Source organism: Gemella cuniculi DSM 15828 (assembly GCF_000425665.1).
GTDB classification, from domain to species: Bacteria; Bacillota; Bacilli; order Staphylococcales; family Gemellaceae; genus Gemella; species Gemella cuniculi.
The window spans coordinates 1-115,343 of record NZ_AUDW01000006.1; the positions used below are offsets into that span (position 1 = coordinate 1).

A 115,343-nucleotide genomic window follows, 5' to 3' on the forward strand; every position below is an offset into this window, starting at 1 on the left:
TAATATTAATTTGACTGAACTAATTGAAAATTTAGTCCAATTGAATAATAGACCAAGAAAATGTCTAAATTTTTCAACACCATTCGAAGCATTGTTACACGAGATTAATTTATTGAGTTAGGTGTTGCACTTTTATTTGCAATTCATCAATTAAAAAAATAAATTTCATGTACATTCTTTTATACATAAAATTTATTTTATAATTTTTATATTCAAAATTTATATATCTCTCAAACTAATATAATACCAAAAAATTTACATACCTCTCAAACATAGAGCTAGCTGGACAAAAATCATTATTTGTTTTGTAGAAATCAAAATTTACATACCTCTCAAACGAAACATTCTTTGCAACACTATATTAAAAGTTTTGTAGAAATCAAAATTTACATATCTCTCAAACTTAAAAGAAGAAACCTTATTGTTGGCTGATGGTTTTGTAGAAATCAAAATTTACATATCTCTCAAACTAGGCTCTGTAGTGTCAGCATAAACTGCATGTTTTGTAGAAATCAAAATTTACATATCTCTCAAACAGCAATTGTTGCTTAATGGTTGGGGGAATGGTTTTGTAGAAATCAAAATTTACATATCTCTCAAACCTCAAATATAAACTGAGATTCAAAAGATAAAAATTTTGAATTTTTATATATAAAAAATAGATCGACAATAATTCCAAGCCCGAAGACAACGAATTAATCACGATCCAAGCCCGAAGGCAATATAGATAAATCTTTATTTGAACTTTGATATGTAAATTTTGAATACACTTATATTATACAATTACTTTTAAAAAAAATCAAGATTATATCTCACAATTTTCTTTATCAAAAATATAAACTATTTCTTTATACCTATCATTTGTTTTATTATCAAACTGTTGATGTTCTACATTTATAATATTAATTTTATTCAAACATACCTCTTTATATAAAACTTCTATTTCACTATCTTCGAAAAATGAATGCAACTCCGTTATAAAAATAACTTTTATACCACACAGTTCCACCAAAATTTTTAAAAATTTAATAAGCATTTCCAAATAATTATTTTCTTCAATTCGAAGTTTAAAATCACCTAACTTTAACAATGACAAAGTATCTATTTCATCATTTTGTTCAATATCAAAAGTACTATCAAAAATTATTTTTTCAAAATAAGCCGCAATAAATGAATTTATTCTATTTAGTTCCATAATATCCTCTGTTGCTTGTTTTAATAATTGATTGTATATCCAATTTTATAAAAAATGTTATCTAGAAATTTAAAAAGAAGTACCGAGTTTTTTCTCAACACTTCTTTCTTTAACTAACTTTTTGGTTCTGTCCTATTTAGTCATAGAACACATTTTATGAATTTTTTCTCATCCTCTTTATTTAACAAAGAGCTTATTTTTACAACATATCTAAAGTTCCACCTTTTACGGCAGTTCTTTCCATATTTTTCAACAACACTATTCCTAATATTAGAAATACAAAAGCTAGTAGAAACTCTCCTCTAATTAGATATATATTATTCACTACACTCTCCCCACCTATTAATTTTTGTGCTAAAAGTATAGAACGTGTCAGTGGTAAAATGTAACAAAACTGCTCTACTAGGTATGGGAAATTACTTACTGGAAAATTTGCCCCTGTAAATATTAAAAGCACTTTGTCTATCGTGTTCGTTACTAGGTGAATTTCGGTCGTTAATAATATTAAACATGAGATGAAAAATCCAAAACAAGTCGCCACAAATATCGCTAATATTAAAATAAAAATAAACTCCAATATTTTTTGTCCTGTCCAAGCTAATCCCAATAATAAACTAAGTACGCTCACTCCAAAAACTACCGACACAAAACCTAGTACCATAGTTGAGATTGCGCTTGAAATTAATATTTCTGAAATACTAGTTTTTGTTGCTAACATAAGCGACAATGTACCACTCATTCTCTCACGAACAAGCTGTAATCCTACTCTATAAATTGCCGAAAAGGCACTCGTTACTATAGCGTTACTTATCACCCATTTTTCAATATTTTCCGCTCCATAAACATAATATCCTACTAGCGAATAACACATCATCTGCATTAATGGAATTAAAAGATCAATAGTAAAAAAAGTACGCCAATCATCTAATACTGAGGACATTTTATAAGAAAATTGAACTCTTCTAAAAAATCTCGAAACATTCTCCATATTAAAATACCTCCAAAGTTCCATTTATAACACATAATTTCTTTATTTTTCTAAACGATACAATGCTTACTATAAAATAAACAACTGTTACAAAGACAAGTATTAGCGCTACTTTTTGTAATTGCTCTGCTGATCCACCTTGAATAGCCAACTTATAACCTTGCATAGCCCAAGTCGGGCTTAATAAATACGATATATATTGAATAAATTTTGGAAAAATACTTATCGGAAAAACCATTCCAGTAAGAATTATTATCGGGTAATCTATTACATTCATAAGTAAACTTATTTTTCTTGATAAAGTAAATAAACCCGCCATCATAAAACCAACAGCTATCATAGAAATTATCATTAAAATTGTTATTAGTAAAAAATAATTAAAACTCGCAAACTGGATAGATTTATTAAATAAAATTTTTACCGTCAGCATATTAAGTCCAAAACTAAAAATTCCCCAAAGTGTGTTTCCTAAAATTTTTCCAAAAATAATATTTTCGAAACCTATCGGTGAGGTAAAAATCATCGGCATAGTTCCTAACCATTTTTCTCTATCCATATCACTCGCTGATGAAAAACAAATACTTCCCCAAAACGTTGATATTCCAGCACCAATAAAAGCATAAAGCATAAAATCTTCAATACTACGATTTTGATAAATCATTCCCAACAAAATTCCACTAAGTATCGGACTAATAAACACACAAAATCTAAACATCGGGCGTGCTATTGATTGTTCCATCTGAATCCTCGCACTCATTAAAATAGCTCTCATATTACTTCTCCTCTAATAATTCTATATAAATATCTTCCAATGTTATTTCTAAATTTTGTTTATTCCTCTCTTCTTGTTCTCTCACTTTTTTCGCTTTTATTTCTTCTTTTCGACCAATTGAAACTAAATTTTGAAGACCCACTACATTATCAAGTGCAATTATTTCACCTTTTCTAATTATCGCAATTCTATCGCAAAGTTCTTCTGCTTCTGGCATATAATGTGTTGTTAATAATATAGTTACACCATCTTTTGCTAACTCCTTAATAAGTTTCCGAAGTTCTTTTGCCCCTACTGGATCGAGCCCTATACTCGGTTCATCTAAAAATATTATTTTAGGATTATTAAGAAGCGAACGTGCAACCTGTAATCTTTGTTTCATACCTTTTGAAAAAGTCTCTACCTTTTTATCTATAAATTCACTAAGACCTACATGCTTTATTAAATTTTCAATTAGTTCATTTTGATTTTTTCGTGGAATTTTATAAAGATCAGCAAAATATGCTAAATTATCTCTCGCACTAAGTCTCCAATACAGACTACGCTCTCCACCAAAAACAAAGTTTATATGCTCCCTAACTTCCTTTGCTTCATTAAAAGTATCAAAACCCAAAACTTTTACACTTCCCGAACTTGGAGCAAGCATTGTAGTTAAAATTTTTATCGTAGTAGTTTTCCCTGCTCCATTTGGTCCAAGAAGTCCAAATATTTCTCCTTCTTTCACTGAAAAATTTATTCCCTTAAGTGCAGTAAATTGATCTTTTTTTGAAATTCTAAAACTTCTTTTTAAATTTTTCACCTCTATAATATTATTTTTCACAATACTATCCTCCTAAATCAAATCAGATAAAGTAAATTCATCCATTTTTTTCTTCATAAAATTTAAACTCCTTTTTATGATTTTTTCTTTATCTTCATCATCACTAACATCTGAACAAAATAACTCATTGTATTTTAACTCAAACTCTTTATCTTTAAGTGTATTAGCTGTATTTATCGCTTTTAAAAATATCCACTTATCTCTATCGATTAATTCTGAGTGCTCTGCTAAATAATGTTTAGAAAATTCTATAAACATTATTCTACAGCAATGCAATGCTACATTATACTGCTTTTCTTTTAAATTACCCAATGTATCATCTAATTTATTATCCCAAGAATTATATAAACTTTCTTTATATATTTTTAAAAAATTATTAAAATCAATAGTTTTCAATAAATCATCATATTTATTTTTATTTTTTATATTTATCGAATACTTTAATCTACATAAAAATGTATTAATCTCTTGTAAAGTTAAATCTATATTTAATACATTATCCATTCTTATATTTAAATCTAATTTTACACTATTCAATTCATCTATCAATTTTCTTATATACTCATAATTGAATATTTCAACATCTATACTCATTCCATTGACTCTAATAAATGTTGTCTTTTTAAATTTATTCTTATACGTTGATTCTGTTTCACTAAATTTTTCTTCATCTCTAATTACGAACATATCTAAATCAGAATATATATTTCCCATCCCAATTGAATTTTTATTCAATTTTCCTTCTATTAAAGAACCTCCAAAATAAACAATATCATTTTCTAATAATTCTATATGTTTTTCCACATCTGATAAAGTTATTATTTTATCTAATTTTTCTATATACATACACCTTCTCCTTAAACATCTAGTTCATCAAAAATATTCTTAGAATCTATATACTCCCCTTTTTTAACATAATAATAGCTATACGATTTAATATAAAAAATTATCATATGTATATTCATAAATAAGTGTCCTACTATACAAAATAAAATAGAATTAGATATATAGTAAATACCACCTGATACTAAACCAAATAAAACTTGATTTAATAAATCTTTTTTATTAAAATTATCCCCCCATGGTAAAAGATAGTGTATCAACATAAAATACACTGCTGATATTAGTATAGACAAACTACCTATGTTTTTTAAATTTTCTATCATAAAATATCTAAAATATAATTCCTCACCTATAATACAACCTATCGATACATAGATAGAATAAATATATTCTATTTTATTTTCTTTAGGAATACTACTGACATATTCATTACTAAAAAATAAACTAAAAGTCTTTTTGTTTTTTAATATACTAATAATTATAAATGTAAATAATATAAATATTACTTTTTTTTCATTTTCAAAAATAAATACTTGTTTTTTCTCTAGTATAACATATGTCAAAAAAATTATTATAAAATGAATAAAATACCCAGTTAATCTAATTAAATATAATATTCCTTTTTTAGGAATTTTTCTAACATCAAATAATATTAATATGCTTAGTATCCATGCTACTGATAAATATATATTTCCTAAAAGAATTAAAATTAATGTAGATAATAATAATATATTAAATTTTATAAGTGTATATTGTTTCATAACTTATCTTCTTTCAATTAATCCTTCTTTTAGCAACAAATTAATAAAATTATTAATCTCTATGTCTATTTGTTCTGCGGTTCCACCTTCATATATACCCATTATTTTGTTTCTTAATTCCTCTACTTTAATATTTGTTCCAATATATTTAAAAATTATCACACCAATTTCATTTATTTTATAATTTCTCTTTCCACTCAATAAATAATATTCTTCATTAAATTTTCTAACACTTACTCTATCAACTCTTATAAAATCTTTTAACATAAATATCCTCTTTCTTATTTTTTATACAATAGTATTAAAGATACCAATTGAACATAATTCATCTGGTATCTTTAAAATTATAATTATAGTCTTTCTTCCACTTGTAACGCCGCTGGAATTTCAACTACTTCTAATTTTGGTGTTTCGTATGTTTTCATTATTATCACCTCCTTTCATGTATTTATAAAATTTTCCAATTATTATACTTTACTTTATCTAAAAAATTCTTCTCTTTATTTATTTCTTGTTTCAATTTTAATATTACAGGAGAAGAATTATTTTCAGTTAAACAATTTAATTTCATCCAACATACACCCTTAGAATCATTTATTTCACTATCATTTAAATACTCCAAAATATTTTTTTGCGAAGATTTTATTTCTATGTCATAAAATATCATAATATGATGTGTTGTGTGTCCAGTTTCTTCTGTTACAAAGACATCGTATGCCTTTGGATTATGATACTCTGATATTTCATAACCAGTTTCTTCTTCATACTCTCTCAACAACGTTTCTGTTAACCCCTCATAATCTTTTTGACTTCCTCCAGGCAAATCATATCTATTTTTATACGGACCTGTATTTTTTTTTATACATAACAACTCTCCATTATTTATATATATTCCATAAATTCCTATATGTGTGCTAAGTGTATTCATTTTTTATCACCTTCGTATTTTTTTAAAATTATACTTATACTTTTTTTAAATATTTCTATAACCTCTTCGTCAGAATCTATAATACTAACAATATTATATTTTGATAATATTTTTTGGAAATTAATCCTAATATTTTCTTGAAATTTTATAAATGCTTCTTTTTTTGATTTCTCATCTTTATACACGTCTAGCCCTGATTCCCAATAGTTAACATTTCCCTTTAGCCTTGAATATGCTGTGCGTGGAGAAATATCTAAATATATAATTAAATCAGGTAATGGAATATCATTTATCATGTATGATATTAATTTTTTATTTACATTCCTTGATAATCCTCTTGCTACAACAGAATAAATGTATCTATCCCATAGTATTATATATCCTTTCTTTTGAAACTTATCTACATACTGATAAATTTGATCCTTGATGCTTAAATAATGCAACGTTGTGTTTACCTCAGAAGAAAATTTTCTTCTTTTTCCTTCTTTAATTGCTGGTAACGTCGTATACGACATATTATATCTCACTACTAAAACTTTATATCCTTTGGAAATTAGATATTTTTTTATATTCTTTATTAGTGTACTTTTCCCAGCACCATCGTTACCTTCTATTACAATATTATACATTCTCTCTCCTATCATTATTAAAACTTTTTATAGCTTCTTTATATACCTCCATTGTTTCTTTAAAAATTTTATCAGGAGCCACTTTTTTTAAAGTTACTTTTGCATTTTTACTAATTTCTTTATATTTTTTTTCTTCTAATAAAATTACTTTTTCTATTTTTTTTAATATATCCCCTTTTTTATAAGGATTGCATAAAAATCCATTTATTCCATCTTCTATTATTTCAGACATTCCGCCATTTTTACTGCCTATACATACACAACCAAAATTCATAGCCTCTATCAAAACATAAGGAAAATTTTCATATAAAGAAGGAAATATTGCTACTTTTACATCACTATAATATTTTGAAATTTTCTCAAAACTTAAATGCCCTAAAAAAAATACTCTATCTCTGTATTTTGGTTCTATATAATTTATTATTAGTTCTTTTGTAGACCTATTAAACTTATTTCTATGTGTATCTTTTCCTATAAATACGACTTTATGAAAAGTATCTTTTTCAAAGAAATCATTTAATTCATTAGCTAAAACTAACACACCTTTTCTTTGTTCTAAACTCCCCACATAAAGTATAATATCTTTCTTTACTTTTTCTTTTCTATTCATTTCAAATTGAATAATTGGATTATTAACGACACGTATTTCCTTGTTTTCTAGCTCTATTATCTCTTTTTTTAATAAATTTTTTAAAGACTCCGAACATGAATATATTGCATCACTATTCAGTATATCCTCTATCTCATATTTTGAAACCTTTTGAGCTTCTTCAGTTTCTTTAACTTCATTAAATTTATTCCATATAATATAAGGTGTATGTAATTTAATTACAACTGGTTTCTTCCTATCGCTAATATAATAATGTGCTTCAGCCTTCCAATCAGCTACCTCAAATATATCAATCTCATTTTCGAGTTCTTTCATTTTTCCACAAACTCGTTTTCTATAATTTTCTTCATTTTTTTCTGAAATCATATGAAGGTTTATCCCTTCATAAACTATATATTTATCTTCAGCAGAAGCTGTTTTGCATATAATATGTACATCACATTTATTTTTTAACATTATCTTTGCCATTAAATATTGATATGTTGCTATTCCTCCTTTTTGTGTTTCTAAAGGAAACTCTTCTGATACTAGACATATTCTCAATATTAACACACCTCCTTATTTAAACCATATATTATACTCTAAATTATAAGCTTCTATACTATCACTTGCATGAACAATATTTCTACAACTTCTTTTTTCAAGTTCTGCTATTTCATACGAATCCATCCCGAAATCTCCTCTTATAGTTCCTTTGGAAGCTAATGATGGATCCGAAGCTCCTATTATTTTTCTTACTCTAGTTATAATATCTTGACCTTCCAGTACCAAAACTACTACATATTTATTTACAAAATAATCTAAAACTCTATTTTTTATATCTTCGTCTACTTTTTTTAAGTTTTTTTCATAGTGTTTTAATATTGTATTAGAAGATACCCTACAACACTTTAATTCAACTATTCTCCCCAATTGTAATAAAATTTCTACACAATCAGTCGTTATATCACGCTCTAAACAATCTGGTTTCAATATAACTAATGTTTTTTCATACATATTTTATTCCTCCAAATAGGTATTTATTCTAATATTTTCTAAAATAGAAAAATCTTCGCTCCAATGAATCCATGAATCTTTTTCCCATGTGTTTAAAGAAGTTTTATTCGCTACCTCTAAATATTTTTTTTGAAATATTACTTTTATAATATAAAGTTCGAGAATTTCTATAATTCTTTTTTCTTCATTTTTTGAAAAAAAATCTAAAATTCGCCTAATTTTCTCGTAAGATAGGTTTCCGATATCACTATTCACATATCTATATAAAAATACTGCCAAGTCATAATTTTTAGGTGCATATGAAATTTCATCATAATCTATAAAAAATATATTTTTTTCTCTTAAAAGAATATTCTTATTATGTAAATCACCATGCGACAAAAATGATTTTACTGATTTATATTTATGCAATAACCGTTCTATATTGTACCTATATCTATTTAAAAATTTTTTCCATTTTACATTTTCATATTTTGTTTCTTCAACCATAAGTATTTCAAAATAATAAGAAATTTCATTAATCAAATTCTCTTCATCGTCATGTTTACTCTCTGCTTTATTTTTTTCTTGAAATTGTAAATGCCTTAAAATATAATCAAACTCTTCTTTACACTGTATATCAAATCTTTTTCCATCTATATATTTATAACTATAGGTTCCATTGATTACATTAATATCTTCTAATTTTATTCTTTGCCCCATTTCATTTAAGAATAATACATATTCATTCAATAATTTTAATTTTTCAGGATAAAAAATCTTCTTTTTTACTATATAGTCTTCATGAAAAAAATAACTCTCTACCTTTCTCATAATTTTGTCATACATAATATTATAGTTACACATATCTTCTATGTAAAATATATCTATATACTTTTTATTTTCATACTTTTTTATAATATTTCCTTCTTTTATAGCCTCATTATATCTATATATTTTTTCTTTTTCACTATATTTTTTTGAATTCAATCTCTTTTTTATATCTTTTGTTAAAATTATAACTATTCTATCTTTATCTCTTATTTTTATTGTGTCTAAATTTTTTATCGAACAATTTATCACTACAATTTTATTATTATCGTCTCTACAATTCTTAAAATCAAAGGTAGTCACCCCATAAATTATATTTTTACTATCTTTTATAGAAATAAACATATCATTTTTAAAAAAATAATCATCTTCTACAAATCTATAAAAATCATCATCGTCTTCTCTTTTTTTCTATTGGTTACATGTTTAGGTACAAAAAATCTTGGATCTTTTCTGAATTCTAGCAATAATGTAGACTTTCCAACATTAGGATTTCCCATCAAATATAGTATATTTTTTTTCACGATTTCACCTTCTTTTCTAAAGTACGCCTTATTACTCTTTTTAGAACTGTTATATAACATTTTAACAAAATATAGTTCGGTTGTCAACCGTATTTAAAAAAAAAGTAATATTCGTCCTAAATTTCCAGAGTAAATTCCGCTAAAATAAAAATAACGGAATTTAAGTTGAAAATACCAAAAGAGCTGGAATTTAACTTGGTAATAAAACTTTTATAAAAAAATATTGTAATAATTTTATTAGCTTATTATGAATTTAAAATTCCACACGATATACTTTGTAAAATTAGTTTTATACTGAGTAATAGGTGTGATAGCCTTGGTGGGGAATGTGGCAGATGCCACTATTCCCACATTAGAAATCACACCTATAGAGGCTCAGTGTCAAACTAATTTTTAACATAATTTTAGTGTATATTAATGGTATGAGACTTTTCGTTGAAAGGAATCATAACTATGGAAAACAATAAAAATAAACATTTAACACTTGATGATAGAATTACTATTCAAACTGGTATTACTAATGGAAAAACTTTTAGAAGTCTCGGAATTGATTTAGGGAAAGGTCCTACTACAATCTCTAAAGAGGTTAAACGAAATTTTGTTTATACAAACACTAACATAACTACTAAAAATTTTTCAGGTGATATTTTGAGTACTGACTGTACTCTCCTTAAAAAGCTACCTTATGTATGTAATAGCTGTGCACATAAAAGGCTTGATTGTAGATATAAAAAACGTTTCTATTATGCTGAGACCGCTCATAAAAAATATTTAGGTATTTCTTCTGATGATAATTTTTTATTAACTGTCATTTTCTCTTTTCTCCTGTTTTCATAATACTTTCACTTTTATTTTATAACACTTGCCTATTTTTAAACACCCTACATTTTGCCTAATGGCAGATAAATAAAAAAGACTTAGCTCCTTTTTGCTAAGTTCCCACTCTGAATCCAAATATTTTAATTAGTAGCTCTCTATTTTTAGAAGACCGCTTCTCGATTTGATTCTAAACCATACGAATGCTGATTTTATCAAGGTTTTAGAAGACTATCTTTTTTTATTTCTTCCATATATAATTCCTAGATAAAAAATAAAAAAACTACTCATAGTATCAAAAAGTAAAACTACTTCTCATTATACTCTAACTCTTTCAAATATGTTCCAAGTAATATATGCTCTTCTTTGTTTAAATTTTTTAAAAATTGCATTTGATTGTATATTTTTTCATAAACTATCCGTGTCCAAATTCTTGCCTTACTATCTTCTGACCAAGACAATTGATTTTTATATTTTAAACTAGTATCATGACTTCCATAATACGGAATCAATTCTGAATTTGGATTTCTTTTTTCATCACAAAATATAATTTTTATTTTATTTTTTATTAGTTCATTAAGAAGAACGGCGGTAAGACTTACCGCCGTATTTTCTACAATGACCATATATATTTCACTTAGACTAACCTTCTTTGTTTCCGCTTCTTTTCTTACAGTCATAAAGTTAAGGCAATAATCTAGCTTTGCTCGTTCCCTAATTACTATTGTTCTCCATGTCATTATTTTTTTCCCCTATTATTGTTATTTCTTTTTCATAAAATCCTGTTATAGATTTTTCAATTATTGAAAACTGATTTAAATTAGTAAGGTCAAATCTATTTTTAGCTCTTGTTGCAGTTAAATTAATCAATTTCAAATTGAATGTAGTTTTCTTTTCAGTTAATACATATAATAATTCTAATAATACTGTAATTTGCTCTTCCTTATTTAAATTTTTAAACTTAAAGAAGACTTTCCCAGATTTTAATTCATTATAATTATTAAGTTTTTTATTTTTTAAAGTATTACTATTCATTTTTTTTACTAATGTATTATACAATTTTATATTTTTTTCACTTGTTATAATTTTCCATAACTCTCCATCCTTATTATCCTTTTTCCAATTCAAATACTTAACTATTTCTTTAATATATTTTTCACTATTATTATCTAATATAACTTGAATAGCACTGTCGAAATTAAAATATTCACTTGTTTTACCACCCACATAATAACTAAAATTATTAAGTTTACATAAGCCTCCTATACATAGTTTTCTATACTTTAATTTCAAATCTTTAATTTCTTCGGCATATTTTGCTTTTATTTGACTTTTAGCATAATCAGTCAATGCACTATCATTTTTTATATTTTGAGAAATATAAATTGGTATTGGTATAATCCTAGTTATTTTTTCTTCACCTTTTTTATTTTTTGTTATACATTCAAAAATCGAATAATATGCAATTTTTATCTTGGGAAAGCCTCCATATTTAGCAACATCAATTAACCTTTTATCACTTGTTTTTTGTGGATAATAACTATCATCCTTGGATTTTTTCGCTTTAGAAATGTTTTCATTATATAATCCACCTTTTTGTTCAGAAGTTCTTCTAGTAACTAGTATAGAATTATTATTCATTACACTTTCAACAGTATTTATTGTCTTATCTACTTCCCAAGCTATAGTCTTAGAATTTTTTACATTTCTATAAAATATTTTATTTAATGAATATTGTCTTCCATTTTTTTCTTTTGTAATAAAATTATATGCATTTCTTGTAAATTTCACATCATAAACATTACCAACAACAATATTTAAATAAGCATCCTTGGCATGATGTAAATCGTTAATCTCTCTAACTTTGATAAGTTTTTCCTTACTTTGTGATTCGAGATTATTGGATTTTATTTTCCCAAAATTTTCCCTGAATTCTGATACATTTTCTGCTTTTGAATAACAAATTACAGATTTTTGATTTAACTCTTGTAAAATATTAGCCACTGCTTTTACTGATTGTGAAGTTTCTACTAATTGCCTTGCGATAAATCCTGTTAATTCGTCATCGCTAAAATCTTTAGTTCTAACTAATCTATTATATTTCTCATCTGAAATTAAATCCTTATTTTTTAAAAATAGCCAAAAGTTCTTATTTTCATCTTGAATAGATTTTTCTAAAGGATAATTGTTACCCTTTTCCTCATTAATTTCACGTTTTACAAGAACAGTATTTGTAAAACTATCATCTTTAACTTTACTTTGTGGATAAATATGATCAATATCATATTTATTGTTATCAAAAAGCTCGCTAAGTAATATTCTTTCTCCACTATACATACATCTTCCTAACTGCATATAGTAAAGATATAACTTTTTAGCTTTTAATTCTGATGGTTCTACTGACATAAGCTTACTTTTGTTTTTGTCAAAGTCTAAAGATGTCCCTAAACTTTTTTCCAACTCAAGAATTTCTTTGTCTTTTATATTTTTATAAAGAGAAGCTAGGTAATCTTTTCGTGAATTGGTTCGCTTTTTCTCTGCTTGATTAGTTCTAGTAGTTTCTATAAAAATTTTTTCTGGAGTCGAACCAATAATTTTTTTCAATTCTTCTACTATCCTTATTGTTTGCCAAATTGAACGTTTAACAGCAGGGCTAACATATAAGTCGTCCAATAAATCTGGTGTTATTTCAAAAATTTCTTTTTGTAGTCGTTTATTATAATCTTTTATTTGCTCCATATAGCCATATTGATTTGCTAAAATTTCCATAAGAAGCATAGTATTCTGTCTTAGTGCATTTATAATATTTAGACATTCTCCCGTTTCTTCGTTGAAAAATTTTTCACTCACTATTTCGGTCAACAGCTTTCTGCTAAATCTTCCCCAACCCTTATATGTTAAACGAGAAATTTTCTTTATTTCTTCAGTAGTATAATAATCTCCATATACCTTATTTATTTTGTTAATTATTAATTTTTTTGATTCCCCGTACAACGTTATCCAATTTATAATATTTTCAACACGTTCTGTATCAAATTTTTCTCCTAAGATATTTTTAAAATCTCTATACGATTTCAAATCGCTTTTTATGGTTACATCAATCCCACTAATTTTTCCACGACCATCAGTGAATCCATTAACTTTTAAAAAGTCTTCAATTACTTTTGCCGAAACTTTCTTACCTTGTTTTTTAAATAAATTTTCAACCATTGCATCTCTTGCTTCAACTGTAAGTCTATTACCATCATATCTTAATTTATTTAAATCGTTTAACAATTCGTACTCTGAATATAATAATGAATGTTTTGGAAGTACATCTTCATTTTTTAAATATGTACATTTATTAGTTAAGTTTCTTATAAATTTCTCGGCACTCGCATCAGCATCAATAACTCTTTCGAAATTCCAAGGTGTTACCGCTGTGTTTTCTTCATTATCATAGCGCACTGACCAAGCAAAGCCATTTTCTTTTGCTTGATGATATGAGTTTAGTGGTCCTACATAATACGGTATTCTAAATTCTAGTAATTGAATGATTTTTTCTTTAACGGTAAATCCATTTTCATCTTTTTTATTGAAAAAATCATAGTATTTTGTTGCATTATCTAATATTTTTACTAATTCTTCTTTATGTACTTGATACGGAACTACGGAATTATCTTTTGTTCTTTGTAACGGTAAAAATTCTTCCAATTTCAATTCTTTTATTATATTTTCTTTTATTTCGCTACTTTCTAATTTATCTAGTTCTTTTTCTAAAAATTTTTTAAAATCTTCATACGAACATCCTTTTCCTTCTCTGCTTCTTAGAGTATAATTGACGTAGTTAGTTCCTTTATCCTTATCTTCTTTAAAGATAGCATAATAAATCTCTTTCTTTTTTTCATCAGATAACTCGGCATCATTTACTATTAATGATTTTAATTTATCTAAATCCTCTGAATGCTTTTCATATGATTCTACTTTTGATTCTGATATAGTTTGACCTACTTTTTTTATATCAGATAAAATAATTCCATCATAAATTTGTTTCGCTAAATCTAATAGTTCAATATAATTTGATAAAACATCTTCATATTTAGGACGTTCTTCTTCATAAATTTTATTTTTAAATGAAATTGATTTAATATCGCTATCTAATTCTTTATATTCAGCAATATTAAATAATTTATCCAATGTTGGTTTCCCTCCAAATATTAATTTAAAAATCTCATGAAGTTGTTTTTCTTTTGGATATAATTTTTTTAGATCGTCTACTTTTGCAGATAGATTTTTCTTTTGTAATGAAATATATTTTATTTTTTCTATCTCTTCATCCGTTATTTCAAATCCCACCTTAACAAATTCAAGATTAAGAAGTTCTTTGATAAAATTATCAATATTTCCATCTTTAAAACTTTGTCCTTGTAATAAAAAATGTCCTCTATTTTTTATAATATGGTGTACTGCTAAATATACTTTTCTTATATCTGGATTTTTTTCTGTCATCAATTCTTTTCGTAAATGATAGATTGTCTTATATTCTTTATAAAAATCTTTATCCGTATATTTTTTATCATTAAATAGGGTAAAGGTCTCTTTATTAGTTTTATCTTCAAAATGATATTTACTTTCTCTTAATCTTAAAAAAAAGTTTTTATCTACTTTAACTACTTCTTCTGCGAATAATTCTTCCAATAAATTTAGACGCCATTTTCTTCTAGCTAAGCGTCTTCTCCCTGCACGAAGTCCCCTTCTTTCTGCGGCAGTCGTCGCTTCTTCAAACAACCTAACACCCCATAATCTTTTTCTATTTTTTCTTAGAAGTTTATATTCTGTATCCGTAGCAGCCCAACCAACACTTGCAGTTCCAATATCCAAGCCTAGATACCATTTCTTACTTTCCATACAATTTAATCCTCCTCATTTAAAATTTTGTTACGTAATTAGATAATAAAATATTCTACAATTCATATTTTATCATAATAATTGAAATAAATATACAATAATTGTTATATTATTTATTATAAAAAATAAGTATCTACAAAATGTAGATACTTATTTCATCTATTTACTATTATTATACACCCTTTATTAATTATAGAACCCTGATACATCATCAGTTAGGTCTATCAAGATATTCTTCATTTGTGAGTAGTGTTCGAGAATTACTTTGTGAGTTTCACGACCAATTCCCGATTTTTTATATCCACCAAATGGTGCATGTTCTGGAATCTGATTATATGTATTAATCCACATTCTTCCAGTTTCTACACTACGAGCAATATTTAATGCTCTATTTATATTTTTAGAAAATACTGCTCCAGCTAATCCATACTCACTATCATTCGCTTGTTCAATAACTTCTTCATCTGTTTTAAATTTAATTATTACTGATACTGGACCAAATACTTCTTCTTGAGAAATTCTACAACCATTATTAACACCTGTGATTAAAGTTGGTTTCACAAAAGCACCTTTATCACAACCATTTTCTAAATAACGTTCTCCCCCAACAAGAATCTCTCCTCCTTCTTTTTTTGCAAGTTCTATATATTTAACTATTCTTTCTGCTTGTCTTTCATCAATTTGACTACCCATTTGTGTATTAGGATCTAATGGATTTCCTATAACAAGTTTACTGAATCTATCCTTCACTTTTTCCACAAACTCATCATAAATTCCTTCTTGAACAAATATTCTTGATCCTGCACAGCACACTTGCCCTTGATTAAATAAAATTCCTAATTGTGCACCATCTAGGGCTTTTTCTATGTCAGCATCATCTAAAATAATATTTGCTGATTTACCTCCAAGTTCTAGTGTTGCAGGAATTAATTTTTCTGCAGCAGCCAGTGCAATCTGCTTCCCAATTTCGGTTGAACCAGTAAATGCTAATTTATTTAATCCATTATGATTTTTTAAATATTCTCCAGACTTACTTCCACGTCCAGTTACTACATTAAGAACTCCCTTAGGTAAAACATCTTGAATTAATTCAACAAAAGTTAACAAGCTAAGTGAAGTCAAACTAGATGGTTTAATAACTACTGTATTTCCTGCAGCTAACGCTGGGGCTAGTTTCCACGCTGCCATTAAAAATGGAAAGTTCCAAGGAATAATTTGTCCAACTACACCTATTGGTTCTCTTAGAATTAGACTTAAAAATTTTTCATCTAATACTGTTGCTTGCCCTTCATCAGCCAAAATACAGCCTGCAAAATATCTGAAATGTCTAGCACTCATAGGTACATCAACACTTAAAGTTTCTCTAATTGGTTTCCCATTATCCAAAGTTTCTGTTTGTGCCAAAAGTTCTGCATTAGCATCAATTATATCAGCAATTTTATTTAAAATAGCTGCTCTCTCATTTACTGTTGTTTTTTTCCAACTTTTAAATGCTTTTTGTGCTGATGTTACAGCATTATTAACATCCCCCTCTGTTGCATCTGGAAAATTTGCTAAATATTCTGAAGTAGCTGGATTATATGACTTAACAACTAACTTATCAGAAGAGTCTACCCATTCTCCATTTATAAACATTCTAAAGTTTTCTTTTTTTAATTTTCCCATATGTGAAATCTCCTTAATATTATTTTTACCATAATATCATATTAATGTATACGTTTCAATTTTTTTGCTTATCACTTCTTTCTTGTATTTTTTGGTTCTTTGTTAAGTTTTCGATAGAAAAAATGATGAAAAAATATTTTTTATATTAGATTTGTAAATTATATATATTAGTTATATCTTTTTAGATAATAGGTACAACCAAATATACCTATTATTCAATATATTTTAACCTTGCACAAAATATTATTAATAAAAAAAGGAATAGATATTTTGAAAAAACCTTATTCATCAATATAAAAGTATGATAAATTAAAAGTGTTGGTAATAAGTATATACTTTAGTTAATATGTAGTTGCAAAATGCATATTTTGTTTTACATTCGTAAAGGAGGTAAAATGAATACTGAAAAATATATAGAAATAGCGATATTTGTTGTAATAACAGTGCTGTTGTCAACAATAACATCATATTTAACTGTAAAAAAGATAGAAAAATTAAAAAAAAAAGAAAAAGAGACGATAATTAACTTATCTATTTAGAGAGGGCGACTTTAATAAATTGATTTCAATGAAGTCACAATTTTAAAGTCGCTCTCCATAGTTGTGTGATATAAACTCTGTAAATTCCTTTTTGTTATAAAAAGTGAACTAGTTTTTCTGATCTCACTATATATAAATGGTAGGTTAATTAAATAATCTCCGCTATATACATAAAACATATCTTGCTTTATTATTATTTCTTTTGTTTTTAATTTTGCTTCTAACTCTTTTTTATTAATTTCGGTGAAATAAATTTTAAAAAAATTATAAAACATTTACGTATATAAAAAACAACCCTTTAACAATAATGTAAAAGGGTTGTTAACTCTATTATCTACTGTAGTACTCAACGATAAGTTGTTCGTTAATTTCTGGGTGTAGTTCACTTCTTTCTGGAAGTCTTACTAATGATCCTTCTAATTTATCAGCATCAAAAGTTAAATACTCAGGTACGAAGTTTGTAATTTCTACAGCTTCTTTGATAATTTCTAGATTTCTTGATTTTTCTCTTACTGAAATCACTTGCCCAGGTTTAACAGCATATGAAGCTATATCTACTTTTTTACCATCTACAAGAACGTGTCCGTGGTTAACTAATTGTCTAGCTTGACGGTTAGTTCTTGCTAATCCTAGACTATAAACTACTGAATCTAAACGAGTAGCCAATAAAGCCATGAAGTTTTCACCGTGTAGACCTTGAAGTTTTCCAGCTTTATCGAATAATTTACGGAATTGTTTTTCGTTCATACCATGTAGGTAACGAAGTTTTTGTTTTTCTTGTAATTGTAAACCATACTCAGATAGTTTTTTTCTTAAGTTAGGACCATGTTGTCCTGGTGCGTAAGGGCGTTTTGCTAACTCCTTACCAGTACCGCTTAGTGAAATTCCTAAACGACGAGATTTTTTCCAAGTTGAACCTGTAAAACGAGCCATTATATGCTCCTCCTTTTTCTTTTTGTTTTGATTTTGTAAAACAAAAAGCACGATTATCGTTGTTGTATATGTTATAAAATTGGAACTTCGCCTAGCAGCATAGGCTACAGGTTGCCACATTAAAAAATGTATAACATAGAGGCAATAACAATTAATCCACTGCTATTATTTTACACTAGTTAATAGTTTAACATTATTTCATATCTTCGTCAACTAATTATTTAAATTTTTAAAAAAATTTTTTTAATTTATTATAGGATATAAAATATAATTTTAACATTATATTGAAAAAATAATATAACTTTATTTCAAAAAATTATTTTTTATAAACACCCACATTGAAAAGTTAAATTATAAAAATATTGTTACCATATTTAGTAAAGTTTCACAAAAAAAGACATCAAAGAAAATTCTTTGATGTCCAATGTTGGTAAAATACCAGTAAATATTAACGTTTTGAGAATTGAGGAGCACGTCTCGCACCACGAAGACCGTATTTTTTACGTTCTTTCATACGAGGGTCACGAGTTAGTAATCCTGCTGGTTTTAAATCTTTACGGTATTCTGGATTTACTTCTAGTAAAGCACGAGCGATTCCGTGACGAATTGCTTGAGCTTGTCCTGTATATCCTCCACCTTGTACGTTAACTAAAACGTCATAGTTTCTTGTAGTAGATGTAACTTCTAAAGGTTGCATTAAATCTAATACTAATGATTCTAATGGTAAGTATTCACGCATATCTCTGTTATTAATAACAACTTTCCCTGTCCCAGGTACTAATCTTACACGTGCTACTGAGCTTTTACGGCGTCCTGTACCGCGATATTCTACTTGTGCCATTTAATTATTTCCTCCTATATTAACCACGTAATTCGTATTTTTCTGGTTTTTGTGCTGCATGTGGATGTTCTGAACCACGGTAAACGTGAAGTTTCATACCTTGAGCTCTACCTAAAGTATTTTTTGGTAACATACCTTTAATAGAAAGCTCTAAAAGTTCTTCTGGATATTTTTCTACCATTAATCCAGCAGTTCTTTCCTTTAATCCACCTGGGTGCATTGTGTGACGGCGATAAATTTTATCAGATAATTTTTTACCAGTTAACACAATTTTCTCAGCGTTGATAATGATAACATTATCCCCAGTATCGATATGTGGTGTATAAGTAGGTTTATGTTTCCCTCTTAAAATTGAAGCTACTTCTGATGATAAACGACCTAAAGTTTGACCTTCAGCATCGATTACATACCATTTTTTTTCTACAGTTGATGGCTTTGCCATATATGTTTGACGCATGTCTTTTTTCCTCCTAGATGTTGTTTTAAATCTGTCATAACGACTAAGTTTTCCGGGGCTTACTCGTGAAGATATATAAACAATATCATTAGATATCATACATTATTTGAAAGTAAATGTCAAGATAAAATACCGATACTTTTATATATTTTTCATATTTTTATACTAATTGCTCCAATGCTGCTTTAATTCGTGTTTGTACCCTTTCTTTCCCTAAAAGTTCTAAGCTCGTATTAAGCTCTGGACCGTGCATTGATCCAGTAGAAGCTATTCTTATTGGCATAAATAGATTTTTCCCTTTTACACCAGTATCTTTTTGAATAGTTTTAATAAGCACTTTAATATTCTCTGATGAAAAATCTTCGATATCTTCTAATTTTTCTAAGAAATTTTCAAAAACCACTTTTGTTGTCTCTTGTTTTAAAATGTCTAATTCTTCCTCATCAAAATCAATTTCCTCTACAAAGAATTGTTTCGTCAATTCTACGATTTCTGCACCATAGCTCATTTGTGGTTGGTATAAAGAAATTAATTTTTCAAACCACTCTCTATTAGTTTCCACTTCTTCTGCTGTTGCTACATTATTTTTTACAAAGAAAGGTAATGATAAATCTACAATTCTTTCTAATGGTTGTGCTTTGATATATTGATTGTTTATCCATGTTAATTTGTTATTATCAAAAAACGCTGGCGATTTACTCAAACGTTTTTCGTCAAAAATTTCAATAAATTGTTCTTTGGTAAATATTTCTTCCTCACCTTCTGGTGACCAGCCTAAAAGTGTAATAAAATTGAATAGTGCTTCTGGCAAGTATCCTAAGTCATCATATTGTTCTATAAATTGGATAATAGTTTCATCACGTTTTGATAATTTTTTCTTGTTTTCATTAACAATTAATGTCATATGTCCAAAAATTGGTGCTTCAAAACCTAATGCTTCATAAACGACTAACTGTTTAGGTGTATTAGATACATGATCATCTCCACGAAGTACATGTGAAATCTCCATAAGATGATCATCAATAGCCACTGCAAAATTATATGTTGCTACTCCATCATTTTTTACAATAACAAAATCTCCAAAATCCTTTCCTTCAAATGATAATTCACCTTTTACCATATCATTAAAACTATATGTTCGATCCTGTGGAACACGTATACGAATTGAAGGTTTTCTTCCTTCACGTTCAAAAGCATCCTGTTCCTCTTTTGTTAAATGTGCATGTTTCCCACTATAACGTGGAGGAAGTCCATTAGCTATTTGTTCTTCTCTTTCTGCTTCTAATTCTTCAGCTGTCATGTAGCACTTATATGCTTTGTCTTCAGACAATAATTGTTCAGCATATTTTTGATAAATTTCTATTCTTTCTGATTGACGATAAGGACCAAATTCTTTTTCTTTACCAATACCTTCATCATAATCAAGACCTAGCCAATTCATGTATTTTAATTGGCTACGTTCACCTTCTTCTTTATTGCGTTTAAAGTCTGTATCTTCTATTCTTAATACAAAATCTCCTCCATAATGTTTTGCAAACAAATAATTAAATAAAGCCGTTCTTGCATTTCCGATATGTAGGTTTCCTGTTGGAGATGGTGCATATCTTACTCGTACTTTTGTCATAGTTATCTCCTTTTTACTTTCTTAAATTTATAATACTAAATCATTATATCACAAAGCTATACATTTTTTCAATGTAGAAAAAGCAATAATTAACATAAAAAGATTGCATTTAAATTGCACTTTTTAGTGCATTTCTATACAATCTTTTTTATTATTATTGAATTTCAATCGGATATTTAAAACTTTGTGAAATTAAGTTTGTCATCTCTTCTATGCCATTTTTATTTAAATGTACCTTGTCAGGTTCAAAATATTCTGAGTGTTCATTGGCAATCGAATACCAATCTATTACTGTTACATTTGAATATTTTTGTTTAATATTTTCTAATGTAGAATTTACATTTTTTTCCCATGCTCTTGGAACTTTTATATTTACAAAATAAATATCCGATTTATCAAATTTTTTCACCAATTCATCTGCTTGGTTTTCTGTAAAAGGACCATTCGTTCCCAATTGAAATACTACAGCTGTATTTTCACTATTATATTTAATATATGAATCCGCTGCTGAACTTGCTGCAGTTAATTGACGACTCACCTTACCATCTATAATTGCTCCAGGATACTTTTCTTTCACTTTTTCTCCTATATCTACAGTTAAAGAATCACCAAGAATTATAAGTGAACTATATTTTTTCTCATTATTGTTTTTATCAGTTCTTTTTTCATTACTATCTTGTGTCCTATCATTAGTTATGAATTGATTTTCTCTATTACCATCCATTTCTTGAACAAAAGCTGTTGATATAAATGGAATTCCTTTTCCAAACATTCCCATAGCAAATAATATCATAATTACACCAAAACTTGCTGTTATACTTCTTCTTGTACTTAATTTAAGTTTACAAATTTTCTTATATAATAAATTTATATAATTGTTAAATCCTAATCTTCTTATTGGCATTTCTACAAAAATATAACTTATTGAAGCTACTAAAACTATTAAAATAATTCTCAAAAACACATAGATTAATTTAGGGCTTCCTATTTCAGAAACTGGAGTTGTTAAAACTACTATTGGAAAATGCCACAAATACAAACTATAAGAAATTTTCCCGATAAATACTAATGGTTTAAATGATAATATTCTAGAAAACATTGTATTTTGATGCCCACTAGAAATAATAATTATTAACGCCAATACCGCAACTAATAAAAATCCTCCTCTATATAACCATGTATTATATTCTGATGTAAAAATCATTATTAACACAAAAATAACTAGTGACACCATGGAAATCAAGCTGTAAATTATATTTTCTTTTAGGGTTACTTTTTGAAATAATTTATCTATTGGATAAATTATTGCTCCTATAACCCCCACCAATAATGAAAATGCTCGAGTATCAGTTCCAAAATAAATTCTACTAATATTATTAATATCAAATAAAACTATATGTACAACTAATGATATGAATATTAAACCTAAAATGATATATTTAAAATTATTGTTTAAAGCGTAGCTACCTTCTTTATTTTTTACTTTTCTATTGAATAGTAAAAATATTAGTGGAAAAAACATATAAAACTGTTCTTCAATTGCCAAAGACCAAAGATGTTTAAAAGGGCTTTGTGCCCCAAAAGTATCAAAATAATTTAACTTATGAAAAATGTACCACCAATTACTACTATATACATATCCAAATACTGCATCAAGATGACTCTTTCTAAGTAGCACACCATTAAATAAAGTTATAAAAACAAGAACAATAGTTATCATAAAATAAACTGCAGGTAAAAGTCTTCTGGCTCTTCTTACATAAAAATTATATAGGTTCAGTGTTCCTGTTTTTTTATACTCTTTTATAATTAAAGAACTAATTAAATAACCTGAAAGTACAAAAAACAAATCTACCCCCAAAAAACCTCCTGGAAGATAATTTACGTCAATATGATAAATAATAACTGCGATTACTGCAATAGCTCTTAAACTATCTATACTTGGTAAATATTTTGATTTGTTCATAAACTTCCTCCTAATCTTTAAACATTGCTAATGCTACACGACCACGTTTAGTGTCTATGTCAATAACATAAACATCTACAATTTCTCCCACACTCAAAATATCAAGTGGATTTTTAATATATTTTTTACTTATTTTCGAAATATGAATCAATGCATCTTGTTTTAATCCGATATCAACAAATGCACCAAATTGTGTAATATTTCTAACAGTCCCAGCAAGTTTTACACCTATTTTCAAATCATCTATTGATAAAATGTCTGACTTCAAAAGTGGTTTAGCAAATGACTCACGTTCATCTCTAAGTGGCTGCTTTAAGTCTTTAATTATATCTTCCAATGTTTCGATTCCTATTTCCAATTTTTCTGCTAAATCATGTTTATCCAATACTTCAATTTTTTTTGAAAATTCCTCTGTACCTACATCTTTAATTGTTAATTCCAAGTGGTTTAGCAAATTTTCTGCTACTTTGTAACTTTCTGGATGTATTCCTGTTGCATCGAAAATATTTTTCCCATCAGGTATTCTGAAAAAACCAACACATTGCTCAAAAGTTTTTTTACCTAATCTTGGTACTTTTGAAATTTCTTTTATTGTTTCTATTTTCCCATTCTCGTGGCGATATTCAACTATATTTTTTGCAATTTGCTTATTAACTCCAGACACATAAGAAAGTAATGACACTGAGGCAGTATTTACATTAACCCCTACTTTATTTACGGCTGTTTCTACAACAAACTTTAGTTCTTTTTCTAGAAATTTTTGACTTATATCATGTTGATATTGTCCGACTCCTATAGATTTAGGATCTATTTTCACAAGTTCACTTAATGGGTCTTGTATACGCCTTGCTATTGAAACTGCGCTACGTTCTTCAACATTAAAGTCTGGAAATTCTTCTCGTGCTACTTCACTTGCAGAATATACGCTTGCACCAGCTTCATTAACTATTACATAATCTATCTTCAGACCTGATTCTTTTAAATTTTCTACAACAAAGCTCTCAGTTTCTCTTGAAGCAGTTCCATTCCCAATAGCAATCAAGTTTATATTGTATTTTTCTATAAATTTGATTAAATCCTTTTTAGATTTTTCTTGTTTTTCTTTTGAAGCTGGTTTATGTGGATATACTACCATTTTATCAATAAAGTTTCCATACTCATCCACTATTGCCATCTTACATCCTGTTCTAAATGCAGGATCTATACCTAAAACCTTTTTATTTTTCAATGGACTTTGCATTAAAAGTTGTTTTAAATTTTCTGAGAAAATTACGACTGACTCTTCTTCTGCTTTTTTTGTTAAATCACTGCGAATTTCTCTTTCAATTGATGGGTAAATCAATCTTTTCATACTGTCTAAAATACATTCCATCAGTAAATCGCCTAGTTCTGTCTGTCTATTTTTCGTTATTCCTCTTAGAATATATTGACTTATTCTATCCTTATCATTTTCGATATTTACTCTTATGATTCCTTCTTTTTCAGCTCTATTTAGTGCTAAAATTCTATGAGAGGCGATTTTAGAAACTCGTTCGCTATACTCATAGTAATTTTTATATGTACCATTTTCATCTTTTTTCTCCCCATCTTTTTTCAAAACTGAAGAAATAAGACCAAATTTTTTGGTATTATCTAGGAGATATTCACGATATTTTGCATTGTCAGAAATATTTTCTGCAATAATATCTAATGCATAACTAATAGCTTCATCTATCGAATTAACTTCCTTTTCTTCATTAATATATTTTTTTGCTTCAATTTTTAAATCACTTAATTTCTTTGGAAGTTTTAAAATAAAATTCGCTAATTCTTCTAAACCTTTTTCTTTTGCTATAGTTGCTTTAGTACGTTTTTTTTCTTTAAATGGTCTATATAAATCTTCTACACGTTGGAGCTTAGCCTGTGCAAGAATATTTTTTTTTAACTCTTCCGTTAACATCCCTTTTTCGTCAATCAAGCGAATAACCTCTTCTTTTCTCTCTTCTAACGATTTTAAATAATTAAACTCATCTTGAATTTGTTTAATCGCAACTTCATCTAACGAATTTGTTAACTCTTTTCTGTACCTAGCTATAAATGCTATCGTATTTCCTTCTTCTAATAAATTAAGTACATTAGTTACATATTTTTCTTGAATTTGTAATTTAATCGCTAAATTTTTCGTAATAGTATCGTACATTTTATATCTCCATGTTATTTGTATAATATTTTCTTGGAACTCTTGGATTTATGCAACAAAATATTTCATAACTTATTGTATTTTGATAAGCGGCAAAATCATCTACTGATATTATTTGATTATTGTACTCACCAAAAATTACAACATCATCACCAACTTTTATTTTCTCTGTGCACTTCACCATAAGTTGATCCATGCAAACTCGCCCTACTATTTTACATTTTTCTCCTGCCACATTAATTTCAAAACCTTGTGCTCTACGCAAAAGCCCATCTGCATAGCCTATTGGAATTGTCGCTATATATTCATCTTCTTTAGTTTCATAAGTAGCTCCATAACCTACTTTTGCTCCTTTTGGAATTTTTTTCACATGAGTAACCTTGCTAACTAAACTAGTTACCGTTTCTAAAGAAATCTTTCCTAATTTCTCTATATTTTCACTAGGATAACAACCATAAAGAGCAATACCTAATCTTGATAAATTGTAATTATCCTCTCTTTGACTGTACCTAACTGCTCCTGCAGAATTTTCTATGTGAATGTATTGAGGTTTATTAGTAAATAACTTAAGAAGTTTTTCAAAATTAGTTGTTTGATAAGCGTCATACTCTTCATCATCTCCATCAGCATTTGAATAATGTGAAAATATCCCCTCAAACTCAATTTTTTCTGAACCTAACAGTTCATCAACTTCCATAATTTCTTTTTTATCAAAAATTCCAATTCTATTCATTCCTGTTTCTAACTTAACATGTATTCTCAATTTACCATCAAGATTTTTCAATTCCTCTATAACATTTTCTAGCCAAGATTTTGATGGACAAGTTAACGAAATATTATTTTCCACTGCATATTTTATATTTTTTGGATTTACTACCCCTAGTACCAAAACTAAACTATCTTTTATATTTTCTTTTATTTCAAGAGCTTCTTCTAAGGTTGCAACAGCAAAATATCTCACTCCACTTTTATAAAGAAATTCTGATATAGATTTCGCACCTAGCCCATAGGCATTAGCTTTAACAATAGCTAAACCTATTTTTTTATCCGAAAGTGAATTTAATTTATTATAATTACTCAATAAAGCATCAAGATTTATTCTTAAATGCGTTGGTCTATCGTTTATCATTACAATCTCCTTTTTCTAAAATAACAAAAGCAACTACTGTTGTATCAGTGTGACTAATAGTAAGATGAGTTACAAAATCCTCATATACTATATAAGGTTTTCCTAATTTATCTTTTAAAACTTCTACATCATGAAATGAAAACTCCTTAGAAATACCAGTACCAAGTGCTTTAGAAGTTGCCTCTTTAACAGCAAAACGTCCTGCTAAAAATTCCAACTTTCTACGATGGTTTGTTATTTTATAAAATTCATCTAATTCTTTTTCTGTATATATTTTTTTCAGTCGTTCTTTGTTTTGAACATATTTTTCAAATCTTATAATATCAACAATATCACAACCTATTCCATAAATCATTTATTACCTCTTTATTATTAAATATATCTTTTTATTATACCATTAATATCTATTTTATGAAAGGAGTAACTTCTTAGAGTTAGGTTTTATAATTTATGTGTTTAACTTTACATAATTAAATTAAACATGCTTCTAAATAATCTTAAAAACCTTATAGAGTAAATTTTTATTTCGTAACTACTAAAATAAAAAATGATTGAAATAGATATTAGAAACTTAAAATTTTCTACTTCACTATCCCAATCATTTTCTACTATTCAGTTTCTCCTACTTTCTCCAACTGCTCTACTATTTTTTTATCATAATAATCGCTAAGATTTTTTATACTATACATTTTATTTATATATATTCCAATTACGCTAAACATCACAACAATAACGAGTAAAGTTACCAAAAGTGAAACTACAATGGCATTACCGCTTTTATATTTCCTTTTCATCCCTTTCATTATCCTCCTTGGAATTTTTATCCTTTAACGTGATGCACAAGTCTCTTTTTATACCGCTTCTATCTTCTATGTAAATTTTTACTACATTATTATTTTGAGTTATAGAGTAACTCTTTAAATTTTTCAAAAGTAATATATACCCTGCGTATGAATTTGTATTCTTCATTTTTTCAATATACACTCTATTCCCTTGAAAGATCAATTTTGTCTCTACTTTATCTTTTTCAGAAGTCATTATTATATAATTACTTTCACGTTCAACCTTATCACTTGAATTATAGATTTCAAAAATCTTTTTATGTGCCACTGCATATTCGTAATTAGTAAAATTCAAAAAATTTCTTGATGTAGTTAAAGTAGTTTTTAAAATAAGCATAAGTAATAACGAAAGTATTATCAATAGAAACAATGATACTGTAAGTTCAAGAAGTGTAAAACCTTGTTTCCTTTTATTCATAGCTAATACGCTCGCCTGTATTTTCATCAACCACTTCAGCTTTTCTACCATCTACTACTATATTGTATTCTCTACGATGCGAACTGAAATTTTTCTCTTTGTTGTGATTACTAATTTCTTCATACAACAATTCTTTCATTTCAAGTTGTTTCTCCATTTTAGACAAATTAGAATATTGTCTTACAAGATTAGGAATCAAAAACGCAAAAATCAACGAGCAAATAAATAATGCTCCAATCAAATCCACAAAAGTAAAACCGTTATTCTTAGATTTCATCTAAAGTTATATATCCAGTATCTAAATGTGCAATAATCCTATATGAAGTATTATCAAACTTAACATCTACTGTATTAGCCTTAGATACCAAATTCCCTTCTCTATATTTTAATCTAACTGTTCCTTTATTTAATATTATCCTTCCCTTTTGTGATAATTTTTTCCAAATAGATCTTCCATTATAGTATAGTACATATTCATTATCATTAGAAAAAAAATCAATATATACATTCTCATCATTCAAACTTGTAGTTTGTACACGATAAATATCAGATACTAATTCATCAACTGCTAATCTTTCTTTATATTTAGAATAATCGGCAACTGAATTCATTGATAAAATGATTATTATAAAACTTACGATAAAAAGCACTGCAATCATTTCTGTCAAACTAAAGAAACCTTTATTATTTTTGTAAAGTTGCTTTGCCATTAGAAATTACTATTTTTTTACCATTTGGAGCAGTACTTGCTTTATCAACTGGACCATCTAAATAATGTTTTTCCACAAGTTTTTCAAATGTTACATTTGAATCTTTTTCATTAATTTCATATGCTGTAACCTGAGACTGAACAGTTTTTTCATAGGCTTCTGAACTTTTATCTTTTGCTGTATCAATATTTTTAGTAATATTAGGTATAATAAGTATTAACAAAATAGCTATTATAAATAAAACGATCAACATTTCGATTAAAGTAAAACCCTCATTACGTTTTAATTTATTTTTCAACTTAAATATAATATTCTTCATAACTTCCTCCTTATTTCAGAGAATTTGCCATATTAAATATAGGTAATAAAATTACCATATATAGCCCAACAATAACTATTGCTAATATAGCAAATAGTATCGGTTGAATTTTCCTTAAACTTCTATCAAGTGATGTCAAAAATGTATCTAACATTAACTCACTAAACAACTTCAATTCCTTATCTATTAATCCATTATTTTTTCCATGAACAATAAATTTTCCTATTGTATCGTCAAAAAATTTAATTTTTGATACTGATTCTTCAAAGTTAACACCTTCATTCAAATCTTTTAAAATTTCTTTTGAAAAAAAGGTTAAATAATAATCGTATTCTTCTTCTATCATTACCTCTAATGCTGTCTTTAATGAAAAACCACTCATTAAAAATAGACTTAGCTCTAAAGAAAATATATATGAAAAATATAACTTTGCATATACCCGAATTTTAGGGATATATATCAATGAATTTAAAAATAATTTTTGCTTATATTTCATCATAAATAAAATATAAATCATAAATAAAAGGAATATCGTAAAAATAATAGATATAATTTTTGGAATACAATACAATGATTTTATAAGAATAATCGTCTGAAAATCCATTTTTATATTAGACGATGTATAAATATTTTCGAATTGAGGAATTACTAGCGCATTAAACACCATAATTAGTGTTATTAAGGTTATTGTTAAAAATATCGGATATCTTAATGTTTTTATTACTTTTTCTTTTTGCAAATTCTTTATTCTTAGATACGTTTCAATTTCTAATAACATATCTTCTATTTGTCCATAGTTTTCTGCAAATTTCATTTTACTAACTATCAACTGCGAATATCCAAGATATTTCAATATATCAGATAGTTTTTTCCCATTGGAGAGTTCTAATTTTATATTTTCAATATCAACAGATGCTACATTATATTGAATTAGAAGAAATTCTAAAGAGTCTTCTAACATATATCCATGATTAATAAGTTCATATAAACGTCTAATAAAATAAATTTTATTTTCCTCATCTAATAGTTTTCTAATATCCCCATTTTTCTTTTTCATAAGAAGTTATTAAAAGCCTACTTTCTGCTAAATCGAATTTATATTTTAAACATTTTTCATTTACTTTATTATTATCTATATAACCATAAATATCATCTTTTTTTAATATTTCTGTAACTAATCCCCTTTTTCCATTAGTTAAATTTACTAATCTCTGCGAAATTATACAAATTACAGTCTGCTTTATATCTTCTGATGTTAGTCCTAAATCCTTTAATCGATTAATGACACCAATTGAATCTTCTGCATGTATTGTGCTTAACACTAAATGACCAGAAAACGATGAAGTTACAACTTGAGCCGCTGTTTTAAAATCTCTTATTTCTCCTATCACAATAGCATCTGGATCACAACGTAAAATTGACTTCAAAGCGTTATCATAGTTGATTCCTGCCTTAGAATTAACTTGCATTTGTATTAAATTTTCTATATTTTTCTCTACTGGATCTTCTATTGTAATTACTTGCTTTTCAGCGTTAGCTAACTTACTAGCTAATTTGTACATAGATGTTGACTTTCCACTTCCCGTTGGACCGGAAAAAAGAACCAATCCATATGATTTTTTTGCTAAGTTATCAATAAAATCACTATCTTCTGGAAAAACACTATACTCAACATCTTCTATTTCATTTATAAATATTCTCACTACACATCCTTCTGTTAATTCACTTAACGGTAATGTAGAAACACGCAAATAGTAATCTCTATCTTCTAATCTATAAATAAATTTTCCACTTTGCGGTTCTTTATTCCTAGAAATATCTATATTTGCATTAAATTTCAGTAATGAGATTATGGATTCTAACTCCCTATTAGAAAATTCTTCATATTTACTCAGATTTCCATTTACTCTGAGTTTTATAAAGGACTTACCCGATATATGTGGGTATATATGAATATCGCTGGCTTTACTTTTTATAGAATAATCAATAATCTTTTTCATCATATCTTTTACATCAATAACTATCACCCTTTCCTATAAAAGAAAAAGTAAAATAAATATAGACTAAGTATATACATAGATACCTAGCCTATATTTTAACTATTAATTTAACATACTACATATAACTGATATAGCCTAAGTAATTTGAATTTTATTATAGATTCAAGTGCCTAGAAAAAGAATATCCCCTAAATCTTCTCAAAACCTCTTCTACTAGTTTACAATCTTCGCTATCTAAAGCCTTAATCATATCAATTACTTCAAAGTGAGTATCTGCTAACTCTGAACTTTCCCCTTTATTAATTTTATATCCAACTAATTCATCTATTGAGACATTATAAAGTTTTGCAATAGATACTAAAGTTGCAACATTAGGTTCGTTTCTTCCGTATTCCCAATTAGCATATACACCATGAGATGATAACTCTAATTTATTAGCAACTGTAGACATAGAGTAATTGTTCATTTTTCGAAGTTTTTTTAAGTTTTGTGCCAGTAATGTTCCTTTATTCTTCAAAGTAATCCTCCTTTCTTATCTATAATACATTATACATTGTTTTTTCTGAAAAATCAAATTAAATTATAAATTTTTAAGGTTTTTTTTATGATAATGAAAATTATTTTTTTTGCAATTTCATACAATTTTTACAGAAAAACTCTTAACAAGCTAGATATGTCAACCTTTATCTAAATAAAAACAACGCTTATGAAAGCGTTGTTTTTTCATTTTAATTAGGTTTTTCTACAGTTAATATTTTTATATTTTCTAACAAATTAATATAAACAAAATTTGCTGCTATCAACCCTGCTGTTGATGGACAAAATGCATTTGAAGCTGGTGGAAGTTTAACTTTCCTTATTTCTGAATCTTGTTTACCTATTTTTTCTATATATTCTTTATTTGCTATTGTTGGACTTTCTGTTGAATATACAACAGGAATTTTCCCTTTAATTTTTTCTTTTTTTATTTTATTCCTTATGACTTTTGCCAACGGACAAACGGCAGTTTTCCTTATATCTTCAATCTTAAATTTTGTTGGATCTAACTTGTTAGCAGAACCCATCACACTAATAAATTTTATATTATTTGTCAAGCAATATTTAATTAAGTGTAGCTTATAGCTTATAGTATCACAAGCATCGATAACAAAATCTAGTTTCTTCTCATAAAATTTTTTATAAGTTTCTTCTGTGTAAAAATCTTGAATAGCTATTACTTCGCAACTAGGATTAATGTCTAAGATACGTTTTTTCATCTCTTCTACTTTGCTTTTTCCTACTGTTTTTGTTGTAGCATGTAGTTGCCTGTTAATATTTGTTATATCTATATCATCCTTATCCATTATCACTAATGAACCTACCCCTGATCTAGCTAAAGACTCTGCTGCGAAAGAACCTACCCCTCCTATACCTAGAATTCCTACACGTTTACTCCTTAGTAATTCTAATCCTTCTGTACCTATTATTAATTCATTTCTTGAAAATTGATGTAACATTTCTTACTCCATTAAATAACTTTTATAACATATTGCTAAGTATAAATATGAAAAATATATTCATTAAAAAACATTTAATTAATATTCTTAAAAATTTAAATTTCAATTATATTTTTCTCTAAAACTTATAGAAAGTTTTCTAATATTTTTATTGATTAAAATTGGATTATTTGCCTAATAAAAAAGACTGGAGACAATTTTGAACCCAGTCTTGATGAAAAACCAAAGTACCGTAGATTCTCATCTGAATTGGTCCTGATATAATCAGGTGGGTACGATAGCATTATGTTCTAAAGTCTCCTTATAAAGAAGCATTTTATACTAATAAGTGATTTTCATTCCCTTTTAAAAAGTGTTAGGCCCGAATGTATGATGAGTCATACAAATACTCTAGTTATATATTTATATTTTACCACAAGAATCTTCTTTAGACAACATTAAAATTTCTACAATTTTTTATTATTTTTCTTTAATTCACACTAGAAATTCTTAGCAATATAGGTTTTTTCCATAAACATTTTCATTAAAAAAATATATTTTTAATATTTATGATTTTCAAATTAATTTTTTAGTATAATTTTATTCTTTACAAAAGTTTTTTCAGGAATTTTCCTGTATAACTTTTTTTATTTTCAATTAATTTTTCTGGAGTACATTCAGCCAAAATTGTTCCTCCTCCAACACCACCTTCTGGTCCTAAATCAATTAAATGATCACAACATTTGATAACATCTAAATTGTGTTCAATCACAACTACAGTATTTCCACCATCTACCAATTTATCAATAATTTTAATTAATCTACTAATATCATCTATATGCAATCCAGTTGTAGGTTCATCTAGGATGTAAAGAGTTTTACCTGTTGATTTTTTATACAATTCACTTGCCAGTTTTACTCTCTGTGCTTCTCCTCCTGATAGTGTAGTTGCACTTTGTCCCAAACGAATATAATCTAATCCAACATTTACAAGTGTCTCTAGTTTATTTTTTATTTTTGGAATATTTTCAAAAAATTCATAAGCCTCTTTTATTGTCATATCAAGAACATCGCTTATACTTTTTCCTTTATATTTCACCTCAAGCGTTTCCCTATTATATCTTTTTCCTTTACAAACTTCGCACGGAACATATACATCAGGTAAAAAGTGCATTTCAATTTTTAAAATTCCATCCCCTGTACATGATTCACATCTTCCACCTTTTACATTAAAACTAAATCTACCTTTTTTATAACCTCGTAATTTCGCTTCATTAGTATTTGCATAAAGATCTCGTATATCATCAAATACCCCTGTATATGTTGCTGGATTACTTCGTGGAGTTCTTCCAATTGGACTTTGATCAATATCAATAATTTTATCAATATTTTCTAAAACTCCAGTTACAGATTTCACAACTTCGCTATTTATTTCTTCTTTATTCAAGATATTTTTTACTGAATTAAACAAAATTTCATTAACAAGTGTTGATTTCCCACTTCCAGATACCCCTGTTACTCCTATAAATTTTCCTAAAGGAAATTTTACTGAAACATCTTTTAAGTTATTTTTTCTCGCTTTTTTTATTTCAATAAACTCCCCATTACCTTTGCGACGCACTTTAGGAATTTCTATTTTCATCTTTCCAGATAAGTACGCTCCGGTTATAGAATTCTTACTCTTCATAATTTCTTTAGGAGTTCCTACAGCAACAACTTCTCCCCCATGTTCTCCTGCTTTCGGTCCAATATCAACTATATAGTCACAAGCTAACATTGTGTCTTCATCATGCTCGACTACTAAGACAGTATTGCCTAAATCTCTCATTGACAACATTGTATTTATTAATTTTTCATTATCTCTTTGATGCAAACCTATTGAAGGTTCGTCAAGTATATATGTAACCCCCATTAACTTTGAACCTATTTGTGTTGCTAGTCTTATTCTTTGTGCTTCACCACCAGATAATGTACCCGAAGCACGATTTAATGTTAGATAATCTAAACCAACATCATTCAAGAATTGTAATCTTGATTTTATTTCACGTAATACTAATTTTGCAATCGTATAATCTTTTTCACTTAATTGTATATTGTTAAAAAAAGTATAACTATCTTTTATTGACATCTCACAAATTTCAGCAATATTTTTTTCAGCTACATACACAGAAAGAATCTCCGGTTTCAATCTTTGCCCGTGACAACTTGAACATTCATCCTCTTTTATATATTTCGCCATTGCCTCCCTCGTTGCTTTTGTCATTCCATTTTGATATCTTCGTAAAACATTACCACATACGCCTTCAAAATAAATTATACGAGAACGTCTTACCCCTTCATCATTTATGTACGAGTGAGTAACTTCTTCTTGATTATTTCCATAAAGAATAATATTTTGTTCCTCTTTTGATAGTTTTTTAAATGGAATAGTCATATCTATCTTAAAATGCTCACAAACTGATTTTATTAAACTTGGATAATATGTTGATGTTGCTGTATTATACACGACTACAGCTCCATCTTCTATTGATAGATCTTTTTGAATGATTTTATTTACATCGACAGTTTCATGCATACCTAATCCATCACATGCAGAACATGCACCTTGTGGATTATTAAACGAAAATATTCTTGGTTCCAAATCACCTAAGGTAAAATCACAATGTTTACAGCTATGTTTTGTTGAATATAAATAAATTTTATCTTCTTTAATATCTTCTATCTCTACTAAATCATTATTTGAGAGATTCAAAGAAGTCTCTAGTGAATCCGCTAATCTTGTTTCTATTCCTTCCTTGATTACTATTCTATCTATAATAACGCTAATAGTATGTTTTTTATTTTTGTCTAATTCTGGTATTTCATCAATTTCATAATTTTCGCCATCTACTTTATAACGAATATAACCATCTTTTGACAGCTTTTCTATTAGTTTTTTATGAGTTCCTTTTTTATCCTTAACTATTGGTGAAATAATTTGTATACGACTACGTTCTGGCATTGCCATTATAGAATCTACTATTTGACTTATAGAGCTACTTTCTATTTTTATATGATGATTCGGACAATAAATTTCTCCAATTCTAGCATATAAAAGACGCAAATAATCATATATTTCCGTAACAGTTGCCACTGTTGAACGTGGGTTTTTCGATGTTGTTTTTTGGTTGATAGAAATTGCAGGTGATAATCCTTCTATTAAGTCAACATCTGGTTTTTCTATATTTCCTAAAAATTGTCTAGCGTAAGCACTCAAACTTTCCACATATCGACGTTGTCCCTCTGCATAAATTGTATCAAATGCTAATGAACTTTTCCCACTTCCACTAAGTCCTGTAATAACAACAAATTTATCTCTTGGTATTTCCAGATTTATATTTTTTAAATTATTTTCCCTTGCTCCTTGTATTACTATTTTATTTTTCTTTTGCATCTTTCACCTCAAAATCTTAATTTATTACCTATCTAAAATTTTTATCACTTCTAAATTAAAAAATTACCGACTACATAATTATAACATAAAATTTGTTCAAAATAGAAATAACTAATTTTATCATTTGATAAAATGTTTTGTAATTATTATATTAAATAGCCCTAGTTAGAAGAATTTCATTTATTAAAAATAATCAAACTCTGAGTACAAAATAAATTATTTTTATAAAAAAACGTATCGTATTAGTTTCCTATCTATTCACTTATAAAAAACAACGGAAAAAACTTCTCCGTTGTTTAAAAATTTTTATTTTACATTATCCATATCATATAACATTTTATATTTTTTATTATTTTTATAAAGTTCTTCATGACTTCCATCCATCTCTATCTTACCATCCTTAATAAAAATAATTCTATCCATATATTTTATCGAATTTAAATGATGTGTTATCCAAACTATTGTCTTATTTTTGCTTGTTTCAAAAATTGTTTTTAACAATTCATGCTCCGTTTTAGGATCAAGACCCACTGTTGGCTCATCAAGTAAAAGCAGTTCATTATTTTGAATAATTGTTCTAGCAAATGCAATTCTTTGTCTCTCTCCACCTGAAAATCTACTTCCAGTTTCAAATATATTTGTATTGATACCATCTGGTAAAGTTGATATAAGATTTGTTAATTGTGAATTTTTTAAACTATCTTTAATTCTTCTATCTATTTCTTCCTCGCCAAGATTTAAACTCTCCTTATCAAGAAGAGATAATTTCAGATTCTCTTTAATAGTCATATCAAACAAATATGGTTTCTGATTTAAAAGAGAAATGCTAGTACCTAACATTTTCTCATTTGGTACTTTGTTTAACACTGAAATATTTCCACTATAGTTAGTGTGGGTACCTGTTAATAACTTTATCAATGTAGACTTCCCTACACCACTTCTACCAAGTATTGCTACTTTTTCTCCTTTTTTTATAGAAAAGGAAATATTATCAAGTATTTTTTTACCTTTTTCATATTCAAAAGAAACATCTTCTACATCAATTATGTTATCAGCTTTATTCATACTTTGTATTTCAACAAAATTTTCTTCTTTTTCACTAGCATAAAAGTCTTTTATCCTTTGAATAGAAACTTCGTATCCTGGTATATGTGCTACTGCTTCGCTGGTCATTACTGATACACTCATTACAGAAAGTGCCATCATACAAAAAGATGCAATATAAACATTTTCAATGCTGTCATTTAATGTCATGTTCCAACAACTATATATTATATAGAATACTGTAAAACCAGCTAAGGCATTAACTAAATTTTCTCTAAAATGAACAAATATTTTAATTCTTGATTCTCTCTTTAAAAGTTTCTCTTCTTTTCCTTGGTAATCCGTCATAAAATTTTCAACTTTATTAGAAGATATCCAGTCGCTAATACCAAAAATTGCACTGGTAAAATTTTTGTAAAGATCATATTTAGCATTTTTCATAATTTGAAAATTTTTACGTGTGAATATTAGAGAAACAAATGGTACTATAAAAATTATAAATAGACCAAACAGCGTCGCAAGCATCGCATAACTTGAATCATAACCAAACATTAAAGTCACAAAAATAACATATAAAATCAATGATACTATACTTGGAAAAATAGTTTTTAAATAAATATTTTGTAAATGCTCAATATCTTCAGCAATCAGTCCCAGTAGATCACCTGACTTATATTCTTTTTTTAATTTTAACGCTTTAGGTTCTAAAATTTTATAAACTCTACTACGCATTTTTTCAATAATACCTAAAACCAAATTATGACTCGTCAATCTTTGTAAATATGCAAAAGTTGATTGTGATAACGAGAAAGTACGTGTAAGAACTGTAGGAACTTGAAGCATAAGGATATTACCTACACGCAAAGATGATTTACTTATTAAAAATCCGGAAACATACATTAGTGCCGCACCACTAACTGTTGATAAAATTCCTAATATGACCACGGTACTCATCATTTTTTTATTTTTTTTAATTTCACTTCGCACTATAGAATTAGTTTTCACCGTAGCCACCTCCCACTAAATTAGATTTTAATTTTCCGTACTTACCAGATTTTTTAAATTCTGAAATTTTTTCAAAATCAACAAGATTTCCTACCGATAAATTAACAACATAATCCATATTGTTTAACCAATGTAATCTATGTGTTGCTATAATAACTGTACGTTTATCAAATAACTCTAACAATTTTTCTTTAATTTCAAATTCTGTCTCAATATCTAAATGACTAGTAGGTTCATCCAAAATAATAATTTCTCTATTACTTACCAAAGCACGAGCTATAGCAATACGTTGTGCTTGACCTCCACTAAGTTCTACACCTACTTCTCCTATCAAAGTGTCGTATTTATTTGGTAAGTTTTCTATAAACGTATCTAATCCAACTATTTTACAAATTTCTGCTAATCTTTCTTCACTAACTTCATCATCAACATAAAATAAAATATTATTTCTTACTGTATCGGGGAAAATATATGGGAATTGTGAAATATAAGAAATTTTAGACATCCAATTACTGTTTTTTAAAAATGTTTCTTCATTATTGATAAACACCTTTCCAGAACTTTGCTCATTAAATCCAGAAAGTATAGAAATAAGGGAAGTTTTTCCACTACCACTTAACCCAACCAAACATATCCTATCACCTTTGTGAACATCTATGTTTATATTTTTCAGAATTACTTTATCATCCTTCGATAAAGTAATATTTTCTAATGTAATTTTTTCTACATTACCCAATTTTTTATTTTTATTCACTTTGTTGTTATTCTGTACAATCATACGATTAATATCTTCATAAGCTATCTGTCCATCTAAAGTAGCATGATAGTCTGTTGCAGCTTGTTTCATTGGTAAGAAAAATTCTGGAGCAATTAACAATACCGTTAGTGATGGTAGTAAAATTGTACTACCATCAAGAAGAAGTATTCCCAATCTTACCGCTAATAAAGCAATAGCTATAGTAGTTAAAAAATCTAACGCAAAACTATTTAAAAATGCAAAAGTTAAAGTTTTCATTGTACTTCTTCTATATTCAGAGTTTTTTTTCTCCATAATAGGCAAATAATTTCTACTTATTCCTAAAAATTTCAAGGTTTCTACCCCGCGCACAGTATCAATAAAATTATTTGATAATGCACGATATTTTTTATATTGTTTGTTAGCCATATCCCGTGCGTTTATTCCCAATAAAATCATAAAAGCTACAATTACAGGTATCACTGATATTATAACAAGTGCGGATACATAATCTGTATAAAAAATAAAAATAACAACCAAGACAGGTATAACTGCCCCACGAATTTTTTTTGAAACATTTAGTTCAAAATATTGTTTAACTTTCCCTATTCCATCTATTGACAAAGTAACTAATTTTCCTGAACCTTCTTTGGCAGTAAAATCTGGACCTAAATTAAAATAGCTATAGAGTAATTTTTTTCTCAAATTTTTCTCAAACTCAATGGCATTTTTCTCTGTAAAGTATTGCTGTAAATGTAAAAATACTATTCTAAATATGTATCCTGTTAAAAAAAGAAAACTATCTCTTGCTACATTATCAAAATTTTTATCGAACAAGCCTACTATTGCTTTTCCTAAAAAGGCAGCTTGTATAATTATACAAGCTGCCTCTAATATTGATAATAGTAACAAAGTCAATGTTAAACTTTTTTTCACAGGAAGTTTTAATTTTTCTTCCTTTTTTTTCATTAACTAGTACTCCAATTTATCTTCTTTTGTTAGTCTTTTTCTAAAAATTGAATATGACCAAACTTGGTAACCTAAAACAAATGGCAATAAGAATAATGCAATTATCGTCATAAGTCTTAACGTGTAAATTCCGCTCGCAGCATCATATATAAATAGTGATTTGGATACATCATTACTGTTTATGATAGCCCTTGGAAACATTCCTGAAAAAACACTAAGTGTAAGGAAAGCAAGTGTTCCAGAAGTACTTAAAAATGCTGATAAGTCTTTTCCTTTATAGTTCAAAACAAATGACAATACAAATAATATTACTGCTATTATCGCAAGAATTAATCCTACATAGTAATTTGTTGTGAAAATATCCGTTTTAAACAATGCCCATACTGCAAAAATTAATGTTACCACTGCTGCGATAGGGAATAATAATGCTGATGTTGCTCTTGCTGCATTTCTTAATTCTCCAGTAGTTTTTAAGGCTAAAAATTGTGCACCATGTACAAGCATTAAAAGCAACATCATTACTCCTCCAAGAATTGTAAACGGAGATAGTAAACCTAAAAATCCATCAACTAAATTCTTTTTATCATCGAGATTAGAACCTGTCATGAAATTCGCAACAGCTACTCCCCATAAAATTGGAGGTAGTAAGCTACCAATAAACATCGCTATATCAAATGATTTTATCCATTTTCTATTATTGCCTAATTTGCCTCTAAATTCAAATGAAACGCCTCGTAAAATCAAAGCTACTAACATTAGTACAAATGCAATATAATATCCACTAAATAATTTCCCATACCAAATAGGAAATGCTGCAAACATTGCTCCCCCACCAGTTAATAACCATACCTCATTAGCATCCCAAAAAGGACCAATAGTATTAAAGTAAAGTCTCTTATCTTCATCAGTTTTTCCTAATACTTGAGCCAATACTCCAACGCCATAGTCATAACCTTCCAAAACGAAAAATCCTGTAAACAAAACTGTAATTAGTAAAAACCATATATTTGGCAAAGCTACTGACCAATCCATACTATGCTACCTCCTTTACAGTTGTTTCTTTTTTCTTCATCATATATCTAAATGCAATTAATTGTGCAAAACCTAAAATAGTATACAATAAACAAAATACAATTAATGAGAATAATACTGAACCTGCTGAATTAGGTGAAACCCCTGCTTCAGTTGGCATAACTCCAAAAATAATAAATGGCTGACGTCCCATTTCCGCCATTATCCAACCACATGCTGCAGCAATTTCTGCAACAAGAAGCATCCACGGCATAATTCTAAGGAACCATTTCTTCTCAACTTCTTTTTTTCTAAACGCAAATATTGTACCGATTAAAGCAACAAGTGTTAACAAACCACCAGCTGCTCCCATTGTTCTAAATGTATAATAAATAACTGGAACACTTGGTGTATAATCTAAATGTTTCCCTACTATTGGATAATATTTTTCATCCATTTCTTTTTGAAGAGTCTTCATTCCTTTTAGACTTCCCTCAAATTTATTATATGATAAAAAGCTAAGCATACCTGGTATTTCTAAATAATGATCTGCTTTTTGTTGTTTTTGATCTATTTTTGCCAAAATAGAAAATGCTGCTGAATTTCCTGTATCTTCATATAAAGCTTCTGCCGCAGCTATTTTCATAGGATATTCTCTTACCATATATTGTGCTTGAGAGTGTCCAGTTGCTAACAAACCTAACGATCCAATTAAGGCCGCTACTATAGAAACTTTAAAGGCTTTTCTGAACATAGCAACTTCATGTTTTCTAAGAATTTTCCATGCAGCTATACCAGAAATAGTAAATGCTCCAACTGTTAATGCGGTAGCAAGCACATGCGGAAATTGATGCCATAGATATGGATTTTTAATAATAGCAAAGAAATCTATCATTTCAGCTTTTTTACCTATAACATTATTTTCTACATATTTTACACCCACAGGATGTTGCATAAATGAGTTAGCAGACAAAATCCAAAATGCAGATGCTATTGTCCCTATACTAACTAGCCATATACACATTGCATGTAATTTTTTGTTAATTTTCTCCCATGAGAAAATCCAGATACCTATAAATGTAGATTCAAGATAAAATGCAAGTAATGCTTCTATCGCTAATGATGGCCCAAAAACATCTCCTACAAATGATGAATATTCTGACCAGTTCATCCCAAATTGGAACTCTTGTAAAATCCCAGTAACGACACCTACTGCAAAATTAATTAAGAACAAATGACCAAAGAATTTTGTAATTCTTTTGTAATGTTCATCTCCAGTTTTAACATAAATACTTTCAAATATCGCAATAAGAAATACCATTCCTATTGTTATTGGAACAAAGAAGAAGTGGAATACTGTTGTTGCAGCGAATTGTATCCTTGCAAGTATTAATGGATCTAACATAGATATACCTCCTTTAATAATTTAAATTATATTTTAAGTAAATATTACATTCTTTATTGTATAATATATTCTCCTTATAACAAAATAAAAATGTTAAAATACAAGAAGTTTCCTATATTTCAACATTTTTTATTCACAATTTCGCCATATTTTAATGAATACTCACTTAAAAAAAGTTTTAACTTAATTAAAGTATACTAAGATTCCATGTATTAATATTAATTATGTGTTACTCCTAAAAACAGACTTACTGATAAAATAATTAAAACTATAATACATATTTGAACGAATTTATAATCTTTTTCTTTCATATATACCATCAATAATCCAACAATTCTTAAAATGGGGGTGAGTATTAATATAAAAATTCCAAACATTAAATATGCATAGTAATCAAATTTCATTAACCCGCTTAACATACTAAAAAACGTATAATTTTCAAAAACAATTGTTTCTCCTGAATCTATTACAAATGATAAAAATATTCCTACAAAAATAAAGAATGAACTCGTATAAACTCCATATTTTAAAATATTAGAGATTATTATTGTAATATCTTTTTTTGCTTTCATACTAAAGAACCCCCAATCCTTTTAAAAACATATTTACAACCGTGAATAGCAATATTGGTAAAAATATATATCGAATATACTTTGCATCTAAGTGTTGCATTACTTTTGCTCCAGTACGTGATCCTATTAAAGTTCCAATAGCTATTGGTGCTGCAATTGTTGGATTGATTGTTCCATTAAAAAAATATATTAACGCACTAGCAGTTGCGGTAACACCCATCATAAAATTGCTAGTTGCTGTACTGACCTTTATTGGTAGCTTCATGTAATTATCTAAAGCTATAACTTTAAAAGCACCACTTCCTATTCCCAATAAGCCACTTGCAAAACCTGCCCCAAACATAACTAACGAGCCTTGTGGAACATTAGTCACATTGTAAGAAATATTTTCTCCAGTTGCTTTATCATAATACGTGGAATTTAATCTGTACATATCAGCATACTTATCATTTTCTACTATTTCTACTACTCTTTTTTTCGTTATTAAACCCGTTTTTTTCAACATTCCATAAAATGAATTAAGTAAAATTAATGAGAAAAATACATATAGTAATTTAGAAGAAAATACACCAGCCATAAGTGCACCTACCACACCTCCTGCTGTCGTAAATATTTCTAAAAGCATACCAACTCGCATATTGCTCACATGATCTTTTACAAAAGCTATTGCAGAACCACTACTTGTTGCAATTACCGCTACTATACTCGCCCCAATAGCGTATTTTATATCTATACCAAATAAAATTGTTAATGCTGGTGTTATAATAATACCTCCACCTAATCCTACCAATGAACCTAGAAAACCAGCAAAAACAGCTATTATTATAAATTGAATTATCTCAGTCATAATTCTCTCCTCTAATCTCTTGAATATATTACTAAAATATTTTTGTTAGTATTTATTTCTATATTTTTATTATCAGTAAATTCATTGCTCGTTGCATTCGGTCTATGTGATGTTAATTTCAAATCCTCAGCTTCATATTTTGCATTTTTAATTGTTATAACCGTATTTTCGTAAATTGGTACTATGGAAAAATATTTAAAATCATTTTTAGGTATGAATATATTTTTTCCTTTTTGAGCCAAAGTTATTATATTGTTATCATCAATAATTTTTAACACAATATTTCTGTATTGGTTATTATTCAATAATAATATATTTCCAAAAAAATGATCTAATCTATTCCCAGTTGCACCATATATATTTATCTCCTTCACGCTTGGAAATAATTTAATGATACACCTTAGTGAAAAATCTGTATCCGTTAAATATTGACTATGCTTTTCAAAAAAATATTGTGAATTATTTTTTATTTGTATCTTTTCTTTTTCTTCTACAGAATCAAAATCCCCACAACTTAAAATTGGATTTATGTTATTTTCTATTAGATATAATGCTCCTTTATCAACTCCACACCATAGTTTTCCTTTTGGAATTTTTTTCGGGAAACTCCCACCTAACATTACACTTACTTCATAAATATTTTTCATTATTTTAACAACTCATGTAATGTCTCTTTCTTATCACTTGCACCAAATAAGAAAGATCCGCAAACTAAAAGATCAGCACCTCTGTCACGACATAACTTTGAAGTCTCTACATTTATTCCACCATCAACTTCTATCAAATAATTGTATTTTTTTTCTTTTCTTATAACATCTAATTCTTCAATTTTCTCTAGCATTTCAGATATAAATTTTTGCCCTCCAAATCCTGGATTTACTGTCATAATTAATACATAGTCCACTTTAGGAAGTAAATACTTTATTTGTTCTAAAGAAGTTTGTGGATTTAAAACCACCCCTGCTTTTTTCCCGGCCGCTTTTATAATTTGGATAACTCTATCAGCATGATTAGTCGCTTCTATATGAAATGATACCATATCACAACCACACTTACAAAATTTCTCCACATAATTTTCTGGATTTGCAATCATTAGGTGACAGTCGAATATTTTAGTTGTTTTATTTCTAATTGATTCGATAATAGGAAAACCAAATGAAATATTTGGTACAAAATTTCCATCCATTACATCGATATGAAACATATCTATCCCTATATTTTCTAATTCTTTTATATCTCTTTCCAAATTTCCAAAATCTGCTGATAAAATTGATGGTAAAATTCTTTTCATTTTTTTTATCTCCTAATCTTTTTTTAATATTTTTTCTTTTGATTTTCTTTTTCTTTAAAAAAGGACTTATAATCTTCATATCTACTTTGAAGTATTTCTCCACCTTCTACGGCATCCTTTACACCACATCTCATTTCCTCAATATGATTACATGGCTTAAATTTACAATCGTACTCTATAAATTCTCTAAATAAATATTGCAAATCTTCTTTTTCTACAAAAGTAATATCTAGTGAAGAAAATCCAGGGGTATCCGCTACATAAAAATCTTCTATTTTATAAAACTCTGTGTGTCTTGTTGTATGTCTTCCACGACCTAAGTGTTTTGATATTTCGCCAGTTTCTATATCTAAGCCTACAGACAATTTATTTATAAATGATGATTTCCCTGCACCAGATTGACCAGATATTGCAATGTATTTTTTAGATAATATTTTCTTTAGTTTTTCTATATCGTTCTTAGAATTATCAAAAACTTTATATCCAACTTCTCTATAATAATCCATTATATCACATATATTTTTCTTCTCATCTGTAGTTAATAAATCCAATTTTGTAAAAATAATTATAATATCAACATTACTATTTTCATTTAAACAAATAATTTTATTTAATAACTTTGTTGAGAAGTCTGGATCTTTTACTGATGCTACTATAATACTATAATTAATATTAGACACTCTAGGTCTAAGTAACTCATTTTCTCTATCAAAAATTTCAACTATATAACCTGTATTATCATCACTAAGTTGAACCTTAACATTATCTCCTACCAATGGTGTTATATTATCGTTCCTAAAATTCCCTCTAGCACGACAGGTTATAAGTTCTTCACCATTTTGTACATAGTAAAAACCACTTAATGCTTTTAAAATTTTTCCTTCTATTATCATGGGCCTCCTTTAATAAATTCTAATTTTAATAATAAAATTTATATATATATTCTTAATATTATAGTTATTAATTTCCAACTTGTAATTTCTTATTTTTTATTTCTTCTCTCGTCGTTGCTGCTAATTTCAGCATTTCTACAGCATGTTCTTCCGATAATTTTGTCTTAGAATCACCTGAAATCATCCTTGCTACTTCTTGAATTTTTTGTTTTTCATCTAATTCCTTTATTAAAGTTAGTGTTCGCTTATCATAAATTTCTTTACTTATTAAAAGATTTGTATCTGCTAAAGCAGTAGTCTGAGGAAGATGTGATATACACAAAACCTGTGAATTAATTCCTAACTGATACATTTTTTCTGCCATTTTTTGAGATACTCTTCCACTAACTCCTGTATCAATCTCATCAAAAATAATTGATGTTGCTTCTATACTTCTTGAAAAAATTATCTTAAGTGCTAACATTACTCTCGATAATTCTCCACCTGAGGCTACTTTTGATAATGATTTTAATGGCTCTCCAAGATTGGCACTTATAAGTATTTTAACTTCGTCTTTCCCATCAGGTGAATATTCTTTGTCTTTAAAATCAATTTTAATTGTACTTTTATCCATGTACAAGAATTTTAATTCTTCTTGAATCAATTTTTCCAATTTCAACGCTGTATTTTTTCGTATTTCAGTTAATTTTTGAGCTAGTACTTCTAAATCTTCTTCTAGTTTATCTTTCTCCAACAGATAATTTTCGTAATTTTCCTCATAGTTTTCTAATTCTTCAAGTTTTTCTTTTATTTCTTCTCTGAAATTTATAAGTTCATTTAGTGGTTTTGAATATTTTTTCTCAAGTTTTCTTATTCTATCCATTCTAAAAATTAATCTATCTAATTTTTCTTCATCATATTCTATATCATCCGTATAACTAGATACTTCATACTTCAAATCTTCTAAAATATAATAAAGGTTTGTTATCTCATCATATTTCTCTTCAAAATTCGAATTATATTTAGTTAATTCTCCAAGATTCGAACGAATTTTCGATAACTTTGATAAAACTCCATATTCTCCGTCAATATCATCAGCCACACCATATGCTAATGTATTAACTCTTTCATAATTTCCTAGATAGTCAATATCTTTTTCTAACTCAACATCTTCATTTTTCTTTAATTTCATTTCTGTTAGTTCTTCATATTGAAATTTTAAAAAATCTATTTTTTGAAGCACATCGCTCTCTTGTTTTTTTAAATTTTCTATTTTTTCTATCGCTGACTTATATTCATAATACTTATTTTTGTACTCTCTGTAGATTGGCGAGATTTTTTCTTTATTAAATGTATCCACTAAATTTAAATGATTTTTTTCTACAAGCAATATTTGATTATCATGTTGCTCATGGACATCCAATAAATACACAGACACTTTCTTTAGCGTAGATAAATTCACTATTGTTCCATTTATACGACAGACACTTTTTCCGCTACTATATATATCACGGCGTATTATAATAGTTTCATCTTCTAATTCCAAATCAAGATCTTCAAAAATTTTTAATACTTCCTTACTTTTTGGAAAGTCAAAAACACCCTCCACGCTTGCCTTTTCTTCTCCATATCTTATATATGAAGTTGATGTTCTTTGTCCAGAAAGTTGTGAAATAGCAGCAAGAATCATAGATTTACCTGCACCAGTTTCTCCACTTAAAACAGTTAATCCATCTTTTAATTCTATCGTAGCTTTTTCAATTATTCCAAATTGTTTTATGTTTAACTGTATTAACATCTATCCACCTCTTTACTTAAAATGATTATGTGCATTATTAACTATATGTTCAATATTAATATTTTTATTTGCTATCTTCATGTTATTACTATATTTTAGAATCATAAGAAACTCTATATTCCCCTCACCTCCAGTTATCGGGGAATAAGAAAAATTAATCATACTAAAACCAACACTATTAGCCAAAAGTAATACTTTTTCTATAACTTCAAGTTGTGTATTTTTATCTCGAACTACTCCCCCTTTACCTACCTTAGCTTTACCTGCTTCAAATTGTGGTTTAACTAAGGCACAAACTTCTCCGCCATCTTTAATAATGGTTGCAAGGTTAGGTAAAATTAAAGATAATGAAATGAAGGAAACATCTATTGAAGTAATATCTATATCAAAAGTATTAAAATCTTCTTTAACTGAATAACGAAAATTAGTTTGCTCCATAACTTTTACTCTTTCATCATTTCTAAGTTTCCAAACAAGTTGATTAGTTCCAACGTCTAGTGCATATACAAATTTCGCACCATTTTGCAAAGCACAATCTGTAAAACCTCCAGTAGAAGATCCAATATCTAACATAACCTTACCTTTCACATTGAATCCTAGTTCAGTGATTGCTTTTTCTAATTTCAACCCTCCTCGACTCACATAAGGCATCTGTTTACCTTTTATTCTAAGGGTCGCTGTCTTATCGACTTTTTCACCAGCTTTATCTATTCTAATATTATCATTAAAAACTATGCCTGCCATAATGGCTCTTTTGGCTTTTTCTCTTGATTCAAACAATCCTTGACTTACACAAAGGATATCTGCTCTTTCTTTTGTCATAATTACCTCTTAATCAATATTCCTCTAACAATTTCATATGAATATTTAATCTACATTATTAAAAAACTATTCAAAACTTTTCAATTTATAGTAAATATTTTTTAGTTTTCAACTTATCTATTAATCATTTTACCATATTAATAATTTTTTATCTATGTGTTAATTTATTTTCATAAAAAAGAAGTAGAAAATCAACATTTTTTACTATCCTGATTTCCTACTTTTTATTATTTACTTTTTTTGGAATATTTTTTATAAATTTCTTGTGCATAACTTATTCTTTCATTCATAGCTACAACACCCGCTCTTTCAAAGTGCTGTTCAAAAATTTCAGTAGCTAGTTTTACATCTTTTATTTTTTTAAACTCTTCTAAGTTATATTTTCCAAATTTCATTTTTTTCATCTCATGCATACTAAAATTAAGCTGTCCTTCTAAACTTGAAACTAAAAAATTATTTTGTTTAGACCAATTTTCTAAATCTGTTCTTCTTGTAAAACTCCATTGGGCTATTCCATACCCAATATTGTTTCCCTTTTCTTCTACAGTTGGGTCCATCCCGCTTTCTCTCATATAATTTCCAAGTATTCCTGCTATTGACTCCTCACTAAAGCCTTCTACTTGATAAAAATTCCATGCTTTTTCTATATTATTATTCCCAGATAACTGTCTTTGAATTATATTCGTTTTATTAGAGCAATATCCTATTATAACAGCTAATCCAACTGTACCAAACAATAGAGATACTAATTTTATTATTCTTTCTTTTTTATTATTTGCAATAATCTCCTCCCTTAAAATTAATCTTCTTAATTATAATAGTTGAAACTTATATCAACTATAAAATAAAATTTAAACATAGCTAAAACATGAAAAGTAGTTAGTATAAAAAATTAAATTTATACTAACTACTTTAATTATGAGAATTAAAAATAAACTTTTTTATCCTGAATTTCTAAGTCCTGTAGCTATTCCATTAATTGTAATGTGAATAGTATTGACTTGTGATTCTAATAATTCTCCTTCTCTTGCTCTTTTTATTAATTCAATTTGTAAATAATTAAGTGCATTAAAATATTGTAACCTGTTATCTAAACTTTTTGTTAAATATGGATTATCTTCTAAAAATTCACTATGTCCTGAAATTTTTAATACTACTTCTTTAGTTAAATTCCATTCTTTGCAGATTTCTTCATAGACTTTTTGAGTATTTTCATTTTTACAAAGTTTTGCATACTCTTTGGCTATTTCCATGTCTGATTTTGACATAACCATATCTACGTTTGATAATAATGATCTGAAAAATGCCCATCCTTTGTAAATTTGTTGCAGTATTTCTAAATTCTTTTCATCTTTATTTATATAATTAGAAAATGCAGTGCCAACACCATACCAACCTGGAAGCATTATTCTACTTTGTGACCACGAAAATACCCAAGGAATTGCTCGAAGGCCCCCAATATCAGTAATTTTTTTGCGTGAAGCAGGGCGTGAACCTATATTAAGACTAGAAACTTCTTTTATAGGTGTAGCTTCAAAAAAATAATTATAAAATTCTTCATTTTCAAAAACTAACTTTCTATATGCTTTATAACTATCTTCAACAATTTCGTCCATCATTTTTGGAATTTCTTCATATTCTCTTATATCAATATTAATCTTATCTTTATTCATTCTTTCAATAACCGCTGAAAGTAGTGCCTCTAAATTATAATAAGCTGCATCTTTATTTCCATATTTTGCAGCAATTATTTCTCCTTGTTCAGTAAGTCTAATTCTGTCCTGTAAACTTCCAAGTGGTTGCGACACTATAGCTTCATAACTTGGTCCTCCACCACGTTCAACAGTTCCTCCTCTTCCATGGAAAAATGTAATTCTTATTCCGTATTTTTCACCTAATGATGACAACTCTTGTTGTGCCTTATATAGTGCCCAACCAGAAGATAAATAACCTCCATCTTTGTTACTATCAGAATACCCTAGCATAATCTCTTGATAGTTTTTATTATCACTTACCCACTCTCTCACTATATCAAGACTTAAATAATTATTCATTATATCATAAGAATTTTCTAAATCCTCAATAGTTTCAAACAATGGTACTAGTTGAAGTCTTGCGTAATCTTTTCCTGCAAGGCCTACTTCTTTTAGCATAATAGCAAGCTCCAACAAATCTGAAATACTAGTTGTATGAGAAATAATATTTTGTTTAATAATATTATCACCTAACTTATCTTTCAACAGCCTAGCTGTTCTAAAAATTTCAAGTTCTTTTTTTAATTCATCAGATTGTTTATTTTCATCACCTATACTTAACGGTCTTGGATCATCTTTTAATTGTTTTAACAAGACTCTGCATTTTTCTTCTTCACTTAAGGAACTATAATCATCTATTATATTAGCACTTTTTAACAATTCAGCCACACACGTTTCATGCACACTGGAATCTTGACGCATATCAATACTAGCAAGATAGAAACCAAAAATTTTTACAATGCTTAATAGTTCTTCAAATTCACCATTTACCAAAATTTCTCCATTATTATTTAATAATGATTGTTCTATAGTTTTTAAATCGTCTAAAAACTCTTCTGATGATAAATAAATATCTTCTTCTTTCTTATCACTCAATAAATATTTTTGTGTATTTTCTAATTTTTCTTTAATATAAAATATTGATTTCCTATAAAATTCTTTTTCTCTATACTCTGAAACATCTTTTGATTTATCTGCTAAATTTCTTAATTTTTCACTCTCACCTATTAGTTGAGATGACATTGAAAATGTTCTATATAAATCATCTAAACATTCTATATAGTAATTTGTTATTAATTCACATTGTTTCATTGCTGAAAGCTTTAATGTCTCAGCAGTAACATAAGGATTCCCATCACGATCGCCACCTATCCACATACCCATGGTTATAGGTGTTTCATTTTTTAATTCTATATTATATTCTTTTAATAATGATTTATATTCTGACATTAATTTTGAAATAGCTTTTAAAAATGATAAATTATAATACTCTAGAACATTAGTAATTTCATTAGCTACTTTTAATTTTTTCTCTCGTATAATATCGCTTTGTAATAGGATTTCAATATGTTTTTGAAGATTATTTTTCCATTTCTTTTCATTAACCAAACCCTTTTTCGCATCTCTATGCTTTCTTAATAAAAAATGTAATTTTTCAGTTAAATCTAATGTGGTTTTTCTTTGAACTTGTGTAGGATGTGCTGTTAAAACAGGGACTACATTAATATTTTCTAAAATATCTATATCTCTAATATTTTTTATTGATTCGGATAATTTACCAACATAAGTCTCACCCGAATTATTTTTATAATTAACCTCGAATGCTAAATCTACATCTTCAGAAATATTAATTAAAAGCGGCAAAGTTGAAAAGAAATTTGCCACAATTTCCATTTCATCCTGTGATAGATTTTTTATAATAGCATTTAATTCATCATATTTTTTATTATCAGCTAAATTTTTCAATTCTACTATTTTTCGAAAAGTTTCTTTTGAAGTCATTTTCTCTGTAGCCTTAAGCAACATGTCTGTCAATAATTGTATTTCTTCATGCACAATATTTTCATTTATATTACTTTCTAATCTTTTATTTTGCATTAAGTTACTCCTTATCAAAATTTTTAATTATTTTAATTTACAACTATATAAAAATTCAATCTTTAATAAATAATCATACATATGAAAAAATTTTTTTCAAACTGTTAAATCCATTATAAAGCTTTTTTCAAAATAAAACAATTAATTTTTTAGATTTCTTTGATTTTTTTACGAATTTACAAACTATTAAAAATAATTCAAATAAAATGTTCATATTTTATAAAAATGATTATTGTACAAAAAACCGGTAAAACTGCAAACACAATTCTTACCGGTTTTTAAATTTTATACAATATTATTCTTCATAATTTTCTTCTTTTTCAGCTAATGTTACTGTTGCTACTTTTTGATCATCAACCAAATTAATCACTTTAACTCCCGTTGCAGTTCTACTTAAAGTATTAATTGTGGATATATCTATTCTGATAATTATTCCTTGATCTGTCATAATCATCAAATCTTCATTTCCTGTTATAGATTTTACAGCAACTATCTTACCTGTTTTTTTAGTAATTTTTGCTACTTTAACACCTTTACCACCACGATTAATTACATTAAATTCTGTAGATTTAGAAATTTTTCCAATTCCGTTTTCTGTTACTGTTAAAATTTTCTTAGTTTCATCCACTACTTCCATTCCGACTACGTAATCATCTGGCGCTAATGTAATACCTTTAACACCTCTACTTACTCGGCCCATTTGACGAACTTTTTCAGCATTGATTCTAATCGCTTGACCATTTGCTGTAACAATCATAATATCTTGCTCATCAGTAATACGTTGAACATCAATTAATGAGTCCCCATCATCAAGTTTAAGTGCAATTTTTCCTTTTTTTAGAATACTTGCATAATCACCAAGCTTAGATTTTTTAATTATTCCAAATTTAGTTGAGAAAATCAAACTTGTGTCTTCTTCTTGAAGATCTGAAATAGCAATAATAGAATTTACTTTTTCTTCTTTTTCAATTTCAAGAAGGTTTATTATAGGTATACCTTTTGATTGTCTGCTCATTTGATTAATTTCGTAACCTTTAAGTGTATAAACTTTACCTTTGTCTGTGAAGAATAATATATGATCATGAGTTGAGCAACTTAACATATATGCTATATTATCTTCATCATTAGTAGTCATTCCATTGACTCCGCGACCACCACGACCTTGAGATTTATACGTGCTTGCTGCTAGGCGTTTAATATATTGATTATGTGATAGTGTAATAATAATTTGTTCTTTTTCAATTAAATCTTCATTTTCAATTTGATCTACTTGACCTTCAATTATGATGCTTCGACGTTTGTCACCAAATTTTTCTTTTACTTCAAGTAACTCTTCTTTCACAATTTCACGTACTCTTTCTGGTTTGGCTAAGATATCTTCTAAATCAGCAATAAGTTCCATAAGTTTATTATATTCTTCTTCAATTTTATCACGTTCTAAACCTGTTAATCTTTGAAGACGCATGTCTAGAATTGCTTGTGCTTGAATATCTGTAAGTGAAAATTGCTCAATTAAACCTGTTTTAGCCTCTTCTGTAGTCTGAGAACCACGAATTAAGCTGATAATTCTATCAATATTATCTAATGCAATTCTTAAACCTTCTAAAATATGTGCACGTGCTTTTGCCTTGTTAAGATCAAACCTTGTTCTTCTAATAACTACTTCTTTTTGGTGTTCTAAGTAATGATACAAAACTTCTTTCAAATTAAGCAGTTTTGGTACTCCATTAACTAATGCAATCATATTAACACCAAATGAACTTTGAAGTGGTGTTAATTTATAAAGATTATTTAAAATTACATTGCTATTTACATCACGACGTAATTCGATTACTATTCTAATACCTTTTAAATTACTTTCATCACGTAAATCTGTAAGTCCTTCTATTTTTTTATCACGTGCTAATTCCGCAATTTTTTCTACTAATTTAGCTTTATTTACTTGGTAAGGAATTTCAGTAATAATGATTCTTTCTTTACCATTTTTCATTTGCTCTATTTCAGTTTTACCACGCATTATAATGGAACCACGTCCAGTCGTATATGCTTTAACTATTCCACTTCTTCCAAGTAATTGTGCTCCAGTTGGAAAATCTGGTCCTTTAATTTTTGTCATAAGTTCCGCGATAGTTATATCAGGATTATCAGATAAAGCTATAACTCCATCAATTACTTCTCCTAAATTATGCGGAGGGATATTAGTTGCCATACCTACTGCAATTCCACTACTACCATTAACCAATAGATTAGGTATTCTCGCTGGTAATACGGTCGGTTCTTTTTTGGTACCATCATAGTTGTCTTGCATATCAACAGTATCTTTGTTAATATCACGAAGTAATTCTGAAGCAATTTTACTCATTCTTGCTTCTGTGTAACGCATTGCTGCTGCACCATCACCATCAATAGATCCAAAGTTTCCTTGACCATCAACTAAAGGATATCTACTGTTAAAATCCTGAGCTAAACGAACTATAGTTCCGTATGTTGCAGAATCCCCATGTGGGTGATACTTCGCCATAACTTCCCCAACTACAAACGCACTTTTTTTATACGGTTTGTCATAAGTTAATCCTAAATCATTAAAAGCGTAAAGTATTCTTCTGTGAACAGGTTTCAAACCGTCTCTTACATCAGGTAATGCACGAGATACGATAACACTCATCGAATAATCTAAGAAAGAATTTTCGATTTCAGTTGTTATATTTCTTAGGGTAATATTATTTCTATTATCTTCCATGTTCTATCCTTTCTCAATTAAATATCCAAGTTAATTACATTCAATGCATTTTCTTCGATAAATTTACGTCTTGGTTCTACTTTTTCACCCATTAATGTATCAAAAGCTGCATCTGCCCTTTGTGCATCATCTATACTAACTTTATACATTAGGCGATGTTCTGGATCCATTGTTGTATCCCAAAGTTCTTCTGCATTCATTTCTCCAAGACCTTTATAACGTTGTACTGTATATTTTTTATCACTGGCATGATCTTCTATACTTTGGCGTAATTCTTCATCCGTATGACAATAATATTCTTTTTTACCTACTTTTAAGCCATATAGAGGTGGTCTCGCTATATAAACATATCCTGCATCTATTAATTCCCTCATGTATCTAAAAAAGAATGTTAGCAATAATGTACGAATATGACTTCCATCAACATCAGCATCAGTCATAATTACAATTTTATGATAACGTAATTTATCAATATTCAACGTTTCACCAATTCCCATTCCTACTGCCGTAATCAATGAACGAACTTCATCATTTGATAAAACCTTATCTATTCTAACTTTCTCTACGTTTAAAATTTTCCCTTTAAGTGGTAAAATTGCTTGGAATTTACTATTACGTCCAAGTTTTGCACTACCTCCCGCAGAATCTCCTTCGACTAGGAACAATTCACATTCTGAAGCATCTTTACTAGAACAATCTGCCAATTTACCAGGTAAGTTAGTAAATTCAAGTGCATTTTTACGACGTGTAGATTCACGAGCTTTTTTAGCTGCAATTCTAGCTCGGGAAGCTTGAAGACCTTTTTCCACAATAATTTTCGCTATTTTTGGATTTTCTAGTAAAAATCTATCTAACTCTTCAGAAAAAAGTTTGTTAGTTATTGTACTCATTTCTGAATTTCCTAATTTAGTCTTAGTTTGCCCTTCAAACTGTGGATTAGGATGTTTAATAGAAATAATAGCTACTAACCCTTCCCTAACATCATCACCTGTTAATGATTCTTTTTCTTTTATAAGTTTATTTTTTTTACCATACGAATTTATTATTCTCGTAAGAGCAGTCTTAAATCCAGATTCGTGTGTCCCACCTTCATGCGTATTAATGTTGTTTGCATAACTCAATACATTACTAGAATATCCTGTATTGTACTGCATGGAAATTTCTACTTCTTTTCCATCCATTTCTCCTTGAACATAAATCGCTTCATGTAGAGCATCCTTATTTTCATTTAACATTTCTACATACTCCAGCAATCCACCTTCATAATAAAATGTTTCTTCTTTTTCTTGCTCTTCTCTTTCATCTTTTAAAATTATAGTGATTCCTTTATTCAAAAAGGCAAGTTCTCTTATACGTGTTCTCAAAATATCGTATTCATATACTGTTGTTTCTTGGAATATTTCTGGATCAGCTTTAAATCGAATAGTTGTCCCTGTTCTATCAGTTTCTCCAATAACAGTTATATCTTGCACAACCTCTCCACATTGGAATTTCATAGAATGAACTTTTCCATCACGATGAACATATGCTTCTAAATCTGTTGACAACGCATTAACTACACTAGCACCAACTCCATGAAGTCCCCCAGATACTTTGTATCCTCCTCCTCCAAATTTACCACCAGCATGTAGTACTGTAAGAATTACTTCTAAAGCGGGCTTCCCTGTTTGTTCTTGAATATCTATTGGAATACCACGTCCATTATCTTCAACTCTTATCCAATTATCTTTCTCAATAGCGACTGTAATTGTATCACAATATCCAGCTAACGCTTCATCAATCGAGTTATCCACTATTTCCCAAACTAAATGATGTAATCCTTTACTTGATGTAGAACCGATATACATACCAGGTCTAACCCTAACAGCTTCAAGTCCTTCAAGAACCTGAATCTGATCTGCATTATATTCTTGCATTTGTTTTTTTTCTACCATGATTTTTCCTTTCATTTTAGTAAATTTATCCTAAATAAATATTTAATTATAAAATTTCATTAACATTTCCATTATTTATTTGGAATACTTTTGATTTTTTTAAAAGATCTTCTTTTATGTCTGTAATTGAAGGTGTAGTTATAAATGTTTGTACATTTTCATTAATCGCATCTAATAGTTTTAGTTGCCTACTTTTATCAAGTTCACTCAGCACATCATCTAATAACAATATAGGGTAGTTATTTGTCTTTTCTTTTAAATAATTTATTTCAGAAAGTTTTAACGAAAGCACTATACTTCTTTGTTGCCCCTGAGAGGCATACACTTTAGCTTCTAAATTATTTATATAAAACCCTAAATCATCGTGATGTGGACCAATTCTTGTGCTTCCTCTCATGATATCATCAAAAGACTTGTCCATCATAAGTTTCACTATATTTTTTTCAGTAAATTTTATATCAGTAATATCTTTAATATTAAGCGCTTCAAAAATCGAACTTTTATATCTTATATCCAATTTTTCTTTTCCATCAGAAATATTAAGCATATTTTTATAAGTCAATTCGGCAATTTCTTTTATAAAACTTACTCTTTCTTTCGTGATATACATCGCCACCTTTACAAGTTGACTAGTTAAAGTTTCAAGATATGTAAGTGCTATTTTATCTTTAGGATTTTTTCTCATGTCTTTTAAATAAGAATTACGTTGTTTTAAAAGATGTTGATACATTAAATGATATTTATGGTAAATACGAGAAAATTGATAAAATTCCCTATTAATAAATTCTCTTCTAAGACTAGGGGAACCTTTCACTATTTGCAAATCTTCTGGAGAAAATAAAACTACATTTAATTCTCCTACAAAGTCGGTCAATTTATTTTTTTTAATACCAGAAACTTTTGCACTCTTTCCTTTACTGTTAATCGCCAACATAATATCCAAATTTTTGTTATTCTTATTTAAAACACATGACATTGCAGTAGCACTTTCTCCAAACATAATGCACTCACTATCACTTTTTGTACGATAACTTTTGCCAAGTGCCAAACAAAAAATTGATTCTATAATATTAGTTTTTCCATTTGCATTATTGCCAACTAAAACATTAAGAGAGGGGTGCAATTTTATATTTAAAGATGTATAATTTCTAAAATAAAGTAATTTTAAGTCTTTAATTTTCATTAACAATTACAAATACTTGATCTTGAAATTTTATTACATCATTAGAATATAATTTTTTTCCCCTTCTATTCTCAAATTCATCATTCAAAAAAAGAGGATTTTCTTGTAAAAAATACTTTGCTTCCCCTCCAGAACCTATAAAACCTTCCATTTTTAAAAATTGTGATAATGTTATGTACTCGCTATTAATTAAAATTTTTTTCATTTTACACCTCCTAATAAATTTAAAATGAAAACTTCTTGTATATAAATATATTTTATACCTTATAATTATACCAAAAAACTTGTTTTTTTTCAAGAACAGCTGCATTTATATATGTTTTTTTATAACTCATAAATTATTTAATTACAATAATATCAAGTATTTTTCTAAAATTAAAAATAAAAAGTAATTATTTTATTTTCTCTTCATATTCAATTAAAAACACACTAAAACATTCTAAATAAAAAAAAGAAAAAATAGTATTTTAATATTAAATTTTATAATTTATACTAATTCTTGAAAACTTTTTCAATTTACAATAAAAATTTTCTATTGTATAATGTAAATGAAATATGATATATTTTATAATTATACTATTGGGAGGTCATGTTTATGTATAGAAAAGAAAAATTGGAAAAAATTCTCAATGAAAAAATAATTTCTATAGAAGAAACTAGTTATGGTATTACAAACAAAAACTATATAATATATACAGAAAAAAATAAATATTTCTATAGAACATCAAAGGATTCAACAAAACTAGTTGATAAAGACAATGAAAAAGAAGCATTAGAACTGTTAAAACATGAAAATTTTTTTCTTATCCCAAAATATTACAATAATGATAATTTAATAACTGCTTACCAAAAAAATTCTAAAACTTTCATATCTCAAAGAAATTTATCAAACATTGTTAAAATTGCAAAGTTATTAAAACAATTTCATGAAAAAAAATTTCAAGCGGAAAATATATTTAATCCAATAGTAACTTTTGAGAAGTATCTTTCTCAAGTTGAAGAATTTAAGATGGATGTTAGTCATTTTCTCTACATTGTGGATGAAATAAAAAAAATATATAAACCCGATAGACTTTGTCATAATGATTTGGTAGAAGGCAATTTCTTATTTACAAAAGAAAAATTATTTTTAATAGATTTTGAATATGCTGGTCAAAATGATTATTATTTTGATGTTGCAAGTTTTATCTCAGAAAATGAACTTGACTACCAAGAAACTATAACTTTCTTAAAAGCATATTTTACAAACGAAAATTGTGATTTTAAAAAGTTAGATATTTATCTTCGTTTTTGTGATTTACTATGGTACACTTGGGCAACCCTTTTATTCGAAAAACGTCATGAAGAAATTTATAATGAAATTGCCCAAAAAAAATATTTTAGTCTTAAAAATCCTAGATCTATTAAATATTAATATAAAAAGTAAAAAGCAGTTATTGAAATAACTGCTTTTTACTTTTTATTCATTATTTATTTAAAGCTGCTTTAGCTTGTTCACAAATATTTGCAAATGCTGCTGCATCGTGAATAGCAATCTCTGATAACATTTTTCTGTTAATATCAATTCCTGCAACTTTTAATCCGTTCATAAGACGGCTATAAGATAACCCGTTCAATCTTGCTGCTGCATTAATACGAACGATCCATAATCTTCTGAAATTACGTTTAGTTTGACGACGGTCTCTAAATGCATACATTCCAGATTTCATTACTTGTTGTTTAGCAACTTTGAATAATGTATGTTTAGAACCAAAATATCCTTTAGCTAGTTTTAAAACTTTTTTACGGCGACGACGAGTCACAGTTCCACCTTTAACACGTGGCATATCAAATTCCTCCTTATGTATAACTTAAATAAGTATTTACGCTATAATCTTCTATAATTATTTAACTAATAAAGTTCTAATACGTTTGTAATCACCACGAGATACTAATGAAGCTTTACGTAAGTGACGTTTTTGTTTAGTAGTTTTTCTTGAAAACCAGTGAGAAGTATAAGCACGGCTACGTTTTAATTTTCCGCTAGCTGTTTTTTTCACACGTTTTGCTAAACCACGGTGAGATTTCATTTTTGGCATTATCAAATTCCTCCTATATTAAACCTTTATTTCTCTTTTTTTGGTGCTAGAACTAAAAACATACTGCGACCTTCCATTTTAGGTTTTTGTTCGACAGTTGCTATATCGCTAGCTTCGTTAGAAAAGTTTTCTAAAACTTTCTGTCCTATTTCTTTATGGGTAATTGCTCTTCCCTTAAAACGAATAGAAACTTTAACTTTATCTTCTTTAGCTAAAAATTTTCTAGCATTTTTCAACTTAGTCTCAAAATCGTGCTTTTCAATTGTTGGAGATAATCTTATCTCTTTTGTTGTTACGATTTTTTGTTTCTTACGAGCTTCCTTTTCCTTTTTCTGTTGCTCAAATTTGAATTTTCCATAATTCATAATTTTTGCAACTGGTGTTTTAGCATTTGGAGCAACTAAAACTACATCCAAATTCATACGTTCTGCAATTTGCATAGCTTCCATTTTAGTTTTTACTCCTAACTGCTCTCCATTTTGGCTAATTAAAAGAAACTCTTTCGCTTTAATACCTTCATTTACTTGTGCAGTATCTTTACTAATGATCAGCACCTCCTATTTATAAATTCATTAAATACTAAAAGCAATAAAAAAGCTGAGTGCAAAACACCCAGCATAAAATTCTACATTTCATCTACATAAACCTGAACAATCAAAACTGGCAGGTGAGAAACGGGTGCTTCTACTTTTGTATTCAACATTATCTATTGTACATATTTATTTTCTTTTTGTCAATAGAAATATAGAAAAAATTCTATATTTCTATTGACTATATTTTTATTAAATAGTTCCTAATTCTTCTTGCAATTCTTCTTCAATAGGTCTATTTAATTCATTTTCCATTTCTTGTTCCAAACTATCTTCATGCTTAACCTCGATGTTATTGTATTTAGCCATCCCTGTACCTGCAGGAATTAACTTACCAATAATAACATTTTCTTTAAGTCCCATAAGTTTATCAACTTTACCTTTAACTGCTGCATCTGTTAGAACTCTTGTTGTTTCTTGGAATGATGCTGCTGATAAGAAACTTTCTGTTTCTAACGATGCTTTTGTAATACCTAATATTACCGGTTTAGCAGTAGCCATGTTTCCTCGATGTTCAAGAATTTTTTTATTTTCATCTGTAAATCTATGAATATCTACTAATGAACCTGGAAGTAAATCTGTATCACCTGCATTGATAACGCGTACTTTTCTCAACATTTGTCGTACCATTACCTCAACGTGCTTATCACTGATTTCAACCCCTTGCATACGATATACTTTTTGAACTTCTGTTAATAAATAACTTTGAACTGCTTCAAGCCCTGCAATAGAAAGTAGTTCTTTAGGTTCAATAGAACCTTCCGTTAGAGCTTGACCACGTTTTACTCGATCATCCTCTTTAACAAGCATACGGCTTGAACCATAGTCTTGATACTCTCTTTCTTCTCCAATATCACTTAAAACATAAATTCTACGAACATGATTAGTATCAATCTCTACTTTTGTAACAGTTCCATCTACCTCAGAAATCAATGCCTTACCTTTTGGATTTCTTGCTTCAAATAATTCTTGAATACGTGGTAACCCTTGAGTAATATCCGCACCAGCAACTCCCCCTGTATGGAAAGTACGCATAGTAAGCTGTGTTCCTGGTTCTCCGATAGATTGTGCTGCAATTGTACCTACAGCTTCTCCAACTTCTACTTTTTCTCCAGTAGCTAAATTTTTACCATAGCATTTCTCACATACTCCATGTCGACTATTACAAGTGAAAGCTGAACGAATTACTACACTTTCTATTCCGGCATTTTCAATCTCTTTTGCCATATCTAATGTAATTAATTGCCCTTCTTCTACAATCACTTTTCCTGTTTCAGGGTGAACCACAGTTTCTTTACTGTATCTACCTTCTAATCTCTCTTGTAAACTTTCTATTTCGTCAGTACCATTCTTCAATGCTGCAACTCTTAAACCACGTGATGTTCCGCAATCATTTTCACGAACAATAACATCTTGTGCAACATCAACTAAACGACGAGTTAAGTAACCGGAGTCAGCAGTTTTAAGTGCTGTATCTGCAAGTCCTTTACGAGCACCGTGCGAAGAAATAAAGTACTCTAATACTGTAAGACCTTCTTTAAACGATGAACGAACAGGCATTTCCATAATTCTACCTGATGGTGAAGCCATAAGTCCACGCATACCTGCAAGTTGAGTAAAGTTCGAAGCATTACCACGGGCACCTGAATCACTCATCATGTAAATTGGGTTAGTTGCTGGTAGTGAGTCCATAAGTTGGTCTTGAATGATATCCTTTGCTTTTGCCCATTGTGCAATAACATTTTGATATCTTTCTTCTTCTGTCAATAAACCACGTCTAAATAGGTTAGTAATCTTATCAACATTTTCTTGTGATTCAGCAAGAATCTCATATTTATTTGGTAAAACAAATACATCACTTACTCCTACTGTAATACCGGCTCTTGAAGAATATTTAAATCCTAAATCCTTCATTCTATCAAGCATCATTGATGTTTCAGTAATATGGAATCTATTAAAAATTTCTGAGATAATTTTTGATAAGAAACCTTTTTTAAATGGTGAAGCTGTTTCTTTGTTAGCAATGTATTCTTTTAATCCTCCCTCAGAAAGTTCAGATGATGCTACAAAATATTTATTTGGAGTAGCATTTTCTAAGTTTTCTTTAGTAGGTTCATTTAGGAAAGGAAATCCTTCTGGTAAAATATCATTAAATATAACCTTACCTATAGTTGTTATAAGTAATTTTTGATTTTGTTCTTGTGTAAATGTTGGATTATTAAATGATTTTGCCGCTATTCCTACTCTAGTATGTAGGTGAATATATCCATTTTGATATGCTATTCTTGCTTCATCAGCATCTTTAAATATCATACCCTCTCCTACAGCATTCGGTCTTTCTAATGTCAAATAGTAATTACCAAGTACCATATCTTGTGATGGAGTAACAACTGGTTTCCCATCTTTGGGGTTAAGTATGTTTTGAGCAGCCAACATTAGCATTCTTGCTTCCGCTTGCGCTTCTTTTGACAACGGAACGTGAACAGCCATTTGGTCTCCATCAAAGTCAGCGTTAAATGCTGTTGTTACCAAAGGATGTAATCTTATAGCACGACCTTCTACTAAAATTGGTTCAAATGCTTGAATTCCCAATCTATGAAGGGTAGGTGCTCGGTTAAGCAATACAGGATGTTCTTTTATAATATCTTCTAAAATATCCCATACGTGATCTTCCATTCTCTCAATTTGATTTTTAGCATTTTTAATATTATTTGCTAATTCACGTTTTACCAATTCGCGCATTACAAATGGTTTAAATAATTCAAGTGCCATTTCTTTTGGTAACCCACATTGATACATTTTTAAATTTGGTCCAACAACGATTACCGAACGACCAGAATAGTCAACACGCTTACCTAATAAGTTTTGACGGAAACGTCCATGTTTCCCTTTTAACATATTAGATAATGATTTCAATGTTCTATTCCCTGGTCCAGTTACTGGACGTCCACGACGTCCATTATCTATCAAAGCATCAACTGCTTCTTGTAACATACGCTTTTCATTTTGAACAATTAAACCTGGTGCTTTCAATTCAATAAGTTTTTTAAGTCGATTATTACGATTGATAACACGTCTATATAAATCGTTAAGGTCACTCGTCGCAAATCTTCCTCCATCCAATTGAACCATTGGTCTCAATTCTGGTGGAATAACAGGCAACACAGTCATAATCATCCATTCAGGTTTATTACCAGAATTTTTGAACGCTTCAAATACTTCTACACGTTTAATGATTTTTACGACTTTTTGACCAGATTTATAGTTACTCTCACTTAATTCTTTAAGTTCATTTTTTAAATCTCTAAGTTCTTTTTCTATATCTAACTCAGCTAGTAAGTCACGAATTGCCTCCGCTCCCATTTTAGCAACAAATGAGTTAGTTCCAAATGTACTACGTGCTTCACGAACTTCTCGCTCAGAAACAATTTGCTTTTTCATGAAGTCAGTTTCACCTGGATCAATTACAATGTAAGAGGCAAAGTAAATAACTTCCTCTAATTGTCTAGGACTAAGATCAAGTAGTAATCCCATTCTACTCGGAATACCTTTAAAGTACCAAATGTGGCTGACTGGGGCAGCTAAATCTAAATGCCCCATTCTCTCACGACGGACTTTCGCTAAAGTAACATCTACTCCACATTTATCACATTTAATATTTTTATACCTTACCCTTTTATACTTTCCACAAGCACATTCCCAATCTTTCGTTGGACCAAAAATTCTTTCACAGAACAATCCATCATTTTCTGGTTTTAAAGTTCTATAATTTATTGTCTCTGGTTTTTTAACCTCTCCATATGACCAACTTCTTATTTTATCTGGAGAAGCTAAACTAATTTTCATATATGCAAAATTATTTACGTCTATCAAGGAGCATACCTCCTTTATTATTTTGTATAATAGCCTTGAATAGTTTTCTATGATTAATTGTAAACTTTATTTTATTCTTCATCTATATCTTCTTTTTCAACATCTTCATATTCTTCAGTATCTGATAATAACAAATTCGCTAATGATTGGTAACCAACATTTTCATCAACTTCATTATCATTTTCTTCAACCTCATTCGAAATTTCTTTTTCATCTTCTGTATCTGTCAATAACATATTCACTAAAGTCTGATATCCACTGCTCTCCCCATCTTGTTGTTGAACATTTTCAGTTTGAGAAGTCTCAGTTATATCTTCACTGTTTTCTTCATTTCTTGAAGAATGAAATTCTATTGTATCACCCAAATCTATATCACCCATATCGACTTCATTATCATTCTTATCCATTACTCTAAAGTCCATTCCTAAAGCCTGTAATTCTTTCATAAGAACTCTAAATGATTCTGGAACTCCTGGGCGTGGAATATTTTCACCTTTTACAATAGCTTCATAAGTTTTAACACGACCATTAGTATCATCAGATTTATATGTTAAGATTTCTTGAAGAGTATATGCCGCACCATAAGCTTCTAGTGCCCATACTTCCATCTCACCAAATCTTTGACCACCAAATTGTGCTTTACCACCCAATGGTTGTTGTGTAACCAACGAATATGGTCCAATTGAACGTGCATGAAGTTTGTCATCTACCATGTGAGCAAGTTTTATCATGTACATAACCCCTACAGATACACGGCTATCAAACGGTTCTCCTGTTCGCCCATCATAAAGGACTGTTTTTGCATCTTTTGCCATACCTGCCTCAGCAACAGTTGACCATACATCATCATCAGTTGCACCATCAAATACAGGTGTTGCTACATGGATACCTAACTGTTTTGCAGCCATACCTAAATGAAGTTCTAGCACTTGCCCAATATTCATACGTGACGGAACACCCAATGGATTTAACATTACATCAACAGGTGTACCATCTGGTAAATATGGCATATCCTCTTCTGGTAAAATATTCGAAATAACCCCTTTATTACCATGACGTCCCGCCATTTTATCCCCAACACGAATTTTACGTTTTTGAACTATAAATACTCGTACTAGTTCATTAACACCATTTGCAAGCTCTGCTCCATCTTCTCGTTTAAATATTTTTACATCAGCAACCACTCCATCTGCTCCGTGCGGTACACGAAGTGAAGTGTCTCTAACTTCTTTAGATTTAGCTCCAAAGATTGCATACAATAACTTTTCTTCTGGTGTCTGTTCTGTTAATCCTTTAGGAGTTACTTTACCTACCAAGATATCACCATCTTTAACTTCAGCACCAATACGAATAATACCACGTGCATCTAAATTTTTAAGTGCATTCTCACCTACATTTGGAATTTCTCTAGTGATTTCTTCAGGTCCAAGTTTTGTATCACGTGCTTCTGTTTCATATTCTTCTAGATGTATAGAAGTATAAACATCATCTTTAACAAGACGTTCGCTCATAATGACTGCATCTTCATAGTTATATCCATCCCAGTTTACGAATGCTACAACCAAATTCTTCCCTAGTGCCAATTCACCTTTATCCATAGATGGTCCATCTGCTAAAATATCTTTTGATTCTACTCTATCTCCAACTTTTACGATAGGTTTTTGATTATATGACGTACTATGGTTAGAACGAACAAATTTATGAACTACATAAGTATCAATATCACCTTTTATTTCTTTACCGTCAAGCATTTCAATACGACGAACTTTAATTTTCGCCCCGTCTACATACTCTACTATCCCTGGATGTTTTGCAATTATTGCAGCACCTGAATCGCGTGCTGCTAAATGTTCCATACCAGTTCCAACAAATGGTGCTTCTGTTACCATAAGTGGTACTGCCTGACGTTGCATGTTTGCTCCCATTAACGCACGGTTCGAGTCATCGTTTTCTAAAAATGGTATACAAGCTGTTGCCGCAGAAACTACTTGCTTTGGTGATACATCCATATAATTCATCATTTCTTTTGATTTTACAGTATTATCTCCTCTAAAACGACACACCACTTCATCATCCAAGAAATATCCATTTTCATCTACATTAGAATTAGATTGTGCAACTACATATTTATCCTCTTGATCTGCGGTTAAATATTGTACATTTTCTGTTACATAAGGACGCCCGTCTTCATCAACTTCTACCTTTCTATATGGAGTCATAATAAATCCAAACTCGTTAATTCTTGCGAATGAAGATAGTGAATTAATAAGTCCTATATTGGGACCTTCAGGAGTTTCAATGGGACACATTCTTCCATAATGAGAATAGTGTACGTCACGAACTTCCATACCTGCACGCTCCCTTGTTAGACCTCCTGGTCCAAGTGCAGACAATCTACGTTTATGGGTAAGCTCACTAAGCGGGTTAGTTTGATCCATAAACTGTGAAAGTTGCGAGCTTCCAAAAAATTCTTTTATAATCGCAGTAACTGGTCTTACATTTATCAGTTGTTGAGGAGTAATTTCGTTAGTATCTTGAATACTCATACGTTCACGTACCACACGCTCCATACGAGAAATACCTACACGAATTTGATTTTGTAATAATTCACCTATACAACGCAAACGACGATTACCTAAATGATCAATATCATCTACACGACCGATTAGCTCATATTCAAATCCTTCGCTATTTCTTCTATTTCTTATTAACAATAGGTAATAATTAATACTGGCAACTATATCAGCAATAGTTAATGTTAAAATGTCTTTATTAGGTGCTCCATTCCCTATTACGTGAAGTATCTGATCATCAGTAAGTTCATCTATATCATAATCATTTCCAACTCTCATTTGGTTAACGACTTTAAACAATTGTAATTTCAAACTATCACTACCATCTAGTGATTCGTTCATATCAAATTCTCTTACATTTGCAGTTGTACCTAACTCATCATAAATATTATCAAGAATATTTCTAGTTAGTTTAGTTCCTTTCTCTACTAAAATTTCCCCTGTTTCTGTATCAACTATAGGTTCAACTAAAATTTGATTTTCCAGTCTCTCTGCAACATGAAGTTTATTATTAATTTTATATCGTCCTACCTTGGCAAGATCATATCTCCTAGGGTCAAAAAATCTTCCATGCAATGTTGCTTTAGCAGTTTCAACATTTGCTGGTTCTCCTGGACGCAATTTATCATAAATAACTTTTAGGGCAGTTCCTGTGTCTAGGTTCTCATCTTTTTCTAATGTGTTCAATAGTTCATTATCTTCACCAAATAATCTTACTATCTCCTCATCAGATTCAAAACCTAGTGCTCTAATAAGGGTTGTTAAAGGAATTTTTCTCGTTCTATCTATTCTAGCATATACCAACCCTTTTATATCTTTCTCAAATTCTAACCAAGCCCCTCTGTTAGGAATAACAGTTGTCTTATAAGCATTAGGTATATTTTTAACTTTCAATTTATCATCCTCTGTAAAATATACAGAAGGTGAACGAACTAACTGTGATACTATTACACGTTCTGCACCATTGATGATAAACGTTCCAGTTTCAGTCATCAGTGGTAATTCACCCATAAATACTTCTTGCTCTTTAATCTCATCACGTTCTTTATTTATTAAACGTACACGCACTCTTAAGGGTGCTGAATATGTAGCATCACGTTCTTTGGATTCATCAACATCGTACTTAGGAGTCCCAAGTTTATAATCAATAAACTCCAAACTCAATTTATCATTGTTTCCCTCTATAGGAGAGACATCTTTAAAAACATCTTTAAGACCTGTTTTCAAAAATTTCTCATAAGACAATGTCTGAATTTCTATCAAATCAGGTAAATCAATTACCTCTGATATTCTTGCATAGCTACGTCTTTGTCTGTGCTTACCAAATTTAACTTTTTGCAACTGTGTCACCTCTCAGCTTTTCTCTCATAAAACTAAAAAGAAAATATAACATTTTCTTTTACTTACTTATATAATTTTTTGTAACTCTATTAAGAAAAAAATAGAATTACTTGCAATTTATCATTTTATCATAATTATAGCAAATTGTCAATCACTTTATAGCTTTCAAAATATAGTATCCCTTATTTTTAGAAACTACTTCTATTTCTGCAAACAATTCCTCAAGAAATTTTTTACAACTTGCCATACCTTGTTTTTTTTGTATAACTACCCATAGTTCTCCACCATTATTTAAATACCTGTAACTATCTTTCATAATTTGATGTACAATTTTTTTACCAGCACGAATTGGTGGATTAGTTAAAACTATGTCAAACATACCAGTTACGTTATCAAACGAACTGCTTTCTACAATATCAATTTTGTTTCTCACTTTATTAAGTTCAATATTTTTTTTTGTCAATTCAAGACTTCGAGTATTAACATCAACCATGGTAAATGAATAGTTTGGATGTTGTTTTGCCAAAAATATTGAAATAACTCCATATCCACAACCTATATCAGCCACATTTGCTATTTTTTTTTCAGTATAAAAACTCTCAAGAAGAGTTTTTGTTCCAAAATCAACACTTTCTTTTGAAAAAACTCCATTATCTGTGTAAAATTTAAAATTTTCACCTGAAATGCTAGAATTTATAATTCTTTCATGACTTTTTGTTGTTGGATTATTTGTGTAATAATGCTCCATATAAAGACACCTCTTATAAATAGAAGAAAATAGTATACCCCTTAGTCAAACACTTGAGATATACTATTTTGTTATTATCATCGTATCAAATATTCTCAAATAGAATATTGTTGTTTATTTACATCTATCTTTTATCTATCTACTTAGATCAGAAATTATTTAACTTCTACAGAAGCTCCAACTTCTTCTAATTTAGCTTTAATTTCTTCAGCTTCTTCTTTAGAAACTCCTTCTTTAAGAGTTGATGGTGCTCCATCAACTTTTTCTTTAGCTTCTTTTAGTCCATCACCAGTTATTTCACGAACAACTTTGATTACTTTAATTTTTGAATCTCCAGCTGATGCTAATACTACATCAAATTCAGTTTTTTCTTCAGCAGCTCCAGCAGCAGCTCCACCTACTACAGCTACAGGTGCAGCAGCAGTTACTCCAAATTCTTCTTCAATTGCTTTTACTAAGTCGTTTAATTCTAAAACTGACATTTCTTTAATAGCGTCTAAAATTTGTTCTTTAGTCATTATAAATTTCCTCCGATTTTTAAGTTATATTTTAATATTTTTTACTAAGCTTCTTGTTCAGCTTTTTGATCTGCTACAGCCTTAACAGCTAGAGCAGTGTTGCGCATTGGCGCTGTTAATACAGATAGTAACATTGAAAGTAATCCTTCGCGACTTGGTAATGACGCAATAGCTTTAATTTCATTTTGATCTGCAACTTTTCCTTCTATAACACCAGCTTTTAGTTCCAAGTTTTCATGTTCTTTAGCGAAATCGTTTAGAACTCTGGCAGGCGCTACAGCATCGTCTGTTGAAAAAGCAAAAGCATTAGGTCCAGTTAGAACTTCATCTAATCCTTCAATCCCTGCTTGCTCCATCGCACGACGAACTAGTGAGTTTTTATAAACTTTAAATGTTAAACCTTCGTTACGCATGTTATTACGTAGCTCTGTTACTTCAGCAACATTTAGTCCACGATAATCAGCAATAACAACTGAAGAACTAGCTTTGATCTCTTCAGCAATTTGGTTTACCAACTCTTGTTTTCTCTCAATAGCTTTTGACATTGAACTTCCTCCTAAGTAGATTTATCAATCTCAGTACCAATAAAAAACCTTTTTGCATGCGAGAACACACAAAAAGGCACATAAGTTTCTTTTCGAATTTTGTCCTCGGTAGGTTAATTAAGGATTTCTCCCCCTACTGTCTACGGTACACTTTCAACTGACTTATATATTTTAGTATATTATTTTAATTTTGTCAAGAGTTTTTTATTACTTTCTTAAGTTAGGGAATCATTTAATCTACCCTTCACTTCCATTTTAAACTCACTACCTAGTTAATATTTTAAAAATATAAAGAAGTAGTTAAAAATTCTCACTACTTCTTTACGAATTATATTTCAAAAACTTTTTTTAGATATATCGCTTTATTTAATGCCTCTGTTATTATAATACCAAGTATCATAACAATAATTTGTGATAGTAATAATGAACTATAAATAGTAGCAAAAGTGCCAAATTCAAATGAAACTCTTGCTGAATTTTCGCCACTAAAAATAGTTATTTCATAAGCGATAATCGGCATGCAAATTATCAAGTATAAAACTATATTAACTATGTGCCTTACTATTCTAGCTTTGATATATTTAAAAACAAAAACGCTGATTGCTAATGCTAGACCAGTACCCAATGTTCCAAAAAATACATCTACAATTCCTAGTGGACTAAAAATATTCGCAATAGCAACTCCTAATGTAATTGGAAACCAGTATTTTTTACTAAAAACAACCAATTGTGATAAAGACTCACTAATACGAAATTGAATTGCACCGTATGAAAAGGGTGCGATAGCAACTGTTAATACAACATATATTGCAGCTATCAACGCTTGAACTGTTAAAACTTTAATTGTGTTATTTCTCATATAAAATCTCCTTGTCCTGCTTAAGAGAAAATAAGCACTGAAATGAGAGATCAGTGCTTACCACAGTTTTTTTTATAGATGGATCTCTCAAACATCTTTATTATAATAAAGTCAGAAGACAAATAACCTTACCCTTGTAAAATTAAATATCAACGTATCTTATAGTACCACTTTATCTAATTTTAGTCAATATTTTTTCTAAAAATAAAACCAACATATAAATTAACCTATAGATACCATTAATACCACCTAAAAATAAAGATAAAATTATATAAAGTATATAAAGAAAAAATTTGAAAAAATACCTTGCATTTAAATTTTTATTATGTTAAAATTAGATAGTTGCATTTAGCAACACTTAATTCATAGTAATTAAGAATATTAATTAATATTTCTTAGTAATAAAAATAAATGTTGGAGGTGAATCGAATGCCAAATATTAAATCATCAGTACTAAGCGTAAGAAAAGATGCTAAAACTAATGCAAGTAATACATCTAAAAAATCTGAAATGCGTACAGCTATTAAAAATGCTAAACTAGCTAAAACTGAAGGTGCTGCTAACGCTGCAGAGTTAGTAAACCTTGCTTACAAAAAAATTGATAAAGCTGCTAAAACTAATTTGATCCATAAAAATGCAGCAGCAAGATATAAATCAAACTTAGCTAAATAATTATAAAGAACATCTTATATAATATAAAATTCTCCTCTATATTTGTTTGATAAGAATTATATATTTCTATAAGATGTTTTTTTATTTATCGATAAATATATAGATGTCTGTTTCCCATTTAAAATTCAATTTTTCGTTCAATAAAAGTAGAAGCAACTTTAAAAATTGATTTTTACAAAATCATTTCTTCATCATTTCTTCAAGTTACTTCATATGAAAAGTTACTTCATATGAATTTTTATTGCTTTTATAACAATAAAAAATGTATAAAGTTACATAGGATAAATTCTCAAGGAAATAAATTAATCTTGTATTTTTTATTCCTACTGAAAATATCTTAAAAATTTTATTTGATTGGAATCCCCCTCTAAATTATTAATGTAAAATTTTGACTTCTACATTAACTTCTCTTCTACTTTAAATTCTCTTTGATTTTTTCTAACTGAAAATTATTTTTCAATCCTAACTCTCGTGGTTCTTTCAATTTCATCAGCTGAAACTACTATTTCTCCAAATGGCATTTGTGCCCTTAATACCCAATCGCTTGAAATATTCCACTCTTTCGCTACTGCTTCATCTATAAGTGGATTATAATGTTGAATATTAGCACCCACACCTGCCTCCGCCAATGCATTCCACACAGCAAATGATGTAATTCCTGTTGATTGTTCAGACCAAATCGGGAAATTTTCTGCGTATAATGGAAATTTTTCTTGAAGTCCTTTTACCACATTATGATTTTCATAAAATAAAATTGTACCATAAGCATTTGTAAAACTATTTATTTTTTCTTTTGTAGCCAATTTTGCTTCATCAGTCGTCAATAGTTTTTCTAGCTCTGAATAAGTTATATCCCATACCTTATTGTGATTGTCTCCTAGCAACACGAGTACTTGAGCTGTTTGTGAGTGAAATGCACTTGGAGAATATTTAACAGCATTTTCTATTATTCTTAATACTTTTTCTTCTGATATCGGAAGATTTTTTCCTAATCCATAAATACTTCTTCTCTTTTGATATAGTTTATCCGCATTTGTCATTTTATTTTTCCTCCATTTCTTTCTAGCTACTTGCTAAAAAGACTATTTTATTTTATAATTTATATATTATTATATACTGTATCTAAATATTATCAAGTACGTTTTTTTATAATAGTTAGTATCTTTTATGATAGAATTTGAAAAATTAGCTAGGAGATTTCAAATGGAAAATAAAGAATTATTTGGTGTTTGTCCATTTTTTACAACCCAAAAAATTTTAACAGGTAAATGGACTATTTTAATACTACATATTTTAAGTAATAAGGAAAAAAGATTTAACGAGTTACAACGTGAACTAGGAAATATTACACAAGCAACACTAACAAAACAATTAAAACAATTGGAACGCGATGGGCTAATTAATAGAAAAGTTTACGCACAAATCCCACCAAAAGTAGAATATAGTTTAACCGATATTGGAAAAAAATTTCAAAAAGTATTAAATGAATTAGAAAATTGGGGAACCGATTATATTGAGCATCTAAGAAAAAGTAAAGATGCTATGTAGTGAAAAGGAGACTCTATATGTCAAAAATTGAAGAAATAAAAAATAAAATTTCTCTTCTATCTGATGGACAATTAGACATTATTCTTGATATCATCAATTCATGGAACATAAATTTAAAAAAAGTTCAAACTGATGAAGAAATTGTTAAAGATATATATGAAACAAAAATTGCAACTATCAAAGATCCATTAAAAAACTATTCTTCTGAAAAACTTTTGGAAGAATATGGGATCTTGTTTTATAACCCATGTGAAAAGAATAACTTTGATGGTACAAAAAATCTTGATATTAATCATAACTTTTTTACAGAAACTCAAAATGTTAATTCTATTTCTCAAAATTTATATTCATCCTCTCAAAAAAATAGTGAGATAAATTTTGAAAGTAATTATTCTGGTGAAAATTTAGAAAAAAATCTCAACGATTTTGATCCACTTTTTCCAGACAGCGATTTCGATTCTCTTTCAAACTTATCTAATTCAAAGTATGATGATTTAGATTTTTCCACACTTATATCCAAAAAACCACAATAAAAACTAAGATGTTCTCTTGAGGTAATTCAAGCTAACATCTTAGTTTTTAAATTCTTTCAGTAAATTCCTTTTTTATTTTTTCAAGATAGTTACTATATCGTTCTTCTAATATTTTTGCACAGTGTTTTATTTATAATTTTCATACATTTTTTATTTATTCTATTATATTGACTGTAAGTTGTTCTAAATATTTTTTCAATGAATTATCAATTTCACTATCCATTCCTTTTGTGGCATTTAAATCTAGCTTAATCTCAACTTTCTCATTAAAGTTTTGAACCATAACTATATTACTTAAAACACAAATATTAGAAACTAAACCACAGAATTCTACTTCCTCATAGTCGCTTCGTGAAATATACTTAGCCAAACCAATGCTTGCAAACGAAGTTTTTGTAAAAATCTTTTTAGCATCTTTCTCATACTCTGCTATTTTTCCATATAATTTATGTCCCGAAGTATCAACTATACAATGTTCTACTGGAATATACTTCCCTTCACGTGTACTCAAGTAATTAGTATAATGTGTATCTTTTGTGAAAATTACATCTTGATCATTTTTTAAATATTCTTCAATTTTTTTTGAAATTATATGCTCAATTTTTTCAGCATCTTTTAGGCCTAGGGAACCATCAACAAAATCTTTTTGATAATCAACGACAACTAATGCTTTCTTACTAGTATTATTTTTTAAAGTAATTCTTATATAATAGAATACCACAATAATTAATAACATAATTGAAACGTAAAATATTAATGTACTTACAAATTTAGGATGAATTCTGGGCACAGTTATTAATTTATAAATAAATATAATAATTGCCAAAATAAAAGGAACTGATAAAAATTTAAGCTGTTTTTTAAAATAAATAGAAAAGTCTTTTTTGCCTAACTTTTTATAAATTAAATATACAAATAATCCTACTAAACCTATTATAACTGCTAAAGTTCCATACTTATGCATTAAATGAAATACACGGTGTGCACTTGGTCCCAATACATATCCAAGAGTAATAAACGTTCCTACCCACAATATTCCTCCAAATGTTGAGTAAAGATGAAATCTTTTTGCATCTACTTTTGTTATTCCAGAAAAATATCCAAGAATATGTCTAACACCTGGAAGATAATACGCAATTATTATCACTATATTACCATACTTATTAAAAAATTCTGAAGCTTTTGTCATTCTGTAAGGCGTTAGCCCAACATAACCGCCATATTTATCAATAGCCTTTGTTCCTAATCTTCTTCCAACTTCATAAGAAAATTGCATTCCTATTATCGTTCCCAATGCACTTGCAATTATCATTCCAATATAACTTGCATGTCCTCCATAAGCCATAATTCCTGCAAAAAGCATCATTGTTTCACCAGGAAGTGGGAGTGCTGCAAATTCAAGTATAAGAGAAATGAATAATATTAAGTAAACATGTTCAGCTAATAGTTTAAATAGCATTTCCATATATAAACTATTCTCCTTTGCATATAAATATTTTAAATTATACCATATTTAATCTTTGTCCGCAAACTGTAAATTATATGTACTTATACTACCACATTTAATTAATCGTTACTTAAAATTAAAATTAAAAAATCAAAACTTTGAAATTCATTATTTATTTCAAAGTTTTGATTAAATTTATTTTTTATTAAACTAATACTTTATCGTTTTCTTTTCTTTCTTTTTGTGATTGACGTACTTTTATTTCTATCTTTCCTTTTTTATTTAACTCACGAACTTTCAATACTGCCCATAATTGTGCTGCAACAAATAATGATGAGTAAAGTCCAAAAACTAATCCTATTAACAATGCAACATTAAATGTATAAATTGAACTACTTCCTACTAACAACATTACAACTACAGTAATTATAACTGTTAAAACTGTATTAATAGATCTTGTCAATGTTTGTCTCAATGAAACATCAACTAGTTTATAAATTTGCTCTTTCGAGGTTAAAACCTTTTCGTGACGCATATGTTCTCTTATTCTATCAAATGTAACAATTGTATCGTTTATAGAATAACCAACAATAGTAAGAATTGCTGCAATAAATGTTATATCAACTTCTAAACGAAGTATACTCGTCATAAATATAATAACTGCCACATCATGTAGAAGTGCAATAACACTTGTCAATCCCATTCTCCATTCAAATCTAAATGCAACATACAATATAATACCTATCGAAGCATAAATTAAGGCATACATCGCATTTTTAGCAAGCTCTTTACCTATAATTGGTGATACCACACTAAGATTAGCATCTTTCTCATATTTTTTAGAGAAAAATTCTTTTATTTCAATTGATTTGTCTTGACCAAAGCTATCTTTTGAATGTACTGTAGCTTGTTTTTTATCTGGAGATAAAACTATCTTATCATCTTTTATATTAAGCTCACCTAAATCTTGTTTTACCTGCTCTATATTTAACTCTGAATTAGATGAAATATCGATACGTGTCCCACTAGAAAAATCTATCCCAAGATTTAATTTAAATATTCCTAAAGAAATACTTCCTGCTACCATTATTGCAATACTAAATGCAAAGAATTTTTTCATATGTTTAGTAAAGCTTATTCCCTCAAATTTAGTGTGCAAACTAAGTGAATTTACACCAAATTTATTTTCACTAATATCTTTTTTATTAACACCAAAATAGCCAGGTTTGTTATTAAAGAAATTAGAATTAACTAGTAAACTAAGAAGTAATCTTGTTCCAAATACTGCAGTTATAAAGCTGACAAGTATTGACAGTAGCAGCATAGTTGCAAAACCTTTAACACTACTTGTTCCAAAAATAAATAACACTATCGCTGCAATTACTGTTGTAAATTGTGAATCGAATATTGTCCATAATGATTGCTTAGCACCATCAAGATAAGCTTTTTTTAGTGGATATCCAGCACGTACTTCTTCTTTTATTCTTTCATACATTATGATATTAGCATCAACTGCCATACCGACTCCCAAAATCAATGCGGCAATACCAGGAAGTGTAAGTACCCCTGAAATCATATTAAAGAAGACGACTGTAATGTATACATAAGCTACCATCATAACACTTGCAACAAAACCTGGAACTCTGTAAATTACTAACATGAATAAACAAATTATTCCAAGTGCGATTGCCCCAGCTAAAACAGTTTGATTCAATGCATCAGTACCAAATTGTGCACCAACTGAATTTGAATAAACTTCAGTAAGTTTAACAGGAAGTGCCCCTGAATTTAACAAAGCAGCCATATTCTTTGCTTCTTTCACAGTAAAGTTTCCTGTGATTTGAACATCTTTTGAATTAATAGTTTGTGTTACTTGAGGTGCCGATATATATTTAGGATTAGCTTTTGCTGATTCAGCTTTAAATGAATCACCTTCATTGTAATCCATCCAAATTACCATTAAGTTTTTTCCAGTTCCACGCTTACTAACATCAGCAGTAATATTCCCAAATTTATCCCCGTCTTTTAATTTCAAATTAACAATAGGCTTAGAATTTTGATCAAAACCTTGTGATGCACCATTTTCTTGAAGATCAGAACCATCAAGAAGTATTTTGTCATCAACATCTCTAATTGTCAAGTTCGCCTGAGTTGATAAAACTTTTCGTGCTGATTCTTGATCCTTAACACCAGCTAATTCAACTCGTATTCTGTTACCTGATTCAACAGTAATAACTGGTTCACTTACACCTAATATATTAATACGCCTACCAATAGTATCAGCAGTTGCTTTTACTGCTGTTTCATCTATTGTTTGTCCATCTCTTAAAGGTTCTACCTGGTAAAGAACCTCAAATCCACCTTGAAGATCTAATCCCAAATTTACTTTTTTTGCATTAGATTGAGCAGTTAACCCTATTGATGTTAGGATTATAACAACTAATGATAAAAAAGCTAATATTCTACTTGATTTTCTCTTCTCGCTTTTTCTTCCTCTCATGAAAGTTCTCCTTTATTTTTTAATAGTATATAAATAGTAAAATTATCAATCAATTACACTATTTTCTTATAATTAATACGCTATCTTCTAATTTATCAAATTTTTGTAAAGTTAGCAAGAGTTTATTTTATTTTTTTATAATATTTTTCAACATATTCTATAACGGAAAAATTATTATTATTCCCTATAACTTCATCACACATACTTTGAATCATTTGACTTGCATTATTAGGACAAACACTCCAACCAGCCACATCGAACATTTCCTTATCATTAAAATTATCTCCAAAAACCACACAATTTTCTAGCGAATAACCATAATGTGCTGCTAATTTTTCAATTGCAGTTCCTTTATTGCATCCTTTAGGCATCATATCAAAAAAATCAGTTGCCGAAAAAGTACCATCCGCTTCTATTTTTTGAGTTACCTTTTTGTAAAAGCTTTCAACTTTACTATGATCTTTAGAAATCATCATAATTTTTTGGCAATTTTCATTATTTTTTTTTATTTCACCTATAATATCCTCATGTATGTACATTGGAGTTTTTAAGTCATTCGGCATATTTTCTTCTAACTTCTTCATTCGTGCCATACTAAATGATAATCTATCACAATAAATATAATTAAGAGTATAAATGTGAAATTCAATAGAATTATCATTTAGTTCTTGAAACATATCATAAATAATTTCTACTTGTTCAATAGAAAAACTTTTTTGATAAATTATTTCCCCTGTTTTTAAGTTTCTTATTAAACTTCCATTATTTGAAATTACAACGTCATTCATTCCTAGATTATGATAGTAATGTTTTACTGCTATATCAGGCCTTCCAGTCGCTATAATAAATTTACTACCTTTATCCTGTAATTTTGTAATTACATCTTTTGCATTAGAGGCAACCTCTTTCTTATCGTTCAGAAAAGTCCCATCCATATCTGTAATAAACCACTTCATAAATTACTTTTTCTCCTTTGTAAAAACTAAAAATTTACTAATAACATAATTGGCAACAAGTACTACAAATTGAATAATAAATTTTGATAAATATGCATTCATTCCTAGATAAATAAATAATTCAACTCCAAATACTTCTATTACCAATGTAGATAATCTTGCTGTAAAAAATTTTGTAAGTTCATAAAAAACTTTTTTTAATCCTGTAGCTTTCGAATTAAATACATATTTTGCATTAACAAAATAAGCAAATAAAATTGATAACGTTATTGATATTAAATTTGCTGGACGTACTTCCATCCCATAATAATATAAAATAAAATATGTAATTACATTAACTAATGTCGTACAGACTCCAAAGAAAATATAATTAACTACACTTTTGTATTTAGGTTGCTTGTATAGCTCTAGCATTTTAGTTATTAAATTTTTCATATCATCCTCTTTAATATTAAATTTTGCTAACATCTAATTATATACCTAGAAAATCTTTTTTTCAACTTATTATATGCTTAAGTAATAAAAAGAGAAGGAGCTAGCCAAATTCAAACTCTATCTTCCTTCCCTTTTTTTATTTTATAACTTACTAAATAATTTTATTTCTGGATATTTATCATTAAACCAATTCATTGCAAAATCATTTTCAAATAAAAACACATAATTATCTTGCAAATCTTTTACCAATATACTTCTAGAACTAGACATGTTTTCGTTTATCGCCTCTTCGTTTTCAATCCAACGTGTAGTTTTTTGTCCAATTCTTTCCATTATAACTTCTGTATTATATTCATTTTTCATACGATGTTCAAAAACTTCAAATTGAAGTTGACCTACTGCACCTAAAATAATTTGATTAGTATGTAATGTTTTATAATATTGAATCGCTCCTTCTTGAACTAACTGTTCAATACCTTTATGAAAATGTTTTTGCTTAAGAACATTTTTCGCAGAAACTTTCACAAAAATTTCTGGTGTAAATGATGGTAATGCTTCAAATTCTACTTTTTTATTTTGATAAAGAGTATCTCCAATTTGATAATTCCCACTATCATAAAGTCCAATTATATCTCCAGCATAAGCAACATCAACCGTCTCTTTATCATCAGCCATAAAGTTAGTAGAACGAGAAATCTTTAGTTTTTTTCCTGTTCTGGCTAAATTTACATCCATACCTCGGTTAAATTCTCCCGAACATACACGTAAGAATGCTATTCTATCTCTATGCTTAGGGTCCATATTAGCTTGAATTTTAAAGATAAATCCTGAAAAATCACGATCTGTTGGTTCAATACTTTCTTCATGAATACCACGGCGACCTTTTGGTGTTGGTGCATTGTCAACATAATAGTTTAAAAAGCTTTCAACTCCAAATGATGATAATGCCGAACCAAAGAAGACTGGTGTTTGCTCTCCGTTTAATTGTTTTGCGTAATCATATTCCACCCCTGCTTCTGTAATTAATATCATATCTTCTACACATTTTTGATACATAGAATCACTAGATAATGGATTATTATCTACTATATTGTAATTTTCATCTAATTCTACAAAGTCACTATCTTCCTTAAATGGTTCTATATAATGATTTTTTCTATCCATTATCCCAAAAAAGTTTTGCCCCATTCCTACTGGTAAATTCATAGGATATGTTTCTATTTCTAGTTTTTCTTCTATTTCTTCTAATAATTCTAATGGATCTTTTATTTCTCTATCCAATTTATTGATAAAAGTAAAAATTGGTATTCCTCTCATTTTACAAACTTTAAAAAGTTTTAAAGTTTGTGCCTCTATACCTTTTGCTCCATCAATAACCATAACTGCACTATCAACAGCCATAAGCGTCCTATATGTATCTTCAGAAAAATCTTCATGTCCTGGAGTATCAAGAATATTTATAATTTTATTATCGTAATCAAACTGCATCACTGAGGAAGTGACAGAGATTCCTCTTTGTTTTTCAATGTCCATCCAATCACTTTTTGCATACTTACCTGTTTTTTTTCCCTTAACTGTCCCCGCTTCTCTTATAGCTCCACCAAAAAGTAGAAGTTTTTCTGTCAAAGTAGTCTTTCCTGCATCAGGGTGTGAAATAATTGCGAATGTTCTTCTTTTTTCTACCTGTTCTCTTATCTTTTCTAACACTGTCTTATCCTTTCATCTATAAATTTATAAAATATTGTAATTAAAAATTTGTCATTAATTTTTTCCAAATTTTTTATACGCTTCTTCTAGTGCAACTATTGGATCTGAATGCCAAACTTTTTTTCCACCTTGAAGTATCTCATAATCTTCTCTTCCTTTTGATGCTAAAATTACAACATCTCCTGGTTTTGAAAGTTCTATCACTCTTTTTACAGCATCCGTTCTAAACCAAACTTTTTCATAATTTTTATGTGTCATTCCTTTTTCGATTGACCCCATAAGAAGCTCTACATCTTCATCACGTGGACTGTCGGTCGTAATTACAACATAATCAGCTTCTGAAATAATTTCTCCAATTAAAGGTCCCTTAGAAATATCGCGTCCTCCTCCCATTCCTGTTACCAAAAGGGTACGTCTATTTTTCCTAATGTTCCTTGTTGCCTCAAGAAGTTTTTTATAACCATCTGGTGTATGTGCAAAATCACTAATTATATCTATTGGAAGATCATCACCCAAAATTTCCATACGACCATACAAAGCACCTAGCTTCGGTAATATGGATATTATTTCTTTCATACTGTATCCTTTTAACCAAACTGAAATAATAGCAGCAAGAATATTACTTACCATAAAATCTCCAATATAATTAATAACACAGTCAAAAGTTCCTTCAGGAGAACTTAAAGAAAAAGATGTTTTATAATTTTTATTTTCTTTATATTGTTTTATGTTATATGCATAAAAATCCGCTTTTTCATTTTTTATTGAATAAGTTATTTCTTGATGGTATAAGCATTTAGACATAATAGGATAATACAAATCATCCATATTTAAAACACCATACTTAGCTTCGTCCAAATTATTTCCTAATGTTGAAAACAGTAAACTTTTATCATAAGCATAAGTTTGCATATCACCATGAAAATCTAAGTGTTCATGAGTTAGATTGGTAAAAATTGCAACATTAATATCTACATTATAGATGCGACCGAGTACCATTGCATGTGATGAAGCCTCAAATGCAAAATTTTTTATTTTATTTTTTCGTACATCACCCATTTTATTGTGTAATGTAACCACATCCGGAGTCGTATTTCCTAAATAAAGTGGTTTCTCATCATTTTTTCCAAAGCCATTTGTTCCCAAATATGCACTACTTTCTCCAAATTCGCGAAGCATATTATGGATCAAAGTTGAAATACTAGTTTTCCCATTTGTACCAGTTACTGCTACTGTATGAATTTTTTCACCTTTATTTATATTTTTAGCAATTGTACTTGCAATTTTTTCAATCTCACTTTCCTTCACAACAACCATAGCACAATCACACAAATCATAATTTTCATAATGGCTCGCAATAATCAGTGCCGCACCTTGTTTAATCGCTTTTTCTATGTAATCATGTCCATCTACAGTATAACCTTTTATTGCAACAAATACATCTCCTTCTCCAATCTTCCTAGAATCTTGAGAAATATTTTTTATATTTTTTGGCAATGTACCATAAATAGTTTTAATTTTTATATTATTTATAATATCTAATATATTCATACTATCTACCTTTTTTCAAATTTTCTAACTCTTAAATTATAACACGCATATGATTAATAAACAACAAAATAAAAATAAAAATCGTTTAATGAGTTGCACTGAAACTAAAACTAGTGTAATATATTAGAAAATAAATTATAAATAACTATCACACAAATTTAAAAAGGAGATTTTTATGGAATACAAAATAATTTTAGAGTTATTGAATCAAATATCTTCTCATAATATTTCTAAAATGACTTTTGCTAATATAAGAAACAAAGAATTAGAACTTGACAAAGTAATAGCAAAACCTGTCAAAATAAAAAATAAAATACATATCCAATTTGAATATCATTTCAAACGAATTATAAAACATAAAAACATATTAGCTAGTGATACTGAAAATATAAAAATTATTTTAGAAGAGCTATTTTCTCTCGCTAAAGATATTAATTTACAAACTAGCGATGAAATTATTAATGTGAAAATTTCTAAAAAATTTAAAATTAGTATCAACAGAAAAAAAATACAAAAAAGAGAAATTTCCTTTGAACACAATGTTAAAAAAGAATATTTCCTTGATGAAAATAAAATCTATCCTTTTCTAGTTGAATTAGGTATTCAAAGCAATAGTGGAAAGATTATAAAAAGTAAATTTAACAAATTCAGACAGATTAACAAATATTTAGAATTTATTAAACAAGCCATCTCCATACTTGACACAAAAAAGGAAATTACAATATTAGATTTTGGAAGTGGAAAAAGCTATTTAACATTTTCTTCATACTACTATCTTAGTAACGTTTTAAATTTAGATATAAACATTATAGGAATTGACTTGAAGAAAGAAGTTATTGAACATTGTAATAAAATAGCAAAAAAATTAAATTTTGAAAAACTCAAATTTGTATATGGTGATGTTATCGATTATAAAAATGCAAATGAAATTGACATGGTAATCAGTCTTCATGCATGTAATACGGCAACTGATGTTGCGATTCTAAAAGCACTAGATTGGCAAGCTAAAGTATTTTTTGCTGTACCATGTTGTCAAAAAGAAATCAATAGTCAATTAAATTCAAACTATCTTCCAATTATGACAAAACACGGTATTGTAAAAGAAAAACTTTCGGCACTGTTAACTGATTCCATACGTAGTGAAGTCCTTGAAGCATACGGTTATAAGTCGGATATAGTGGAATTTATTTCAGAAGAAAATACTCCAAAAAACCAACTTATTCGTGCATATAAGATCAATAAGAATATTAATTACAAAAAGATTGAAGATATTGAAAATTTCTTAAACGCACTTAATGTAAAAATGTTTTTAATTAATGAAATTAAACGTAAATTTTAACAAACTAAAACTCAGTTGAATCTACTTCAACTGAGCTTTTTATTACAATTCACCAAAATCGTAAATTTTTCCTTTTTGTCTGTTTGGTAATACTAATGAAATTATTATACAAATTAATACAGGTACTAACCATTCTAAACTTTGTGCTGCTAGCGGAAGTTTTGAAATAATATTAGTCAATAAAGAAATTTCTAGTGTGCTGCCCACTACTGATAAAATAGAAATTAAAGTTACTACCCCCATAGTAAGTTGCATTCCAATTTTTGATAACGCTACATATTTATTAACAATTACTATAATTACTAAAGTTATCGTTATTGGATATAGGAATAATAACATAGGAATCGAAAATTTAATTACATCTTGCAATCCTATATTAGCTATCGCAAAACCTACTAATGTAAAAATGATAGTATATATTTTATAAGAAAATTGTGGAAATTTCTTGTTGAAAAATTCCGAAGTAGCAACTATTAAACCTACTGTCGTTGTAAAACAAGTAAGTATAACCATTATTCCTAAAAATATCCCTCCAAAGTTGCCAAATATTCCACGTGCAGCTTCTGATAAAACATAAGCACCTTTATTAACTTTTGTATTTTCTAATACTTCTGTTGAAATTGAAAATTTATTCCCTAAAAGTCCAAGCCCTACATAAAGAATACTAAATCCGATTGCCGTTACTAATCCTGCTATCCAAACACTAGATAAAAATTCTTTTTTATCCTTAAAACCTAATTGTTTCAGAGCACTCATAGCAATAATACAAAATGCAACAGATGCTAGTGCATCTAAAGTATTGTATCCTTCAATAAAACCTGTTCCAAAAGCAAGTGATGGTGTTAAATATGTATCAGCTACTGGATTACTTCCGTTAAATTTCATTACTCCAAAAATAATAAGCACAATAATTAATACTGCAAAAATTGGAGTTAGTATTTTCCCAACCCTATCTAAAATTTTAGTAGGATTAATTGCTAGTAAAAATGCACAACCAAAATAAATTATAGTAAAAATAAGTAACCATGGTAATGTACTATTTTTTACTAATGGTTCCACTCCAATATCAAAAGCTGTTGCAGCAGTTCTTGGAATTGCAAATAACGGTCCAATAGATGCATAAAGTAAAACTAAATATACTGTTGAATATAGAGGAGAAACTTTTTCATCTAACTCTGCTCCATATCCATTTGGATTTAATGTTCCTACTATCAAGGTAATAATCGCAATACCTACCCCAGAAACTACAAATCCTAAAATTGCAGGCCAAAAATTTTCTCCTGAATTAACTCCTAATGCAGGAGGAAAAATCAAATTACCTGCACCAAAAAATATACCAAATAACAAAATACCTGTTAATATACCTTTTTTCATACAACTTTTCCTTTCTCTAATTATATTAATATAATATACTATATTCTCTTATTAATATCAATACATTTTTATAAATTATCTAACTTCTTCAAATATTATACGCAATATTGTTCTTAATACTAATTCAATAAGTATGGAATATTTTATATTTTCATTCAAAAATTCAACTTATAGCTATAAAAAATCTTAAATCTTATACATATAATATAGTTTGAAAACAAAAATGACTAATGTTCTATTGAACTGCATAAAATAATGACCACCCCACAAAAGGAATGGTCATTATTTTATATTAGGAAGAAATAATTTTATAATTATTTCTTTTTGCCTTCCACCTGCATAGCAGGAGGTATTAGTATTCTTCCTCTTCAACTGAAACAAAACATACTCATGCTACTACAAAACACTATACTAGCTTCTGAGCAATAATATAAATCAGGTACATCTATAGGTGATTTAGGAAAAATCGAGGGAATTCTTTTTCATCCTATGTTACTCCAAAGAATCAAAATTCATTATTCCTTATTTCCCTAAAAAATTAAAGTATAACATAATAAATTGACAATGATATTTGAAAGAATAGATAATTCCAAAGAATCAGATAATATGTATATAATTGCAAAACATGTAGCTATCACAAAGTTTATTATTAATTCTCCACTTAATATACCAAACAATATTGCAGAAATAATAACATATAATCCTCTGTATTTTTTCGAAATATTTATAATGATATATCTATAAAATACACCCTCTGTTACTGGAGAAATAATAACTTTTAGTAATCCTAATATTATTACAGGTACAGGAATTGCTTTATATGCTAAAATTATATCTTCATATCTACTATAAAATTGAGATATTATGTAAATAAAAATAAATAAAAGGATAGATACCAATATTGAATAACCTATTCGCTTTAAAGTTAAGCCTTTAAATGAAAATACTCTAACCTTATTTTTGTTTAAAAATATAATTACTCCTAAGGTCAAAATCACCTCACATGTATATCCTACTAATAGTGTTGATACATCTGTGAAATTTTCTAAAAATAATTGAGAAAATACATATGTACCTATTAATATCAAAATATAAAAAATTAATATTTTAAGCCTTTTTTTATAATCCAATTTTAACATTTAACACACCCTCTTCCAATTTCCACTATGTTGTCTGCAATACTTCTACTAGATTCTTTATGAGATATTAATATTACAGTTTTCTCATTTGATAATTCTTTAAGAAAGTTATTCACTATTATTTCATTTTCTGTATCTAAATTTGCAGTTGGTTCATCTAGTATTAATATTTCCGATTCTCTCATAATCCCACGTAATATAGATAATCTCTGCATCTCTCCTGATGACAATTTAGACATAATTGTTCCTATTTTGCTATTTAAGCCCTCCTCTAAAGAATCAATACATTCTCTAAGGTTCAACCTAGTTAATAAATAATTTATGTATTCTATCTTGTAATCTTTTCCTAAGGTAATAGATTCATAAATAGTATCTCCCCACTCAACTACCTCTTGAGGAATATAGCTTATCATTTTTGTTCTTAAGTACTCTACTGAATAGTTGTCTACATCTATTCCCTTTATAAAAATTTTTCCACTATTTATCGTATATAATTTTACCATTAATCTAGCCAACGTCGTTTTCCCTACTCCAGATTCCCCTACTATAAGATTCACTTTATTTTTACAAAAATTAGCACTAAAATTACGAAATATACATTTTTCTCTGTAAAAAAAATTTATCTTTTCTATTTTAACACTATACTCTTTATCTTCTAAAAAGATCCCCTTTTTTGTATCAGTCTTTTCGGAAAAATCAAGCAAATCATATGCTTTAAAAATTCTTTCTTCTGCCGCTAAAATGATATTAATAGATACAAGTGTATTGGCTATTATAGAAATGGGCGTTACTAAAAATGAAGAATATAGTACAAATTGTGCTAAATCAGACAAACTCATAACATTATTATTAACATCAATACCAGCCAATAATACAATTATTATTATACCAAATTGAAAAATCAAATTGTTTACAGACATAATTATTGATTTTATTTTTGAATTTTTAAGACCTGTTGTATAAATTTTTTTTGATGATTTTTCAAAACTTTCTTGTGATTTATCAACTAGCCAAAATACTTTTATCAGTACCATATTTTTCAAAAAATTCTCTACGAATTCTATAAAATGTGATAAACTTTCTTGTTGCTCTAAAACTACTTTCTTCAATATACTAGAGCCAATAAAACTAAGTAATATTATCAAGATAAATAATATTAATGTATAGATAAATAACTTATAGTTTATTGTTATTAAAAAATAAATAGACCCAAACAGCAATATTACAGCTCCTATTACATCAAAAAAGTCTGCACCTATAGAATCTCTAAGCAAATTAATATCATTGGATAATACAGATATAATACTTCCACTTTTTTCTTCTGATACGCTTTCTAAAGATGTATATAATAATTTTCCAAATACTTTTTTTCTTATGTTATATGCTACACCTTCTGCTATAGATTTTGCTATGTAAAATTTAACAGAACTCGTTACTAAAAGTGAAATTGTTAATATTAAAAAATAAGCAACTGTTTTTTGAGAAATATTGGAATAGTTTGTCAATATGTTGCCAATATATTGTGGTTGATATAACATTAATATTGAAACAATTACCCCAAGTACACTTACCAATAATACCTTCCATATATAACCTTTAAAATAATGTATAATATTATATACTCTCAATAAATAATTCATACAAACTCCTATCCTTTAAGACTAGATGATGCCATAATTTTAAAGTCCTAAATTATCTTTCGCAATGAGTAAAACTTAATGAACTACAGAAACATATACTATGAATTGAACGTTCTTGATTTACTCCATTTGTTTCTTTTGTTGCTATTTTTAGTTTTTGCAACATTAATATACTACTTATCATACCAACACCACCTTTTTACCAAGAATTTAAACACTAATGTATAGAACTGAAAAAAATAAAATTAGAATAAGGAGTTATCCTTCCATTTTGAAACTGTCTTTTTTACATTTCTATTTTTTTAACAATAAAATCTTTCCCTGTATTTAAATTATAACCTCCTTATTAAAAATTTAACATCACCTAGCCTATTTAGAACTTTTGCTATAACTTAAACAATTCTTTTTGATTAATGGTTGGTAACCATAAAAATTTTGATGAATTGTTTTCACCTATAGACGATAATAAACCTGCTAATCCAGTAGCTATATCAAAAGATAATCTTAATGAATAGTTCCCTGGAAAATAAATTCTTTCTTCTTTATCATATTGTAAATATTGATTTAAATTTTTCAAAACCTTTTTCTCACAGAAGAGTTTCTCACCTTTTTTTAAAAAATATTTATCTATTTTTTTTGCTATGTATAACAATCCCACATACCCCTCGAATAAACCAGCACAAACACAAGGTTTTGCTAATAAAGTTCCTATAATATCTTTCAACAATTTATCAACTTTGTATTCTTCTAAATACTTTTCCATTAATAACAAAGGTATTACTAATCCTACTGAACCTATAGAAAAATAAGGCATTAATCTATTATCTTTTATTCTTAAAAGCAACATGTCTTCTATCTTTTGCAATTTTTCTATTTCATACTCTAATGTTTCTTTTGCGAATAGCAGGTACTCTTCTTTTTTTAAAATATTATACAATGCAAAAGCGTATAAACTAACGCCACTCCAACCGTATAACATACCATCACTTGTTAATCCTGAAGTTGTAATTATATTTTCTGGATTTTCTCTAAATACACTTCTAATTTTTTCATATATCTCTAAAGAAAATTCTAAGTACCTTTTATCATCTTCTGAAATAAACATATCTAACAACGACAAACCTAAACCACTTAAGCCGCTTTCCAAAGAAATATTACTTGTCTTTAATATTAAACTTTTATTTTTTAACATAAATTCATATATATTTTTTGCTTCCTTTTTTTCTCCTAGTTCGTAAAAAGAACCTGCAATACCTGATAAACCAGAAAATAGACCAATATCTAATGTATTTACATTAAGATTTATTTTTATTTCATTCAAAATATCTTTGGGTACATCTTCTTTTAGTCTATTAAGCAACAACACCACCCCTAAAGAACCATAGCCAAATGATGCTGAACCATATGGATATAAAAATTGTTTTATATCTCCATGAATACTTCCTCTATTAGATATTACTTCCTTATATAAACTATCTTTTACTTTATTATAAAAATTTTCATAATCTATATTTTCTTTTAAACTTAACTTCTTATTTTTTGAATATCTGATATCATATTTAGCATTTTTTGAATAGTCCAATATTAAATTTAATATATGAACTGCCTTTATTCCAAAGTTTTCTTTTATCCATTTACACTGAATATCAAAAACATTATTAGCAAGTGTTTCTAACGATATTACGGGTATTAGAGCATTTTTAAATATTCTAAGTAGCCCTGTCCAATCTCTTTGTTCATTAAAATCTTCTAAACTGTCAAAATATCCTGGAGTACCTAAACTCTTATTCCCTTTTTTTCCAACTTCTCCTGAAGTTTCAAAATCTATAAATTTTACAGAATACACACCTGAATCTTCTTTTATCAATATATTTTTTGGTTGAATATCTCCATGAGTAACTCCTAGTTCATGAATCGTTTTTAACGCTTTACAACAACTATTTGCAATGGTATATAATTTATCTATATATTCAGGTGTTCTTGAATTTTTTGATAATGGATAATTCCTTACTATCCAAGAGGCTAAACTTTCACCCTCAACATATTCCATTACCAAAAAATAGTGTTCCCAAGCCTTGAATAATTTGTAAACATTCGCTACCGATTCTATATTATCTAGTTTTTTCATAGTAGAATATTCTTTTTTTAACCTATATACCGAATCATTAAGATTCCCATCTAATCCTGCTCCACTTCTTGCCTCTTTCAGTATATATTTCTTTAAATCTTCGCCTTCTACTTCATATATGCCACCTGAATTACTAAAATGCAAAGCAGAATTCACTTTATATTTACTTAATTCTGTTTCTTGTTCTTCTTCTATCTCATTATCTTTTATAAAATCAGGAATCTCTATCCAATCTGGAACATTATAATAAGGTAATCTTAAATCTTCCACTAACTTTCCTTGTTCATTTACAATAGCTAACGCTCCATTCTCTAATCTCTTCTCCTTGAATCCACCGTACCTGTAATATATATTAGAATTTTTCCATCTTCTATCTGATAGTATGTACGCTCCCTTTTCCAAATCAACAAGTAACTTTTCTAATTTATCAATAATTTTTTTGAATTCTTTAATATCATTTGGATATATAGTTATAAATTTCCCTGAAGATTCTCTCGCTGCATTTTTTGAGTTTTTTATTGTCAACTGAAATTCATTTTTCACATACTTAAAAGCAATATTTTTATTAAATAAATATTCCGATACTATAGTAAGGCATTTCTGAGCTTCTCTTATCACCACACTAATATGAATTTTCCAACCTTGTTCAGGAAAATCATCTATCTTATTAGGAGAAACATTAATCCAATGTTGACTCACAATTTTACTCCAATCAGCTGGTAATTTTACTTTATACTGTTTTTCATTGTTAGCAACATGTGGACTATAATATTTACTATTTCCCATTAAATAATCATAATATCTAAAATCCATTTTATCACCTCCCCTTTTTAATATTTTTTATATTTATTTATATAATTAATCTTATCATGTTCCACATATTCCGTCAACAAATTATATTATTATATTTCCATTGCAATATATTTGAAATCTTGATTATATCAATAAAATTAAGAAAAAATAAACAATTTGAAATTTAAATATATAAAATATATATTTTTTTAAATAAAAAAATATTTAATTTAATATAATAATAATAAATAATAAAATTAAGTTATTTAATAAAATAATATTGGAAAAATATAAAAATATCAGGCAACAAAAATGTCGCCTGATATTTTTATATATGCAACCACAGTAATTGTATTACAAATAATATTGTAAATACATACATTAGTGGATGAATATCCTTCCATTGTCTTTTTGATAATTTTAATACAACATAAAAAATAAATCCAAATGCTATACCATCATTAATAGAACCTGTCAATGGTATCCCAATAATAGTAACAAAAGCTGGAAATGCTTCCGTTATATCTGACCATTCAATTTTTGCTATGCTTTCCATCATAAATGAACCAATAATTATTAGTGCTGGTGAAGTGATTGATGGAACTGAAGCTAAACTACTAGCTAATGGAAATAGGAATAAAGATATAATAACAAAGAAACTTGTCGATAATGCAGTTAATCCTGTACGACCACCATTAGCTACACCAGATGATGACTCAATGTAAGCTGTAGTTGGTGTACTTCCAAATAATGATGCAGCTAAAGATGCAAACGAATCCGCCATTAAAGCTTGCTTTGCTTTTTCAATTTTTCCATTTTTTGATAATCCAGCTTGCGAAGTCACTGCAACCATTGTTCCGGTTGTATCAAACAAAGTAACCATCAAAAAAGTAAATACTATTCCATACATTCCAAGCTGTATAGCATTGATGCTTTCTGTTACTGGATTATAAAGAAAACTTAAATCCATATGTGGAATTCCAAAAACTTTTTCAACTTTTAATAAACCTGTAAAATAACAAATGACTCCAGTAATAGCCATTCCTATGAAAATTGCTCCTTTAATTTCTAGAGCAAGCAATACTAGTATAATAAATATCCCTAAAATTGTCATATAAGTAACTGGATTTTTCAAATCACCTAATGACAAAATAGTATGCTCATTTGCAACAATTATAGCTGAATTTTTCAAACCTAAAAATGCAATAAATAAACCAATTGCTGCTGATATACCATATTTTAAATTATTAGGAATCGAATCAATAAGACTCTCTCTAAATTTAGTAGCTGATAAAATAACAAAGATTACGGATGCTATAAAACATGTTGCAAGTAATGTTTTATAGTTATAACCAGATGTAGCAGCAAGGGTTGCAAAATAAGAATTTATCCCCATACCTGGTGCTACAACAATTGGATAATTAGCACCAAAAGCCATTATAAGTGTACCTATTAAAATAGCAATAATTGTTGCTGTAAATACTCTATCAAGTGGTATTCCTGCTACAGATAACACTGCTGGATTAACTACCAAAATATAACTCATAGAAAAAAATGTTATAAGACCTGAAGAAACTTCAGTTCTAAGATTAGTTTTATGCTCTGATAATTTAAAAAGACGTTCTAACATATTAGAAAATTCTCCTCATTTTTATTTTATTGTTTGTTCAACTACATTATGATATACCTTTTTTTTATTTGTGTCAAGCATTTTCAAAATAAAAGTTCAGTTTTTTAAAAAAATTCACTTAATTATACATAAAAAAAATAAAATTATGCCAAAAAATAAAAAAATAGACTCACAAATTTATTGTTTGTAAATCTATTTCACGAACTTTTGTATTGTTGAATTATATTTTAAAATAGAAAAATATTAAAAAGTAGTTTATAATATTTTTGAGAAAAATTCCTTTGTTCTTTCTTCTTTCGGGTTGTCAAATATTTCTTCAGGCATCCCTTCCTCCAACACTATTCCACCATCCATAAATATAATTTTATCTGCAACTTCTTTTGCAAAATTCATCTCATGAGTAACAATTACCATAGTAAGCCCTTCATCAGACAATTCCCTTATAACATCAAGTACCTCTTTTACCATTTCTGGATCTAATGCACTAGTAGGTTCATCAAAAAGTAAAAGCTCAGGTGTATTAGCTAACGCACGTGCAATAGCAACACGCTGTTTTTGCCCACCTGATAAACTACTTGGAAAAGTATCTTTCTTATCTTTAAGACCAACACGCTCTAATAAATCTATTGCTTTTTTTTCTATATTTTCTTTAGTATCTATTCCAAATGTTTTAGGTGCTAAAGTAATATTATCAATAACACTCATATTGGGAAACAAGTTAAAATTTTGAAATACCATTCCTACCTTTTTTCTATAATCATTAATATTTTTTTTAGAAATGTCTTCTCCATTAAATAATATTTGACCTTGAGTAGGTTTTTCTAATAAATTTATACATCTCAATGCTGTACTTTTTCCACTACCACTAGAACCTAGTATAACAATTTTTTCACCTTTTTTTACTTTTATATTTACCCCTTTTAATACTTCTTCTTTACCAAATTTTTTATGTAAATTTTTTATTTCTAATAACAAACTATTCACCTACTTCTCTAATTTTTTTTCTAATTTTTTAACTAATAAAGATAAAATTGATGTGATTATAAAGTATATTGCTGCTGCTACTAAATAAGGTCCAAAAGTTTCATATGTAGCATTTTTTACAGTATTGGCAGCAAACATAATATCTGCAACACCTACAAAATATACTATTGAAGATTCTTTCACTAAAGAAATGAATTCATTTCCTAAAGCTGGTAAACTATTTTTTAATGCTTGTGGTAAAATTATTAACTTCATTGTTTGGAAATAACTAAGACCTAAAGATCTCCCTGCTTCCATTTGTCCTTTGTCAATAGCAAGTATTCCCGAACGAAAAATTTCACTAACATACGCTCCTGAATTTATTGACAATGCTATTATTGCTGACATGAATGGTGTAAACGATATACCTATTTCAGGTAGTGCAAAATATATTATCATAATTTGTACAAGAATTGGTGTATTTCTAATCACTTCTACATAAATAGTTGCTAATCCTTTAAATATTTTTAATGTACTAATTTTTGCTAAGCAAATTATTATTCCTAATAATAAACCTACTAATAATGCTATAAGCGAGATTTTTAGTGTAGTTATGGTCGCATCTATATAAGTTGTATAATATTTCGGAAGAAAATCAAACATTTATTTATTACCTCTCTATTCGCTTTCTGCAGCAAGTTTGGCATATTTATCCAATTCTTGCTCAAATAAATTTTTCTCTTTTATTTCTTTTATAACTGCGTTTACTTGTTCTAATAATTCTTTATTATTATCATCTTTGGCTTTTTTAAATGCTATTGCCATACCTGTAGCTTCTGGATCATTTTCTGCGCTAAAACTACTAATTTTTATATCATTACTTTTATTAATCGCAATTTTTGCCACATCGTCTGGTATCAAAACTACATCAATTTTTTTGTTTTTTAAATCTTGTAATAAACTAGGAACATCAGTTAGTGATTGCAAATCTTTGTCATCAACTTTTAACTGCTCTTTAGCGTATGTTTCATATGTTGAGCCTTTTTGAACCCCTATTTTTTTCCCTTTTAAATCCACAGCTGATTTAATTTCTTCACTATCTTTATTTACAACAAATATTCCTTTACTCGTGTAATAAACATCTGAAAAATCTACTGCTTTTCTTCTTTCTTCGGTTGGATTAATTCCTGAAATAACCATATCAACTTTATTAGCATTTAATGCCGCTATTAATGAATCAAATGCCATTTCTTGAATTTCTACTTTAACACCTAATTTCTCAGAAATTTTTTCTGCTAAATAAATATCAGCACCCACTACTTTTTTCTGACCATTTTCCGATGTTAAAAATTCATAAGGGGGATAATCAGGTGATACACCTAAAACTATTTTACCTTTCTCTTTTATATCATCCATCATTGATTTATTATTTGATTTATTTGAACATGCTGTTAATGTAAATACTGTAGTTATTGCTATTAAAAATAATACTAATTTCTTCATTGTCTTATATCTCCTTAAAAATTTTTATCATTTTAGAAAAGTTAGTAATATAAAAAATCTCTTTGTAATTTATTTTCTAATTACAAAGAGACGAATTATCGTGGTACCACTCTTTTTGATATACTTATTCCTAAAATTTCAGCATAGAAAATAATAAAAAAAGTCTTTTTACAATTCAACAAATATGAACTGTAAAAAGACGAATAAATTTTCCGCGTTGCCACTTTTCTTGGTATTAGCATACCCACTCAAACTCTTTAAGGCAGAGCAACCAATTACTTTCATAATTCCTAAAAAGTGCGTTCATTAAGAAACTAATTGCTAACCTTTCACCTACGTTAACTCGCTAAAAATCGTTTTCTAAACTACTATTCTCTTCTATGGTTTATTTTATTTAAAACCTATTGTACACTTAAAATTTATTTTTGTCAAGAATAAATTTTAATTTTTATTTAAGAGATTATAAAGTGTTTTTACATGAACACCTGTTGCTCCCTTTGGTAAATATTTTTCAGGCCCTGATAAATAAGCTGTTCCTGCTATATCTAAATGAACCCATGGAACATCATTAGCAACAAAGTTTTCAATAAATAATCCTGCTGTAATTGTTCCACCTAAACGTCCCCCAGTATTTTTCACATCCGCCACTGATGATTTATTTAACTCTCTAAAACTATCATCAACTGGCAGTTGCCATACTCTTTCACCTGCTTCTTTTGCTGCAACACTTAATTCATTGTAGAATTTTTCATTATTTGTGATAGCTCCAGTGTAAAATTCCCCAAGTGCCACCAAACATGCACCCGTTAATGTTGCTAAATCAATAACCTTACTTACTTTTAATTTTTCAGTTGCATAGTAGACTGAATCGGCTAGCGTAATTCTTCCTTCTGCATCAGTATTTAAAACTTCTATAGTTTTTCCTGATAAGGTAGAAATAATATCTCCTGGTTTATATGAACTTCCTGAAACTGTATTCTCACACGCACCTACTATCGCTATAACATTTGTTTTTAATTTTCTTGTTGCCACAAGGTTCATCGTACCTATTACAGTTCCTGCTCCTCCCATATCACAATACATTGTATCCATACTATTTGCAGTCGGTTTTAATGAATATCCCCCAGTATCGTAAGTCACACCTTTACCTACAAGTCCAATTACTTCTTCAGATTGTTTATTATTTAAGTATTTCATAACAATAAATCTAGGTTTTCTAACTGATGAACGACCTACTGCTAAAAGTCCTTTTAGTCCCAATTCCTCACATTGTTTTTCATCATAAATTTCTACTTCTACACCCAATGGACTTAATTTTTCTTTTGCAATGTTAGCTAAAGTTTCAGGATATAGGTATTCAGCTCGTTCGTTTACTAAATCTCTTGCGAAGAATATTGATTTCATTATATCTTCAGCTTCCTTAATATCTTCTTCTAATGTTGGCAATAATTCTTCTGTAGAAATATTTATTGTTATTTCGGGAAATTCTTTTTTATCACTTTTATACTTGTCAAATTTATACGTTGCATGCAAACTACCTTCTACCAGAGCTTTTACAAAATCACTAGTAAGAATTTTTTCTACTTTTGGAAGTTCAATAGCTACTTCGTACTCTTTATTTTCAACTAGTTTTTTTATTAACTTAAAGAAAATTTCTCTTACTTTATCTTCTGATAAGTCATCTTTATTACCAAAACCTAATAAAATTTCTTTTTGTCCATCAAATGGTAAGTGACAATAAACTTCTTTTAGTTTTCCAGAAAAAAGTTCTTTTTCTTTTGTATAACTTAATAACTCACTATTATAATTTTCATTTTCAAAAATCGGGGTTACTCTCACTCCATCTTTCTTATTTAAAACAAATTTCATTTTTTTCACCTTGTACGACCACGTACACCTTTCTTAATTAATAATTTATCTTATTTTTTCTAGTAATTCTTTTGATGTTTCCTTAGCCTCTAATATTGTATTTTCTAAATTAGTTGCTTTTTTAGAGCTTCCTATTATGTATAAATTAGGATATTTTTCTTCAAGATATTCTGAAAACTTATTAATTTTTTTATTATATTTCTTATCACAATAACGATAATTATCCTCTATTCTACTAATATAACAGCGTTCTACATCACCTACAAAGCCATGAACATCACGTATTTCCTCTTCTATTATTTTTCTTATTTCATCATCCCCCCTACTACTCAATCTCCTTACAGATTCTTGCCTACTAATGTATGCTCGAACTATCTGAATACCGCTCATTTTTATATCAATCCATTTATTACTAACATATTCTAATTTAGTTACAAATTTTTCACTTTCCTCAGGGAAAATTACTTCACCTATTTCTTTATTAATATGCAAATTTTCTCTCTTATATACAAATGTTGCAACTATATTAGAAACATATTCTATATCATTAAAAAAATTTTGAATTTCTTCATCTTCTTTAAACCAAGATATAAAATTTTTATGATTCAATGCTAAAATTACATAATCATATTTATATATACTACCATTAGAATGAACAAGGTATTTTTCACCTTTTCTTTCTATTTTTTCTACTTTTCTATTGAATTCTAAAAATACTTTATCTGAAAAGTTTGACTCTAACGTTTCTACAAATGATTTTAGTGTGAATTTTAACCTATGTTCTGTTCCAATACTTATATTATCAATCACTTTTCTATTATACATCTCTTCCAAAATTTCATTTATATACTCTTTTTGTATGGTAAGAAATGAAAGTTCGGGCATTATACTAACCATATTTTGTTTGGAAACATCACTTCCGTAATGACTAGTTAAAAGTGGCTCAATTAATTTATAATATATATTATTGTTCACATTTTCTGTAAAAAAATCTTCTACAGTCATATTTTGAACATTTTCATCTTCCATTGTCTTATGCATATTATAAACTATTGATAATTTTTCTTTAAAAGTAAATATATCTGAAAGTAATAATTCTTTTTTATCCAAAGGATAACCATATAACAATTTTTCTGGCAAATACTTTATCCCTTCTTTTGTAAAAAAGACCTTTTTAGTACTACTACTTTCTATTAAATATCGATGCAATCCTAATTCTATCATCAAATAAAACAATATTCCCTGATCATATATTGAACTATGCCAGCCGTTATCATAAATTTCTTGACCATATTGAAACTTGCCAAATTTATCTTTAGCAAATTCCAAATCTTTTTCAATCAAATCTATATTAAATTTTTTCGAATCTATTCCAGAAAATTTATCTAAAAAATATGCACAACTAACTCCAGATAAATCTCCTCCTATAATTGCTATATTTTTCATATAATTACCCCTATTTTACCTTGGAAATAAATACACTCGCAAGTAAGTTTGCAACAATTAACGCTACTATATTTATTCCTATATATGTAAGCGTAATTTGTCCTAAAACAATACTTACCACTGTCAGTATTAGTGTTGTCATTCCTATAACTAAAGTCAATAACTTTTTAAAACTATTAATTTTTATTTCTTCATCTACAGGTAGTACATTATGCCAAATATTATTTCTTATTTGATTGTATAAAGGTACCAGTTGAATTATTGTTAAATAACTATATGATATTATAGTTACCGCACTAACGTATTGATTTTTAAAACTAAAAATAAATACTATTGCAACAAGCATCAGTCGTACCGCCAAAAATATAGTGTTTTCTTGTCGTAAAAATACTCTATAATAATAGTATTTAAAACTGTTTTCCTTGTTGAAGTTTTTTTGTGTTAACTTCGGAAGAAGTATATCAAAATACTTTCTTCTTGCAACTTTTACATTATTTAAAGGAACATCAACAAACATATTAATAAATTTCAAATAACTCTCCTGACGATTTTTATCATAATCTGCCGCTTCATTCCATCTTAATAAATAATAATTTCCGTTTTCAAATTTTATTCCTTTATTTTTATAATTGTACTCCTTAACAAAAATTGTAACAAGTATCGCAATAATAACCAAAGATAGAAATACTACATAAGGTGGATTTAAAAATAAAACAATTAACTGAGTAAAAATACTAAAAAATAATAAAACTTTTGTTGATAACTTTTGCCCAAAATACACAACTTCTTGCAACCTATATCCAATATTACAGAAGATAATTACTATAAGTGTTAATATCGTTACCTTATCAATATTCCCTATTCTATCTAATATAGGTTTCGCAACTATGTAAAAAATAATAAGAGTTATTAAATGTTTTATAGTACTTGCTAGAACAGTTTTTAAAATTTCCTTACCATAATATTTCTCAATAGGTAATAAAAATATTGAATCTGCCTCTTTTATAAAGGTTTTCACTCGCAGTGAAACCAAAATATAACTCAAAATCGCTGTACTAGATACAAAAACTACTCTTAATTCAAAATCACTTGCATTGTCCAACCATTTCGAATAATTTATCATCGCCGCTCCAAGCACTATAATAAGAAACATAATCAGGTGCGAATTAAATATATACTTACTATAAGTTACTCGTTGTTCACGTTCTCGTTTTCTTCTATCAGAGAAAATATTTTTTATGTTATTCATTACTACCTCTAGTTGTTAAAGCTAAATAAATTTCATCTAATGATGCACCTATCATATTAAACTCAGCTCTTAATTGCTCAAGATTACCTTCTGCTAAAATTTTTCCTTCATGAATAATAACAAAATTATCACAATACTTTTCCGCAGTTGCAAGTATGTGAGTAGACATTAATATACTCGCTCCCTTACTTCTTCTTTCACACATAAGATTAATTAGATCATTAATTGCTATAGGATCCAACCCCAAGAATGGTTCATCTATAATGTATAAACTAGGTTCTACTAAAAAAGCACAAATAATCATAACTTTTTGTTTCATTCCCTTTGAAAAATGTATCGGGAAAAATTTCTTTTTATCTTGTAGTTTAAACAAAGTAAGTAACTTATCTGCTCTTTCCCAAGTTTCATCCATTTTTAAATTATATGCCATAGCAGTCAAATTTATATGCTCTTCCAAAGTTAGTTCATCATATAAAACTGGTGATTCTGGAATATAGCTTATACTTTTTCTATATTTTTCATTATTATTGGTAATAGTAGTATTATTAACCTTAACTTCACCTTGCATAGCATGAAGAAGTCCTAAAATATGTTTTATTGTAGTACTTTTCCCCGCTCCATTTAATCCAATTAATGCTGTAATACTACCTTTTGTAATTTTTAAATTTATATTTTCTATAACTTTTTTTCTATTATACCCACCTGTTAAATTTTTTATCTCTAAAATATTTTCCATTATTTATTTTCCCCTTCCGATAATTTTATCAAAATTTCTTCAAGTTGATTATAAGTATTTTCTAATGTTGAACTGTTGTCAATAACATAATCTCCTAATTTCGATTTTTCTTCAGAACTTATTTGACTATTAATTCTTTTTAGTGCTTCTTTTTCTGAAAGTGAACTTCTCTTCATTAACCTTTCTAGCTGAATATCAAAATTAGAATGAACTACGATAATCTTATCTACTAAATCATTAAATTTAGCCTCAAAAAGTAATGCTACATCTAAAAATACTAATTTCTCTCTTTTATATTTTTTTTGTTCTCTCAAAACTTGCTTTCTTATTTCTGGGTGAATAATATCATTTAATAAAGTTAATTGCTTCTTATTTCCAAAAACAATTTTTCCCAATTCAACACGATCTACTTCATTATTTTTAATTATTTTTGAACCAAAATTTAAAACTAATCTCTTTTTTACTTCTTCATTAAACAATATATCATGTCCAACTTTATCAGCATCTATAACTATATATCCTCTTTTTTTCAAAAAATTAGATACTGTACTTTTTCCACACGCTATACTTCCTGTAATTCCTACATTCAAATTATCATCTCCAAAAAATTACTTAAGTATAATTTTATCACATTAACTATATATTTACTATAGAAAACATAGTTAGTTTATTAAAAGAATATAAACTCATAATAAATATTTTAATTTAAAAAAATAATTAAAATAACTAAAAAAAATCAAATATATATTTATAATCTAATATTTTTACAACATCATTTAAATTAGTGAGTAATTAAAAATAGAATATTAATCACTATAAATATTAATTTTTACATAATATTTAAAATGATTAATACTCCATACAAAATTTATTTTTCTTCATTAAATGGATTAATATCCATCTCTTCTAATTTTACAAATTTTTTCTTGGTTACTAATTTAAAACTCAAATATAAGATTAAACCAATAGCTGGACATACTAAATTATAAGACATCTGAACAAAACCACCTGTCAAATAATCTGAAATCAGTTGCAAAATAATTATTAAAATAAAAACTATTAATGCAATATACGAACCAACAATTCCTGTTTTTGCAGTATACGGTAATACATCTTCTGCTTTTTTGCCCTGTATTATTATGGCCTTTCTTAATCTAATTTGGGATATTAATGATACTATCCAAATTAACATAACAATAATTCCAACCATTGATAACAACATGTAATATCCACTAGAATTATACTTTTCAAATGCAAAACATAATATCATAAATATTGCTGAAAAAGTTAATGCTATAGTAGGAGTTGAATTTGAATTTAATTTTTTAAACGCTTTAGGCCCATAATTACTCAAACTTAATGAGAATAACTGTCTACTTGAAACATACATTCCCGAATTTGCTGCTGATAAAACTGAGGTCAAAATAACTATATTCATAATTACCGCAGCTATCGACAATCCTATATTTTGAAATACAATAGTAAATGGAGAAGCTGTAACATTACTCGTATCTAACAATCTTGTATCTTCTGCTGATACTATTGATGAAATAATAAACATCGTTGCTATGTAAAAAATCAAAATTCTCCAAAAAACTTGTTTTACAGCTTTCGGCATTGTTTCTTTAGGATTAGGTGACTCTCCTGCTGTCACTGCAACAACTTCTGTTCCTCCAAATGAGAATGCCGCTGTAGAAAATACTCCAAACAATCCTAGCATCCCTGCACTGGAAGTCTTTTCGCCATTTTTTACAAACATTGTTATTCCTGCATCAGGGTTATTCGTTATTCCAAAAATAATAGCAATACCTACTATTAAAAATACTACTACTGTTATCACTTTTATAATAGTTATCCAATATTCTACTTCACCAAATACTTTAACACTTACCAAATTTAAAACATACAATAACAATAAAAATACGATACAAATAGAAAATGTAGAAAATTTTCTAAAATATTCCCAATAATGAAGTATTTTTGATAATGTTATAATATCTACACTTGCAACCAATATCCATAATATCCAATATAACCACCCTATACCAAATCCCAATCCTGGATCTATAAATCTAGTTGCATACGAACCAAAAGATCCCGAAACTGGATAAAATGTCGCCAATTCTCCTATTGATGCCATTAAAAAATAAATAATAATTCCAATAAGTGCATAAGTAAATACTGCTCCATATGAACCTGCTTTACTTACAACAGCTCCACTTGCCATAAACAATCCTGTCCCTATGCACCCACCAATTGCAATCATACTTATGTGCCGTGCTTGCAAATTTCTTTCCATTTTAGGGTTTGCCATATAATCACGCCCTTTCCTAGTATTTAATAATAAATTATACTAGAATTTTTTTTATTTGTAAATAATTTTTCAGAAAACTTTTTATAAAATTATTTTTTATTACTTTATTTACAACTAATCTAATTTAATCATAATATTTCTTTACAATATTCATATCTAATGATAATTTTTTTTAATTATTTTATAATAACAATCACATTAAAATTTATAATTAAATATGTTGTGATTATACTTTAGATGATGCTGTTTATAATTTACTTACACAAAACAGAAAAATTATTTAAGTCTCAAATATTAAAAGAAAAACTTATATAACAAAAAAAAATTTTAACGATATAAAAAATAAAACATGATATAACACTTTCTCAATATACTTATACTCAACAAAAAAGTATATTGAGATTAATATATCATTACTAAAAAACAGCTGAGTTTATTATTTTTTAATAATTTAGATTCAGAAAATTTTTTCCAAAATTGTTAAATATGTACGACATTAAACTAACTCAACTTAATACACAATATACCTAAAGTAATAAATAAAAAAGATAGAGGTTAAAATCTCTATCTTTTTTATTTATTAAATTTCTCTTCTTGTTCTTCTTCTTGGTCTTGGATACATTTCTTGTTCTACTTCATTTTTTCCATAACCACTTGTAAACGAACTTGCCTCTGGTTGCTGTGGACGTTGGCTAAGAATGTCTCTTTCTACACTAACACCATCTTCTTCAAAACCAGTTGCGATAACTGTAACGATAATTTCGTCTGTTTTTTCTAAATCTTCATTAAACACTGTACCAAAAATCATATTTACTTCATCATCACTAGCTTCTTGCACTATACTTGCTGCAGCCTGTGCTTCAAATAAACTTAACGATGGTCCACCAGTAATATTTAATAATACACCTTTTGCTCCTACAATTGAAGTTTCAAGTAATGGAGATGAAATAGCTTTCTTAGCCGCTTCAATGGCTCTATTTTCTCCAGAAGCAACACCTATTCCCATTAAAGCAGAACCTTGATCTGCCATAATAGCCTTAACATCTGCAAAATCTAAATTCACTGTACCTGATACGTTAATTAAATCTGAAATACCTTGAACACCTTGACGAAGTACATTATCTGCTTCAACAAATGCTTGCATCATTGGAGTTGATTTATCAACAATATCTAATAATCTATCATTAGGAATTACGATTAATGTATCTACGGCACCTTTCAGTGAATTAATTCCAGCAGTAGACTGCACTTGACGTTTTTTTCCTTCAAAATTAAATGGACGAGTAACAACTCCCACTGTTAATGCACCTAATTCTTTAGCGATACTTGCCACTATTGGTGCTGCTCCAGTTCCAGTTCCACCACCCATTCCTGAAGTAACGAATACCATATCTGCACCCTCAAGTGCCTCTTCAATTTTATCTTTAGTTTCTTCTGCAGCTTTACGTCCTACTTCTGGATTTGCACCTGCTCCTAAACCTTTTGTCAATTTTTCTCCAATTTGAATTCTTACATCAGCTTTAGAACGTCTTAATGCTTGTGCATCTGTATTAACTGCGATAAACTCGACATTTTGAATTCCACTTTCTATCATTCGGTCAACAGCGTTTCCGCCTCCGCCACCGACTCCTACTACTTTAATTACTGCTGATTGATCAAATGCTTCTAACATAACTTTAAAATCCTCCTAATTATTATTCAAAAAATGAATTATACTTCTTACTTAATTTTGCGAAAAATCCTTGCTCTTTATCTTCTTTTTTCGTAATTTCTTCTTGATAAACTTCATTCAGCTCATTTTCATGTGAGCTTGTATCAATCATTGAAGTTTTTTGATTATTATTCGAAACAGGAATTTCCTCTACTGCCGTTACATTCTCGAATGTAGTATTGGTATTTTTTACAGTAGCTACTTCTTCTGTTATTTGGTATCCAAATAATGATTCTATTTTATAACTACTTGTTAAAGTTCCCACTACAACTGACAATTCTGGAGAGTTAGCTCCTATAATTTTAGGAGAACCAATTCTTACATTCATCTTTCTTAACATATCTTTAGCCAATTCTAATACACCTGGCATAAGAGTTGTTCCCCCTGTTAAAACTACATTACCCTTTACTCTATTTATTCCTGCTTTTCTCAACGTGTCAAAAGCACGTAAAATTATTTCTTCTACTATTTCTTCTATGTAGTCTGCTAATTCTTTCTGAGTATATGGCTCTTCTTCTGGCTCTAAATTATCTAATTCTATTATAATTTGTGATGAAGCTGTATCATAAAAAGCATGCCCCTGAGTAAGTTTTATTTCCTCAGCTCTTTTCATTGTAACATTTAAAACATCAGAAATAGTTCTTGTTATATCTTCTCCAGCTAATTCTATAGATTGTGATAATTGGAGGATCCCATCCTCAAAATAACTTACAGTCGTAAGTCCTGCTCCAATATCAATAATCACAGAACCATAATCTTTTTCCTCATCATTTAATAATAATTCTCCTAGAGAATGAGATGTACAAAATGTTTCATTACAGTCTAGCCTCAAGTTTTCTATACTTTTATATATCGTATGAAGATGTGTTCTTGAGGTTAAGACTCTATTACCTGTAACCTCAAAAGTGTTATGCACTGTCATCCCTTTAGGTTTTTTAATATTTTCTATATCGTCCAATCTGTAATAATCAGGAATAACCTGAACTACTTCTCTTTCTCTAGGTAATGGTAAAATTTTAGCTTCCTCTATAACTTCTTCTATATCTCTACCATCTATATCATGTTTAGTATCAAATTGAATTTCCGCTACACTTTTTTTTATATGAGTGTGTATACTTGGAACTGCTACATATAACGATCTTATATCCTTATTAGCTTCACTTTTTGCAATATCTATCGCCTTTTGAATATCTCTAGATGCGGATTCTACATCTATTATATTGCCTCTTTTTATAGCTGTAGTTTTTACAATACCTACACCCAGTATATTCAACTTTTCATATACTACATCCGCAATAATCACCTTAATACTTGATGATCCAAGATCAATTGAAGTATATAATTGTGAACTCAAGTCAAACACTCCTTCCTTTTTATTTTCTAGTATTATAATAAAATTGTAAATACCAACAAATTCTATTTACACATACTAAATTATATCATAAATTTTAAAAAAAAAATATGAAAAACACCAAAAAAATTTAAATTTTATTAAATTATTTGTCAATTCTATTATAAAAATTTAAAATTTAAATTTTTTATAACAATACTGCCTAAAATATAAAACTCTAGACAGTATTTTTCTATGGTGTGTTTCTTTTTTTCTGTGTCGTAGCACTTTTTTGTTTTTGACTATTATTTAAATTTTTTTCTGAAGTTTGATTTTTTTGTTCCTTATTAGTACTTTCATCAGAAACAACATTATTTTTATTATTCTGATTCCCTACACCACTTTTGTTTAAAAGAGCATTGATTTTTTTAGATTTTTCTTTATCTGTTTTTTCTGTTTCAAGATATGTGCCATTTATCAAGTTTAATGTAGTTTTATTCTTGTCTTTAATGTACTTAGAAATTTCGTCATAATAGTTTAATTTTTCTGCAAAGGATGAACTAAGTGCTTTCACTTTTTGTCCATCTTTCATATATATTATTATAGTATTATCTTTATCATTTATTATTTCAGAAATTTGTGATAAGACCTCCGTTTTTAATTCTGATAAATTTTTATAAATCTCTCTTAATTTGCCGTTATCATCTTTGAATTTTTCCAAAATTGGGAGATTATAATTATTTCTAATTTTACCACTATACACATCTCCATTTTCCATGATAGCTTGATAATTACCATCTTCTAGTTTATTTTGTGCGATAAGTTTATATTCTTCTACACTTATAACAATAGAGGATAACATTTTTGATTTTACGCTTACATTTTTCAAGATGTTATATTTATCTTTTATCTTTTTTTCAACATCTGTATCCTTAATAGACCATGTTTTAAGATTTGTATTTATTCCCCCAGCTTCTAAAATTTCTTCTTTAGAAATTTGACTATAACCTGAAACTTCAATATTTTTTAATTTTACATAAGGACTGAACATAAAAGCGATAAATAAAATTACAACTGAAAATAAACCTATTATAAAAGTTAGCTCTCTTCTTTTTCTCTTTTTTATTTTTGATAATGAAGTTTGCTTTTGATTATCAATTATTTTTGAAAGTAATTTTTTATTTTTACTATTCATAGCTAACTATCCTTTATTTTTAATTTTATTAAATGTTTCTATAAATTCATCTCCACGCTCTTCAAAACATTTATATTGATCCCAAGAAGCACAAGCTGGCGACAATAATATTATGTCCCCAATCTCAGCAAGTTCACTCGCTAAGGCTGTCGCATCAGCTATTTTTAATGCTCTTTGGCAATTTATATTATTTTTGGTAGCTAATTCATATAAAATTTCTTTACTCTCTCCCACAACTACCATAGTTTTTATCCTATCAAAGTATGGTACTAACTCTTTAAAATCAACTCCTCTATCTTTACCACCGCAAATTAAAATAATATTTTCTTTAAATCCAGCCAGTGCAGTTGTTGTTGCAACAGGATTAGTTGCTTTAGAATCGTTATAATATTTTACTCCATTAGCATCCCCTACATATTGAAGTCTATGCTTTACTCCATTAAACGTGTAAATAACAGCTCTTATATTTTCTACACTTGCACCTTTCATATAAGAAATTACAGCTGCATTTATAGCATTCTCGACATTATGTAATCCTGGAAGTTTTAATTTTCTTATATCAAACAATTCCTTATTTCTAAAAACCACCATATTATTTTTTACAAAAACGTCCGCATCTGTGTTATCTTTTGTATCATAAAAAATTATTGTTGAATTTATTTGATTAAGATTATACTTTTCTCTCTCTTTTATATTCAAAATTAGAACATCTTCTTCTGTTTGATTTTTATAAATTTTTCGCTTAGCATTTTGGTAATTTTCTACACTTCCATGGTAATCTAAATGACCAGTTCCCAAATTAGTTATCACTGCAATACTGGGTTTAAAATATTTTGTCCCTTCCAACTGAAATGATGAAACCTCTGTTACTATCAAAGAATTTTGGTGTTCATACGCTACTTCTATTGATGGATATCCTATATTCCCTGCTAAAAAAGTATTTTTTGGATTATCTTTCTTTAAAATTTCATAAGTCATTTGAGTAGTTGTTGTTTTACCGTTCGTACCAGTTATAGCGACCATATCAACATTGAATAGAGTGTTAGTTAACTCTATTTCGGTTATTATATCAATATCTTTTTCAATAGCTTTCTGTAATATTTCTATCCCATATGATATTCCTGGATTTTTTACTATTAAATCTATTTCCTCTAATAACGACAATGGATGACTCTTATCAACAATCTTCACACCAAGTTCTCGAAGTTCTCTAGCATGAGCATTATTACTTAAATCATCTGCTGCATTTAAAGTTACATCAAAATTTAATTTTTTTAAAATTTTTGCTGTAGAATATCCACTTCTCGCAAAACCTAAAATCAATATTTTTTTATTTTTTAAATTTATCATTTTATTTTACCCCTATAAAATATCCTATAATTGAAGAAATAATCGCTATAGCCACAAATAAATAAACTGTTTTTACTTCACCATATCCTGATAATTCAAAGTGATGATGTAAAGGAGACATTTTAAATATTCTTTTCCCAGTTTTCTTGAAATAAGTAACCTGAATAATTACTGATAAGGTTTCTAATATATAAACTAATCCAATAAATAAAAATGCAATTTCTTTATGCAAAATTATGGATATTGCTGCTAATATTCCCCCGAGAGCTAGTGAACCAGTGTCACCCATAAATATCTTTGCTGGTTTTTTATTAAATAGTAAAAAACCAATCAATGAACCTATTATTACTAAACAAAATACTAAAATTGGAAAATTATTTTCTCTGTATGCTATTAGTGCAAAAGTTCCTGTAGTTATTATAGTAACACTGGTAGCAAGTCCATCTAATCCATCTGTAAGATTTACTGCGTTTGAAAATCCTGTTTGCCAAAACACTACAAATATTATATATAAATAAGAAATATTTAAATGATATCCAATAAATGGTATCTCTATATAATTTACATCAACATATATAATTTTAATTAAAATATAAAAAATTACCGAAAATAAAATTTGTAATATCAATTTTTTTCTTGGTGATAGACCATCATTTTTTTTCTTAACTACTATTAACATATCATCAATGTACCCAATTAAAGAAAATGATAATGTCGTATAAATAAATAAGAAATAATATTTTGCATTACTACCATCTAAAAACATAGCTATAACTAAAGCTATCACTATAGCAACAATAAAGGAAATTCCTCCCATAGTGGGAGTTCCTTTTTTATGCATATGACTTTGTGGTCCTTCCATTCTAATTTCTTGACCAAACTTCAAGTAATGTAAATATTTTATTAACTTTGGTAGCATTAATACCGTTAATAAGAAAGCCATAATTAACAACGATACAGCAATCGTCACAGTTGAATTACTCATCTTTTTCTCCTAACTAAATTTTATTTTGATACTATCCCCTTTTTTAACTATTTTTCTTGATGCTACTGACTGATTTGTTGCATATCCATTGCCTTCAGTTTCTACATTTAATCCCGCTAATTTAGCATAAGTTAAAACTTCTGTCTTAGACCATCCAACAAAGTTAGGAAGCTCAATATTACTCTGCGATAAAACTAGAAATACCTTGTCATCTTTTTTGAATGTATTATTTTCTGATGGAAATTGCTCTATTATATTATTTCCTTGTCCTATGGTAATAACATTTTTAGTTTTTGTAGATAAACTTGATACTGCAGTATCGGCATTAGCACCTATAAGATTTTCCATCTTATAAACTTGTGTTTCATCACTACCATTACTTTTTTGAACATTTAAATAATTTAATGTATTTTCCATAATTGGTTTAAATATTTCAGAAGACGCTTTTGCCGAACTTTCTGCTAAGTTTTTTGTTGGCACTTTCATTCCTACATAAACTATTACCTCTGGATTTTCACTAGGTGCATATCCTATAAATGAATGCATAACTTTATATGGACTCTTATAGTATGTTCCTGTTTTTGGATCAACAACTTCAGCAGTACCTGTTTTTCCAGAAACACTGTAGTTATCTAATGAATATCTTTTACCACCTTGTGCCCATTGTCCATTTACTACACCATAAAGTTCTTCTTTCATCCTATCAGCCGTAGCTTTTGAAATTGGTGTTCCCACTATTTTTTTCTCTCCAATATTGACATCTTTATTCAAAGTCTTATCATGAACTCTTTTTAAAAAGTATGGTGCAAGCATTTGTCCATCATTTAGAATAGCTGTTTCTGCTTGAACCATTTGCATTGCAGTTACCGTACTTCCCTGTCCAAACACAGTAGTTGAGGCTGAAACTTTGTTATTAAATACTAAATCCCCAGCTGCCTCATTTCCAAATAAAGAATTAGTAGATTTCCCAAAACCAAAATTTTCTAACCCAGTTTTCAATTTCTCAGTCCCTAAACTTTGAAGCAATGTTAACATTAATGTATTAGAAGATTGTTGAAATCCGTGGCGTTGTGTAATTGTTCCCCAACCAACTCTATTCCAGTCATAAATTGTTGCATCTTCTACTTTATATGAACCTGATCTGTAATATGCATTAGGATTATAAACATTATTCTCCATCATTACCGACATTGTAAATGTCTTAAGTGTAGACCCTGGCTCATATGCAGAGTTATAAAATATATTTGACCATGCACTTTCTAAATTTTCTTGTGTATTAGGATTAAATGCTGGAGTTTGTCCTAATCCTAATATTTCTCCAGTTTTCGCACTTACTGCAATTGCGAAAGCACTCTCTGGTTGATATTTATCATGAATATCCTTCAACGTATTATCAATAAAACCTTGGATATTTTTATCAATTGTTAGATGTATATCTGCACCATCTACTGGTTTAATTTCTACCTTAGGTATGTTAGAAACAACTTTACCCCAAGCATCTTTAGCATATGTTATATGACCTTCTTTTCCTCGTAGATAATAATCAAAAGTTTTTTCAATTCCTAGTCTTCCTGTTATCAAATCACTGTCCGGAGAATTTTGAGCAAATCCTAAGAAATTTCCCAACATACTTCCATTTGGATAATATCTTTTTGTCGTAGCAATAAATTGTATACCTGGAAGATTCAACTCTTCAATTTTTTTCTTAACTTCTACACTAATATCTTTCCCAGCTGTTCCAAATTCTACCTGATAGACTCCTTGCTTTTGTAAAATTTCCTTAATTTTACTTTTATCCAATTTTATAAATTTTGACAATTCTTCTGCCGTTTTATCAACATCTTTCACATGTCTAGGATGTTCATCATCTTCTGTTGCTTTTTCTGATACTACCGCAACCAGTTTATATGATTCAATATTATCTGCTAAAATATTCCCATTTCTATCATAAATTTTTCCTCTATTAGGTTGCAAACTTGAATCAATTTTATATTTTTTATCAGCTAATTCAGATAAATTTTGACCACGAACTGTACCGATCAACATCATTTGTCCAATATTTATAACTAAAATCCATACAAAGAAAAAAACAAAAATTATAAAAAATACGATTTTTGTTCTTTCCCTCGAGATATAATCTTTCTTTTTCAAACTTTTTTTATCTTCTAAAAACCTCAAAGTAAATATTTTTCTAAAAAGTTTTTTCAATTATCTCACTACCTTTATGTTATCTTTTTGAGTCTTCATCCCTAAACTCTCAGCAATTTTCTTCACTCTTTCATATGAAGACAAATTATTAATGATAACCTTCTGTTCGTTATTATCTTTTTGTTTTTCTGAAATAACTACATCATTTTTCTGCTGAGTACTTTTTAAAGAATATAACTCACCTTTATAGTTTAACATAACTATGTTCGCAAGTAAAATAACTCCTACAAAAATTCCATATCCAGCTTTTTCAAATAAATTAAACTTTACTTTTTCTTGTACTTTCCTTACACCATATTCTCTACTATATACTTTTAATGTTGCCATTTTTATTTCCCCTAATCATCTTTTTTCTGTACCTCTGCTATCCTTAATTTTGCACTATGAGAACGATTATTTTCTTCTAATTCTCTGTTACTAGGATAAATAGGTTTTTTTGTAATAACTTTTAATTTTGATAAACTCTCCTGTGGCATTATTGGAAGATTTTTAGGTAAATCTTCTTTTTTAGAATATGCATTAAAAATCTGCTTGCAAATTCGATCTTCTAATGAATGAAAGGTAATAACCGAAATTCTTCCTCCCACACAAACCATGTCTATAGCTTGTTCTAGTGATTTTTCAAAAACAGATAATTCATTATTAACTGCAATCCTTATTGCTTGAAAAACCCGTTTAGCAGGATGCCCCCCTGTTCTTCTTTTGGCAGCAGGGATTGATTCCTTAATTATATCTACCAATTCAAATGTTGTTTCTATGGGTTTTTGTTCTCTTTTTCTTTCAATATTTCTCGCTATTTGTTTTGAAAATTTTTCTTCTCCATACCGATAAAATATCTTCACTAAATCATGATAACTACAATTATTCACTATATCGTATGCACTTAATTCAGCATCTGTATCCATGCGCATGTCTAATCGAGTGTTATAATTATAACTAAATCCTCTCTCTGGAGTATCAAACTGAGGTGATGATACACCTAAATCATACAAAACACCATCAACCTCAACTACACCATATTCTAATAATTTTTTCTGTAAATTTTCAAAATTTGATTTTATAAAAACAACTTTGTCACTATATTCAATCAACTTTTCCTTAGCATGTTCTATAGCAACACTATCTTGATCAAACGCATATAATTTTCCATTTTTTAACCTTTTCAAAATTTCCAAACTATGCCCTGCACCACCCAAAGTGCAATCAACATAAATTCCATCTTCTTTAATATTTAAGCCGTCTACAGCTTCTTCTAATAAAACACTATAATGTTTAAACATCTTCTTCCACCCTAAAAATCAAAATCTTCTAGTTCTTCTGCAATTTCTTCTACACTTGCTTCACTTTCAACAAGTAAGTTTTCCCAACGTGATTTATCCCATATCTCTATTCTATTTGATAAACCATTTACTACACACTCTTTAGCTAAAAAAGCATGCTCTATTAAAGAGTTGGGTATGTTGATTCTTCCTTGCTTATCAATTTCTACCTCGGTTGCACCAGAAAAGAAAAAGCGTTGGAAAGTACGTGCATTCTTTTTAGTAATAGGTAGTGATTTTATTTTACTTTCTACTTTTTGCCACTCTTGTAGTGAATAGCCAAATAAACAAGAGTCTAAACCTCTTGTTATAATAAATTTTTCTCCTAACTCCTCCCTAAATTTTATAGGGATACTAAGCCGTCCTTTGGAATCCATTTTATTATTATATTGACCAATAAACACTACTTTCACCACCTTACTTTTATAATTTACCACATTTCCCCACTTTTTTCCACTATTTTGCGGAAAATTTATTAATTATTTTTAAATTTTATTAATAAATGCTAATTTATCAAAAAAATAGGCATATAAAATTATTAATAATTTTATATGCCTATTTTCATTTTTATTATTTTATAAATATTTTTTAACCACACACAAAATAGCTATTATGCTGTGCTATTAACTTATTAAGTTAGAATCAATAACTGTAGATTTCTTTATAAAACTTAATTGATAGCTACTATAATTATTGAACCTATAGTTCTGATTTCAAACAGTACTAATATTTTCAATTTTTAAATTTATATCTACTATTTCAAACTAAAAAATATTCAGTGTGAATAAATTTTTAATTCACACTGAATATTAATAATACTCTAATTATTTTGCATCGCTTTTTTCAAAACAATTCAATTGTAGTATTCTCTCTCATTCTCTCCATCAAGAAAATACTCTGTACTCAATGACTTTATTCTTTCTACTATTCTTAATGCCTTTGTATAATCTACAGCATTTTTAGAATTTGATAAAAGTATTACCAAATCTTCAAAACTTAAATTTGATGAAAAAAATGTCGGAAGATTCTCTGCCTCTCTAAAATTAATTATTGGTCCTAAAATTTCATCACGTATAAATTCTGTTATATTTTCAGCACCAATATCATCAATTATAAGTATTTCTTCAGAACGTACAATATCAATATATTGATTATATTCATTTGTACTAATCTTTGTTTTTATCTTTCTTATAAATTCTGGATAATAAATAATTGTTGGTTCCTTACCTTGTTCTCTAAAATAATTATATATACATCCCATAAGATATGTTTTCCCTACACCAGTTGGTCCATAAACATATATACCTTTTTGTTTTTGATTGTTTATAATATTTTTGCAAGTTTTTATAATTTCTACTGCTAGTAGTCCTTTTTGTTTTCTCTTTGATAAATTTTCAAAATTGTAAGTAAGTATTTTAGACGGAACAAACTCCGTTTTAATTCTATTATTTAGTTGAAGGCTAAGTCTATAATCGCGATATTCTTCTGTTTCTGAATACAAAATATAAACTTCACCATTATTATAAATCAAATTCGGAATGTGATTTATATTTAAGTTATTATCCTTAGAAATATAATATTGATAAAATTTTTCTAAATTTTCCTCAATTTCATTTTTATTTAAATTGTTATCTTTTATGAATTTAATTACTTCATAATCTCTTAATACTTTTTCTGATATAAATTTTTTATAGGTTTCTTCTGTATCCATGGTTACTAAGCTAGCTAATTTTTTCATTAATTATTCCTTTTATTATTTAATTCATTTAACATTTTATTATATATTTCTTCATCTTCTACCATAATCTTGCTCTGTTCTGAGGATTTTTTCACAGATAATTTTTTCATTCGTTCTTCTAAATATTCGGGAAATGGAGCTTGATAAACATTTCTCTTACTTATAGTAGAATTTTTATTTGATACTTTTTTTAACTTATCTGTACTTTTTGCATTTTGTCTATTATTACGAATTTTACGTATATAGTCAATAGCATCTTGTGCTCCTAGTAACTTCTGTCCTGACCATGAACTCGCAATTTTATCAATATAATTTTTATGTGGCAATCCATGTGAATTACTAATATTTATAGAATATTCTAATAAGATATTCAACACCCCTGTAGGAAAATTATACTTATCTTGTAATTCAGCTATAGCCCTAGCGTCAACACTTGAAATTACTAGACCTTTTTGCTTATTCAAATAAGAAATATAGTTGGTATTATCCGCCTCTCGTACAAATTTATCTTCTTCTGAAAGTTCTTCACCAGCCTCCTCAACTAGCTTCTTGCTTACCATATTATCAAGAGTTGGCACCTCTTGTTTTCTAACATTAACATATAATTGAACAAAATAATTCTTTAAAGAGTCAATATTTAATATAGAATTTCCATTAGAAATTTCTACACTTTTCTCAATTCCCTTAGCCATATCCTGTGGTGTAATCTTATACAAATGTGCTAATCCCAAAATATTATTTTTTGTAACTTTATTATCTAAAATATCACTTAAATAACTACTTGCCAAAAAATAATTTAATTTTGAAAAATCAAAATAATATTCATCAAAATTTGGTCCTTCAATTATTTTATCTACACTACTTTCTATATTATAATCTGTAACATTTTCTAAGCGATAAATATCTGAAAATTTCACAGTAAGATCTTCAAAACTATTAAA

At 28.2% G+C, this 115,343-nt stretch carries 100 protein-coding genes, 1 other RNA gene, 1 CRISPR repeat array and 3 other annotated features (1 of these 105 running past the window's edge); of the genes, 7 read left to right on the plus strand and 94 right to left on the minus strand.

All coding sequences use genetic code 11. From position 1 onward, the window contains the following. Positions 1-302 precede the first annotated feature (302 nt). Positions 303-602: a CRISPR direct-repeat array (repeat unit 36 nt; unit sequence GTTTTGTAGAAATCAAAATTTACATATCTCTCAAAC). Between the two features lie 203 nt (positions 603-805). The 13 genes from csn2 to H612_RS09820 all read right to left on the minus strand — a co-directional run bounded on the left by csn2 (position 806) and on the right by H612_RS09820 (position 9,936). Then, the gene (gene csn2 / locus H612_RS08835) at positions 806-1,234 is read right to left on the minus strand and encodes a type II-A CRISPR-associated protein Csn2 (protein ID WP_281170278.1); all 429 of its coding nucleotides are present in this window, start codon (positions 1,232-1,234) and stop codon (positions 806-808) included. 160 nt (positions 1,235-1,394) lie between these two features. Further along, positions 1,395-2,183: an ABC transporter permease gene (locus H612_RS0100015; RefSeq protein WP_027129602.1), complete on the minus strand. Its 789-nt coding sequence runs from the start codon at positions 2,181-2,183 to the stop codon at positions 1,395-1,397. A gap of 1 nt (position 2,184) precedes the next feature. Beyond that, positions 2,185-2,955 (minus strand): ABC transporter permease, encoded by a 771-nt coding sequence (locus H612_RS0100020; RefSeq protein ID WP_027129603.1) that lies wholly within the window; start codon positions 2,953-2,955, stop codon positions 2,185-2,187. Position 2,956: 1 nt separating this feature from the next. Beyond that, positions 2,957-3,775, minus strand: a complete 819-nt coding sequence (locus tag H612_RS0100025; protein ID WP_156882767.1) for an ABC transporter ATP-binding protein — start codon at positions 3,773-3,775, stop codon at positions 2,957-2,959. A gap of 12 nt (positions 3,776-3,787) precedes the next feature. After that, complete coding sequence (locus H612_RS0100030) at positions 3,788-4,621, minus strand: hypothetical protein (RefSeq protein ID WP_027129605.1); 834 nt, start codon at positions 4,619-4,621, stop codon at positions 3,788-3,790. Positions 4,622-4,632: 11 nt separating this feature from the next. Next, positions 4,633-5,379 (minus strand): CPBP family intramembrane glutamic endopeptidase, encoded by a 747-nt coding sequence (locus H612_RS0100035; RefSeq protein ID WP_027129606.1) that lies wholly within the window; start codon positions 5,377-5,379, stop codon positions 4,633-4,635. Between the two features lie 3 nt (positions 5,380-5,382). After that, positions 5,383-5,646 (minus strand): PqqD family protein, encoded by a 264-nt coding sequence (locus H612_RS0100040; RefSeq protein WP_027129607.1) that lies wholly within the window; start codon positions 5,644-5,646, stop codon positions 5,383-5,385. 181 nt (positions 5,647-5,827) lie between these two features. After that, positions 5,828-6,307: an NUDIX hydrolase gene (locus H612_RS0100045; protein WP_027129608.1), complete on the minus strand. Its 480-nt coding sequence runs from the start codon at positions 6,305-6,307 to the stop codon at positions 5,828-5,830. Next, positions 6,304-6,936 carry a dTMP kinase gene (gene tmk, locus H612_RS0100050; protein WP_027129609.1) on the minus strand — a complete coding sequence of 211 codons (633 nt, stop codon included), beginning with the start codon at positions 6,934-6,936 and terminating at the stop codon, positions 6,304-6,306. The genes H612_RS0100045 and tmk overlap by 4 nt, the downstream gene beginning before the upstream one ends. Further along, positions 6,929-8,089 (minus strand): glycosyltransferase family 4 protein, encoded by a 1,161-nt coding sequence (locus tag H612_RS0100055; RefSeq protein ID WP_027129610.1) that lies wholly within the window; start codon positions 8,087-8,089, stop codon positions 6,929-6,931. Before H612_RS0100055 ends, tmk begins: the two co-directional genes overlap by 8 nt. A 15-nt stretch (positions 8,090-8,104) precedes the next feature. Next, positions 8,105-8,542: a nucleoside-diphosphate kinase gene (locus H612_RS0100060; protein WP_027129611.1), complete on the minus strand. Its 438-nt coding sequence runs from the start codon at positions 8,540-8,542 to the stop codon at positions 8,105-8,107. A 3-nt stretch (positions 8,543-8,545) separates the two neighbouring features. Next, on the minus strand, positions 8,546-9,697 hold the full coding sequence (locus tag H612_RS0100065) for a phosphotransferase (protein WP_027129612.1): 1,152 nt from the start codon (positions 9,695-9,697) through the stop codon (positions 8,546-8,548). A 26-nt stretch (positions 9,698-9,723) separates the two neighbouring features. After that, complete coding sequence (locus H612_RS09820; protein WP_169515547.1) at positions 9,724-9,936, minus strand: hypothetical protein; 213 nt, start codon at positions 9,934-9,936, stop codon at positions 9,724-9,726. A 393-nt stretch (positions 9,937-10,329) separates the two neighbouring features. Between H612_RS09820 and H612_RS08840 the strand changes: the two genes are divergently transcribed. After that, a complete protein-coding gene (locus H612_RS08840) occupies positions 10,330-10,713 on the plus strand; it encodes a helix-turn-helix domain-containing protein (protein WP_051210069.1) in 384 nt (127 codons plus the stop codon). A gap of 287 nt (positions 10,714-11,000) precedes the next feature. Here H612_RS08840 and cas1 read toward each other — a convergent pair whose 3' ends face one another. The 3 genes from cas1 to H612_RS0100090 form a co-directional block, all read right to left on the minus strand. Beyond that, positions 11,001-11,432: a type II CRISPR-associated endonuclease Cas1 gene (gene cas1 / locus H612_RS08845; protein ID WP_035500051.1), complete on the minus strand. Its 432-nt coding sequence runs from the start codon at positions 11,430-11,432 to the stop codon at positions 11,001-11,003. Then, positions 11,407-15,579: a type II CRISPR RNA-guided endonuclease Cas9 gene (gene cas9, locus H612_RS0100085; protein ID WP_027129613.1), complete on the minus strand. Its 4,173-nt coding sequence runs from the start codon at positions 15,577-15,579 to the stop codon at positions 11,407-11,409. Before cas9 ends, cas1 begins: the two co-directional genes overlap by 26 nt. Positions 15,580-15,765: 186 nt before the next feature. Then, positions 15,766-17,244 (minus strand): aldehyde dehydrogenase family protein, encoded by a 1,479-nt coding sequence (locus H612_RS0100090; protein ID WP_027129614.1) that lies wholly within the window; start codon positions 17,242-17,244, stop codon positions 15,766-15,768. A gap of 395 nt (positions 17,245-17,639) precedes the next feature. On the opposite strand from H612_RS0100090, the gene H612_RS09825 reads away from it, so the two are divergent. Further along, positions 17,640-17,783 (plus strand): hypothetical protein, encoded by a 144-nt coding sequence (locus H612_RS09825; protein WP_156882770.1) that lies wholly within the window; start codon positions 17,640-17,642, stop codon positions 17,781-17,783. Positions 17,784-18,113: 330 nt separating this feature from the next. Here H612_RS09825 and rpsD read toward each other — a convergent pair whose 3' ends face one another. The 36 genes from rpsD to yaaA form a co-directional block, all read right to left on the minus strand. Next, positions 18,114-18,716, minus strand: coding sequence for a 30S ribosomal protein S4 (gene rpsD / locus H612_RS0100105; RefSeq protein WP_027129616.1), 603 nt, complete (start codon positions 18,714-18,716; stop codon positions 18,114-18,116). 448 nt (positions 18,717-19,164) lie between these two features. Further along, positions 19,165-19,557, minus strand: a complete 393-nt coding sequence (gene rpsI / locus H612_RS0100110; protein WP_027129617.1) for a 30S ribosomal protein S9 — start codon at positions 19,555-19,557, stop codon at positions 19,165-19,167. Positions 19,558-19,576: 19 nt separating this feature from the next. Then, positions 19,577-20,014, minus strand: coding sequence for a 50S ribosomal protein L13 (gene rplM, locus H612_RS0100115; protein WP_027129618.1), 438 nt, complete (start codon positions 20,012-20,014; stop codon positions 19,577-19,579). Between the two features lie 160 nt (positions 20,015-20,174). Further along, positions 20,175-21,638: a glutamate--tRNA ligase gene (gene gltX, locus H612_RS0100120; RefSeq protein WP_027129619.1), complete on the minus strand. Its 1,464-nt coding sequence runs from the start codon at positions 21,636-21,638 to the stop codon at positions 20,175-20,177. A 154-nt stretch (positions 21,639-21,792) separates the two neighbouring features. Then, entirely contained in the window at positions 21,793-23,604 is a 1,812-nt protein-coding gene (locus H612_RS0100125) for an acyltransferase family protein (protein WP_035500022.1), read from the minus strand. Between the two features lie 10 nt (positions 23,605-23,614). Next, positions 23,615-25,783, minus strand: coding sequence for a Tex family protein (locus tag H612_RS0100130; RefSeq protein WP_027129621.1), 2,169 nt, complete (start codon positions 25,781-25,783; stop codon positions 23,615-23,617). Position 25,784: 1 nt separating this feature from the next. After that, the gene (gene alr, locus H612_RS0100135; RefSeq protein ID WP_084167218.1) at positions 25,785-26,912 is read right to left on the minus strand and encodes an alanine racemase; all 1,128 of its coding nucleotides are present in this window, start codon (positions 26,910-26,912) and stop codon (positions 25,785-25,787) included. Further along, positions 26,899-27,267 (minus strand): holo-ACP synthase, encoded by a 369-nt coding sequence (gene acpS / locus H612_RS0100140; RefSeq protein ID WP_027129623.1) that lies wholly within the window; start codon positions 27,265-27,267, stop codon positions 26,899-26,901. Before acpS ends, alr begins: the two co-directional genes overlap by 14 nt. Positions 27,268-27,520: 253 nt before the next feature. After that, positions 27,521-27,706: a hypothetical protein gene (locus H612_RS0100145; RefSeq protein WP_035500025.1), complete on the minus strand. Its 186-nt coding sequence runs from the start codon at positions 27,704-27,706 to the stop codon at positions 27,521-27,523. Next, positions 27,690-28,172: a prepilin-type N-terminal cleavage/methylation domain-containing protein gene (locus H612_RS0100150; protein ID WP_245570423.1), complete on the minus strand. Its 483-nt coding sequence runs from the start codon at positions 28,170-28,172 to the stop codon at positions 27,690-27,692. The genes H612_RS0100145 and H612_RS0100150 overlap by 17 nt, the downstream gene beginning before the upstream one ends. Continuing rightward, the gene (locus tag H612_RS0100155; protein ID WP_027129626.1) at positions 28,165-28,449 is read right to left on the minus strand and encodes a hypothetical protein; all 285 of its coding nucleotides are present in this window, start codon (positions 28,447-28,449) and stop codon (positions 28,165-28,167) included. Before H612_RS0100155 ends, H612_RS0100150 begins: the two co-directional genes overlap by 8 nt. Further along, complete coding sequence (locus tag H612_RS0100160) at positions 28,439-28,882, minus strand: hypothetical protein (RefSeq protein ID WP_027129627.1); 444 nt, start codon at positions 28,880-28,882, stop codon at positions 28,439-28,441. The genes H612_RS0100155 and H612_RS0100160 overlap by 11 nt, the downstream gene beginning before the upstream one ends. Further along, positions 28,857-29,201 carry a competence type IV pilus major pilin ComGC gene (comGC, locus tag H612_RS0100165; RefSeq protein WP_027129628.1) on the minus strand — a complete coding sequence of 115 codons (345 nt, stop codon included), beginning with the start codon at positions 29,199-29,201 and terminating at the stop codon, positions 28,857-28,859. The genes H612_RS0100160 and comGC overlap by 26 nt, the downstream gene beginning before the upstream one ends. Before the next feature lie 10 nt (positions 29,202-29,211). Further along, positions 29,212-30,258: a competence type IV pilus assembly protein ComGB gene (gene comGB, locus H612_RS0100170; protein WP_027129629.1), complete on the minus strand. Its 1,047-nt coding sequence runs from the start codon at positions 30,256-30,258 to the stop codon at positions 29,212-29,214. Further along, on the minus strand, positions 30,233-31,201 hold the full coding sequence (comGA, locus tag H612_RS0100175) for a competence type IV pilus ATPase ComGA (protein ID WP_245570424.1): 969 nt from the start codon (positions 31,199-31,201) through the stop codon (positions 30,233-30,235). Before comGA ends, comGB begins: the two co-directional genes overlap by 26 nt. A gap of 154 nt (positions 31,202-31,355) precedes the next feature. Beyond that, on the minus strand, positions 31,356-31,718 hold the full coding sequence (locus H612_RS0100180; RefSeq protein WP_027129631.1) for a helix-turn-helix domain-containing protein: 363 nt from the start codon (positions 31,716-31,718) through the stop codon (positions 31,356-31,358). 211 nt (positions 31,719-31,929) lie between these two features. Then, on the minus strand, positions 31,930-32,697 hold the full coding sequence (locus H612_RS0100185; RefSeq protein ID WP_027129632.1) for a tRNA threonylcarbamoyladenosine dehydratase: 768 nt from the start codon (positions 32,695-32,697) through the stop codon (positions 31,930-31,932). A gap of 215 nt (positions 32,698-32,912) precedes the next feature. Further along, positions 32,913-33,097, minus strand: a non-coding RNA gene (gene ssrS, locus H612_RS09660) — 6S RNA. Between the two features lie 186 nt (positions 33,098-33,283). Next, positions 33,284-36,109 carry an excinuclease ABC subunit UvrA gene (gene uvrA, locus H612_RS0100190; protein ID WP_027129633.1) on the minus strand — a complete coding sequence of 942 codons (2,826 nt, stop codon included), beginning with the start codon at positions 36,107-36,109 and terminating at the stop codon, positions 33,284-33,286. 306 nt (positions 36,110-36,415) lie between these two features. Then, positions 36,416-38,158 carry a thiol reductant ABC exporter subunit CydC gene (gene cydC / locus H612_RS0100195; protein ID WP_027129634.1) on the minus strand — a complete coding sequence of 581 codons (1,743 nt, stop codon included), beginning with the start codon at positions 38,156-38,158 and terminating at the stop codon, positions 36,416-36,418. Then, positions 38,148-39,863 carry a thiol reductant ABC exporter subunit CydD gene (gene cydD / locus H612_RS0100200; protein WP_027129635.1) on the minus strand — a complete coding sequence of 572 codons (1,716 nt, stop codon included), beginning with the start codon at positions 39,861-39,863 and terminating at the stop codon, positions 38,148-38,150. Before cydD ends, cydC begins: the two co-directional genes overlap by 11 nt. 3 nt (positions 39,864-39,866) lie before the next feature. Further along, positions 39,867-40,895, minus strand: a complete 1,029-nt coding sequence (gene cydB, locus H612_RS0100205) for a cytochrome d ubiquinol oxidase subunit II (RefSeq protein ID WP_035500031.1) — start codon at positions 40,893-40,895, stop codon at positions 39,867-39,869. Between the two features lies 1 nt (position 40,896). After that, a complete protein-coding gene (locus H612_RS0100210) occupies positions 40,897-42,279 on the minus strand; it encodes a cytochrome ubiquinol oxidase subunit I (RefSeq protein ID WP_027129637.1) in 1,383 nt (460 codons plus the stop codon). A gap of 218 nt (positions 42,280-42,497) precedes the next feature. Continuing rightward, on the minus strand, positions 42,498-42,851 hold the full coding sequence (locus H612_RS0100215; protein WP_027129638.1) for a DUF1634 domain-containing protein: 354 nt from the start codon (positions 42,849-42,851) through the stop codon (positions 42,498-42,500). Position 42,852: 1 nt separating this feature from the next. Then, positions 42,853-43,698, minus strand: a complete 846-nt coding sequence (locus tag H612_RS0100220; protein ID WP_027129639.1) for a sulfite exporter TauE/SafE family protein — start codon at positions 43,696-43,698, stop codon at positions 42,853-42,855. Positions 43,699-43,709: 11 nt separating this feature from the next. Next, positions 43,710-44,345, minus strand: coding sequence for a thiamine diphosphokinase (locus H612_RS0100225; RefSeq protein ID WP_027129640.1), 636 nt, complete (start codon positions 44,343-44,345; stop codon positions 43,710-43,712). Continuing rightward, positions 44,345-44,989, minus strand: a complete 645-nt coding sequence (rpe, locus tag H612_RS0100230; RefSeq protein ID WP_027129641.1) for a ribulose-phosphate 3-epimerase — start codon at positions 44,987-44,989, stop codon at positions 44,345-44,347. Before rpe ends, H612_RS0100225 begins: the two co-directional genes overlap by 1 nt. A 23-nt stretch (positions 44,990-45,012) precedes the next feature. Continuing rightward, on the minus strand, positions 45,013-45,882 hold the full coding sequence (gene rsgA, locus H612_RS0100235; protein WP_035500035.1) for a ribosome small subunit-dependent GTPase A: 870 nt from the start codon (positions 45,880-45,882) through the stop codon (positions 45,013-45,015). A 67-nt stretch (positions 45,883-45,949) separates the two neighbouring features. Continuing rightward, positions 45,950-47,659: a DNA repair protein RecN gene (recN, locus tag H612_RS0100240; protein ID WP_027129643.1), complete on the minus strand. Its 1,710-nt coding sequence runs from the start codon at positions 47,657-47,659 to the stop codon at positions 45,950-45,952. A 12-nt stretch (positions 47,660-47,671) separates the two neighbouring features. Then, complete coding sequence (locus H612_RS0100245; RefSeq protein WP_027129644.1) at positions 47,672-48,481, minus strand: TlyA family RNA methyltransferase; 810 nt, start codon at positions 48,479-48,481, stop codon at positions 47,672-47,674. Positions 48,482-48,708: 227 nt separating this feature from the next. Then, the gene (locus tag H612_RS0100250) at positions 48,709-49,218 is read right to left on the minus strand and encodes a phage tail tip lysozyme (RefSeq protein WP_027129645.1); all 510 of its coding nucleotides are present in this window, start codon (positions 49,216-49,218) and stop codon (positions 48,709-48,711) included. Positions 49,219-49,422: 204 nt separating this feature from the next. After that, positions 49,423-52,113, minus strand: a complete 2,691-nt coding sequence (gene ppc / locus H612_RS0100255; protein ID WP_027129646.1) for a phosphoenolpyruvate carboxylase — start codon at positions 52,111-52,113, stop codon at positions 49,423-49,425. A 295-nt stretch (positions 52,114-52,408) separates the two neighbouring features. Further along, positions 52,409-54,853 carry a DNA gyrase subunit A gene (gene gyrA, locus H612_RS0100260; protein WP_027129647.1) on the minus strand — a complete coding sequence of 815 codons (2,445 nt, stop codon included), beginning with the start codon at positions 54,851-54,853 and terminating at the stop codon, positions 52,409-52,411. Positions 54,854-54,870: 17 nt separating this feature from the next. After that, the gene (gene gyrB / locus H612_RS0100265) at positions 54,871-56,787 is read right to left on the minus strand and encodes a DNA topoisomerase (ATP-hydrolyzing) subunit B (RefSeq protein WP_027129648.1); all 1,917 of its coding nucleotides are present in this window, start codon (positions 56,785-56,787) and stop codon (positions 54,871-54,873) included. Between the two features lie 46 nt (positions 56,788-56,833). Next, positions 56,834-57,970: a DNA replication/repair protein RecF gene (gene recF / locus H612_RS0100270; RefSeq protein ID WP_027129649.1), complete on the minus strand. Its 1,137-nt coding sequence runs from the start codon at positions 57,968-57,970 to the stop codon at positions 56,834-56,836. Next, entirely contained in the window at positions 57,960-58,175 is a 216-nt protein-coding gene (yaaA, locus tag H612_RS0100275; protein ID WP_027129650.1) for a S4 domain-containing protein YaaA, read from the minus strand. The genes recF and yaaA overlap by 11 nt, the downstream gene beginning before the upstream one ends. Before the next feature lie 390 nt (positions 58,176-58,565). Between yaaA and H612_RS0100280 the strand changes: the two genes are divergently transcribed. Continuing rightward, positions 58,566-59,384, plus strand: coding sequence for a choline kinase family protein (locus H612_RS0100280; RefSeq protein WP_027129651.1), 819 nt, complete (start codon positions 58,566-58,568; stop codon positions 59,382-59,384). Positions 59,385-59,436: 52 nt separating this feature from the next. On the opposite strand, the gene rplT is transcribed toward H612_RS0100280, so the two are convergent. From rplT to H612_RS0100330, 9 genes are all read right to left on the minus strand, one after another. Continuing rightward, a complete protein-coding gene (gene rplT, locus H612_RS0100285) occupies positions 59,437-59,796 on the minus strand; it encodes a 50S ribosomal protein L20 (RefSeq protein ID WP_027129652.1) in 360 nt (119 codons plus the stop codon). Between the two features lie 57 nt (positions 59,797-59,853). Then, positions 59,854-60,048 carry a 50S ribosomal protein L35 gene (gene rpmI / locus H612_RS0100290; RefSeq protein WP_003145690.1) on the minus strand — a complete coding sequence of 65 codons (195 nt, stop codon included), beginning with the start codon at positions 60,046-60,048 and terminating at the stop codon, positions 59,854-59,856. A 26-nt stretch (positions 60,049-60,074) separates the two neighbouring features. Beyond that, positions 60,075-60,602: a translation initiation factor IF-3 gene (gene infC / locus H612_RS0100295; protein WP_027129653.1), complete on the minus strand. Its 528-nt coding sequence runs from the start codon at positions 60,600-60,602 to the stop codon at positions 60,075-60,077. Between the two features lie 28 nt (positions 60,603-60,630). Beyond that, positions 60,631-60,744 (minus strand) — a sequence feature (ribosomal protein L20 leader region). Positions 60,745-60,830: 86 nt separating this feature from the next. Then, positions 60,831-64,511: a DNA-directed RNA polymerase subunit beta' gene (gene rpoC, locus H612_RS0100300; protein WP_027129654.1), complete on the minus strand. Its 3,681-nt coding sequence runs from the start codon at positions 64,509-64,511 to the stop codon at positions 60,831-60,833. Positions 64,512-64,582: 71 nt separating this feature from the next. Then, positions 64,583-68,425 (minus strand): DNA-directed RNA polymerase subunit beta, encoded by a 3,843-nt coding sequence (gene rpoB, locus H612_RS0100310; RefSeq protein WP_027129655.1) that lies wholly within the window; start codon positions 68,423-68,425, stop codon positions 64,583-64,585. Between the two features lie 151 nt (positions 68,426-68,576). Next, entirely contained in the window at positions 68,577-69,173 is a 597-nt protein-coding gene (locus tag H612_RS0100315) for a class I SAM-dependent methyltransferase (RefSeq protein WP_035500037.1), read from the minus strand. A gap of 155 nt (positions 69,174-69,328) precedes the next feature. Then, positions 69,329-69,691, minus strand: coding sequence for a 50S ribosomal protein L7/L12 (rplL, locus tag H612_RS0100320; protein ID WP_027129657.1), 363 nt, complete (start codon positions 69,689-69,691; stop codon positions 69,329-69,331). A gap of 44 nt (positions 69,692-69,735) precedes the next feature. After that, on the minus strand, positions 69,736-70,236 hold the full coding sequence (gene rplJ, locus H612_RS0100325) for a 50S ribosomal protein L10 (RefSeq protein WP_027129658.1): 501 nt from the start codon (positions 70,234-70,236) through the stop codon (positions 69,736-69,738). Positions 70,237-70,268: 32 nt separating this feature from the next. Then, positions 70,269-70,400, minus strand: a sequence feature (ribosomal protein L10 leader region). A gap of 164 nt (positions 70,401-70,564) precedes the next feature. Next, entirely contained in the window at positions 70,565-71,095 is a 531-nt protein-coding gene (locus tag H612_RS0100330) for a QueT transporter family protein (RefSeq protein ID WP_027129659.1), read from the minus strand. Positions 71,096-71,524: 429 nt separating this feature from the next. Between H612_RS0100330 and rpsT the strand changes: the two genes are divergently transcribed. Beyond that, positions 71,525-71,767: a 30S ribosomal protein S20 gene (rpsT, locus tag H612_RS0100335; protein ID WP_027129660.1), complete on the plus strand. Its 243-nt coding sequence runs from the start codon at positions 71,525-71,527 to the stop codon at positions 71,765-71,767. A 449-nt stretch (positions 71,768-72,216) separates the two neighbouring features. On the opposite strand, the gene H612_RS0100340 is transcribed toward rpsT, so the two are convergent. Next, positions 72,217-72,807 carry a nitroreductase family protein gene (locus H612_RS0100340; RefSeq protein ID WP_027129661.1) on the minus strand — a complete coding sequence of 197 codons (591 nt, stop codon included), beginning with the start codon at positions 72,805-72,807 and terminating at the stop codon, positions 72,217-72,219. Positions 72,808-72,970: 163 nt separating this feature from the next. Between H612_RS0100340 and H612_RS0100345 the strand changes: the two genes are divergently transcribed. Beyond that, complete coding sequence (locus H612_RS0100345; protein ID WP_027129662.1) at positions 72,971-73,315, plus strand: winged helix-turn-helix transcriptional regulator; 345 nt, start codon at positions 72,971-72,973, stop codon at positions 73,313-73,315. Between the two features lie 17 nt (positions 73,316-73,332). Continuing rightward, on the plus strand, positions 73,333-73,848 hold the full coding sequence (locus H612_RS0100350; protein WP_027129663.1) for a hypothetical protein: 516 nt from the start codon (positions 73,333-73,335) through the stop codon (positions 73,846-73,848). Positions 73,849-74,002: 154 nt separating this feature from the next. On the opposite strand, the gene H612_RS0100355 is transcribed toward H612_RS0100350, so the two are convergent. From H612_RS0100355 to H612_RS0100380, 6 genes are all read right to left on the minus strand, one after another. Next, positions 74,003-75,313 (minus strand): isochorismatase family protein, encoded by a 1,311-nt coding sequence (locus H612_RS0100355; protein ID WP_027129664.1) that lies wholly within the window; start codon positions 75,311-75,313, stop codon positions 74,003-74,005. 187 nt (positions 75,314-75,500) lie between these two features. Further along, on the minus strand, positions 75,501-77,795 hold the full coding sequence (secDF, locus tag H612_RS0100360) for a protein translocase subunit SecDF (protein WP_027129665.1): 2,295 nt from the start codon (positions 77,793-77,795) through the stop codon (positions 75,501-75,503). 122 nt (positions 77,796-77,917) lie between these two features. Next, positions 77,918-78,751 (minus strand): Cof-type HAD-IIB family hydrolase, encoded by an 834-nt coding sequence (locus H612_RS0100365; protein WP_027129666.1) that lies wholly within the window; start codon positions 78,749-78,751, stop codon positions 77,918-77,920. Between the two features lie 3 nt (positions 78,752-78,754). Then, positions 78,755-79,219 (minus strand): GtrA family protein, encoded by a 465-nt coding sequence (locus H612_RS0100370; RefSeq protein ID WP_245570425.1) that lies wholly within the window; start codon positions 79,217-79,219, stop codon positions 78,755-78,757. Positions 79,220-79,327: 108 nt separating this feature from the next. Then, the gene (locus tag H612_RS0100375; protein ID WP_425402089.1) at positions 79,328-80,881 is read right to left on the minus strand and encodes a peptide chain release factor 3; all 1,554 of its coding nucleotides are present in this window, start codon (positions 80,879-80,881) and stop codon (positions 79,328-79,330) included. A gap of 66 nt (positions 80,882-80,947) precedes the next feature. Next, a complete protein-coding gene (locus H612_RS0100380) occupies positions 80,948-82,444 on the minus strand; it encodes a UDP-N-acetylmuramoyl-L-alanyl-D-glutamate--2,6-diaminopimelate ligase (RefSeq protein WP_027129669.1) in 1,497 nt (498 codons plus the stop codon). A 175-nt stretch (positions 82,445-82,619) separates the two neighbouring features. On the opposite strand from H612_RS0100380, the gene H612_RS0100385 reads away from it, so the two are divergent. Beyond that, complete coding sequence (locus tag H612_RS0100385) at positions 82,620-83,783, plus strand: class I SAM-dependent methyltransferase (RefSeq protein WP_027129670.1); 1,164 nt, start codon at positions 82,620-82,622, stop codon at positions 83,781-83,783. Between the two features lie 42 nt (positions 83,784-83,825). Here the strand turns inward: H612_RS0100385 and brnQ are convergent, their stop codons facing one another. The 26 genes from brnQ to H612_RS0100515 all read right to left on the minus strand — a co-directional run. Next, positions 83,826-85,157: a branched-chain amino acid transport system II carrier protein gene (gene brnQ, locus H612_RS0100390; protein WP_027129671.1), complete on the minus strand. Its 1,332-nt coding sequence runs from the start codon at positions 85,155-85,157 to the stop codon at positions 83,826-83,828. Positions 85,158-85,687: 530 nt separating this feature from the next. After that, positions 85,688-86,296 (minus strand): CPBP family intramembrane glutamic endopeptidase, encoded by a 609-nt coding sequence (locus tag H612_RS0100395; RefSeq protein ID WP_027129672.1) that lies wholly within the window; start codon positions 86,294-86,296, stop codon positions 85,688-85,690. Continuing rightward, positions 86,290-87,936, minus strand: coding sequence for an ABC transporter ATP-binding protein (locus H612_RS0100400; protein WP_027129673.1), 1,647 nt, complete (start codon positions 87,934-87,936; stop codon positions 86,290-86,292). The genes H612_RS0100395 and H612_RS0100400 overlap by 7 nt, the downstream gene beginning before the upstream one ends. Positions 87,937-87,988: 52 nt before the next feature. Beyond that, the gene (locus H612_RS10335; protein ID WP_281170277.1) at positions 87,989-88,120 is read right to left on the minus strand and encodes a hypothetical protein; all 132 of its coding nucleotides are present in this window, start codon (positions 88,118-88,120) and stop codon (positions 87,989-87,991) included. Positions 88,121-88,321: 201 nt separating this feature from the next. Then, the gene (gene lanKC, locus H612_RS0100410; RefSeq protein ID WP_027129674.1) at positions 88,322-90,877 is read right to left on the minus strand and encodes a class III lanthionine synthetase LanKC; all 2,556 of its coding nucleotides are present in this window, start codon (positions 90,875-90,877) and stop codon (positions 88,322-88,324) included. A 307-nt stretch (positions 90,878-91,184) separates the two neighbouring features. After that, a complete protein-coding gene (locus tag H612_RS0100415; protein WP_027129675.1) occupies positions 91,185-92,486 on the minus strand; it encodes an NCS2 family permease in 1,302 nt (433 codons plus the stop codon). 255 nt (positions 92,487-92,741) lie between these two features. Then, a complete protein-coding gene (locus H612_RS0100420) occupies positions 92,742-93,461 on the minus strand; it encodes an amino acid ABC transporter ATP-binding protein (protein ID WP_027129676.1) in 720 nt (239 codons plus the stop codon). A 9-nt stretch (positions 93,462-93,470) separates the two neighbouring features. Next, the gene (locus H612_RS0100425; protein ID WP_027129677.1) at positions 93,471-94,112 is read right to left on the minus strand and encodes an amino acid ABC transporter permease; all 642 of its coding nucleotides are present in this window, start codon (positions 94,110-94,112) and stop codon (positions 93,471-93,473) included. A 15-nt stretch (positions 94,113-94,127) separates the two neighbouring features. Further along, complete coding sequence (locus H612_RS0100430) at positions 94,128-94,952, minus strand: transporter substrate-binding domain-containing protein (RefSeq protein ID WP_027129678.1); 825 nt, start codon at positions 94,950-94,952, stop codon at positions 94,128-94,130. A 192-nt stretch (positions 94,953-95,144) separates the two neighbouring features. After that, positions 95,145-95,342, minus strand: a binding site (T-box leader). 51 nt (positions 95,343-95,393) lie between these two features. Continuing rightward, the gene (locus tag H612_RS0100435; RefSeq protein WP_027129679.1) at positions 95,394-96,821 is read right to left on the minus strand and encodes a leucyl aminopeptidase; all 1,428 of its coding nucleotides are present in this window, start codon (positions 96,819-96,821) and stop codon (positions 95,394-95,396) included. Between the two features lie 45 nt (positions 96,822-96,866). Then, positions 96,867-98,267, minus strand: coding sequence for a protoporphyrinogen/coproporphyrinogen oxidase (locus H612_RS0100440; RefSeq protein WP_027129680.1), 1,401 nt, complete (start codon positions 98,265-98,267; stop codon positions 96,867-96,869). 10 nt (positions 98,268-98,277) lie between these two features. After that, the gene (locus H612_RS0100445; RefSeq protein ID WP_027129681.1) at positions 98,278-99,516 is read right to left on the minus strand and encodes an ABC transporter permease; all 1,239 of its coding nucleotides are present in this window, start codon (positions 99,514-99,516) and stop codon (positions 98,278-98,280) included. Then, positions 99,509-100,252, minus strand: a complete 744-nt coding sequence (locus H612_RS0100450; RefSeq protein WP_027129682.1) for an ABC transporter ATP-binding protein — start codon at positions 100,250-100,252, stop codon at positions 99,509-99,511. Before H612_RS0100450 ends, H612_RS0100445 begins: the two co-directional genes overlap by 8 nt. After that, a complete protein-coding gene (gene coaE, locus H612_RS0100455) occupies positions 100,252-100,842 on the minus strand; it encodes a dephospho-CoA kinase (RefSeq protein WP_027129683.1) in 591 nt (196 codons plus the stop codon). The genes H612_RS0100450 and coaE overlap by 1 nt, the downstream gene beginning before the upstream one ends. A gap of 278 nt (positions 100,843-101,120) precedes the next feature. Further along, complete coding sequence (locus H612_RS0100460; RefSeq protein WP_027129684.1) at positions 101,121-102,566, minus strand: amino acid permease; 1,446 nt, start codon at positions 102,564-102,566, stop codon at positions 101,121-101,123. Positions 102,567-103,146: 580 nt separating this feature from the next. After that, positions 103,147-104,238 carry a cell division protein FtsZ gene (ftsZ, locus tag H612_RS0100465; RefSeq protein WP_027129685.1) on the minus strand — a complete coding sequence of 364 codons (1,092 nt, stop codon included), beginning with the start codon at positions 104,236-104,238 and terminating at the stop codon, positions 103,147-103,149. 22 nt (positions 104,239-104,260) lie between these two features. Beyond that, entirely contained in the window at positions 104,261-105,640 is a 1,380-nt protein-coding gene (gene ftsA / locus H612_RS0100470) for a cell division protein FtsA (RefSeq protein WP_245570426.1), read from the minus strand. 220 nt (positions 105,641-105,860) lie between these two features. After that, positions 105,861-106,802, minus strand: a complete 942-nt coding sequence (locus tag H612_RS0100475) for a cell division protein FtsQ/DivIB (protein WP_027129687.1) — start codon at positions 106,800-106,802, stop codon at positions 105,861-105,863. A 6-nt stretch (positions 106,803-106,808) separates the two neighbouring features. Further along, a complete protein-coding gene (gene murD / locus H612_RS0100480) occupies positions 106,809-108,152 on the minus strand; it encodes a UDP-N-acetylmuramoyl-L-alanine--D-glutamate ligase (RefSeq protein WP_027129688.1) in 1,344 nt (447 codons plus the stop codon). A 1-nt stretch (position 108,153) separates the two neighbouring features. Next, positions 108,154-109,137, minus strand: coding sequence for a phospho-N-acetylmuramoyl-pentapeptide-transferase (mraY, locus tag H612_RS0100485; protein WP_051210071.1), 984 nt, complete (start codon positions 109,135-109,137; stop codon positions 108,154-108,156). A gap of 9 nt (positions 109,138-109,146) precedes the next feature. Continuing rightward, on the minus strand, positions 109,147-111,183 hold the full coding sequence (locus H612_RS0100490; RefSeq protein ID WP_245570427.1) for a penicillin-binding transpeptidase domain-containing protein: 2,037 nt from the start codon (positions 111,181-111,183) through the stop codon (positions 109,147-109,149). Between the two features lie 162 nt (positions 111,184-111,345). After that, positions 111,346-111,672, minus strand: coding sequence for a cell division protein FtsL (locus tag H612_RS0100495; RefSeq protein ID WP_027129691.1), 327 nt, complete (start codon positions 111,670-111,672; stop codon positions 111,346-111,348). A gap of 11 nt (positions 111,673-111,683) precedes the next feature. Continuing rightward, positions 111,684-112,625, minus strand: coding sequence for a 16S rRNA (cytosine(1402)-N(4))-methyltransferase RsmH (gene rsmH / locus H612_RS0100500; RefSeq protein WP_027129692.1), 942 nt, complete (start codon positions 112,623-112,625; stop codon positions 111,684-111,686). 11 nt (positions 112,626-112,636) lie between these two features. After that, positions 112,637-113,068, minus strand: coding sequence for a division/cell wall cluster transcriptional repressor MraZ (gene mraZ / locus H612_RS0100505; RefSeq protein WP_027129693.1), 432 nt, complete (start codon positions 113,066-113,068; stop codon positions 112,637-112,639). Positions 113,069-113,517: 449 nt separating this feature from the next. After that, positions 113,518-114,402, minus strand: a complete 885-nt coding sequence (gene dnaI, locus H612_RS0100510; protein WP_027129694.1) for a primosomal protein DnaI — start codon at positions 114,400-114,402, stop codon at positions 113,518-113,520. Further along, on the minus strand, positions 114,402-115,343 hold the 3' portion of the coding sequence (locus H612_RS0100515) for a DnaD domain protein (protein ID WP_027129695.1). 438 nt of this gene lie beyond the right edge of the window; only the last 942 of its 1,380 coding nucleotides appear in the window; its start codon lies off the right edge, out of view; its stop codon occupies positions 114,402-114,404. Before H612_RS0100515 ends, dnaI begins: the two co-directional genes overlap by 1 nt.

Excerpts from the sequence above, each read along its gene's own strand:
- recN (WP_027129643.1), bottom strand. The coding sequence starts at position 47,659 with ATGTTAATACAGTTAAACATAAAACAATTTGGAATAATTGAAAAAGCT.
- H612_RS0100395 (WP_027129672.1), bottom strand. The coding sequence starts at position 86,296 with ATGTTAAAATTGGATTATAAAAAAAGGCTTAAAATATTAATTTTTTAT.
- H612_RS0100155 (WP_027129626.1), bottom strand. The coding sequence starts at position 28,449 with ATGAAATCTAAGAATAACGGTTTTACTTTTGTGGATTTGATTGGAGCA.
- H612_RS0100365 (WP_027129666.1), bottom strand. The coding sequence starts at position 78,751 with ATGAAGTGGTTTATTACAGATATGGATGGGACTTTTCTGAACGATAAG.
- dnaI (WP_027129694.1), bottom strand. The coding sequence starts at position 114,402 with ATGAAAAAATTAGCTAGCTTAGTAACCATGGATACAGAAGAAACCTAT.
- H612_RS0100210 (WP_027129637.1), bottom strand. The coding sequence starts at position 42,279 with ATGTTAGATCCATTAATACTTGCAAGGATACAATTCGCTGCAACAACA.
- H612_RS0100460 (WP_027129684.1), bottom strand. The coding sequence starts at position 102,566 with ATGGCAAACCCTAAAATGGAAAGAAATTTGCAAGCACGGCACATAAGT.
- yaaA (WP_027129650.1), bottom strand. The coding sequence starts at position 58,175 with ATGAAAAAAATTTTAATTAATAGCGAGTACATAACATTATCACAATTT.
- gyrA (WP_027129647.1), bottom strand. The coding sequence starts at position 54,853 with ATGGAAGATAATAGAAATAATATTACCCTAAGAAATATAACAACTGAA.
- tmk (WP_027129609.1), bottom strand. The coding sequence starts at position 6,936 with ATGTATAATATTGTAATAGAAGGTAACGATGGTGCTGGGAAAAGTACA.
- H612_RS0100160 (WP_027129627.1), bottom strand. The coding sequence starts at position 28,882 with ATGGCAAAGCAACTTTACAAAAATAATAAAGGTTTCTTTAGTTTGACA.
- comGB (WP_027129629.1), bottom strand. The coding sequence starts at position 30,258 with ATGAAAAAGAAAAATGGGGATATTAGAAAACTATTAGATGAGGAAAAT.
- H612_RS0100400 (WP_027129673.1), bottom strand. The coding sequence starts at position 87,936 with ATGAATTATTTATTGAGAGTATATAATATTATACATTATTTTAAAGGT.
- H612_RS0100065 (WP_027129612.1), bottom strand. The coding sequence starts at position 9,697 with ATGTTTATTTCTATAAAAGATAGTAAAAATATAATTTATGGGGTGACT.
- H612_RS09825 (WP_156882770.1), top strand. The coding sequence starts at position 17,640 with ATGAATACTGAAAAATATATAGAAATAGCGATATTTGTTGTAATAACA.
- rplM (WP_027129618.1), bottom strand. The coding sequence starts at position 20,014 with ATGCGTCAAACATATATGGCAAAGCCATCAACTGTAGAAAAAAAATGG.
- rplT (WP_027129652.1), bottom strand. The coding sequence starts at position 59,796 with ATGCCACGTGTTAAAGGTGGAACTGTGACTCGTCGTCGCCGTAAAAAA.
- cydD (WP_027129635.1), bottom strand. The coding sequence starts at position 39,863 with ATGAAAAAAAAGGAAGAAAAATTAAAACTTCCTGTGAAAAAAAGTTTA.
- H612_RS0100330 (WP_027129659.1), bottom strand. The coding sequence starts at position 71,095 with ATGAGAAATAACACAATTAAAGTTTTAACAGTTCAAGCGTTGATAGCT.
- H612_RS0100440 (WP_027129680.1), bottom strand. The coding sequence starts at position 98,267 with ATGAAAAATATAGCAATTATAGGAGGAGATTTATCTGGAGTTAGTTGT.
- H612_RS0100220 (WP_027129639.1), bottom strand. The coding sequence starts at position 43,698 with ATGACTGAGATAATTCAATTTATAATAATAGCTGTTTTTGCTGGTTTT.
- H612_RS0100145 (WP_035500025.1), bottom strand. The coding sequence starts at position 27,706 with ATGAAAAGGAAATATAAAAGCGGTAATGCCATTGTAGTTTCACTTTTG.
- H612_RS0100415 (WP_027129675.1), bottom strand. The coding sequence starts at position 92,486 with ATGTTAGAACGTCTTTTTAAATTATCAGAGCATAAAACTAATCTTAGA.
- murD (WP_027129688.1), bottom strand. The coding sequence starts at position 108,152 with ATGATAAATTTAAAAAATAAAAAAATATTGATTTTAGGTTTTGCGAGA.
- recF (WP_027129649.1), bottom strand. The coding sequence starts at position 57,970 with ATGAAAATTAAAGACTTAAAATTACTTTATTTTAGAAATTATACATCT.
- H612_RS0100225 (WP_027129640.1), bottom strand. The coding sequence starts at position 44,345 with ATGAAAAATATTTATGAAGTAAGTGTAATGTTAGGTGGGAGTTTCCCG.
- rpe (WP_027129641.1), bottom strand. The coding sequence starts at position 44,989 with ATGAAAAGAATTTTACCATCAATTTTATCAGCAGATTTTGGAAATTTG.
- rsgA (WP_035500035.1), bottom strand. The coding sequence starts at position 45,882 with ATGATAATAGAAGGAAAAATTTTAAAAGCATTAAGTGGTTTTTACTAT.
- H612_RS0100185 (WP_027129632.1), bottom strand. The coding sequence starts at position 32,697 with ATGTTACATCAATTTTCAAGAAATGAATTAATAATAGGTACAGAAGGA.
- comGA (WP_245570424.1), bottom strand. The coding sequence starts at position 31,201 with ATGAAAAAGATTATTGATTATTCTATAAAAAGTAAAGCCAGCGATATT.
- H612_RS0100495 (WP_027129691.1), bottom strand. The coding sequence starts at position 111,672 with ATGGCAACATTAAAAGTATATAGTAGAGAATATGGTGTAAGGAAAGTA.
- cas9 (WP_027129613.1), bottom strand. The coding sequence starts at position 15,579 with ATGGAAAGTAAGAAATGGTATCTAGGCTTGGATATTGGAACTGCAAGT.
- acpS (WP_027129623.1), bottom strand. The coding sequence starts at position 27,267 with ATGATTTATGGAATAGGTTGTGATATTGTTGATATTATAAGATTTGAA.
- H612_RS0100490 (WP_245570427.1), bottom strand. The coding sequence starts at position 111,183 with ATGTTGATCGGTACAGTTCGTGGTCAAAATTTATCTGAATTAGCTGAT.
- H612_RS0100125 (WP_035500022.1), bottom strand. The coding sequence starts at position 23,604 with ATGAACAAATCAAAATATTTACCAAGTATAGATAGTTTAAGAGCTATT.
- lanKC (WP_027129674.1), bottom strand. The coding sequence starts at position 90,877 with ATGGATTTTAGATATTATGATTATTTAATGGGAAATAGTAAATATTAT.
- brnQ (WP_027129671.1), bottom strand. The coding sequence starts at position 85,157 with ATGAAAAAAGGTATATTAACAGGTATTTTGTTATTTGGTATATTTTTT.
- H612_RS0100215 (WP_027129638.1), bottom strand. The coding sequence starts at position 42,851 with ATGAAAGCAAAAAAAGATATTACAATAATAATCTCTAATATTTTAAAA.
- H612_RS0100030 (WP_027129605.1), bottom strand. The coding sequence starts at position 4,621 with ATGTATATAGAAAAATTAGATAAAATAATAACTTTATCAGATGTGGAA.
- H612_RS0100425 (WP_027129677.1), bottom strand. The coding sequence starts at position 94,112 with ATGTTTGATTTTCTTCCGAAATATTATACAACTTATATAGATGCGACC.
- mraY (WP_051210071.1), bottom strand. The coding sequence starts at position 109,137 with ATGAGTAATTCAACTGTGACGATTGCTGTATCGTTGTTAATTATGGCT.
- H612_RS0100245 (WP_027129644.1), bottom strand. The coding sequence starts at position 48,481 with ATGACAAAAGAAAGAGCAGATATCCTTTGTGTAAGTCAAGGATTGTTT.
- H612_RS08840 (WP_051210069.1), top strand. The coding sequence starts at position 10,330 with ATGGAAAACAATAAAAATAAACATTTAACACTTGATGATAGAATTACT.
- H612_RS0100385 (WP_027129670.1), top strand. The coding sequence starts at position 82,620 with ATGGAATACAAAATAATTTTAGAGTTATTGAATCAAATATCTTCTCAT.
- rpsD (WP_027129616.1), bottom strand. The coding sequence starts at position 18,716 with ATGGCTCGTTTTACAGGTTCAACTTGGAAAAAATCTCGTCGTTTAGGA.
- H612_RS10335 (WP_281170277.1), bottom strand. The coding sequence starts at position 88,120 with ATGATAAGTAGTATATTAATGTTGCAAAAACTAAAAATAGCAACAAAA.
- H612_RS0100435 (WP_027129679.1), bottom strand. The coding sequence starts at position 96,821 with ATGAAATTTGTTTTAAATAAGAAAGATGGAGTGAGAGTAACCCCGATT.
- cydB (WP_035500031.1), bottom strand. The coding sequence starts at position 40,895 with ATGGATTGGTCAGTAGCTTTGCCAAATATATGGTTTTTACTAATTACA.
- H612_RS0100350 (WP_027129663.1), top strand. The coding sequence starts at position 73,333 with ATGTCAAAAATTGAAGAAATAAAAAATAAAATTTCTCTTCTATCTGAT.
- gyrB (WP_027129648.1), bottom strand. The coding sequence starts at position 56,787 with ATGGTAGAAAAAAAACAAATGCAAGAATATAATGCAGATCAGATTCAG.
- comGC (WP_027129628.1), bottom strand. The coding sequence starts at position 29,201 with ATGAAGAATATTATATTTAAGTTGAAAAATAAATTAAAACGTAATGAG.
- H612_RS0100340 (WP_027129661.1), bottom strand. The coding sequence starts at position 72,807 with ATGACAAATGCGGATAAACTATATCAAAAGAGAAGAAGTATTTATGGA.
- H612_RS0100445 (WP_027129681.1), bottom strand. The coding sequence starts at position 99,516 with ATGAATAACATAAAAAATATTTTCTCTGATAGAAGAAAACGAGAACGT.
- H612_RS0100450 (WP_027129682.1), bottom strand. The coding sequence starts at position 100,252 with ATGGAAAATATTTTAGAGATAAAAAATTTAACAGGTGGGTATAATAGA.
- alr (WP_084167218.1), bottom strand. The coding sequence starts at position 26,912 with ATGATAAACGATAGACCAACGCATTTAAGAATAAATCTTGATGCTTTA.
- H612_RS0100130 (WP_027129621.1), bottom strand. The coding sequence starts at position 25,783 with ATGTACGATACTATTACGAAAAATTTAGCGATTAAATTACAAATTCAA.
- cas1 (WP_035500051.1), bottom strand. The coding sequence starts at position 11,432 with ATGACATGGAGAACAATAGTAATTAGGGAACGAGCAAAGCTAGATTAT.
- rplJ (WP_027129658.1), bottom strand. The coding sequence starts at position 70,236 with ATGTCAAAAGCTATTGAGAGAAAACAAGAGTTGGTAAACCAAATTGCT.
- rsmH (WP_027129692.1), bottom strand. The coding sequence starts at position 112,625 with ATGTTTAAACATTATAGTGTTTTATTAGAAGAAGCTGTAGACGGCTTA.
- H612_RS0100150 (WP_245570423.1), bottom strand. The coding sequence starts at position 28,172 with ATGAATAAAAGGAAACAAGGTTTTACACTTCTTGAACTTACAGTATCA.
- ppc (WP_027129646.1), bottom strand. The coding sequence starts at position 52,113 with ATGCAAAATAAAAGATTAGAAAGTAATATAAATGAAAATATTGTGCAT.
- H612_RS0100045 (WP_027129608.1), bottom strand. The coding sequence starts at position 6,307 with ATGAATACACTTAGCACACATATAGGAATTTATGGAATATATATAAAT.
- H612_RS0100380 (WP_027129669.1), bottom strand. The coding sequence starts at position 82,444 with ATGAATATATTAGATATTATAAATAATATAAAAATTAAAACTATTTAT.
- rpsI (WP_027129617.1), bottom strand. The coding sequence starts at position 19,557 with ATGGCACAAGTAGAATATCGCGGTACAGGACGCCGTAAAAGCTCAGTA.
- H612_RS0100035 (WP_027129606.1), bottom strand. The coding sequence starts at position 5,379 with ATGAAACAATATACACTTATAAAATTTAATATATTATTATTATCTACA.
- H612_RS0100355 (WP_027129664.1), bottom strand. The coding sequence starts at position 75,313 with ATGGAAATGCTATTTAAACTATTAGCTGAACATGTTTACTTAATATTA.
- H612_RS0100280 (WP_027129651.1), top strand. The coding sequence starts at position 58,566 with ATGTATAGAAAAGAAAAATTGGAAAAAATTCTCAATGAAAAAATAATT.
- ftsZ (WP_027129685.1), bottom strand. The coding sequence starts at position 104,238 with ATGTTAGAAGCATTTGATCAATCAGCAGTAATTAAAGTAGTAGGAGTC.
- H612_RS0100060 (WP_027129611.1), bottom strand. The coding sequence starts at position 8,542 with ATGTATGAAAAAACATTAGTTATATTGAAACCAGATTGTTTAGAGCGT.
- H612_RS0100015 (WP_027129602.1), bottom strand. The coding sequence starts at position 2,183 with ATGGAGAATGTTTCGAGATTTTTTAGAAGAGTTCAATTTTCTTATAAA.
- uvrA (WP_027129633.1), bottom strand. The coding sequence starts at position 36,109 with ATGCAAAAGAAAAATAAAATAGTAATACAAGGAGCAAGGGAAAATAAT.
- H612_RS0100315 (WP_035500037.1), bottom strand. The coding sequence starts at position 69,173 with ATGGAGCATTATTACACAAATAATCCAACAACAAAAAGTCATGAAAGA.
- H612_RS0100040 (WP_027129607.1), bottom strand. The coding sequence starts at position 5,646 with ATGTTAAAAGATTTTATAAGAGTTGATAGAGTAAGTGTTAGAAAATTT.
- H612_RS09820 (WP_169515547.1), bottom strand. The coding sequence starts at position 9,936 with ATGTTATATAACAGTTCTAAAAAGAGTAATAAGGCGTACTTTAGAAAA.
- H612_RS0100475 (WP_027129687.1), bottom strand. The coding sequence starts at position 106,802 with ATGAATAGTAAAAATAAAAAATTACTTTCAAAAATAATTGATAATCAA.
- H612_RS0100090 (WP_027129614.1), bottom strand. The coding sequence starts at position 17,244 with ATGGGAAAATTAAAAAAAGAAAACTTTAGAATGTTTATAAATGGAGAA.
- rplL (WP_027129657.1), bottom strand. The coding sequence starts at position 69,691 with ATGACTAAAGAACAAATTTTAGACGCTATTAAAGAAATGTCAGTTTTA.
- rpsT (WP_027129660.1), top strand. The coding sequence starts at position 71,525 with ATGCCAAATATTAAATCATCAGTACTAAGCGTAAGAAAAGATGCTAAA.
- secDF (WP_027129665.1), bottom strand. The coding sequence starts at position 77,795 with ATGAGAGGAAGAAAAAGCGAGAAGAGAAAATCAAGTAGAATATTAGCT.
- H612_RS0100020 (WP_027129603.1), bottom strand. The coding sequence starts at position 2,955 with ATGAGAGCTATTTTAATGAGTGCGAGGATTCAGATGGAACAATCAATA.
- H612_RS0100345 (WP_027129662.1), top strand. The coding sequence starts at position 72,971 with ATGGAAAATAAAGAATTATTTGGTGTTTGTCCATTTTTTACAACCCAA.
- H612_RS0100370 (WP_245570425.1), bottom strand. The coding sequence starts at position 79,219 with ATGTTAGCAAAATTTAATATTAAAGAGGATGATATGAAAAATTTAATA.
- H612_RS0100430 (WP_027129678.1), bottom strand. The coding sequence starts at position 94,952 with ATGAAGAAATTAGTATTATTTTTAATAGCAATAACTACAGTATTTACA.
- rpmI (WP_003145690.1), bottom strand. The coding sequence starts at position 60,048 with ATGCCAAAAATGAAATCTCACCGTGGTTTAGCAAAACGTGTGAAAAAA.
- gltX (WP_027129619.1), bottom strand. The coding sequence starts at position 21,638 with ATGACAAAAGTACGAGTAAGATATGCACCATCTCCAACAGGAAACCTA.